Below are 108,140 nucleotides of genomic sequence, written 5' to 3' on the forward strand. Positions count from 1 at the left end.
GGTCTCGCTGCTCATCGGCCTGATGTCGCTGTTCCTCGCCCCCCGCCTCATCGCCAAGGTCGGCCCCCGGCCCGTGCTGCTCGTGGCCCTCGCCCTGATCTCCGGCGGCCTCGCCCTGCTCGGCCAGATCTCCGCGGACGGCGCCTACCTCACCGACGTGTTCCCCGCGACCGTGCCGCTCGGCATCGGTTTCGGCCTGGCGATGCCGTCGCTGGCGGGCCTGGCCATGTCGGGCGCGACCCCGCAGGACTCGGGGCTCGCCTCGGGCATGTTCAACACCATGCAGCAGGTGGGCGCCTCCCTCGGCCTCGCCGTCCTGAGCACGCTGGCCGCGTCGCACACCAGCACCCTGCTGGGTGACGGCACCGGCCGCGCGGACGCCCTGACCGAGGGCTACCGGCTCGCCTTCCGGGTCGGTGCCTGCTTCGTCCTGGGCGCCCTGGTGGTCGCCGCGACGGTGCTGCGCAACCCGCCCCGTCCCGCGGCGGCCCCGGCTCCCCGCCCCGCGGCCGCCCAGCCGGCACAGACGGACACCGCCTCGGCGTGACGCACTGCCGGGCTGGAGGGCCGGCTGACCCCTCGTCACAGCCCCGGCGGTGAGCCCGGGACGCCGGGCACCGGGTACGGCGCCGGTTCCGTCACCCAGCCCGCCGCCAGCACCAGGCGGGACTCGCGGTGGACGGCGAGGAAGGCGAAGGGGCGGTCGAAGGTGACCCGGACGGCCGTCGTCTCGTACGGGTACTGCGGGACCGCGCCGGCCGGCACCGGCATGACCGCCGTCACCGCCGCCGCCCGGAAGCCGAGCGCGCCGAACTGGGCCACGGCCGACTGGCGGGCCTCCCCGACGGCCAGCGGGTAGGGGCTCACCCCAGGGAAGTGGCCGGTCTGGGTGTCCGCCGCCGTCGTGAGGCCGAAGAGGGCCGCCGTCGCGAGCAGGTCGTGGTCGGCCCGCACCTCGTACGCCACCGTCGTCACGTCCAGCGTCCTCGGCTCGGGCGCGGTGGCCGGCTGCTGCTCCACGTGCAGTCCGGGGCCCACGTGCCCGTGCGGCAGCGCGCCGCCACCGGTCAGCGGCAGGCCGCGCTCCACCACCCCCACGCCGGCCGTCAGCACCTGACCGGGCGTCATGCGCTCCTCGCCGAGCACCAAGTGGACGTCGACGCCGTTGTCCCCGGGCACCGTCAGCGCGGTGACGAAGCCGTCCGGGGTGCCCGTCACCCCCACCCGGTCCGGCCGCACGCTGCGCCGGTGCAGTCCGCGCAGGGTGCGGCCCTGCCAGGGGCCGGCGGCGGGCCGCAGCGGGCGTTCGGTGAAGGGCTGCCGCCAGTCCGTGCGCAGCGCGAGGGCGGTGGCCAGCACCATCCGCGCGTCCCGGGTCAGCGTCACCGGCATGCGCTCCACCAGTCCGCCGGTCCGCTGCGCCGCCCAGGCGTCCAGCCGCTCCTGCGCGGTGACGAGGTCGTCCCCGAAGACGCCGTGGGTGCCGGCGGGCAGCCCGGCCCGCCACTCGTCCCGCAGGGCCAGCCCGTGGTACGTCCACAGGCCGAGCGCCGCGTCCAGGCCGGGCACCGACGCCAGCCCCGCCAGCAACTCCCGTGCGGCAACGGCCGCTTGTTCGGCCGGCACGCCGAGGGCACCGGCCAGTTCCGCGCGCGCGGGCCCGGCCGCGCCGTCGGCCAGGAACGCCAGCAGGGGCCACACGCCCGGCGCCGAGAACACGGTGCCCTCACCCAGGACCTGCGCCCATCGCGCGGTGAGTCCGTTCACCGCGCGGACGGCCGTATCGCCCACCCGGCCGTCCGGCCCGGTCTCCACCCGCATTCCGCCCCCGTTCATGTGCCGCTCACGATGCGGCCGGTCGTACCTCGGTCGGCTCGACGGTACCGGTCCGTACCCCCGCCGCCCGGCCCCCGCCGGTCACTGAGCCCAACGGCCGGGCGGCCCCGCGGAGTTCCCGGACCCGGGCCGCGAGGTGTGAGCGCCCCTATAAGGGGGAGAAAGCGCCTGGGTAAAGCCCTCCCCGGCCCTTTGTCATCACATCGAGTGATTCTCTGGCCTTTGCTTGCACGGCACAACCCACGGTTGCCAGGCTGTTGCTGTCTGTACAACCTGATGGGAGCGGCCAGTGACTTTCGGTGAGCAGCCGGCGTACCTGCGAGTCGCGGGTGATCTCCGCAAGAAGATCGTCGACGGTTCACTGCCGCCCCACACCCGCCTGCCCTCCCAGGCCCGTATCCGCGAGGAGTACGGCGTCTCGGACACGGTCGCCCTGGAGGCCCGCAAGGTCCTGATGGCCGAGGGGCTGGTCGAGGGCCGTTCCGGCTCGGGGACGTACGTGCGTGAGCGGCCCGTGCCCCGCCGGGTGGCCCGCTCCGGTTACCGGCCGGCGTCGGGCGCCACCCCCTTCCGGCAGGAGCAGTCCGACGCCTCGGTGCGCGGGACCTGGGAGTCCAGCAGCGAGCAGGCCGAGGCCGGCGCGGCCATCGCCGAGCGGCTCGCGATCCGGGCCGGCGACCGGGTCATGCGCACCAAGTACCTCTTCCGGGAGGCCGGCGAGCCGATGATGCTCTCCACCTCCTGGGAGCCGCTCGCCGTCACCGGCCGCACCCCCGTGATGCTGCCCGAGGAGGGGCCGCTCGGCGGGATGGGTGTGGTCGAGCGCATGCGGGCCATCGACGTCATCGTGGACAACGTCACCGAGGAGGTCGGCGCCCGCCCCGGCCTCGCCGAGGAACTGCACCTGCTCGGCGGCGTCCCCGGGCATGTGGTCCTGGTCGTCCAGCGCACGTACTTCGCCTCCGGCCGCCCGGTGGAGACCGCCGACGTCGTCATCCCGGCCGACCGCTACCGGGTCGCCTACCACCTGCCCGTGAAGTAACCGCCCCCGCCCGGACGGCGGGTGCCTCGCGCGCCCCCGGCGTGAGGTAGCGCACACCCTGACGCACCACCCGCCGCCCCTCCGGCCCTGTCCGCTTCCTCCCCAGCCGCTGCAATCCGGCCGTTTTCCCAGGTGGTCCCGGGTGCCCCCGGTATGCCCCCGACCCCAGGCAACGGAGTTCCCCACGGCGCATTCGACCCCGTGCGCCCCCGGCGTTCTGGCTGGTTGCGTACCTCTTTGTGAAAAGGCGTATTCGCAGCGTGAAGGTTGGGCGTACGCTCGGGCATATGCGGATTGCGGTTTCCTTAGGCGGGGCGCGGCGGGGGCCCCGGAGTGGGGGAGGGCGGGGCGGTGCGAGAAGGAACGCGGGCGGTGGGGGCCATGAGTGAGGGCACGGTCTCCCTCCCCTGGATCGTGATACGGCAGGACGACAACGGCAATCGCTACCGGGTCGGCCGCTATGCGACCCGCGCGGAGGCGCAGAAGATCGCCGACAGCCTCGACGACCGGGGGCACAAGCAGCTCTACTGGGTCGAGCGCATCGGCCAGAACGGGGACGCCACCCAGAACTGAGCGCGCCCCAGCTCCCGTAGGCTCCGCTCCATGACGCGCACGACCCCCGAAGCGGAACCGGTCCTGGTGGTGGGAGCCGCCCTGCTCGACGGCGGCCGGCTGCTCGCCGCGCGCCGCAGCGCCCCCGCCGGCCTGGCCGGGCGCTGGGAGCTGCCCGGCGGCAAGGTCGAGGCGGGGGAGCGGCCCGAGGACGCCCTCGTGCGCGAACTGCGCGAGGAGCTGGGTGTCGACGCCGAGCCGGTCGGACGGGTGCCGGGGCAGTGGCCGTTGCGGACGCCGTACGTCCTCCAGGTGTGGACCGCCCGTCTGCGCCCCGGCTCGCCCGCGCCGAGCCCCCTCCAGGACCATGACGAGCTGCGCTGGCTGACCCCGGACCGGCTCTGGGAGGTCGACTGGCTCGACCAGGACGTCCCGGCCGTCCGCGAGGTGTCCGCCCGATGGGGTACGGGGCGCAACCCGGCGCGCCCTTAGGGTCTGTCGTCCGGATCGGGCCGGGCTGCCCCGAGTGGAGCGCGCCCGTTCGTGCCACAGTGCGCCCTCTCGTGCGGTACTGCCGCCCGGATATCGGGTATGTGCCCATTAACCCCATGAAACCGGACGTGGGCGGGCTCGCTGGCCTGGGAAGTGATCGGAGTGATCGACACCGATGGCGACTGCGCCGAGTGGTCCTTCCCCGCGGAACCGGGCGCCGTACGCAGCGCCCGCGCGGCCGTCCGGGGCCAGTTGCACGGCTGGGGCCTGGACTGCCTCGCCGATCTCGCCGCCCTGCTGGTGAGCGAGCTGGTCACCAACTCGCTGCGGCACGCCACCGGCCCCATCGGGGTACGGCTGGTCCGCCCCGCGGAGCCCGCCGACGGCCTGCGTGTGGAGGTTTCCGACCCGCTCCCCGAGCTGCCGCGGGAGCGCGTCGCGCGCCCCGACGACGAGGGCGGACGCGGTCTCCGGCTGGTCGCGGACTCCTCGCGGCGCTGGGGCACCCGGCCCGGCACGGGCGGAAAGACCGTCTGGTTCGAACTGGGGCTGCCCGGGTGACACCGCGGCAGCCGCGGGGGCACGGGGGTGTACGGCGGTCGGCGTGCCGTCCCCGTGCGCGCCGGGGGCGCACGCGGTCCGGCGATGGGGGGTTCGGCGGTGTGTTCCCTGGTTAGAAGAGTGGAAGTGTTGTCACGGACCGGTCCGAAAAACACCTGGACCGAGCTGTGATCGTGAACACCGTGTCGTGCGGCGCCGTAGTGCTGGATACTGCGGGCAGCCGCCCCTGGTGACCGGTGCCGGGCGCGGTGAGCTGGAGGGGACGGTTCGCGTGAGCGAGATACCAGCGAAGGCCACGGAGTCCGAGGACCCGTCGGACGGCGCGAGGAGCCAGGCCGCGGAGGCTTCCGCGGCGCCCGGTGACGCCATGTGGCAGAGCAGTCCGCCCGGTTCGATCTACGACTACATCAAGGTCGCGTCCTTCTCCATCGGTCCCGGCGGGCTGGTCGAGCAGTGGAGCCTGCGCGCCGAGCAACTCTTCGGCATCCCCGCCCGACGCGCCGTCGGCATGGACCCGATAGAGGCTTTCATCGACCCCGACCTGCGCGCGCGCGGCCAGCGGAAGATGGCCGAAATCCTCGACGGGCGCGAGTGGACCGGAGTAGTGCCCTTCCGGATGCCGGACGGCCCGGACGGCAGCCGCGGCGAGGAGGGCCTGGCCGAGGTGTACGTCATGCCGACGCGCAGCGCCGAGGGTGAGAAGGCCGCCGTCTGCATCGTCGTGGACGTCCGCACGCTGCGCAGCATCGAGACCGACCTCGCCGCTTCGCAGGCGATTTTCGGACAATCCCCTTTCGGGTTCCTGCTGATCGACGTCGACCTGCGGGTCCGCCGGGCGAACATGCGGTTCGCCTCTATCTTCGGCGGAACCCCGGACGACCACCGGGGCAAGGAAGTTCACGACTACCTGCCGCGCGGCGAGGCCGAGCGGGTCTCGGCCACGCTGCGGCGGGTGCTGGAGTCCGGCGAGTCCATCACCGACATGCACGTCACCGGCTTCGTCCCGGGCTCCGAGGAGCGCCGGCACTGGTCCGTCAACCTCTACCGCGTGCACAGCGGCAGCGGCCGGCCCATCGGCATCGCCTGGCTCGGCACCGACATCACCGCCCGCCGGGCCGCCGCCCGCGAGGCCGCCGCCGCCCGGCGCAACCTCGCGCTGCTCAACGAGGCCGGCGCCCGCATAGGCAACTCCCTGGACCTGGAGACCACGGCCCGCGAACTGCTCGACGTGGTCGTCCCCGGCTTCTGCGACCTGGCCACCGTCGACCTCTACCAGGGCCTGCTGGCTGGCGACGAGGCCCCGCCCGGACTCGCCGACGGCAGCGCCGAACTGCGCCGCGTCGCCTACGCCAGCGCCGTCTCCGGCGCGCCGTTCAGCAGCCCAGGCAAGCCCGTCGAGGTCGGCGCGGTCCACCACTTCCCGTTCAACTCGCCCTGCGCGGACGCGCTGCGCACAGCCCGGCCGCAGCACGTGCCCGCCGAGGAGGGCGGGCTCGTGCAGTCCACGCTGGCCGTGCCGATGGTCGCCCACGACACGGTGGTGGGACTCGCGCAGTTCGCCCGCACGAAGGGGAGCGAGCCCTTCGGCGAACGCGACCGGGACCTCGCGGTCGAACTGGCCGCGCGGGCCGCCGTCTGCATCGACAACGCGCGCCTGTACCGCCGGGAACACGAACGCGCGTTGATACTGCAACGGTCCCTGCTGCCGCCCGGCGACCCCGAGGCCTCCGGCCTGGACATCGCCTGCCGCTACCTGCCGGGCAACGCGGCCACGGAGGTGGGCGGCGACTGGTTCGACGTCATCGAACTTCCCGGCCACCGTACGGCCCTGGTCGTCGGGGACGTCATGGGCCGGGGCCTGCGGGCGGCGGTCGCGATGGGCGAACTGCGCACCGCCGTACGCACACTGGCCCTGCTGGACCTGGAACCGGCGGAGGTCCTCTCGGCGCTGGACGAGATCGCGCGCGGCCTCGGCACGCCCGGCGGGGTCCAGCAGGCCACCCGTACGGCCCGCCAGCCCCGGGACGCCGACCTCTCCGAGGTGTACCTGGCGACGTGCGTGTACGCCGTGTACGACTCCGTCACCCGGCGCTGTACGTTCGCCAACGCCGGCCATCTGCCCCCGGTCCTGGTGGAACCCGGCGAGGCGGCGCTGATGCTCGACGTGCCGCCCGGCATGCCGCTCGGCGTGGGGGGCGAGCCGTTCGAGGAGGTGGAGGTCGAACTCCCCGAGGGCGCGCTGCTCGCGCTCTACACGGACGGCCTGGTCGAGTCCCGCGACCACCCGCTGGACGAGGGCCTGCAAGCCTTCGTGGGCGCGCTCACCGACCCCAGCCGGCCCCTGGAGGACGTCTGCGACCACGTCCTCAACACCCTGGACACCCACCACGGTGAGGACGACATCGCCCTGCTCATGGCCCGGGTGCAGGGGCTGCCCGCCGAGTCCGTCGGAGACTGGACGCTGCCGCGCGAGCCGCGCAGTGTCGGGCGGGCCCGCGAGTACGCCCGCGGGCAGCTGCTCTCCTGGGATCTGGAGCCCCTGGTCGACACCACGGAGCTGCTGGTCAGCGAGCTGGTGACGAACGCGCTGCGCTACGGCGAGGGGGACATCCGGCTCCGGCTGCTGCTGGACCGCACCCTGGTCTGCGAGGTCTGGGACGCCGGCCTCGTCCAGCCCCGGCGCCGGCGGGCCCGGGACACCGACGAGGGCGGCCGGGGCCTGCAACTGGTCGGCCTCCTCAGCGCGGCCTGGGGCTCCCGGCGCACCCCCCGGGGCAAGACGGTGTGGTTCGAACTGCCCCTGCCGGGCGGCGACGGCACCCTCACCGACCCGGCGGAAGCCCTGCTGAGCCTGTTCTGACCCGCCTGCCCGATCGCGCCGCAGAACCTAGTCCTGGTGGCGGGAGCGGGTCCGGGGACCGCCGTAGGCCGCCGGAGGGCCGGCGTCCGGGGTCTCGGCGAGGAGGACGCCGCCGAGGACGGCCCCGGCCAGGCCCGCCGTGGCCGCCTCCGTGCCGAGGCGCGGGGTGCCGTACGCCCGTACGTCCCGCTCGGCCAGCCCCCGTGCCTCCCCGGCCACCGCATCGGCCCGGGCGGTGTTCCCCGCGGCCAGCTCCCGTACCGCCTCCGCCAGCCGGGCCCGGGCCTCGGCGCCCACCGCCCCCCGGTGCACCGCGACGAACTCCTCCGCCCCGGCCACGGAAGCCCGCGCCACGAGCAGCGCGGCGGTGTCCAGCACCCCCGAGCGCGCCCCGCCCGGCCGCTCGACGGCCCGGGTGATCCGGCGCAGCGCGTCCAGCGGATCGTACGGCCCGCCCGTCAGCTCCTCCCGGACCGCCGCCAGTACCAGGTCGGCGTGCGCCGGCCGCGCCTGCGGCCCGGCCGTGGCGGGCCGTCCCGTCCCGCGCCGGGCCGCCGCCAGCTCCGCCTCCGCGCCGGTCAGCGCCGCCGGCACCAGCGCGGCCGCCTCCCGCAGCCGCGCCGCGAGCCGCTCCACCCCGTCCACCAGCACCCCCGCCTGCACCACCGCGCCCTCGCCGGCGCGCAGGTGCCGGACCGCCCGCTGCCGGTCGCCCGTGTCGGCGGCCTGGCGGGCCTCGTTGAGCCGCGCCGTGGCGAACAGCAGCCGGTCCTTCGCCTGTTCGACGTACCCGGCGACGGGCCCGCCGGCCGGGGGCGCGTACCGCTCCCGGAGCGCCGCCAGCGTCTCCTGCGCGGTCACCGCCCGCGCCGCCAGCTCCCGGAACCGCTCCTCGGCCGCCACGAGCGCCGCCCCCACCCCCCGGTCGCCGCCCTCCTCCGCCTCGTCCAGCCCGCGCAACCGGTCCAGCGCAGCCGCCTCCGCGTCCAGCCGGCGCCCGGCCTCCGCACAGCGGCCGATCACCCCGACCAGCGCCTGGCGCCGGGCGCCCGCCTCCTGCGGTACGCCCTCCTCGTACCGCCGCCAGATCGCGAACGCCGCCGACAGCTCGGTCTCCGCGGCGCGCAGCGCCTGGGTGAACGGCTCGGTCTGCTTCTCGCCGAACAGCTCCGCCACGAGAGTCAGTTCCTCCCTGCTGGCCCGTACGCAGTCGTCGGCCAGCCGCAGTGCCGCCCGCGCCTGACGCTCGGAGTCGGCCGGGGTCGGCACGGGCGGCTGCGCCGAGACGGTGCCCGGAGTCGTCCGGGTCCGGGCCCGGCGGGTGCGCCGCAGGTAGCCGTACCCGGCCAGCGCCACGGCCGTCACCCCGGCGACGAGCGGCAGCACCAGGTCGGCGGCCGACGTCCCGTCCTGCTGCGGGGCGGCCGCGCCCGGCACCGCACCGGCCGAGGCCACGGGAACCGGATCATGGAGCTCTGCCGTCATCACCGGCAACACCAGCCATCCGGCTCCCGCCAGGGCACCCAGCACGGCATGCGTCACCCGCACCCGTATGTGCGCGGTGGCACGCCGGGGCCGGCCCCGGATCAGGGAGGACGTCACATTTCGGAGCGTATGGGCAGGTAGGCGGCTCCGCGAGCGGGACGGGGACGGGTGGGGGACCAGACGGACAGGGGGGCGGGATGGACGAGAACGCGACGGACGGGCAGCCGGCTGACGACAGGCCGGCGGGCGGGGTGACAGCCGCGCAGCCCGAGCCCCCTTCCTCAGAGCCCCCTTCCTCCGGGCCCCCTTCCCCCCGGCCCCGCACCCGCAGGCGCCGCATCCTGCGTGTCGCCGCGCTGCTCCTCGCCCTCCTGCTGGTCCCGCTCCTCACCGCCGAGACGGCGCTCCGGCTGAACTACACCGGCGACCCGGCACCCGGTACCAGGACCCGGCACCAGGACGCCCTCTGGCTGGGGCACGCCTGGGTGGACGGACGGAAGGGCGACCGGGACGTCGAGGCCCTCGCCGACCGGCTGCGCGGTACCGGCATCCGTGATCTGTACGTCCACTCCGGCCCCCTGGAACACGACGGCACCCTGCCCGCGTCGGCGTACCCGAAGGCCCGCCGGCTGACGGCGGCCGTCCACCGGGAGCTGCCCGGCGTCCGCGTCCAGGCCTGGCTCGGCGACAGGCTGGCCGGCGAGGGCCCCGACGGCCTGCGCCTCGACCGCAAGGCCACCCGCTCGGCGGTCCTCGCCTCCACCCGCGCCGTCCTCGCCGCCGGCTTCCAGGGCGTCCACTTCGACCTCGAACCGCTGCACTCCGGCGACCGCGACTACCTGGACCTCCTCGACGACCTGCGCGCGCTCACCCACGCCCGGGGCGCCGTCCTCTCCGTCGCCGCCCACCAGATCGACCCGCTGCCCGCGTTCCACTCCTTCTGGGGTGCGACCACCGGCCACCCCAAGTGGTGGTCGCAGGCGTACTTCGGGCAGGTGGCCCGCCGCGTGGACCAGATCGCCGTCATGTCGTACGACACCATGCAGCCGCTGCAGAGCCTGTACGGCGGCTATGTGGCGCAGCAGACCAGCCTCGCCCTGGAGGTCACCCCGGACGGCACCGGCCTCCTGATGGGCCTGCCCTTCTACCACGAGAACCGGTTCGGGCACCGGGCCCGTGCCGAGACCGTCCCCGCGGCCGTACGGGGCGTGCGGCTGGGCCTGTCCCGCACGGACGCGGACCGGCGCGCCTTCGGCGTCGCCCTCTACGTGGACTTCGCGGCCACCGAGGCGGACTGGCGGGCGTACCGGGAGGGCTGGGCGGCTACGCCCCCGACCGCCTCCTGATCTTCGAGCCCAGCCACACCAGCGGGTCGTACTTGCGGTCGGCCGCCCGTTCCTTCAGCGGGATCAGGGCGTTGTCGGTGATCCTGATGCCCTCGGGGCAGACCTCCGTGCAGCACTTGGTGATGTTGCAGTAGCCCAGGCCGTGGTCGTCCTGGGCGGTGCGCCCGCGGTCCAGGCCGGTGTCGGCCGCCGCGTCCAGCGGGTGCATGTCGAGTTCGGCGATCCGCATCAGGTACCGCGGCCCGGCGAACGCCTGCTTGTTCTCCTCGTGGTCGCGCACCACGTGGCAGGTGTTCTGGCACAGGTAGCACTCGATGCACTTGCGGAACTCCTGCGGACGGTCCACGTCCTCCTGGTACATGCGGTACTCGCCGGGGCCCAGACCGGCGGGCGGCACGAACGCCGGGACCTCGCGTGCCTTCTCGTAGTTGAAGCCGACGTCCGTCACCAGGTCCCGGATCACCGGGAAGGCGCGCAGCGGGGTGATCGTGATCGTCTCCGCCCGGTCGAAGACCGACATGCGGGTCATGCACAGCAGCCGCGGGCGGCCGTTGATCTCCGCCGAGCACGAACCGCACTTGCCCGCCTTGCAGTTCCAGCGCACGGCCAGGTCGGGCGCCTGGGTGGCCTGGAGGCGGTGGACGATGTCCAGGACCACCTCGCCGTCGTTCACCTCGACCGTGAAGTCCCGCAGGCCGCCGCCCTGTCCGTCGCCCCGCCACACCTGGAAGCGGGCTTCGTAGCTGCTCACTCGTACAGCTCCTCTTCGGCGAAGTACTTGACCAGCTCCTCCTTCTCGAAGAGGGCGAGCAGGTCCGGGCGGACGGGGGCGGTGGTCTCGCGGGCGAGGCGGATCTGGCCCCGGGCGGGGTCGGTCGCGGCGAGGCCGCCGGAGGGGTCGGCGAGGGTGCACAGCAGGTTCACGTTGCGCCAGGCCCGGTCCATCGCCGGATGGTCCTCGCGGGTGTGCCCGCCGCGCGACTCGGTGCGCTCCAGGGCGGACCGGGCCACGCACTCGCTGACCAGCAGCATGTTCCTGAGGTCGAGGGCGAGGTGCCAGCCGGGGTTGAACTGGCGGTGGCCCTCGACACCGGCCCGCCGGGCCCGGGTCCGCAGCTCGGCCAGCCGGTGCAGGGCCTGCTCCATCTCGCCCTCGCGGCGGATGATGCCGACCAGGTCGTTCATGGCCTGCTGGAGTTCCTGGTGCAGGGTGTACGGGTTCTCCGGCGGGCCCGCCGCCCCGTCGCCCTCCGCCTCCGCGGAGAAGGGCCGCAGGGCCTCCGCCGCTGCCGTGTCGACCTGGGTCTCGTCCACCGGCGGACGCCGGCCCGCCAGGCCCTGCGCGTACTCGGCCGCGTGCCAGCCGGCGCGGCGGCCGAAGACCAGCAGGTCGGACAGGGAGTTGCCGCCGAGCCGGTTGGAGCCGTGCATGCCGCCGGCCACCTCACCGGCCGCGTACAGCCCCGGCACCCCGCGGGCCGCCGCCGTGTCGGAGTCGACCGCGATGCCGCCCATGACGTAGTGGCAGGTCGGCCCGACCTCCATCGCCTCGGCCGTGATGTCGACGTCCGCCAGCTCCTTGAACTGGTGGTACATCGACGGCAGCCGGCGCCGGATCACCTCGGCGGGCATCCGGGTCGACACGTCCAGGAAGACGCCGCCGTGCGGCGAGCCCCGGCCCGCCTTGACCTCGGCGTTGATCGCGCGGGCCACCTCGTCGCGGGGGAGCAGTTCGGGCGGGCGCCGGTTGTGGTCCGGGTCCTCGTACCACCGGTCGGCCTCCTCCTCCGACTCGGCGTACTTCTCCTTGAAGACGTCCGGGACGTAGTCGAACATGAACCGCTTGCCCTCGGAGTTGCGCAGCACCCCGCCGTCCCCGCGCACCGACTCGGTGACGAGGATGCCCTTGACCGACGGCGGCCAGACCATGCCGGTCGGGTGGAACTGCACGAACTCCATGTTCAGCAGCGGCGCGCCGGCCAGCAGCGCCAGCGCGTGGCCGTCGCCGGTGTACTCCCACGAGTTCGACGTGACCTTGAAGGACTTGCCGATCCCGCCGGTGGCGACCACGACCGCGGGGGCCTCCAGGACGAAGAAGCGCCCGCTCTCCCGCTCGTAGGCGAACACGCCCGAGACGCGGTCGCCGTCCTTGAGGATCCTGGTGACCGTGCACTCCTGGAAGACCTTCAGCCGGGACTCGTAGTCCCCGGTCTCCTTGAAGTCCTCCTGCTGGAGCGCGACGGTCTTCTGCTGGAGCGTGCGGATCAGCTCCAGACCGGTGCGGTCGCCCACATGGGCCAGCCGCGGGTACTCGTGGCCGCCGAAGTTGCGCTGCGAGATCCGGCCGTCCTTCGTCCGGTCGAACAGCGCGCCCCAGGTCTCCAGCTCCCACACTCGCTCGGGGGCCTCCTGGGCGTGCAGCTCGGCCATCCGCCACTGGTTGAGGAACTTGCCGCCGCGCAGGGTGTCGCGGAAGTGCACCTGCCAGTTGTCGTGCTCGTTGGCGTTGGCCATCGCGGCCGCGATGCCGCCCTCGGCCATCACGGTATGTGCCTTGCCGAACAGCGACTTGCAGATCACCGCCGTACGGGCGCCCCGCTCGCGCGCCTCGATCGCGGCCCGCAGCCCGGCGCCGCCGGCACCGACCACGACGACGTCCCACTCCTGCCGGTCCACCACGGACATCAGAAGGCCTCACTCATCAGAAGAACCTCGGATCGTCGAAGACCCCGGACGCGACGAGGTAGACGTAGAAGTCGGCGAGCGCCACGCTCAGCAGCGACGCCCACGCCAGCTGCATGTGGCGGGCGTTGAGCCGGCCCACGAACTGCCACGCCCGGTAGCGCAGCGGGTGCTTCGAGAAGTGCTTGAGCTTGCCGCCGACGATGTGCCGGCAGGAGTGGCAGGAGAGGGTGTACGCCCAGATCAGCGCGATGTTGGCCAGGAAGACCAGGGTGCCCAGGCCCATGTGGCCCCAGCGGTAGTGCGTGTCCCGGAAGGCCAGCACGGTGTCGTACGTCAGCACGCCGGCCACCAGCAGGGCGGCGTAGAAGAAGTACCGGTGGACGTTCTGCAGGATCAGCGGGAAACGGGTCTCGCCGCTGTACGTGCGGTGCGGCTCGGCCACCGCGCAGGCGGGCGGTGAGGCCCAGAAGGCGCGGTAGTACGCCTTGCGGTAGTAGTAGCAGGTCAGCCGGAAGCCGAGCGGGAAGATCAGGATGATGACGGCGGGGGAGATGCCCCACCAGGCCCCGAAGAGGTCGGCGTTCGGCCCGGCGCGCATGGTCCGGCAGTTCTCCGCCAGGCACGGCGAGTAGAACGGCGAGACGTACGGCGCCGCGTAGTAGTGGGCATTGGCGAACGCCCGCCAGGTGGAGTAGACGACGAACGCGAACAGACCGGCCGCGGTGACGGCGGGCGCCAGCCACCAGCGGTCGGTCCGCAGGTGCGGTGCGGCGATCGCGGCGCGCGTACGGGTGTGCACGCCGCCGCGGTTCTGTCGGGGTTCCGTACCAGTGGCCAAGTCAGGACTCCGGTCGGTAGGGGGAGTGACGGGTCAGGGGGCGCGGCGGTCGCGGGCGCCCAGTCCCTCGTCGTCCGAGTCCGTCCACAGGCTGATGTCGTAGGGCGCGTCGGAGATGGTGACGAGGTCGGGCCGGTGCGACGCGATCGGGGCGGCGGCTGCCTCCCGCAGCAGTGCCAGGCTCTCGCGCAGGTGTTCGGCGTCCAGCCGCACCCGGCGTATCTCCAGGCCCGAGCTGCCGAGCTGGTGTTCCAGGCGGCCCAGCGACCGGTGGAGGTCGTCGAGGCAGCGCTGTACGGCGTTGATGTCGTCGTGCACGGACATGACTTGCCCTCGCTTCCGCGGGTCCGGCGGGTCATGGGCGGCAACGTGCATGCGCCTTGGAGTGTTGCGCCTCGCGCCTGCCGGTGTGAAGGGATGTGCAGCGATTGGCCGGGGCGTACGGGTGCATCGCCCGGTGTGTTGCGCCGCACGGGTGGGCTTACCGGCCGTCGTCGCCGTGTCGCCCGCTGTTGCCGGATCCTTTCCTCTTCAGTGGCCGCATAGATCTGATCAGCTCCATATACCGCCGAACGTGATCAGCTCCATATACCGACAAATGCGAGCATAAGGCCCGTGGCTTCCCGGAGGTAGCAGAGATGTCCTACGACGGTGTTGGGCAGCGCCCCGAAGGCGCGCGAGGCCGGCGGCACGTGCAGCGCACCCTCGCCCTCCTGAGCGCCGGCGCGCTGGCCGTCCCGCTGCTCGCCGGCTGCGCCGACGAGGAGGTGACCAGCAGCCCGCTCGCCCCGCAGGACATCGCCCCGGTCGCCCGGGACCTGGTCGCCGACGGCGGCACCGTGAAGTGGGCCGTGGACGCCGTACCGGAGACCCTGAACACCTTCCAGGCCGACGCCGACGCCGGCACCGCCCGGATCGCCCAGGCCGTGCTGCCGTCCATGTTCCGGCTGGACGCGGCCGGCCGGCCGGTGCCCGACGCGGCCTACCTGGAGTCGGCCGAGGTCATCGAGACCGAACCGCGCCAGGTGGTGCTGTACAAGCTGAACCAGCAGGCCGTCTGGAGCGACGGCCGGGAGATCGGCGCCGCCGACTTCGTCGCCCAGTGGCGCGCCCTGTCCGGCAGGAACAGCGCCTACTGGACGGCCCGCAACGCCGGCTACGACCGGATCGCCAAGATCGAGCGCGGCGCCAACGACCTCCAGGTCCGCGTCACCTTCTCCCGCCCCTACGCCGACTGGCGGTCCCTGTTCTCCCCGCTGTACCCGAAGGACGTCATGGGCACCCCGGACGCCTTCAACGACGGCGCCCGCCGCAAGCTGAAGGTCACCGCCGGGCCCTTCAAGGTCGAGAAGGTCGACACCGCCACGAAGGACGTCGTCCTCACCCGCAACCCGCGCTGGTGGGGCAAGCCCGCCAAGCTGAACGAGATCGTGCTGCACGCCGTGTCCCGCGACAAGCGGGCCGCCGCGCTCGCCGACGGCAGCGCGGACCTCGCCGACATCGACTCCGCCGACGCGCAGCGGATCGGCCTGGCGAACCGGACGAAGGGCACCGGGACCCCGCTCCAGGGCGCCGGGGGCAAGACGTCCGTGAAGAAGCTGCGCGACTGGGCGCTCGCCCACGGCTTCGACTCCGACCAGGTGCACGCCGGCAAGAAGAAGCTCCGCAAGGCCATCACCCGCTACCTGGAGCAGCAGCAGGCGCTGCGGGACGTCGAGGTCCGCAAGTCCCTGGAGCCCGCCTACACCCAGCTCGCCCTCAACGGCGCCGCCGGCCCGCTCGCCGACGAACGGGTCCGCCGGGCCGTCGCCCGCGCGCTGGACCGGGTGGAGCTGGCCCGGCTGGTGCTCACCCCGCTGGGGCTGCCCGCCGTCCCGGTCGGCAGCCACCTCGCCCTGTCCGGGCAGGCCGCCTACGCCGACGGCAGCGGCGCGCTCGGCGGCCAGGACGCCAAGGAGGCGCAGGCGCTGCTCGCCGACGCCGGCTGGGTGCGCGGCGGCCCGCTCAAGGAGCAGAAGAAGGCCGAGAAGGCGGCCGGCCCCGAGCACGGCGGCGGGCACGACGGCGAGGACGTCTCGGACGGCGGCAAGGACGGCGAGTACATCGTCGGGGAGGACGACGACAAGGGCCACGGCGACGACCAGGGCCACGGCGACGGGGCGGGCGGCGGCCAGGACGGCACGGACGGCAAGGGCAGGCGGCACGAGCCGGCCGGCGACCAGCGCGAGCACGGCGACCAGCACCTCGCGCAGGAGGGCAAGCACGGCGGCGCGCCCGGCGCGTACGCCCCGAAGGGCACGGCCGCCCCGGCCGCCGCGCCGGCCGGACCGCTCGCCAAGGACGGCAAGCCGCTCGCGCTGCGCTTCGTCCTGCCCTCCGGGCCCGGCTCGGAGACCCTGAACTCGGTCGCCGAGCGGATCTCGGCGATGCTGGAGCAGGTCGGGATGCGGACCACGATCACCAAGGTCTCGGACGAGAGCTACTTCAAGGACCACATCGCCGCCGGCGACTACGACCTCGCCCTGTACTCCTGGCCGTCCTCGGCCTTCCCGGCGACCGACGCCCGGCCGGTCTACGCCAAGCCGGTCCCGGCGGCGGACGGCTCGGTGAACTTCGAACAGAACTACACCCGGGTCGGCACCGACCAGGTCGACCAGCTCTTCGACCAGGCCGCGACCACGCTGGACGAGGACGAGGCCCGGGACCTGATCCGGAAGGCGGATTCCCGGATCTGGGCGGCGGCGGGCTCCATCCCGCTGTACCAGCGGCCCCAGCTGGTGGGAGTGCGGAAGAACCTGGTCAACGCGGGTGCGTTCGGGTTCCAGACACCGGTCTACGAGGACATGGGGTTCCTGAAGAAGGGGGCGAAGGTCCCGGCCGCTCCGCACAAGGGCTAGCGGCCCGGCGAGCCCCGGCTGAAAAGGCCACGTACGATGGGGTGAGGCCGTGGCGTGTCCAGCCCGGCAGGGCCCGCGCGACACGGACGTACGCGCAGGGCGATCCTCACACTTCCGGGAGTACGGCAGCTTATGGCCACGCGCCACGACATCCGAAACGTCGCCATCGTCGCTCACGTCGACCATGGCAAGACCACCATCGTCGACGGCATGCTCAAGCAGGCCGGCGCGTTCGCCGCCCACCAGCTCGACTCGGTCGACGACCGCATGATGGACTCGAACGACCTGGAGCGTGAGAAGGGCATCACGATCCTCGCCAAGAACACGGCGGTGAAGTACCACCCCAAGGACGGTGGGGACCCGATCACCATCAACATCATCGACACCCCCGGCCACGCCGACTTCGGCGGCGAGGTCGAGCGCGGTCTGTCGATGGTGGACGGTGTCGTGCTGCTGGTGGACGCCTCCGAGGGCCCCCTGCCGCAGACCCGCTTCGTGCTGCGCAAGGCGCTCCAGGCCCGGCTGCCCGTCATCCTGTGCATCAACAAGACGGACCGTCCCGACGCCCGTATCGACGAGGTCGTCAACGAGACCTACGACCTCTTCCTCGACCTGGACGCGGACGAGGAGCAGATCGAGTTCCCGATCGTCTACGCCTGCGGCCGTGACGGCATCGCCTCGCTGACCAAGCCGGACAACGGCACGGTCCCGGCCGACAGCGACAGCCTGGAGCCGTTCTTCTCCACGATCCTGGAGCACATCCCGGCCCCGACCTACGACGCGGACGCGCCGCTCCAGGCCCACGTCACCAACCTGGACGCCGACAACTTCCTCGGCCGTATCGCGCTGCTCCGCGTCGAGCAGGGCGAGCTGCGCAAGGGCCAGACGGTGGCCTGGATCAAGCGCGACGGCTCCGTCAGCAACGTCCGCATCTCCGAGCTGATGATGACCGAGGCACTGACCCGCAAGCCGGCCGAGAAGGCGGGCCCGGGTGACATCTGCGCGGTCGCCGGTATCCCGGACATCATGATCGGCGAGACCCTGGCCGACACCGAGAACCCGGTCCCGCTGCCCCTGATCACGGTCGACGAGCCGGCGATCTCCATGACCATCGGCACGAACACCTCGCCGCTGGTCGGCCGGGGCGGCACCGGCAAGGGCGCGGACGCGAAGGCGGCCGTGAAGGACCGCAAGGTCACCGCCCGCCAGGTCAAGGACCGCCTGGACCGCGAGCTGATCGGCAACGTCTCCCTCCGGGTGCTGGACACCGAGCGTCCGGACGCCTGGGAGGTGCAGGGCCGCGGTGAGCTGGCCCTCGCCATCCTGGTCGAGCAGATGCGCCGCGAGGGCTACGAGCTGACCGTCGGCAAGCCGCAGGTCGTCACCAAGGAGATCGACGGCAAGGTCCACGAGCCGGTCGAGCGCATGACGATCGACGTGCCCGAGGAGCACATGGGCGCCGTCACGCAGCTCATGGGCGTCCGCAAGGGCCGCATGGACAACATGTCGAACCACGGCTCCGGCTGGGTGCGCATGGAGTTCGTGGTGCCCTCGCGCGGTCTCATCGGCTTCCGTACCGAGTTCCTGACCCAGACCCGGGGCACGGGCATCGGCCACTCCATCCACGAGGGCTTCGAGCCCTGGTTCGGCAACCTGACGACCCGGAACAACGGCTCCCTCGTCGCCGACCGCTCCGGCGCCGTCACCGCGTTCGCGATGACGAACCTCCAGGAGCGCGGCGTGCTCTTCGTGGAGCCGGGCACCGAGGTGTACGAGGGCATGATCGTCGGCGAGAACTCCCGCTCCGACGACATGGACGTCAACATCACCAAGGAGAAGAAGCTCACGAACATGCGGTCGTCGTCGGCCGACTCGTTCGAGGCGATCGTGCCGCCGCGCAAGCTGTCGCTGGAGCAGTCGCTGGAGTTCTGCCGCGACGACGAGTGCGTCGAGGTGACCCCGGAGGCCGTTCGCATCCGCAAGGTCGTGCTCGACCAGCGTGAGCGGGCCCGCTCCGCGAGCCGCGCCAAGCACGGCTGATCTCCCGGCACTTGAGCCCGGGTGTCCCCATGGTGGGGACACCCGGGCTTTTTGCAACCCGTTTTCGGGGGCGCCATGTCCGACATGCGGAGATCGCTGCCCGATAGCCAGGTAACAAGTCCGTTTCGCGCCTTCTTCTGACGAACAGTTTGTCCAGATTTTGGAAGGTGTACGGGTGAGCTGTGACTGAATTGAGATCTACGGGCAGTGGTCGGTAGTCGACCCATGGCAGATAGTTAGCCGCGTAGCGCTCGGGTCAATGGGTCTCGCGCTGTGGGGACAGCGCCGACTCACGAGCACCAGGGGGTGTCTGACCCTCCGTCAGGGGTGTCGGAGGGTGGACGGAAACCCCCCTCTCATTGGTGAACACGTGGAGTCATGAGGAGGGAACCCCAGTAACTACGCGCGTCCGACTGCGGTCACGCGCGTCCTCGGAGTACGCGGGCACCTCTCACACTCATACCTGTGAAACGGACGAACCGTGACAAGTCCTATCGACATGGAGGGCGGCGGGGCTTCGGTCGTCGTCGACGGCGCACCAGGGCCCGAGACGAAGACCGAAACCGTCACGCTCACGGGCCGGTCCCCCGGCCAGCTGATGTGGCTGCGCTTCAAACGCGACCGCACGGGCGTCATCTGCGCCGTGGTGGTGATCGGCTACTTCCTCGTCGCTCTGCTCGCGCCGCTGCTCGCGAAGCTGCCGGGTACCGACCCGTACACCCTGTACGGCCAGGATCCCACCTATGCCGACAAGCCCGTCCTCGACGAATTCGGGCTTCCCCTCGGCTACTTGGGAGGCGTCTCGGGCGACCACTGGTTCGGCGTCGAGCCGCAGTACGGCCGCGACCTCTACGCCATGCTGCTCTACGGCATGCGGACCTCGCTGTACATGGCGCTCGGCATCACCGTCCTCATCATGGTCACCGGTGTGGTGATCGGCCTGATCGGCGGCTACTTCGGCGGTCGTACGGACTACTGGATCGGCCGGGGCACGGACTTCTTCCTCTCCTTCCCGCAACAGCTGTTCTTCATCGCCTTCATGCCCGTCGTGACGTCGTTCTTCGTGGATCCCCGCGAGGAGACGCCGACCTACTTCCGCGCCCTGGCCATGCTCATCGTGCTGTGGCTGCTGGGCTGGATGGGTATGGCCCGGCTGGTGCGTTCGACCGTACTGCCCCTGCGCGAACGGGAGTTCGTCGAGGCGGCCAAGGTCTCGGGCGCCTCCCCGTGGCGGATCGTGCGCAAGGAGATCCTGCCCAACGTCGTCACCCCGATCCTGGTGCAGTTCACGTACCAGCTGCCCAGCACCATCCTCAGCATCGCCTTCCTGTCCTTCGCGGGCGTCGGGTTCGTCGAGCCGACGCCCGACTGGGGACGCCTCTTCGCCGCCGGGGCCCGGTACGCCGAGCAGGACCCGGCGTTCATGTTCTTCCCCGGGGTGGCACTGGTGATCTTCGTCCTGTGCTTCAACCTCCTCGGAGACTCCGTACGGGACGCGTTCGACCCCAAGTCCGGGCGGTAGCACGTCCGTTGGGTGGGGGGTGACTGCCGCCCCCGCCGGCCCGCGCGGCCGGCGCCCGGCAGATCTCACGGATAACAACCGACAGGTAGGTGGATTCGCCACATGATGTCTCATCGCGCCCGCGGAGCGCGTGCCGTCGTGATCGCCCTTACGGCCGGCTCCCTTGCTCTCACGGCCTGTTCCAAGAACGAGGGCGGCAAGTCCGGCAAGGACTCCAAGAAGGACCAGAAGGAGGCTGCGGTCCAGTCGAAGGCGGTCACCTATGCCGATGCCGCGGGATCGACCGGCCCCGCCAAGGACGTGCCCGGCGCCAAACCCGGCGGCACGATCACGGTGTACCAGGAGGCGGGCCTGTCCCACCTGGACCCCGGCCAGATCTACGTCTCCGACGCCGGCCAGGTCGCCAACCTGCTCTTCCGCCGCCTGACCCAGTTCCAGGAGGACGACAAGGGCGACGTGTCCGTCGCCGGTGACCTCGCCACCGACTCCGGCAAGTCCACCGACGGCGGCAAGACCTGGACGTTCACGCTGAAGGACGGGATCAAGGACGAGAACGGCAACCCCATCACCTCGTCCGACGTCCGGCACAGCATCGAGCGCACCTACGCCAAGTTCATCTTCGACGGCCCGACCTACCTCCAGACCTGGCTGAGCGGCGCCGACTACCGCAAGGCCCTGCCCGGCGGCGGCTTCGACGGCAAGCACCTGCCGGCCTCGGTGCTGGACACCCCGGACGACAAGACGGTGGTCTTCCACTTCGACCAGCCGCGCCCGGACCTGCCGCAGACCCTCGCCATGGCCGGCTACGCCGTCGTCCCGGCGAAGGGCGACACCAAGGAGCGGTACGAGAAGAAGCCGGTCGCCACCGGCCCGTACAAGATCGCCGAGAACAAGGCCGGCAAGATCCTGAAGCTGGTGAAGAACACCGACTGGGACCCGAAGACCGACTCCGTGCGCCACCAGTACGCCGACGGCTTCACCATCCAGTTCGGCGTCACCGAGTCCACCCAGACCAAGCGCCTGATCGCCGACGAGGGCGACAACAAGAACGCCATCCAGCTCACCAACGGCGTCGAGGCCACCCAGATCCAGGACGTCATCAACAACCCCGACGCCAGCAAGCGCACGGTCAAGGGCTACCAGCCCTACGTCATGTGCCTGACCTTCAACCTCGACCGGGTCAAGGACAAGAAGGTCCGCCAGGCCGTCACCTACGCGGTCAACTCCAAGTCCCTCATCGCCGGCGAGGGCGGTGCCTATGGCGGTGACGTCGCCCCGAACTACTTCGCGCCGACGCTCCCCGGCTACGAGGCGGGCTACGACCCCTACGGCCGGCTGAAGACACCGCAGGGCAACATCGCCAAGGCCAAGGAGATCCTCGGCGGCGTCCCGGCCGGCGAGAAGAAGCTCGTCTTCGCCTACCCCAACAGCGAGGCCGGCCAGAAGCGCAAGGTCGCCATCGAGGACGCGCTGACCAAGGTCGGCTTCGACGTCGTCGCCAAGGAGGTCGACTCGGCGAGCTACTACGAGCAGATCGGCAAGCTGAAGAACCCGTACGACATCTACATCACCGGCTGGGGCCAGGACTGGCCGTCCCCGGGCACGGTCGTCACCCCGATCTACGACGGCTCGCAGGTCGCCGACGGCTCCTCGAACTACTCGCACGTCAAGGACCCCAAGGTCGACGCCCTCATCAAGAAGGCGCTGACCCAGGAGCCGGCCGAGGCCGCCAAGACGTGGAAGGAAGCCCAGCACTACCTGCTGGAGAACGTGATCCCGGCGGCTCCGCTGTGGTACACGAAGCAGTTCCAGATCTCCGGCTCCAACGTGGGCGGTGCCCGCTACGGCTCGGTGTCCAGCCTCATCGACATCAACAGGCTGTTCCTGAAGTCGTCGTGATCCGCGGCTGACGACGGGGGTGCGCTCACAGCGGGCGCGCCCCCGCTCCGAGCGCACCCACCCACCGTCTGTCGCAGAGAGCAGCCAGCCCGCCATGCTTCAGTTCATCATCCGGCGCACGGTCGGCGCCTTCGTCACGCTCTTCCTCATCGGGGCGGCGACCTTCTTCCTCTTCGTGGCCGCACCCTCCGACTACGCCTCCCTGGCCTGCGGCAAGGACTGTTCGCCCCAGCGGCTGGCGGACATCCGGGAGGCCCTCGGGCTCGACCTGCCCCTCGCCCAGCAGTTCTGGGACTTCATGACCGGCATCGTGACGGGCCGTGACTTCCCGACCGGGCACTGCTCGGCCCCCTGCCTGGGCGTGTCGTTCTACTCGGGGGACATGGTCTGGAGCACCATCATGGACCGGTTCCCGCTGACCCTCACCCTGACCGCCGGCGGTGCGGTCGTCTTCCTCCTCGTCGGCGTCGGCGCCGGCATGATCGCCGCGTACCGGCGCGGCACGATGGTCGACAAGGTCGCCACCGGCGCCTCCATGGTGCTCAGTTCCTTCCAGATCTACTTCCTCGGCCCGATCGTGCTGACCATCCTCGTCTACAGCACCGGCTGGATGGAGGACCCGAAGTACGTGCCCCTCACCCAGGACCCGGTCGGCTGGTTCGTCGGGATGTCGATCCCGGTGTGCGTGATGGCCACGATCTTCACCGCGCAGTACACCCGTATGGCGCGCTCGTCGATGATCGAGCAGCTCGCCGAGGACCATGTGCGCACCGCCCGGGCCAAGGGCATGTCACGCAAGTACGTCTTCCTGCGCTACGCCTGGCGTGGCTCGCTGATCCCGATCGTCACCGTGCTCGGCATCGACGTCAGCTCCATGCTGGGCGGTGCCGTCGTCACCGAACTGACCTTCTCCCTCCAGGGGATCGGCCGGCTCGCCGTGGACGGCGCGGTCAACAAGGACCTGCCGCTGACGATGGGGGTCATGCTGTTCGGCGCCTTCTTCATCCTCGTCATCAACATCCTGACCGACATCACCTACGCGTGGATCGACCCCCGCATCCGGCTCTCCTAGGAAGAACCAGCCATCGTGACCACAGTGACCAAGGCCGAGGGCGCACCGGCCCCGACCGGGCCGGACGGATTCCTCTCGGTGCGCGATCTCCAGGTGACGTTCTCCACCGAGGACGGTCCGGTCAAGGCCGTCGACGGCCTGTCCTTCGACCTGCACCGCGGGAAGACCCTCGGCATCGTGGGCGAGTCGGGCTCGGGCAAGTCGGTCACCAACCTGACGATCCTCGGGCTGCACGACCCGCTGTTCACGACGATCGACGGGGAGATCGTTTTCGACGGCAAGGAACTCATCACCGCCACCGAGAAGGAGATGGAGAAGCTCCGCGGCAACAGGGTGGCGATGATCTTCCAGGACCCGCTCACCGCGCTGTCGCCCTTCTACACGATCGGCCGGCAGATCGCCGAGCCGTACATGAAGCACTCCGGCGCCTCGAAGAAGGCCGCCTGGGAACGGGCCGTGGAGATGCTCGCCAAGGTCGGCATCCCCAATCCCAAGGAGCGCGCCCGGGACTACCCGCACCAGTTCTCCGGCGGTATGCGCCAGCGCGCGATGATCGCCATGGCGCTGGTCTGCGACCCGGACCTGCTGATCGCCGACGAACCGACCACGGCCCTGGACGTGACCGTGCAGGCCCAGATCCTGGACCTGCTCAAGGACCTCCAGCGGGAGTTCGGCACGGCGATCGTCTTCATCACCCACGACCTCGGGGTCATCGCCGACGTGGCCGACGACATCATGGTGATGTACGCGGGCCGGGCGGTGGAACGCGGCACGGTCGACGAGGTCCTGCGCTCCCCGCGGCACCCGTACACCTGGGGCCTGCTGAACTCCATGCCCCGGCTGGACTCCGACCTCGGCACCCCGCTCTCGCCCATCCCCGGCACCCCGCCGAGTCTGCTCACCCCGCCGTCCGGCTGCCGTTTCCATCCCCGGTGCACCTTCCGGGACCGGGTCGGCGGCAACCGCTGCACCACCGAGCGGCCCCTGCTGGCACCGGACCGCTCCTCGGCGTGCCATCTGAGCGCGGAGCAGAAGCGAACCATCTTCGTCGAAGAGATCAGGCCCCGACTGGGCCAGGAGGACCCGTCATGAAAGAGGACCTCGTCCTCCCCGCCACCCGGGAGGCCGGTGCCGACGCGGCGGCCGAGCCGCTGCTCACGGTCTCGGGGCTGGTCAAGCACTTCCCGGTCAAGGGCGGCTTCCCGATCCGCCGGACGGTCGGGCAGGTCCAGGCCGTCGACGGCCTCGACCTGACCGTGCACGCGGGGGAGAGCTTCGGCCTGGTCGGCGAGTCGGGCTGCGGCAAGTCGACCACGGGCCGGCTGATCACCCGCCTGATGGAACCGACCAGCGGCACGGTCACCTACCGCGGACAGGACATCAGCCACGCCACCCGCAGGCAGCTCGCGCCGATCCGCTCCGAGATCCAGATGATCTTCCAGGATCCGTACTCGTCGCTGAACCCGCGGCAGACGGTCGGCAAGATCATCTCCGGTCCCATGGAGATCAACGGCATCAACCCGCCCGGCGGCCGGGAGAAGCGGGTCCGTGAACTCCTGGAGACCGTCGGTCTCAACCCGGAGCACTACAACCGCTTCCCGCACGAGTTCTCCGGCGGCCAGCGCCAGCGCATCGGTGTGGCCCGCGCCCTCGCGCTGGAGCCGAAGCTGATCGTCGCCGACGAGCCGGTCTCCGCCCTGGACGTCTCCATCCAGGCCCAGGTCGTCAACCTGCTCCAGCAGGTGCAGAAGGACCTCGGCATCGCGTTCGTGTTCATCGCCCACGACCTGGCGATCGTGCGGCACTTCTCCCAGCGTGTCGCCGTCATGTACCTCGGAAAGATCATCGAGGTGGGCGACCGCGACTCCATCTACACCCGCCCGCGCCACCCCTACACCCACGCCCTGCTGTCCGCCGTCCCCGAGGTGACCCTGACGGCAGGGGAGGCGACCGCGCGCGAGCGTATCCGGCTCGCCGGCGACGTGCCGTCCCCTATCTCCCCGCCGTCCGGCTGCCGCTTCCGCACCCGCTGCTGGAAGGCACAGGACAAGTGCGCGGCCGAGGAACCCCCGCTGCTGATGATCTCCGGCAACCACGAGGGCCACCTGACGGCCTGCCACTTCCCGGAGGAGCCGACCACCGCCCGCGAGGAGGACATCGTCCTGGACCCGGCGCTGACGGCGCTGGAGGAGGACCGGGACTAGGACAGCGGCCCGGCCGGCCGTTCCGCCAGGCCCCCGCCCGCTAGGCCCGGCCGGTCACCGTGATGATCTCCGGGGAGCCGGGGGTCAGCGGCGACCGGTCCCAGTCGCCGTACTGTGCGACGACGCTCAGGCCCGCCTCCGTGAGGAAGGCCCGGAGGCGGTCCGGGTCGAGGAAGCGCAGGACGCCGGGGACGACCCGGGGGGCGGGCCAGCGGGGGGCGGTGTAGGTCTCGGTGAACCGCACCCGGCCGCGGTCCGGGGCGACGGTCCCGACCTCGTGCCACACCTTCACCGGGGCGCCGTCGGCGTCGGTGACCTCGTACACCCGCTCCGGGGTCCAGCGCTCCCAGGGGCGGACGCCCGGATTGCGGGTCTCGAAGACGAAGCGTCCACCGTCCGCCAGGGCCGAGCGGGCGGCGCGCAGGCAGACCCGGATCTCCTCGTCCGTCACCAGTTCCTGGAAGGCGTGCCCGGTCATGACGACCAGGTCGAACTCCGGCCGCCAGCACCGCACCCGCACGTCGCCGAGCACCCACTCGACGTCCGGCCGGGCCCGCCGCGCCTGGACCAGCATGGCGGCGGCCGGATCGAGTCCCGTCAGCCGCCCCCCGTGCCCCTCGGCCCGGGCCCGCCGCAGCAGCTGCCCGGTGCCGCACCCGATGTCCAGCACGGACCCGGCCTGCCGCAGCAGTCCGAGGTAGAAGTCGTCACCCGGTCCCCAGGGGTTGAGGCTGTCGTACAGCGCGGCCAGCGAGAGATCGGCATAGACGTGATCCACCACCGCGGCAGTCTGACACAGGATGCTGAACGGTGTGTCAGGAACCGGGCAGTTCTTGAACTCCCCCGAACGGCACGGGCGTTGAGCGATCCGGAATTCCGGCCCGGAACCGCGAAGAGGGCCCGTGCCTGGGGAGGCGCGGGCCCTCGTCCCCTGGACCGGACGTTCATGGGCTCGGGTCAATGGGCCGGTGAAAGTCCGCTCCGCAAGGGGGCGGCTGACGGAAAGGGGTGTGTCAGGCCGCCGCCTCGGGGTCCTTGGAGAGGCGCGGGGCGGGCACGGTGTCGGCCGTCTCCGGGTAGTGGCACGCCGTCAGGTGGCCGGGCTCGTCGCCCGTCACCTGGACCAGCGGCGGGGCCTCCGTCGCGCACTTCTCGGTCGCCTTCCAGCACCGGGTGCGGAAGCGGCAGCCGGACGGCGGGTTGATCGGCGACGGCACATCGCCGGTCAGGCGGATGCGCTCACGCGGCTCCTCGTCCACCGTGGCCTCGGGCACGGCGGACAGCAGGGCCCGCGTGTACGGGTGCCGGGGGTTGTTGTACAGGTCGTCGCGGTCGGCGATCTCGACGATCTTGCCCAGGTACATGACCGCGACGCGCTGGGAGAAGTGCCGCACGATCGCCAGGTCGTGGGCGATGAACACGAACGCGATGCCGAGGTCCTTCTGGACCTGCTGGAGCAGGTTGACCACCTGCGCCTGGATGGAGACGTCCAGGGCGGAGACCGGCTCGTCGGCGACGATCAGCTTCGGCTCCAGCGCGAGGGCGCGGGCCACGCCGATGCGCTGGCGCTGGCCGCCGGAGAACTCGTGCGGGAAGCGGTTGTAGTGCTCCGGGTTGAGACCGACGATCTCCAGCAGCTCGCGCACGCGCTTCTCGTGGCCGCCGGGCGGGTTGATGCCGTTGATCTCCATGGGACCGGAGATGATCTTGCCGACCGTCTGCCGCGGGTTCAGCGAGGCGTACGGGTCCTGGAAGATCATCTGGATCTCGGAGCGGATCGGCGCCAGCTGCCTGCGGCCGGCATGCGTGATGTCCTGCCCGCGGTAGGTGATCGTGCCGCTGGTCGGCTCCATCAGGCGGGTGATCAGCCGGCCCGTGGTCGACTTGCCACAGCCCGACTCGCCGACCAGGCCCAGGCTCTCGCCCTCGGCCACCTGGAAGTCCAGGCCGTCGACGGCCTGCACGGCGCCGACCGTCCGCTTGATGGGGAAGCCGCCCTTGATCGGGAAGTGCTTGGTGAGCCCGGAGACGTCCAGGAGGGGGGTGGTGCTGCTCATGGTGGTGAAGTCCCGTCTGAAATCCGTCAGTGGGTGCGGGCGGCGGCGTAGTCGGTGAACAACTCGCGCTTCTGCTCCGGCGTCAGGTGGCAGGCCGCACCCCGCCCGTCCACGACGTCCAGCGCGGGCCGCTCGCTGGAGCACCGCCCGCCGGCCACCTTGTCGGCGAACGCGCAGCGGGGGTGGAAGCGGCAGCCGGACGGCGGGTTGAGCAGGGAGGGCGGCGAGCCGGGAATCGGCGACAGGGGGACGTCGACCGGCCCGTCCAGCGCCGGCATCGAACCGAGCAGCCCCAGCGTGTACGGGTGCTTCGGGTCCCGCAGCACTTCCTTCTTCGTCCCGCGCTCCACGCACCGGCCGCCGTACATCACCAGCACGTCGTCCGCGATGTCGGCGATGACACCGAGGTCGTGCGTGATGAAGATGATGGCGGTGCCGAACTCCTGCTGGAGGTCCTTGAGCAGGTCCATGATCTGCGCCTGGACCGTCACGTCGAGGGCCGTGGTCGGCTCGTCGGCGATGAGCAGCTCGGGGTCGCAGACCAGCGCCATGGCGATCATCGCGCGCTGGCGCATACCGCCGGAGAACTGGTGCGGGTAGTCGTCCACCCGGGCGTCCGGCTGCGGGATGCCGACCCGGCGCAGCATCTCGATCGCGCGGACCCGGGCCTCGCGCTTGGTGCTGCCGGTGTGCTTCCGGTACGTCTCGGCGATCTGCGCGCCGATGGTGTGGTACGGCGACAGCGAGGCCAGCGCGTCCTGGAAGATCATCGACATCTTGTTGCCGCGGAGCCGTTCCAGCTCCTTCTCGGAGGCGGTGATCAGCTCCTTGTCGTCGAGCAGGATCTCGCCGTCGAGGGCGGTGTTGCGCGGGTCGTGCAGGCCCATGATCGCCATGTTGGTGACGGACTTGCCGGAGCCGGACTCGCCGACGATACCGAGGGTCTTGCCCTTCTCCAGGTCGAAGGAGAGCCCGTCGACGGCCTTGACGATGCCGTCCTCGGTGGAGAAGTGCACCTTGAGGTCGCGGACGGAGAGGAAGGGGGTGCTCATGGGTCTCTCCTTAAGCGAGGCGCACGCGCGGGTCGATCAGGGCGTAGACGGCGTCCACGATGATGTTGAAGACGACGATCGCGGCGGCGGCGACCAGGACGACGCCGAGCAGCATCGGCAGGTCGTTGGTACCGACCGCCTTCACCGAGAGCATGCCGAGGCCCTGGAGGCTGAAGGTCGACTCCGTGATGATCGCGCCGCCGAGCAGCACACCGAGGTCGAGGCCGAAGATGGTGATGATCGGGCCCATGGCGCCGCGCCAGGCGAAGCGGAAGAACACCGTGCGGCGCGACAGGCCCTTGGCGCGGGCGGTGCGGACGTAGTCCTGCGTGAGCGACTCGACCATCTGCGAGCGCGTCATACGCGTGTAGTTCGCGGTGAAGATCAGCGACAGCACCAGCCACGGCACCAGCAGGCCCGAGAACCACTTGCCCGGGTTGTCCGTGAAGGGCGTGTAGCTGGCCCGGTCCAGCAGGTGCAGCTGGTCGACCAGCAGGTAGGTGGCGAAGACACCGACGACGTAGATCTGCATCGAGGACGCGACCAGCGAGGCGGAGCTGGCGATCTTGTCCAGCGCCTTGCCCTGCTTGACGGCGGCCAGCATGCCGGTGCCGACGCCGAAGATCAGGAAGACGACGGCGCTGCCGATGGACAGGGAGACCGTGGTGGGGAAGCGGTCCAGGATGGTGTCCAGCACCGGCTCGCGGCTCTGGAACGAGTAGCCCAGGCAGGGCGCGTCACAGTGCCCGAACGAACTGTAGTCCCGCCCCACGAACAGGCCCTTGAGCCATTCCCAGTACTGCACGGGGAGCGGGTCGGCGATCCCCAGGTTCTTCTTCACCAGGGCCAGCGTCTCTGGGGTGCAGACCTTGCCGCACGCGATGCGGGCGGGGTCGCGCGGAGCGGCGTAGAACAGGACGAACACCAGGGCACTGATGATCAGCAGGATCACCGCGGCGCCGAGGATCCGGCGGACGAGGAAGCGGAACATGGCAGTTGGGATTTCCTGACGGATGCCGTAGGGGGGTGAGACGGCGGGGCGGCACCTGGGCCGCCCCACCTAGGGGGCCGTACGTCAGGCCTTGACGAAGGTCTTGTACAGCAGGGTCGCCGAGAAGTTCGGGTCGAACTGGGCGCCGCCGACCTTGTTGCCGTAGACGTAGAAGCGGCGGGTGAACGACTCGGGGATGAGCGGAGCGACCTCCTCCATGATCCGCTTGTCCAGCGCCATCCAGGCCTTGCCGGCCTCCTCCTGGTCGGGCATGACCGCGTTCTTCTTGATGCCCTCGTTGATCCAGTCGACGTTCGTCTGCGACACGTTGTTCTTGCCGTTACCGATGGCCTCGCCGTCGTACAGCGGCTGGAGCATCGTGTAGGCGGTCGGCCAGTCCGGGGACCAACCGCCCCACATCACGTCGTAGCTGTTGTCGACCTGCTGGATCTGGTCGTAGTACGACGTGGAGTCGATCGGCTTGATGACCGGGGTGAAGCCGGCCGCCTTCAGGGCGTTCTCGATGACGACCTTGGTCTTGTTGTAGGTCGGGTCGTTCGGGAAGGCGTAAACGATCTTCTGACCCTCCTTGCCGGCCTCCTTCAGCAGCTTCTTCGCGGCCTCCGGGTCGCCCTGCGGCTTCTTCAGCTTGTTGTACACATCGGTCTTCTGGTAGCCGATGATGTCGGGGCTGATGGTCGAGGTCGCGAACTCACCGGCGGACGGGCCGCCGTAGATCTGCCGGATCTGCTGCAGCGGCCACGCGTGGATCAGGGCCTGGCGGACCTTGAGGTCCGTCACGCGCTTGGTGTTGATCCAGTAGAAGTAGGTGCCGGTGATCAGGCCGTTGAAGGTGCGCTTCTTCAGGTCCGGGTCGGTGAGGACCTTCTGGATGCGCTCGGCGGGCACGCCCTTGTAGATCGAGACACCGTACGCGTCGTCGCCCTGGGAGGCGATAAGGCGGTCAGTCGAGTCCAGTATCTCGACGCCGAAGGTGAACTCGAAGCCGTCCGGGTAGGCGTTGCGGATCGAGTCGGTCTTCGGGTCCCAGTTCTTGTTGCGGATCAGCACCATCGACTTGTCGGTGGTGTGAGCCTTGATCTTGTACGGGCCGCAGGCGACCGGCTTCTTGTCGTACTTCTCCTTGGTGTCCAGCTTCACCGGCACCGCGGCGTAGGAGTGCATGGCCAGGGTGAAGTTGAAGTCCGGCTTCGACTCGGCCAGCTTGAAGGTGATCGTCCGCTTCGCCTTGTCCGTGACGATCGAGTCGAGGTGCTTGCCCTTGTACGGGCCCTCGTACCCGTCACGCCACTTGCCGCCCTTGCCGGTCAGCGCACGCTGCGCGTAGTCGGCGCCCTCGGTGACGAACGGCGCCCAGGCGCGCTCGAAGCCGTGGCGGACGTCCTCGACGGTCAGCTCGCTGCCGTCCTCCCACTTCAGACCCTCCTTCAGCGTGAAGGTCCAGGTCTTGTTGTCGTCGGAGGCCTTGCCGGTGTCGGTGGCCAGGTCGCCGACCAGCTTCTGCTTGCCGGAGGCGTCGATCTTGTAGCCGGTCAGGCAGCGGTGCAGCAGCAGCGCGACGGTGGAGTTGTACGCGTAGTAGATGCGCTGCGGGTCCAGGTGCGAGAAGTCGTCCGGGGCCAGGCCGCGGATCGTGCCGCCCGTCTTCGCGCCGGGGATCTCCGGGGCCGGGCCGGTGGAGTCGGCCGCGGTGCCGACGGTGACCTTGGCACCGGTGTACTCCGTGGCGCCGGCACTCGGGGTGCCGCCGCTGCCGCCCGCGTCACCGCTGCTGCACGCGGACAGCACGGTCGAGCCCGCGGCCGCGACTGAGGTGGCGATCAGGAAGTTTCTGCGGGAAAAGGACATGGCTGGCCTGTTCTGGTGGAGGAACGAAGTGGTGCTGGACCCCGGCCGGGCCCCGTCGCCGTGGCCGGGGATGACGCGTCAGCGCTTGGTCTTGGGGTCCAGGGCGTCGCGGACCGAGTCGCCGAGGAGGTTGAAGGCGACCACGAAGATCACCATGGTCAGGCCCGGGAAGAGCATGAAGGTGATGTCGTCCTGGTACACCTTGGCGCCGTTCTGGATCATCACGCCCCAGTCGGGGGTGGGGTCCGTGAGGCCGACGCCGAGGAAGGCGAGGCCCGCTTCCGCCGTGACGTACGTGGGCAGCAGGAGCGTGGACTGGATCAGGATCGGCGTCCAGAGGTTGGGCAGCAGTTCCTTGAAGATGATGCGGGCCGGGGAGGCGCCGGTGACCTTGGCCGCCTCGACGAACTCCCGCTCGCGCAGGGCGAGGACCTCGCCGCGCAGCAGTCGGGCGATGGAGGCCCAGCCGAAGGCCGTCATCACGAGGATGAGGCTGGTGACGGTCAGCCAGACCGGGGTGTTCTCCTCCGGCGAGACGAAGATCGCCATGACCACGGGCCAGAAGGCGATGAAGAACAGGGTCTGCGGGAACGCCAGCAGGATGTCGATCACGCGGCCGACGAGGTAGTCGGTCTTGCCGCCCAGGTAGCCGGCGGTGATGCCGATGACGACGCCGAGCAGGGTCGTCAGCAGGGCTGCGGCGGTCGCGATCAGCAGCGAGTTGCGGATGCCGTAGAGCAGGAACGTGAAGACGTCGCGCCCGAGCTGCGGCTCGATGCCGAACCAGAAGTCGGAGCTGATGCCGCCGTTGGGCTTGACCGGGTAGTTGAACTCGTTCAGCAGGCCCGGGGTGTTCATGCCGTAGGTGGTGTACGGGTCCTTGCCGTACACCTTGGCTATGAGCGGCGCGAGGACGCCGACGACGAAGAAGAAGATCACCACAAGGGCGGATATGACGCCCGTCCGGTCCCGCTTGAAGCGGGTCCAGGCCAGCCGTCCCGGAGAACGGCTTTCGCTGCCCTTGGGGGTGCCGGGCTTCGCCGATACGGGGCTGTCTTCGTCGGTCACCTCAAGTGGGGCGGCCGGGGAAGGGGTTGCGGGGGTCATGATGCTCCGTGCCTTGTGGGTCAAGGCTCCGCAGGGCGCTCCCCTACGGGCTACGCCGGACTTTTTCAACGCAATTCATTCAAGGTCAATAAATTCTCGGCCGCCTTGGTTGCGTCTTTACCTTCTTTGCTCTGTCTTGGTCATTCCGTAGCTACGCGGGTAGCGCGCTGTAATCAATCCGTGCTTCACATCGGACCAACTGGGCAATTCGGGCAAGGAGTTCGATATGCGGACGGTGGTGTGTCGAAATGCGTACAACCCCCCGCCCCAATCCAACGTTTCGGCATCGTTACGCGGAGATCTATTGCGCATGACACCCAAGATCATCAGAGCGGCGGGCGGACGGTGCCTGCATTCGGATGACGTGTCCCTCCATAGGCCGTTCAATCGGGCGGCAAGCGTGCGATAAATGCCTTATGTGATGGTATTGACCGGTATCGGATCGGTGCGTACGGAGGAGGCACGGCATGCGGGGAGTCACGCGCGCCCGAGGGGCCGTGTGCGCGGTGACGGTGGCACTCGCCGCGGCCGGCTGCGGGGGCGGCGGCTCAGGCGGCGGCACCGGCGGCGCGGTGCTCAGCTCCTCCTGGGGCGACCCGCAGAACCCGCTGGAGCCGGCCAACACCAACGAGGTGCAGGGCGGCAAGGTCCTCGACATGATCTTCCGGGGCCTGAAGAAGTACGACCCGAGGACCGGCAGGGCCACCGACATGCTCGCCGAGTCCATCCGCACCACCGACTCGCGGAACTTCACGATCCGGGTGAAGCGCGGCTGGACCTTCTCCGACGGCGAGAAGGTCACCGCCCGTTCCTTCGTCGACGCCTGGAACTACGGGGCGAGCCTGCGGCACAACCAGAAGAACGCCTACTTCTTCGGTTACGTCGACGGCTACGACAAGGTCCACCCCAGCAGCGGCGCCCAGACCGCCGAGACCCTGTCCGGGCTGAAGGTGGTGGACGACCGCACCTTCACCGTCAGGCTGCGCCAGACGTTCTCCGGCTTCCCCGACACCCTCGGCTACGCGGCCTTCGCCCCGCTGCCCCGCGCCTTCTTCACCGACCACGCGGCCTGGCTGAGCAGGCCGGTCGGCAACGGTCCCTACACCGTCGACTCCTATATGAAGGGCTCGCGGATGTCCCTGCGGAAGTGGGACGGCTACCCCGGCCCCGACAAGGCCCGCAACGGCGGCGTGGACCTGATGGTGTACACGGACAACAACACCGCCTACACCGATCTGATGGCCGGCAACCTCGACCTCGTGGACGACGTGCCCGCCGCCCAGCTGAAGAACGTCCGGAGCGACCTGGGCGACCGCTACATCAACACCCCGGCCGGCATCATCCAGACCCTCGCCTTCCCCTACTACGACAAGGCCTGGAACAAGCCGGGCGCGGAGAAGGTCCGCACCGGCCTGTCCATGGCGATCAACCGGAAGCAGATCACCGAGACGATCTTCGACAGGACCCGCACCCCCGCGACCGACTGGACCTCGCCCGTCCTCGGCGTGGACGGCGGCTACAAGGCCGGCCTGTGCGGCAGGGCCTGCGACTACGACCCGGCCGGGGCGAAGAAGCTGATCGAGGAGGGCGGCGGGATCCCCGGCGGCCAGGTCCGGATCACCTACAACGCGGACACGGGCTCGCACAAGGAGTGGGTGGACGCCGTGTGCAACTCCATCAACAACGCCCTCGGCGACGGCAGGGCCTGCGTCGGCAACCCCGTCGGCACCTTCGCGGACTTCCGCAACCGGATCGGCCGGCACAAGATGCCCGGGCCCTTCCGGGCCGGCTGGCAGATGGACTACCCGCTCATCCAGAACTTCCTGCAGCCGCTCTACTACACCGACGCCTCCTCCAACGACGGCAAGTGGTCGAACCGGCAATTCGACCGGCTCGTGGACCGGGCCAACGCCGAGACCGACCGGGCCGGGGCCGTCCGGCTGTTCCAGCGGGCGGAGGAGGCCGTCCGGGACCACATGGCCGCCATCCCGCTGTGGTACCAGAACGGCAGCGCCGGCTACTCCGACCGGCTGTCCGACGTGGCGCTCAACCCCTTCAGCGTCCCGGTCTACAACGAGATCAAGGTCGGCTGAGCCGCCATGGGACGCTACGTCGTCCGGCGACTGCTGCAGATGGTCCCGGTGTTCGTCGGGTCCACCCTGCTGATCTTCCTCATGGTGAACGTGATGGGCGACCCGGTCGCGGGCCTGTGCGGCGAGCGGCAGTGCGACCCGGCGACCGCCGCCCAGCTCAGGCGGGAGTTCGGCCTCGACAAGCCGCTCTGGCAGCAGTACGCCACCTACATGGGGAACGTCTTCACCGGCGACTTCGGTACGGCGTTCAACGGCCAGCGGGTCACCGAGCTGATGGCCACGGCGTTCCCCGTCACCGTCCGGCTCACGGTCGTGGCCGTCCTGTTCGAGGTCGTCGTCGGCGTCACGCTCGGCGTGCTGACCGGCCTCAAGCGCGGGCGGCCCGTCGACACCACCGTGCTGCTGCTGACCCTGGTGGTGATCTCCGTGCCCACCTTCGTCACCGGACTGCTGCTCCAGCTGCTGTTCGGGGTGGAATGGGGCTGGGTCAGACCGTCCGTCCCCCCGGACGCCACGTTCGGCGAACTGATCGTGCCGGGTCTGGTCCTCGCCTCCGTCTCCCTCGCCTACGTCACCCGGCTCACCCGCACCTCCCTCGCCGAGAACCGGCGGTCCGACTACGTCCGCACGGCCGTCGCCAAGGGCCTGCCCCGGCACCGGGTCATCACCCGGCACCTGCTGCGCAACTCGCTCATCCCGGTGGTCACCTTCATCGGGACCGACATCGGCGCGCTGATGGGAGGGGCGATCGTCACGGAGCGGATCTTCAACATCCACGGCGTCGGCTACCAGCTCTACCAGGGCATCCTGCGCCAGAACACGCAGACCGTCGTCGGCTTCGTGACCGTCCTCGTCCTGGTCTTCCTGGTGGCCAACCTCCTCGTCGACCTCCTGTACGCCGTACTCGACCCGAGGATCCGCTATGCCTGAACAGCCGTACGAGCCCGAGCGCGCGATCGCCGGCACCGGCATGGGCGGCGCGATGGACCTCGGCGCGAGCGAGGCGGCCACGCTGGAGGCGGCGCCGCGGGGAGCGGGCGGCACGGGGCCGGTGGGCAGGCCGCGCTCGCTGTGGTCCGACGCCCGGCGCGACCTGGTCCGCAACCCGGTCTTCCTGCTCTCCGCGCTGGTCATCCTGTTCCTGATCGTCATCTCCGTATGGCCCTCGGCGATCGCCTCCGGCAGCCCCCTGACGTGCGACCTGGCCAAGGCCCGGGAGGGGGCCCGGCCGGGGCACCCCTTCGGCTACGACGGTCAGGGCTGCGACGTCTACACCCGGACCGTCTACGGCGCCCGGGCGTCCGTCACGGTGGGGGTGCTGGCGACCCTCGGGGTGGCGGTGCTCGGCTCGGTGCTGGGCGGCCTCGCGGGCTACTTCGGCGGGCTGTGGGACTCGGTGCTGTCCCGGATCACGGACATCTTCTTCGCCATCCCGGTCGTCCTCGGCGGTCTCGTCCTCCTCTCCGTGGTGACCTCCAATACGGTCTGGCCGGTCATCGGGTTCATGGTGCTGCTCGGCTGGCCGCAGATCTCCCGGATCGCGCGCGGTTCCGTCATCACCGCCAAGCAGCACGACTACGTCCAGGCCGCCCGCGCCCTCGGCGCCTCCGACAGCCGCATCCTGCTGCGGCACATCACCCCGAACGCCGTGGCGCCGGTGATCGTCGTCGCCACCATCGCGCTCGGCACCTACATCGCCCTGGAGGCGACCCTGTCCTACCTCGGCGTCGGCCTCAAACCGCCCAGCGTCTCCTGGGGCATCGACATCTCCGCCGCCTCCCCGTACATCCGCAACGCCCCCCACGCCCTCCTGTGGCCCTCGGGCGCCCTCGCGGTCACGGTCCTGGCCTTCATCATGCTCGGCGACGCGGTCCGCGACGCCCTCGACCCGAAGCTGAGGTGAGGGCGGCGTGCTGCTGGAAGTGCGGGACCTGTGGGTGGAGTTCCGGACCCGGGACGGGGTGGCGCACGCCGTCAACGGGGTGGATCTCGGGGTGGACGCGGGGGAGACCCTCGCCGTGCTCGGGGAGTCCGGCTCCGGGAAGTCGGTCACCGCGCAGGCGGTCATGGGCATCCTCGACACGCCCCCGGCCCGGATCACCGGCGGCGAGATCCTCTTCGACGGCCGGGACCTGCTGACGCTGAAGGGAGAGGAGCGGCGCAGGATCCGGGGCACCGGGATGGCGATGATCTTCCAGGACGCGCTGTCCGCCCTCAACCCCGTCATGACCGTGGGCGACCAGCTGGGGGAGATGTTCGTCGTCCACCGGGGGACGTCGAGGAAGGACGCGCGGGCCAGGGCCGTCGAACTGATGGAGCGGGTGCGGATCCCGGGCGCCGCCCAGCGGGTGCGGGACTACCCCCACCAGTTCTCCGGCGGGATGCGCCAGCGCATCATGATCGCCATGGCGCTGGCCCTGGAACCGGCACTGATCATCGCCGACGAACCCACCACCGCCCTCGACGTCACGGTCCAGGCCCAGGTGATGGACCTGCTCGCGGAGCTGCGGCGCGAGTACGGCATGGGACTCGTCCTCATCACCCACGACCTCGGCGTGGTCGCGGACGTGGCCGACCGGATCGCCGTGATGTACGCCGGGAGGATCGTCGAGTCCGCGCCCGTCCACGACATCTACAAGGCGCCCGCCCACCCCTACACCCGGGGCCTGCTCGACTCCATCCCGCGCCTGGACCAGAAGGGCCGGCAGCTGTACGCCATCAAGGGGCAGCCGCCGAACCTCGCGCACATCCCGCCGGGCTGCTCCTTCCACCCGCGCTGTCCGATGGCCCGGGACGTGTGCCGCACCGAGGAGCCGCCGCTCCACGCGGTGTCCGACAGCCGGGGCAGCGCCTGCCACTTCTGGAGGGAGTGCCTGGATGGCTGAGCCGATCCTGGAGGTGAGCGGCCTCGTCAAGCACTACCCCCTCACCCGGGGCGTCCTCTTCAAGAAGCAGACCGGCGCGGTGAAGGCGGTCGACGGTGTCGACTTCACCCTCGGCAGGGGCGAGACCCTCGGCATCGTCGGGGAGTCCGGCTGCGGCAAGTCGACGGTCGCGAAGCTGCTGTGCAACCTGGAGCGCCCGACCGCCGGCACCATCAGGTTCAAGGGCGAGGACATCACCCGGCTCTCCGGCAGGGCCCTCAAAGCGGTGCGCCGGAACATCCAGATGGTCTTCCAGGACCCCTACACCTCGCTCAACCCCCGGATGACGGTCGGCGACATCATCGGGGAGCCGTACGAGATCCACCCCGAGGTGGCCCCCAGGGGCGACCGCCGCCGCCGGGTGCGGGAACTGCTGGACGTGGTCGGCCTCGACCCGGAGTACGTCAACCGCTACCCGCACCAGTTCTCCGGCGGCCAGCGCCAGCGCATCGGCATCGCGAGGGGGCTGGCGCTGCGGCCCGAGATCATCGTCGCCGACGAGCCGGTGTCCGCGCTGGACGTCTCGGTCCAGGCCCAGGTGATCAACCTGCTGGACCGGCTCCAGGCGGAGTTCGACCTGTCGTACGTCTTCATCGCGCACGACCTGTCCATCGTCCGGCACATCTCGGACCGGATCGCGGTGATGTACCTGGGCCGGATCGTGGAGACGGGCCGCGACAGCGAGATCTACGACCACCCGACCCACCCCTACACCCAGGCCCTGCTCTCCGCCGTGCCCGTGCCCGACCCCGAGGCCCGCGAGCACCGTGAGCGGATCCTGCTGAGCGGCGACGTGCCCTCGCCGACCGGCATCCCCTCCGGCTGCCGCTTCCGCACCCGCTGCTGGAAGGCGCAGGAGCGCTGCGCCCGGGAGGTCCCGGCGCTCGCCGTCCCGGCCGTCTTCCGTGCCACCGCCGGCCCCGCGGCCCACGCCTCGGCGTGCCACTTCGCGGAGGAGAGGCAGGTCGTACCGCCGTAAGGAACCGCGGTCCGACGGCAACGGGCCGGGATGACATGGCATCCCGGCCCGCTCACGGCACCCGCACGGCCGTACGCTGATCAGTCTTCCGTGTCCGTATATCGGTACCGCTTCCGTGAAGTTGCCTGCGTGTTAACGCAGTTCGTCCCCGGCCGGCCCGGCGAGGGAGCGCCGGAGGAAGTCCAGCTGGAGGAGGAGCAGGTTCTCGGCGACCGCCTCCTGCGGGGTCATGTGGGTCACCCCGGACAGCGGCAGCACCTCGTGCGGGCGGCCGGCGGCCAGCAGGGCGGAGGACAGGCGCAGCGAGTGGGCGACGACCACGTTGTCGTCCGCCAGCCCGTGGATGACCATCATCGGGCGGTGCGGCTCGGCCGGGTCGACCAGGCCGGCGTCGTCGATCACCGAGTTGCGCCGGTAGACCTCCGGCTGCTCGTTCGGGTCGCCGAGGTAGCGCTCCTGGTAGTGGGTGTCGTACAGCCGCAGGTCGGTGACCGGGGCGCCGACCACCGCCGCGTGGAAGACGTCGGGGCGGCGCAGCACCGCCAGCGCCGCCAGGTAGCCGCCGAAGGACCAGCCACGGATCGCCACCCGGTCCAGGTCCAGCGGGTACCGCTCGGCGAGCGCGTGCAGCGCGTCGACCTGGTCCTGGAGCGTGACGGCCGCCACGTCGTCCCGGATGGACTTCTCCCAGGCCGGCGAACGGCCCGGGGTGCCCCGGCCGTCGGCGACGATCACCGCGAAGCCCTGGTCGGCGAACCACTGGGAGGTCAGGTGGGCGTTGTGCGCGGCGGCCACCCGCTGGCCGTGCGGGCCGCCGTAGGGGTCCATGAGGACCGGCAGGGGAGTGTCACCGTGGTAGTCCCGTGGCATAAGCACGGCGCACGGAATTCGGCGTGCGCCCCCCTCCGTGAGGGTCACCCGGGGGGTCAAACCGGGATCTTCTGCGTACGAGCGGACAGTTGCCGTCGCTTTTCCGTCACACAGCACCTGGGCCCGGGTGCCCGGCCGGTCCAGCGCGGCGGACACCAGAACCGTCACGCCCCCGGAGCGGACCGCCGTGTGCACACCGGGCTCCTGCGACACGCGTTCCACACCGAGCTCGTTCACGCGGTACACATGGACTTCGCCAATTTCCGGCGTCCCGGCCTCCGGACCGGAAGAGGCGGAAACCAGTACGTCCTCCGCGCCCACGTCCAGGACCGCCCGGATGTGCAACTGACCGCTGGTCAGCGGGCGTTCGCCGACGGTCAGGACCCGCGCGCCGGCCTCGTCCGCGATCCGGACAAGCTGCCCGGAAGGGCTCCAGCAGGGCACTCCGGCGAAAAGTTCCAGCCAAGTTGGATCTTCGTCGGCGTGCACCATGCGGGTGGCCCCGGAATCCGGGTCCACCGCCAGGAACAGCTGGCTGCGCTGGTCCCGCGCCTGTACCAGCAGCAGCGGCACACCCGCCTCTGACCAGTGCACACGCGCCAGGTACGGATAGCGGGACCGGTCCCATGCGACCTCCGTGCGCTCCCCGCCGAGGCCGATGACGAACAGACGTACGTCCGCGTTCGGGGTGCCCGCCGCGGGGTACCTGACGTTATTTGGCTCACGCTCCGGACGGGCCGGGTCCGCGATCCACCACCGCTGCACCGGCGTGTCGTCCACGCGCGCCACGAGCAGCCGGTCCGACCCCGGCGCCCACCAGAACCCGCGCGAGCGTGCCATCTCCTCGGCCGCGACGAACTCCGCGAGGCCGTAGGAGACGTCCGCCGCCTCCGGCTCGGCCAGCGCCCGGTCGCCGTCCCCCTCGGCACCCACCACCCTGAGCGCGCCTTGGGCCACGTACGCGATGTGCCGTCCGTCGGGGGCCGGGCGGGGGTCGATCACCGGCCCGGGGACCGGCAGTTCGCGTGTCGTCCCGGTCCGCAGCTCCGCCGTGAAAAGCCGCCCTGACAAGGCGAAAGACGCCAACTCCAGGGCAGCGTCGGTGGCGTAGCCGACGATGCCGGCACCGCCCTCGCGGCTGCGCTCGCGGCGCGCCCGCTCCTCGGCGGACAGTTCCTCGGAGGCGCCCTGGAGGAGCGCGCGCGGGTCGGCCGCCGGGCGCTCGGTGCCCTCCGGAAGGTCCAGTACCCACAGGGAGTTGGCCCGGTCCGCGCCGGAGCCGGAACGCAGGAACGCGACACGCGAACCGTCGGGTGCCACGGTGAACGCACGCGGCGCGCCGAGCGTGAACCGCTGGGTCCGGGCGTGCCGACGGGGGAAGGAGTCAGCCTCGGTCGTCATACCCCGACCATATTGGCCATGCGCCCCCTTGTGCGGCTGTGCGCCGACCGATGCGCGAGTACGGATAGTTATGATCACTACCGCAGAGTGGGTATAAACCCCTGGCATCTGCATGGATTTGCTCAACTGATCTAGAACCCGCGTCCCTGGGATCTTTGGAGGTGAGCCGCCGTGGCACTCTCGATTTCGGCGGTGGTGCTGCTGGCGATCATCGTCTTCCTGCTGATCAAGAAGTCAGGGCTGAAGGGCGGCCACGCGGTCGTCTGCATGCTGCTCGGCTTCTACCTCGCCTCCTCGACGGTCGCTCCCACGATCAGCGAGCTGACGACCAACGTCGCCAGCATGATCGGCAGCATCAAGTTCTGACGGCCGCCGTCCCGGGTGCCGGCGCGGGGACCTCGTAGGGTGGTTGCCATGACGGAACTGCCCACCCGGCGTCTTCTCCTGGTGCACGCGCACCCGGACGACGAGTCGATCAACAACGGCGCGACCATGGCCAGGTACGCGGCCGAGGGTGCCCACGTCACCCTGGTCACCTGCACCCTGGGGGAGCGGGGCGAGGTCATCCCGGCGGAGCTGCGGCATCTGACGGGCCCGGCGCTGGGTGCGCACCGGCGCGGGGAGCTGGCCGCGGCCACGGCCGCGCTCGGGGTCCGGGACGTGCGGCTGCTCGGCGGGGCCGGGCGGTACGGCGACTCCGGGATGATGGGCCTGGCCGAGAACGCCGACCCCGGCTGCTTCTGGCAGGCCGACGTCGACGAGGCGGCCGGCCGGCTCGCCGAGGTGATCCTGGAGGTCCGCCCGCAGGTCCTCGTGACGTACGACGACAACGGCGGCTACGGGCACCCGGACCACATCCAGGCCCACCGCGTCGCCATGCGCGCGGCCGACCTCGCGGCCGAACGCGGCCACCGTATCGCCAAGGTGTACTGGAACCGCGTCCCGCGCTCCGTCGCCGACGCCGCCTTCGCCCGCCTCCAGGACGAACTGTCCGCACTGCCGTTCGACAAGAGCGCCTCCGTGGACGACGTACCCGGCGTGGTGGACGACGCACGGATCACCACCGCGGTCGACGGCACCCCGTACGCAGCCGCCAAGGCCGCCGCGATGCGCGCCCACGCCACCCAGATCGAGGTGGCCGAGGGCTGCTTCGCGCTCTCCAACGCGCTCGCCCAGCCGCTGTTCACCACCGAGTACTACGAGCTGGTGCGCGGCTCCGGACAGCCCGGCGAGACCGACCTGTTCGCCGGCCTCGGCCCCGGGGAGGCGTCATGAGCGCCGGCGGGAACGGCCCCCTGCTGGCCCAGCCGCTGCGCCCGCCCTCCGCCGGCCGGGCCGCCGCCCTCGCCGGCCTGTTCCTGCTTGGCGCGCTCGTGGGCCTCGCCGGTGCCCTGGTGCAGGCCGGCTGGTTCCCCGGCGGGCTGCTGCTCGCCCTCGCCGGCGCCGCCGGGCTCTTCCTCGGCGGCGCGTACGCCACCCGGGGCCGGGGCGGGGCGGTTGCGCCGGCGGCGGGCTGGATCGTCGCCGTCGTCCTGCTCACCACCACACGGCCCGAGGGCGACTTCCTGTTCGGCGCGGGCGGCGGTTCCTACCTCTTCCTGCTCGGCGGCATGGCCCTCGCTGTGATCTGCGCCACCGTCGGCGCCGGGCGGCAACCTCGCGGCGGCGCCGCCCGACTTGGGAAATGACGTACCACTTCGCCGTGCGGCGCGCGTGCGAGTCCGGTGTGGGTTTCCTCGGCGGTCATGGGATAAGCGCCAGAAGTGGCCAGTATGGTGGTGCGCGCCGCCGAGCCGCCCGCAGTGAGGTCGTCACGGGCGGTGGAGCCAACCGGGAGAACCTGCCTTGAGTCGTGAAACTGACACTCCGTCCTCCGGGCCCGACGGGCGCGGCGGAGCCGCATACCCCTCCGGCACGCCGCCGTACGGGACCCCCATGGTTTCCGACGACGCTGCGGGCGCGGGCCGTTCGGGCTCGCGACCGGAGGAGAAGAAGACCGAGACCACGCTGACGACCCGGATCCGGATCAACATCCCCGGCTCCCGGCCCATCCCGCCGGTCGTCATGCGCAAGCCCGTCGGGGACGGCGAGGGCTCCGGGAACGAGGCGCCCGCCGCCGAGCCGCGGCCCGCCGCCGACCGGACGCCCACCGCTTCCGCCCCCGCCGGGGCCCCGGCCGAGCCCGCGGCCCCGGCGGAGGAGAAGACCAGCGACTGGTTCGCGCCCCGCAAGTCCTCGGCCTCCAAGGGCGGTCCGGGCGGCGACGGCACGAACGGCGCCGGGATCCCCGGCGGTTCCGCCGCCCCTGCCGCCTCCACCGGCACGCCCGGCGGCCGTACGGGTGGTCCGGCGGCGTCCGGTGCGGCCGGTACCACCGGCGCACGCCCCGGCAGCGGCCGTCCCGGCGCAGTGGTCGGCTCCATGAGCGTGGGCGGCTCCCGCCCCGGCGGGACCAACGGCAAGGGCCTGCCCGGCGCCACCGGCGGCCCCGTCGCCCCGGGCCACGGCGGCGGCACCGGATCCTTCGACGTCACCGAGGCGCTGAACGCGGGCCCGCTGGGCGCGGGAGCCCGCCCCGGCCCCGGCGAGCCCCGCCGGGACGGCCTGCCGTACTTCGCGGACCAGGCGGACCGCACGGACCGCCCCGGCGACACCGGACCGGACGGCTTCGGTACCGGCCCGGCCGGCGCCGGCGGCCAGGGCTCCGGCGCGACCGCGGCCCACGGGCACGACGGCTACGGCGGTACGGCGGGCGGTGCCCACGGGCACGGCGGCGCCAGCGGCTACAACGGGCCCGGCGGCCAAGGCGGTCCCGGCGGCCCGCAGGGCCCGGCCGGCCCCACCAGCGGCCCGGTCACCGGCGACGGCACCCTCGCCCCGCGGGCCGCGGGCGGCCCCGGCGCGGGGCCGGGTGAGCCCTTCGACGGCCCCTCCGGCGCCGGTTACGGCACCCCGCCCGGCCGCAGCGCGCTCGCCGGCCTCGACGGCTCCGGCGCTCCGGCGGCCCGTCCCGCCGGACCCGGCGGCGGGTTCGGTGACGACACCGCGATCCTCACCCCGCAGAAGCCGGCCCCGGAACCGGGCACGCCCGGCTACCGCTCCCCGGCCGCCGAGAACGTCTCCGGACACACCGTCACCAGCGGCATCCCGGTCGTCCCGAGCGCCGGGAAGGCCCCGTTCGGCACCCACCCCGACGGCCCGGCGGCGCCCGCCGCGCCCAAGCCGCAGCAGCCGGCCGCGCCCAAGGCGGCGGGCAAGCCGAAGAAGAAGGGCCGCAGCAAGCTGATGCTGCTCGCCGTCGGCGTGGTCGTCGTCGCCGGCGGTGCCTACGGCGCCGGCCTGCTGATGAACCACACCGACGTGCCCAAGGGCACCACCGTGCTCGGTGTCGACATCGGCGGCGGCACCCGCGACGACGCCGTCAAGAAGCTGGACGACGCCTTCGGCAGCCGGGTGAACAAGCCGCTGAAGCTGTCCGTGGGCGGCAACACGGTCACCCTGACGCCGGAGAACGCGGGGCTGCAGTTCGACTACCAGGCCACCGTGAGCGATGCCGCGAAGAGCGACTACAACCCGGTGCACGTGGTCGGCTCCCTCTTCGGGCAGAAGCGCGTGGTCCAGCCGGTCATGCCGGTGGACGAGGAGAAGCTGCAGGCCGCGCTCCAGCAGGCCGGCGGCGGCTCGGGATCGGTCACGGACGGCACCATCAAGTTCGAGTCCGGCAAGGCCGTGGCCGTCTACGGCAAGGCGGGCAAGGCCATCGACGCCGGCCGCTCGACCAACGCGGTCGAACAGGCCTACCGCACCCTGGTGGAGCAGGGCGCCGCGCCCGCGGTCGCCGTGCCGACCGCCACCAGGCAGCCGACGGTGTCGAACGCCGAGGTCGACCGGATGATGAAGGACTTCGCGAAGCCCGCGATGTCCGGCCTGGTCCGGGTGCAGACCGACGCGGCGCACAGCATCCCGTTCGGCCCGGTCTCGCTGCCGAAGATCATCAGCTTCAAGGCGGTCGACGGCAAGCTCGTGGACACGTACGACCTCAAGGCGCTCAAGGACGCGTACGGCAGCACCTTCGACGGGGTGCAGGTCCAGACCGCGACCGGGAAGCGGGGTGTGCTGCCGCAGGACGTCGTCGCCGCTCTGCGCAAGGCGCTGCGCGGCAGGACGGCCGCGGAGCGCGTCGGGGTCGTCGACACCAACCCCGGCTAGCCGGTCGTTCCCGAGGGGGCGCCCTTCCCGGAGGGCGCCCCCTCGGGCGCGTGTCACCCGTTCCGCATGACATCTGTCATCCGGCACCCAGGACCGCCGACACTGCCGCGGCCGGTGCCCTTGCGGCCAGCATGGACGCATGACGACGACAGCGGCGCCCGCCACCACCCCGGTGGTCGGGTTCGACCAGGTGACCAAGACGTACGGGAGCGTGCGGGCCGTCGACGGCCTCTCGCTCCGGCTGTACCCGGGCGAGACCGTCGCCCTCCTCGGCCCGAACGGGGCCGGCAAGTCCACCACCCTGGACCTGCTCCTCGGGCTCAAGCACGCCGACAGCGGCACGGTGAGCCTGTTCGGCACCGGCCCGCGCGAGGCGATCGTCGCCGGCCGGGTCGGCGCCATGCTGCAGAGCGGCGGTCTGATGGACGAGGTCACCGTCGCCGAACTGGTGAAACTGGCCTGCTCGCTGCACCCCCGGCCGTACCGCCCGGCCGACGTGATCGCCCGGGCCGGCATCGCGCAGATCGCCGACCGCAAGGTCAACAAGCTCTCCGGTGGCCAGGCCCAGCGGGTCCGGTTCGCCCTGGCCACGGCTGGCGACAGCGACCTGATCATCCTGGACGAGCCGACCACCGGCATGGACGTCTCCGCCCGCCAGGCCTTCTGGGCCACCATGCGGGAACAGGCCGACCAGGGCCGTACGGTCCTGTTCGCCACCCACTACCTGGAAGAGGCCGACGCCATCGCCGACCGGGTGCTGGTGCTGCACCGGGGCCGGCTGCTCGCCGACGGCACCGCGGCCGAGATCAAGGCCAAGGCGGGCGCGCGGCGGATCTCCTTCGACCTGGAGGGCGGGATCGAGGAGGGCCCCCTGCGCGGCCTGCCGTTCCTCACCTCCCTGGACGTGTCCGGCCAGACCGTCCGCATCCAGTCCTCCGACGCCGACGCCACCGTCCACGCCCTGTACGGCCTCGGCGTGTACCCCCGCAACCTGGAAGTCGCCGGCCTCGGCCTGGAGCAGGCCTTCGTCGCCATCACCGAGGCCGAGGAGGCCAAGCAGTCGTGACCGCCCTGATCAAGCTCGAACTCGCCCGCGCCCTGCGGAACAAGAAGTTCCTGTTCTTCTCGGTGCTCTACCCCGCGATCCTCTTCCTGATCTTCTCCAGCAGCTCCGGAGCGGACGAGAGGATCGACGGCACCCGCCTGACCGTCGCCACCTACCTGATGGTCTCGATGGCCTCCTTCGGCGCCCTGACCGCCGTCCTGATGGGCAACAGCGAGCGCATCGCCAAGGAGCGCGAGAGCGGCTGGGTACGGCAGCTGCGGCTGACCACTCTGCCCGGGCGCGGCTACGTCCTCGCCAAGACCGCCAGCGCGGCCGTGGTGAGCCTGCCGTCGATCGTCGTGGTCTTCCTCGCCGCCGCCGCGCTCAAGCACGTCCGCCTGGACGCCTGGCAGTGGCTCGCCCTCACCGGCTCGATCTGGGCCGGCAGCCTCGTCTTCGCCGCGCTCGGCGTGGCCCTCGGGTACCTGGCCTCCGGGGACGCGGTCCGGCCCATCACGATGATCATCTACTTCGGTCTGTCGATCCTCGGCGGCCTGTGGATGCCGTCCACCACCTTCCCGCAGGTCCTCCAGGACATCGCCAAGTGGCTGCCCACGCACGCGTACGCTGCCGTGGGACGGGCGATCGAGCAGAGCCAGGCCCCGAGCGCGACGGACGTCGCCATCCTCGCCGTCTACTTCGTCCTCTTCGCGGGCGGCGCGGCCTGGCTGTACCGGAAGGACACGCTGAAGGCGTGAGCAGCATGACGGAAGACCGGCAGACCGGTGAGGCGCGGCCGGAGCACCAGGTGCGCATCGGCCAGGGGCCCCGCAGCCGGCGCGAGCTTATGGTGAAGGTGCTGTGGATCGGCGTCTGGCTGGTCTTCCTCAGCTCCCCGGTGAAGGACCTGGCCTCCGGCCACCACACCACGGGTGCCACGGCCGGCGGCGCGATCGGCCTCGCCGTCTTCGTCACCGCCTATCTGACGCTGGTCTTCCGGAACATCGGCCGGCCGTTCTCGCCCCGCGTCGTCGTCTCGCTGCTCTCGGCCCTCGCGGTCCTCGCGCCCCTGCTGTCGTACACCCTCGGCGGCGCCTGGCTCGGCCTGTTCGTCTACCTGTCGGTCGGCTGCGGGGCGACCCTGCCGGTCCGGGCCGCGTGCTGGTCGATCCCCGCGGCGACCGTCGTAATGTACCTCGTCGGACTGCGCTGGAACGAGAAGGCGGACGAGACCCTGCTCCTCGTCCCGCTGATCGGCTTCGCGATGGTGGGGGTCGGCCAACTGGTCCGCACCACCATCGAGTTGCGCAAGGCGCGGGCCACCGTCGCCCAGCTCGCCGCCAACGAGGAGCGCCTGCGCCTCGCCCGCGACCTGCACGACCTGCTCGGCCACTCGCTGTCGCTGATCACGCTGAAGAGCGAGCTGGCCGGCCGGATGCTGCCCGGCCAGCCCGACAAGGCGGCCCAGCAGGTCGCCGACATCGAACAGGTCAGCCGGCAGGCCCTGGTCGACGTCCGGGAGGCCGTCACCGGCTACCGGCGGCCCCGGCTCGCCGCCGAACTCGCCGGTGTCCAGGTCGCCCTGACCGCCGCCGGGGTCGCCGCCGAGGTGCCGGCCGAACCCGACCTCGCCGGCGTCCCCGAGGAGGCCGAGTCCGCGCTCGCCTGGGCGCTGCGCGAGGCCGTCACCAACGTGGTCCGGCACAGCGGCGCCGACCGCTGCGCCGTCCGGCTGCTGCGCCGCCAGACCCTGGACGGGCCGGTGCTCGAACTCTGCGTCGAGGACGACGGGTCCGGCGGCTCCGGCGCGGGCCCCGGCAACGGTCTGACCGGGCTGACCGAGCGGCTGGAGAAGGCCGGCGGCACCCTGGAGGCGGGCCGGGTCAGGCACGGGTTCCGGCTGGTCGCCCGCGTCCCCACGGCCCCCGCGGCCGACGTAGGATCCGGGGCATGACGAGCACGATCAAGGTACTCCTCGCCGAGGACCAGTCGATGGTCCGCGAGGCGCTGGCCGCGCTGCTCGGCCTGGAGGACGACATCGAGGTCGTCGCCCAGGTCGCGCGCGGCGACGAGGTGCTCGCGGCCGTCGGCGTGCACGGCGTGGACGTCGCGCTGCTCGACATCGAGATGCCGGGCTGCACCGGCATCGAGGCCGCGGCCCGGGTGCACCGGGAGTTCCCGCGGGTCAAGCTGGTCGTCCTCACCACCTTCGGCCGGCCCGGCTACCTGCGCAGCGCCATGGAGGCGGGCGCCGACGCCTTCCTCGTCAAGGACGCCCCGGCCGCCCAGCTCGCCGAGGCGATCCGCAAGGTGCTGGCCGGCGAGCGGGTCATCGACCCCACGCTGGCCGCCGCCGCGCTCGCCGAGGGCGCCAACCCGCTCACCGAGCGCGAACGGGAGGTGCTCCGCTCGGCGGCCGACGGCTCCACCAACGCCGAGCTGGCCCGTGCCCTGCACCTCTCCCAGGGCACGGTCCGCAACTACCTCTCCACCGCCATCCAGAAACTGGCGGCGCGCAACCGCGCCGAGGCGGTACGCATCGCCCGCGACAAGGGATGGCTCTGACGGGGACGGCTCCGGCCCCCGGGCTCAGTTGAGCTTGGCCCGCGCCGTACCCGCCTCCTGGCGCACCTTGCGCGCGGCCGCCTCGTCCACCACCTCGATCAGGTCGGCGTAGTACTCCATCTCCTCCGCGCCGGCGGTGAACTGACCGCGCTGCACCAGCAGTTGCCCCCGCTCGTAGCGCAGCCGCGCCGGATGGGAGGGGATGAGCAGCGCCAAGTCCACGGCCCGCAGCGCCACATCGGACCGCTCCGGCCGTGCCGCCGCCCACGCCCGGATGTTGTTCAGGATGCGCTGGACGACGTCCAGCGGCGGCGCCGGCTCCAGCATCGAGGGGTGCAGCGGCGCCCCCGTCGCGCCCGCCACCAGCAACTCGGCGTCCGTCCCGGTCAGCACCCGGCCCCCGTCGAACGGGTCGGCCAGCACCTGCTCGGCCGTCGTGCCGAACCCGACCACGAAGTGCCCCGGCAGCGCGACCCCGTACACCGGGGCGCCCGCCCGGCGCGCGACCTCCAGCCACACCACCGACAGCAGGATCGGCAGCCCGCGCCGCCGCCGCAGCACCTCGTGCAGCAGCGAGGACTCCAGCCGCTGGTAGTCACCCGGCGTCCCGTGGAACCCGTAGCGGGCGCCGAGCAGCCGGCGTACGGCCTCCGCCCACGCACGCGGCCCGTCCGGCCGGTACGGCAGCTCGCCCGCCAGCCGGTCCAGCTCCACCTGCGCGGCGTCGATGCCGGTCTCGTCCAGCGAGCCGTCCGTCTCCGCGCCGATCAGCAGGCACAGCGCCGACACGTCCGGCCGCTCGGCCCGGGCCTCCTCGGCGAACCGCCGCCGCAGCTCGGCGGAGCGCTCCGGCGGGGGCGGGTACGGGGGCGGCAGATACGGATGACTCATGCCAAGCTCCTGCCCTTCCACGGCGCGTTCTACGGACGCCCGGAGCGGGCGGATGCCTCCGGCCCCCCGGGCGAGGATGCTTCCGGCCCCCCGGGCGAGCCGGTGCCGGTCCCTGCGTCCGCCTCCCGGCCGGGCTCCGCGGGAGCCCGGTAGTGGTGGTAGGCGTGGTGCGGCAGGAAGCCGAGGGCCCGGTACAGCGCCCGGCCGCCCTCGTTGTCCGACTCCACCTGGAGCCAGGCCGCCGAGGCGCCCTCGTCCAGCGCGCGCCGGGCCAGCGCGGCCATCACCTCGGTGGCCAGCCCCTGGCGCCCCCGCCCGGGGTCCACCTCGACCGCGGCGAACCCGGCCCACCGCCCGTCCACGACACACCGGCCGATCGCCGCGGGCGGTTCGCCCTCCCCGGCACCGGGCACCGAGGCGAACCACACCGAGGGCCCGCCGGACAGCACCCGCAGGGCCACCTCGCCCAGCCCCTTGCGCCGGTACCGCGCGAGCCACGCCTCGTCCGCCGTCCGGGACAGCGCCACTCCCGCGCCCGGGGCCCGGTCCGCGACCGGCGCCAGCGCCCCGGTCCACACCTCGGCGGTCACCTCGCGCACCCAGCCGCGCCGTTCCAGCTCCGCGCACAGCAGCTCCTGCGTGCCCTCGGCGCCGGTCGCGGTCTGCACGTAGGCGGGCAGGCCGCGCTCGCCGTACCAGCGGCGCACGGCCGTCAGGGCCGCGTCGAGCGGCAGGCCGGGGTCACCGAGCGGCAGCACGCTGTTGGCCCGGCGCGTGAACCCGCCCGCCGCCCGCAGCTCCCACTCGCCCAGCCGCTCGCTCTCCACCGGCCGCCACGCGCGAGCGGCGATGTGCGCGAGTTCCGGGTACGTGGCGGCGGGCCCCCTGCGCCGCGCCGGGGCCGCGGGCACCACTTTGCCCGCGACCAGCGTGTTCTCGGGAATCCGTACCGTTTCCCCGTCCCGTCGTGTGATCATGAGCACGCCGCCGTCCCATGATGTGAGAACACCCACCGTGTCAGTGAACTTCTCCGGTCCGGTACCGGGTTCGCCCAAGCGCCGTACGGAGACCCGTTTGCCCACGTCAGCCGGGGTGATCCGGACCTCCAGGCGTCCTTTCGCCGAGATTTCCACCGGTCAGTTCACCCCTCCTGTTCGGAACATGCTCCGAAACGGAGATACTAGGGGCGGGCATCGACGACGCCGCGCTCCCGCGCGCCAGGCGGCGGGCCTGAGGAGGCTCGCCAGCGCCCTATCGAGGAGGAACGACAGCGTGACCTACGTCATCGCGCAGCCTTGTGTCGACGTGAAGGACAAGGCGTGCATCGAGGAGTGCCCGGTCGACTGCATCTACGAGGGCCAGCGGTCCTTGTACATCCACCCGGACGAATGCGTCGACTGTGGTGCCTGTGAGCCGGTCTGCCCGGTCGAGGCGATCTTCTACGAGGACGACGTCCCGGAGGAGTGGAAGGACTACTACAAGGCGAACGTCGAGTTCTTCGACGAGCTGGGCTCGCCCGGCGGTGCCAGCAAGCTGGGGCTGATCGAGCGCGACCACCCCTTCGTCGCCGCGCTGCCGCCGCAGGGCGAGTGACCGTCTGAGCGCCAAGCGGCCGCCATAGCGCGCCGCCTCGGTCCCGTACGGCCCGATCGTCCCGATCGCGGCCGTACGGGACCGAGGCGTTTGCCGCACCGTACGAAAGTGAGCCTGATTCCCGTGTCCGCAGTCTCCGACCGCCTGCCCGCCTTCCCGTGGGACAAGCTGGCCCCGTACAAGAAGACGGCCGAGGCCCACCCGGACGGCATCGTCGACCTCTCCGTCGGCACCCCGGTCGACCCGGTCCCCGAGCTGGTCCAGAAGGCCCTGATCGACGCGGCCGACTCCCCGGGCTACCCGACCGTCTGGGGCACCCCCGCCCTGCGCGACGCGATCACCGGCTGGCTGGAGCGCCGCCTGGGCGCCCGCGGGGTCACCCACCGCCACGTGCTGCCGGTCGTCGGCTCCAAGGAACTGGTGGCCTGGCTGCCGACCCAGCTCGGCCTCGGCCCCGGCGACAAGGTCGCCTACCCGCGCCTGGCCTACCCCACCTACGAGGTCGGCGCCCGCCTCGCCCGCGCGGCCCACGAGGTCTACGACGACCCGCGCGACCTGGACCCCGCCGGTCTGAAGCTGCTGTGGCTGAACACCCCGTCCAACCCGACGGGCAAGGTCATCGGCAAGCAGGAGCTGACGGACATCGTCGCCTGGGCCCGCGCGCACGACGTCCTCGTCTTCTCCGACGAGTGCTACCTGGAGCTGGGCTGGGAGACCGACCCGGTCTCGGTCCTGCACCCGGACGTCAACGGCGGCTCCTACGACGGCATCGTCGCCGTCCACTCCCTGTCCAAGCGGTCCAACCTGGCGGGCTACCGCGCGGCCTTCGTCGCCGGCGACCCGGCCGTCCTGGGCCCGCTGCTGGAGATCCGCAAGCACGGCGGCATGATGACCTCCGCGCCGACCCAGGCCGCGGTCGTGGCGGCGCTCGGCGACGACGCCCACGTGCACGAGCAGCGCGGACGCTACGCGGCCCGCCGCGAGGCCCTGCGCGCGGCCCTGCTCGCCGCCGGCTTCCGCATCGAGCACAGCGAGGCCAGCCTCTACCTCTGGGCCACCCGGGACGAGTCCTGCTGGACCACGGTCGCCGACCTCGCCGCCCGCGGCATCCTGGTGGCCCCGGGCGACTTCTACGGCGAGGCGGGCGGGAACCACGTCCGCGTGGCCTTCACGGCGACGGACGAACGGGTGCGGGCAGCGGTCTCCCGCCTGTGACCGCGGGGTGGGCCGTACCACCCGTACGAAGGCCGACGGGGCCCGGGAGGAGATCCCGGGCCCCGTCGGTGTCACAGCCGGGCTCAGCCGCCCAGCGGCAGGCCCTTGGCCGGCAGGGACGACGTCGGCAGGCCGCCCTTGGTGAGCGAGTCCGTCGGCAGGCCGCCCTTCGTCGCACCGGAGGCGGCGTCCCCGAGGACACCCCCCGCGGCCCCGGCCGCGGCCCCCGCGGCCTTCTGCGCCGCCTTCGTCACGGCACCGCCGCCGGTCTTGCCCGCGGCCGGCACCGCCTGCTTGACCGCCGCGCCGCCCGTGTCACCCGCGACCGAGGTGACGCTGCTCGTGGCGCCGTCGACGGTGTTGCCGACGTGCGCCCCGTCCAGCGCGGTCAGACCGCCCAGGTTCGGGGTCGCCGCCGGCAGGTTCGTGGCCGCTCCGGCGGAGCCGGCCGCACCGACCCCGGCAGCCGCTCCCGCTGCGACGAGCAGCGCGGCACGGGCGATCCGGCGGGTCAGAGGGAGGGTCATGATGCTCCATTCGACGGGAGAAAAACGGTGTGGGCCCGAGTCCGTGTCCGGCTCGGACGCCGTGACTACCGCTCGAAACCCGCGAAGGTTGCGGACGCCCCGGGTAAAGAATGGATAACGCATCGCATTATCAGGTGTGGATAAAAACGGGCAAACGACGTCCGCGTAACTCCGCGCAGAATCCTTCCACCCCTTGTTTTCCAAGGGAACGCGCACCCGGCCCGCCATCCGTCCCCACCGCCGGCCGGTCCCGCCCCGCACAACCCGCCGGAGTGATCGCCCGTACTACTGTCCGGCCACGATGCGCACCGCGCCCACCGACTGCTCCGCCCCGCCGTTCCCCTGCGAACCGGGCGTCCGCCACGCGTCGCTGTCGCTCCCCGCGGTCCACACCCGCCCCGCGTACGACACCCGCTCGATGTGCAGCGCCGAGGAGTTGGCGACCGCCCACTGCGCGAGCTGCCAGCCCCGCTCCCGCTCGCCGCGCCCGGTCGCGTCCCGCCGCGTGCCCTCCGGCACCGGAACCGTCACCGTCCGCCCGCGCGCGGTCGCGGTCACGCTCGGCGACGGGGACGGCGACGGCACCGGCGTCCCGCCCACCACCGCACCGGTCTCCTGGAGCGCGTCCCGCCCGAAGTCCCGTACCAGCGCCTGCCGCACCGCGTCCGGACCCGTCGCCGACGCCGTGCGCCGCGGGCGCCCGTCGCAGGTCAGGGTGGCCGCCGCCCGCCCGGTCAGGGCCGCCGCGAGCAGCGCGGCGTCCGGCTCGTGCTTGGCGTACGCCTCCGGGTAGCCGCTGCGCTGCACCCGCTGCGCGGCCACCGTCAGCGGCAGGTCCGGGTAGTCCGGCACCTTCGCCAGGTGCGCGTAGAAGATGCCCGCCGCGTACGCCGGGTCCATGATCTGCCGCTCGGTGCCCCAGCCCTGCGAGGGCCGCTGCTGGAACAGGCCCAGCGAGTCCCGGTCGCCGTGCCCGATGTTCCGCAGCCCCGACTCCTGCAGCGCGGTCGCCAGCGCGATCGTCACGGCCCGCTCCGGCATCCCGCGCCCGGTGCCGACGGCCGCGATGGTCGCCGCGTTCACCGCCTGCTCGGGCGTGAACTCGTACGACGCCCCGTCGCCGGAGGCCGAGACCACCGTGCAGCCGCGCGCCCCGCCGCCTCCGGTGACGTACTGCACCACGAGGTACGCGACGACGCCGCACAGGACCAACAGGGCCGCGCAGACACGCAGAAGGCGACCGCGGCGCTTGGGACGGGTGGGGGACGGCTCTGACACGCGTACAAGGTACTGGAGCCCCGCCGGCCCCTCGCCGGGGGTCCGCACAGGCCGGCCGCCGCGACTGAGCCGGTCCGCCCGGGGCGGCGCGCTAGGGTCGTGACCATGGCCGACACCTCGCTTGATCTCACGCTGGACGCCGCCGCGCTCACCGCGCAGCTCGTGGACTTCCCGTCCGAGAGCGGCACCGAGAAGCCTCTCGCGGACGCCGTCGAGACCGCCCTGCGGGCCCTGCCGCACCTGACGGTCGACCGCCACGGCAACAACGTGATCGCCCGTACGAACCTGGGCCGCGCCGAGCGGGTGATCCTGGCCGGTCACATCGACACCGTGCCGATCGCGGACAACGTGCCCTCGCGGCTCGACGCGGACGGCGTGCTGTGGGGCTGCGGCACCTGCGACATGAAGTCGGGCGTGGCGGTGCAGCTGCGCATCGCGGCCACGGTCCCCGCCCCCAACCGCGACCTGACCTTCGTCTTCTACGACAATGAGGAGGTCGCCGCGCATCTCAACGGCCTCCGGCACGTCGCCGAGGCCCACCCGGACTGGCTGGCCGGTGACTTCGCGGTCCTGCTGGAGCCCTCCGACGGCGAGGTGGAGGGCGGCTGCCAGGGCACGCTGCGGGTGCTGCTGCGGACCAAGGGCGAGCGGGCCCACTCGGCGCGTGGCTGGATGGGCTCCAACGCCATCCACGCGGCGGCCCCGATCCTGGCCCGCCTGGCCTCCTACGAGGCCCGCCGGCCGGTCATCGACGGCCTGGAGTACCGCGAGGGCCTGAACGCCGTCGGTATCGGCGGGGGAGTGGCCGGGAACGTCATCCCGGACGAGTGCGTGGTCACGGTCAACTTCCGGTACGCCCCCGACCGCACCGAGGAGGAGGCGATCGCGCACGTCCGCGAGGTGTTCGCGGACTGCGGTGTGGAGGAGTTCACGGTCGACGACCACAGCCCCGGCGCGCTGCCCGGCCTCTCCCACCCGGCCGCCGCGGCCTTCATCGAGGCGGTGGGCGGCACGCCGAAGCCCAAGTACGGCTGGACGGACGTCTCACGCTTCTCCGCGCTGGGCGTCCCCGCCGTCAACTACGGCCCCGGCAACCCGCACCTGGCCCACAAGCGCGACGAGCGGGTGGACACGGCGAAGATCCTCGCGGGCGAGGAGCGGCTGCGGAACTGGCTCACCGCCTAGAGGTCCGGGCCGCTCCGGTGCCCGCCGGACATGCCCAGGTCCCCCCTCCGTAACGCGCGTGGATCTAGTCTGAGATCGAACTGCCGGCAAGCGGAGGGAGTGCCACATGGCTACCGGGAACCCCGAGGGGAAGAAGCAGCCGCCGGACGAGCAGCGGCTCGGACCGGTCCTCCGACGGCGCGGCCAGGTGACCGCCAGCACGACCGACCAGCGGCTGCTGGACGAGCGTGCCCCCACGGACTGGGTGCACACCGACCCCTGGCGGGTCCTGCGCATCCAGTCGGAGTTCATCGAGGGCTTCGGCACCCTCGCCGAACTCCCGCCCGCCATCAGCGTGTTCGGCTCGGCACGGACGCCGGTGGACTCACCGGAGTACGACGCCGGGGTGCGGCTCGGCCGCGGACTGGTGCAGGCCGGCTGGGCGGTCATCACGGGCGGCGGCCCCGGAGCGATGGAGGCGGCCAACAAGGGGGCGAGCGAGGCGGGCGGCACCTCCGTCGGCCTCGGCATCGAGCTGCCCTTCGAGCAGGGGCTGAACCCCTACGTCGACATCGGGCTGAACTTCCGGTACTTCTTCGTCCGCAAGATGATGTTCGTGAAGTACGCGCAGGGTTTCGTGGTCCTGCCCGGCGGCCTCGGCACGCTCGACGAACTCTTCGAGGCCCTCACCCTGGTCCAGACCCAGAAGGTCACCCGCTTCCCGATCGTCCTCTTCGGCAGCGCGTACTGGGGAGGCCTGGTGGAATGGCTGAAGAACACGCTGGTGGCCGAGGGCAAGGCCGCGGAGAAGGACCTCCTGCTCTTCCACGTCACCGACGAGGTGGACGAGGCGGTGGCCCTGGTCTCCAAGGAGGCGGCCCGCTAGGCCCGGCCCGGGACCGGGGGGCCGGGCCCCCCGGTCCCCGGGACCTCCCGCCCTAGGCCAGACCCCGGCGAGCCACGGCGGGGACCCGGTGGCCGGCGATGGACGCGACCATCTCCAGCACCTGCCGGGTCTCGGCCACCTCGTGCACCCGGTACACCTGCGCCCCGAGCCACGCGGAGACCGCGGTCGTCGCCAGCGTGCCGATCAGCCGTTCCTTCACCGGCCGGTCCAGCGCCTCGCCCACGAAGTCCTTGTTCGACAGCGACACCAGCACCGGCCACCCCGTGGCCACCATCTCGTCCAGCCGCCGCGTCGCCTCCAGGCTGTGCCGGGTGTTCTTCCCGAAGTCGTGCCCGGGATCGATCAGCACGGACTCCCGCGGCACCCCGAGCGCCACCGCCCGCTCGGCCAGCCCGACGGTCACCCGGAGGATGTCGGCCACGACGTCGTCGTACGTCACCCGGTGCGGACGCGTCCGCGGCTCCACACCCCCCGCGTGGGTGCACACCAGCCCCGCCCCGTACCGCGCCGCGACCTCCGCGAGCCGCGGGTCGACCCCGCCCCACGCGTCGTTCAGCAGGTCCGCGCCGGCCTCGCACACGGCCTCGCCGACCTCGGCCCGCCAGGTGTCCACGCTGATGACCACGTCCGGGAACCGGCGCCGTACCTCCGCGACGAACCCGACCGTGCGGCGCGCCTCCTCCTCCGCCGTGACCTCTTCGCCGGGCCCCGCCTTCACTCCGCCGATGTCGATGATCGCGGCGCCCTCGGCCACGGCCTGCTCCACGCGCGCGAGGGCCGGCTCGTCGCGGAAGGTGGCTCCCCGGTCGTAGAAGGAATCCGGCGTCCGGTTCACGATCGCCATGATCACCGGCTCGTGCGGCCCGAATTCCCGCCTGCCCAGCCTGAGCATCCGCTGTGACCTCTCCTAGTACGTTCCGCAGTACGGCCGCCTGTGACCCTAACTGTCACACTCACATGGCACGATCGGAGCCTGACAGATTCGGCTCCGGCACAGCGGCCGGCAACGAGCGTGGGGACCCTGAGGCAATGGTGATGTTCTTGTTCCTGGTCGTCGCGCTGGCCGTCGTGGTCGCCGCGGTGACCCTGGCCGTGGTGGGCGGCGGCGAGAGTGCCCCGCTGCCCGAGGTGGCGCCGGAGCGGCTCCAGGACCCGCTGCCCGAGGACCGCCCGGTGAGCGGCGCGGACGTGGAGAGCCTGCGCTTCCCGCTCGCCCCGCGCGGCTACCGCATGGCCGACGTCGACGACGCCCTCGGCCGCCTCGCCGCCGAACTGGCGGAGCGCGACGCCCGCATCGCCGACCTGGAGTCCGCGCTGGCCGGCGCGAGAGCCGCCGCCGCGCACGTCCACCAGGTCCACGACGTCCACCAGGTCCACGACGTCCGTCCCGACCAGGGCGAGGGCGCGGAGGAGCGGCGATGACCACCGGAGCGGCCGTCGCCGGCCCGGACGGCGCCCTGCGCTGCCCCTGGGCGCTGTCCACCGACGACTACGTGGCCTACCACGACGAGGAGTGGGGCCGCCCGGTCCACGGCGACGACGCCCTCTTCGAGCGGCTCAGCCTGGAGGCCTTCCAGTCGGGCCTGTCCTGGATCACGATCCTGCGCCGCCGCCCCGGCTTCCGCGCGGCCTTCGCCGGCTTCCGCATCGAGAAGGTCGCCGCCTTCACCGACACCGACCGCGAGCGCCTGCTGGCCGACCCGGGCATCATCCGCAACCGGGCCAAGATCGACGCGACCCTCGCCAACGCGCGCGTGCTCGCCGACTGGGCCGAGGGCGACCTGGACGAGCTGATCTGGTCCCACGCCCCCGACCCGGCGACCCGGCCGGCCCCGCGGACCCTCGCGGACGTCCCCGCGGTGACCCCGGAGTCGACGGCCCTCTCCAAGGCCCTGAAGCAGCGGGGGCTCAGGTTCGTGGGCCCGACGACCGCGTACGCGCTGATGCAGGCCTGCGGCCTGGTCGACGACCACCTGGCGGCCTGCGTGGCCCGCAGCGCCCCGTAGGGGCCGCGGGGGCCGCGCAGGCCCGGCCCCCGGACTCAGCGGCCCAGGTACTTGGGCTTCTCCTTGTTCACGAACGCCTGCACCGCGATCGCGTGGTCCTCGGACTGCCCCGCCCGCGTCTGCAGCTCGTCCTCCTTCTCCAGCGTCTCCGCCAGCGAGTGCGTCAGCCCGTAGGCCACCGCCTCCTTGATCGCCGCGTACGCCACCGTCGGCCCCTCGGCCAGCGCCCGCGCCACCTTCTCGGCCTCGGCGCGCAGCTCGGCCGCCGGTACGACCCGGTTGGCGATGCCCAGCTCCAGCGCGTCCTGGGCGCTGATGCTGCGCGGGAACAGCAGCAGGTCGGCGGCGCGGCTCGGGCCGATCACCCGGGGCAGCGTCCAGGAGATGCCGGAGTCGGCGGTGAGGGCCACGCCCGCGAACGACGTGTTGAAGGAGGCGGTGTCGGCCACGACGCGGTAGTCCGCGGTGAGCGCGAACCCGAACCCGGCCCCGGCCGCGACGCCGTTCACCGCCGCGACCACCGGCTTCGAGGCCCCGGCGAGTGCCCGCACGATCGGGTTGTAGTGCTCCTTGACCGTGCTCATCGTCTGCCCGGACCCGGTCGCCCGGTCGCCGGCCAGCAGCCCGATGTGCTCTTTGAGGTCCTGGCCCACGCAGAACGCCCGGTCACCGGCCGCCGTCAGCAGGATCGCCCGGACGGCCGTGTCCCCGGCCGCGGATTCCGCCGCCTCCCGGAGCGCGGCCTTGGTGGCGATGTCCAGCGCGTTCATCGCCTCGGGGCGGTTCAGCGTGATCGTCGCGAGTCCGTCGCTCACCTCGTAGAGCACGGTGTCGGCCATGGCGCATCCCCTCCGGTGTTCGCGGCTGGTGACGTACCGCTCGGTACGCCCCTGTCTGAGGACAGCATGGCGGAGATCGCCGCCCGGGAGCCGGACCCGACGTGTGACCTGCGTCAAAGAAAACGGGAGCGGATCCGCTCGGCCGATCTTCGCGCGATGGCGAAGTATCGCAGTCACATCGCCGAATTGAGTGGTTTTGCTCGCGCGCGTTGCCCAAGCGATGCCGACCGATGTTGGTCATCGGGTCCTGCGATGCGGGATAATGGCCGGGAAGCAATGTGTTCGATGCCGGTGTCGCCTGTTCCGTTGCGGATGGCGGTTGCCCTCGCGGGGCCGTCGGCAGACGATGAGCTGGTTTCAGGAAGGGGAACGAGCATGGCGGCCATGAAGCCGCGGACGGGCGATGGCCCGCTCGAGGTGACCAAGGAGGGGCGGGGCATCGTCATGCGCGTTCCGCTCGAAGGCGGCGGTCGACTCGTCGTGGAGCTGACCCCTGACGAGGCCGAGGCGCTCGGCGACGCCCTCAAGAAGGTCGTCGTCTGACGTCCCAGTCATCCTGTCCTACCGGCTGCCCCGGCATCGTACGCGGTGTCGGGGCAGCCGCGTCTTTCCACTCCGGCCGCGCGCTCAGCGCTTGACGGCGCACAGCAGGCCGTCGCCCACCGGCAGCAGCGAGGAGATGAGCTCCTGGCTCTCCCGGACGGTGCGCAGCAGCTCGCGCAGCCGCAGCACCTCGGTCGGCTGCGGACCCGAGTCGACCGTACGGCCGTTGGCGAAGACGCCCTCGAAGACCACCAGGCCGCCGGGCCGGAGCAGGCGCAACGATTCAGCGAGGTAGTCCGGGTACTCCAGCCGGTCGCCGTCGCAGAAGACCAGGTCGTAGCCGGCGTCGGCGAGACGCGGCAGCACGTCCAGCGCGCGGCCGGGGATGAACCGGGCCCGGTTGCTGGCGAAGCCGCAGACGCGGAAGGCCTGCCGGGCGAACTGCTGGTGGTCCGGCTCCGGGTCCACCGTGGTGAGCACCCCGTCCGGCCGCATCCCGTGCAGCAGGTGGATCCCGGAGACCCCGCAGCCCGTGCCGATCTCCGCGACCGCCTTCGCGTCCACGGAGGCGGCGAGCAGTCGCAGCGCGGCGCCCGTGCTGGGCGACACCGAGCGCAGCCCTGCCTCGCGGGCCCGGTCGCGGGCCCAGCGCAGCGCTTCGTCCTCGGCGACGTAGGCGTCGGCGAACGCCCAGCTCGTCTGCCGGTTGCCGGTAATGACCCTCTCCTGTCCCCGTGGTTGCCTGGGCGTGACTGTATCCGTTGGCGTCGGGAACCCGCAGATGGGACCAGGCGTTTAGAGGGATGAGCCGGTGGTCGGGGACGCGACGGGGGGCGAGAGGTGGATCAGGGCGCCGAGCAACTGCTGACGCAGCCGGATGAGCCGTATCAGCGTGTATCAAATTCTCGTAAAACCGCTTATCCGGAGCTAACGGGCGAGGTGGCTATGGTAGGGGCTCCACTGGACACCACCAGAGCCGACAGGGGAGGTGCGGCTGCGCCCGGGGATCGGGGCGGAGTGCTGCGGCGCTTCCTCGGGTCGGCGGGCAGGCCGAAATCCGTGACCGACACCGCTGACAGCCACGCCACCGGTCTCGCCGCAGGCGAGGCCCAGACCGCGACCTTCGCCACCGACGCGGACGGGCAGGCGTGGACTCCGCCCACGTGGGACGAGATCGTCAGCACGCACAGCGGCCGGGTCTACCGTCTCGCGTACCGCCTGACGGGCAACCAGCACGACGCGGAGGACCTCACGCAGGAGGTCTTCGTCCGCGTCTTCCGCTCCCTGTCCACGTACTCGCCGGGCACCTTCGAGGGCTGGCTGCACCGCATCACCACGAACCTCTTCCTGGACATGGTCCGGCGCAAGCAGCGCATCCGCTTCGACGCCCTCGGCGACGACGCGGCCGAGCGTCTGCCCAGCCGCGAGCCCACCCCGCAGCAGCTGTTCAACGACGCCCACTTCGACGCCGACGTCCAGCAGGCCCTCGACACCCTCGCGCCCGAGTTCCGCGCCGCCGTCGTCCTGTGCGACATCGAGGGCCTGTCGTACGAGGAGATCGCCGCGACCCTCGGCGTGAAGCTCGGCACCGTCCGCTCCCGTATCCACCGCGGCCGGTCCCAGCTCCGCAAGGCCCTCGCGCACCGTTCCCCGGAGGCCCGCGCGGCCGAGCGCCGCTCCTTCCTGGCCCGGGTCCCCGCTCTGGGGGGAGGGGGCGCGACCGCGTGAGTGGAACTTGGCCGAAACCTGTCGAGAAGGCACATCTCGCTGAGCAGCACCTGGGAGACCGGCTCTCCGCCCTGGTGGACGGGGAGCTCGGTCATGAGACGCGTGAGCGGGTCCTCGCCCACCTGGCCACCTGCGCCCGGTGCAAGGCGGAGGCGGACGCCCAGCGCGCGCTGAAGAACGTGTTCGCGGAGGCGGCCCCGCCGCCGCCCTCGGCGAGCTTCCTGGCCCGTCTCCAGGGGCTCCCCGGAGGAGGTGACCCGGACGGCGGCGGCACGCCGTCTCCCGGGGGCGGATTCCTCGGCGGAGCCACCGGACCGGCCGGGACCCCCGGGGCCTTCGGCGTGAGGCGCGGCGAGCGCCTCCCGTTCGGGTACGTCCCCGCCGGCGCGCACGGCTACCTCCCGGGCGGCGTCCCCGCCCCCGAGGACCGCGGCTTCCGCATCCACCCCGTCGGCCGCCCGGACGACGGCCGCCCCGCCTGGCGCGGGCTGCGGTTCGCGTTCGCCGCCGCCGGCGCGGTGTCGCTGGCCGCGATCGCCCTCGGCGGTGTGACCACCGCCGTCCCCGGCGATCCGGCCACGGACGCCCGGGCCGGCACCGGCGCCGGCACCAACGTCACCCCGGTCCGCTCGGCGGGCGCCGGCTCGGCGGGCACCGCGGCCACGCCGGACAGCCGGCGCCGCCGGACGGTCGGACCGCTGCTCGCGCAGGGCGTCCCGATGACCGGCCCGGTCCCGGCCGCGCCGACGACCCTGTCCGCGCCGCTGCTGCCCGGGGTGCCGGCCCCCGCCGCCCAGACCCCCGGCGAGGCGGTGCGCGCCCTGACCGCTCCGGTGCTGGCCGGCGCCGCCGCCGTCTCCCCGCTGATACGCCCGCTCGACGACACCATGGCCCTGCCGCTCGCCGACTGGTCCGCCACCGCCGAAGCCACCGGCTCCGGCCTGCTGTCCGCCCCCGTCCCCGACACCGGCTCCGCTTCCGCCACCGACCCCGTCCCCTCCGCCTCGCCGGCCTCTCCGGCCGCGCCCCACCCGTCGCCCTGACCTGCCACTGCGTCACGGCCCGCGAACCTGGTTGAATCCTGTGAGGCCGTGCCCGCGGCGACGACCCGGGAGCGGCAGCCGATGTTCCACGGCCGCGGCAGCGCCCGGTCGTGGCCCAGCCGTGGGGAGAGCATGAACGAGGGGAACCGTGTCCCGCCGGTGGACGGACCGGAGGGAGCGGCGGGGGCGGCACCGGTCGGCCCGGCCGCGGGCACCGGGGGGACCGTACCGGGGGACACCGGGGCCGACGGCGACTTCGAGCTGGCCAAGCCGGTGCCCGTCCCGTCCGCCGGCACCGACGAGCGTGACGCCGTGGCGGCCGACGCGGGCGAGGCCGCAGGGCCCGGGGAGACCGGCTGGGCGGCTCCCGCCGAGCGGCCCAGGCCGCTGCACGACCCCGATCCGTACAGCACCCCGCCGTACGGCGAGCCCGGCCCCTGGGCCCCGGCGCCGCCGGTCCAGCACCCCGCGGCCACCCCGGCCCCCGGAACGGCCGTCCCCGCCCCCGCGGGCTCGCCGGCGCCCCAGCAGGCCTCCACCGGCCCCGTGCAGGCCTCCACCGGCCCCGTGCAGGCCTCCACCGGCCCCGTGCAGGCCTCCACCGGCCCTGTGCAGGCCCCCACCGGCCCCGTGCCGGGCGTACCGGTGCCCGCGCCGGGAACCCCGCCGCCGGCCGGCCCCGCGCCGCACACCGCCGCCGGGCCCTGGGGCCGCTACGACCCCTGGGCGGCCGGTTCCGCCACGGAGCAGGCGCTCGCCCGGGGGCCGTTGCAGCAGACCGGCGCCGGAGTGCTCACCGAGCGGCAGGGCACCCGGCGCGCGAGGCGGTTCCTGTTCGTGTGGACCGTGGTCGTCGCCCTCCTCGCCGCGGGTGTCGGCGGAGCCGTCGGCGCCTACGTCGAGCGGGACGGCCTCGGCGGCGGGGTACGGCTGCCGCAGGCCGGGAGCGTGCCGGCCGGCCGGGCACCGGACAGCGTGGCCGGGATCGCCGCCCGCGCCCTGCCCAGCGTGGTGACGCTGCACGTCAGAGGGGCCGACGAGGCGGGCACCGGCACGGGCTTCGTGCTGGACACCGCCGGCCACATCCTCACCAACAACCACGTGGTCGAGCCCGCCGGGACGGGCGGCGAGATATCCGTGACCTTCGGCAGCGGCGACACCGTCAAGGCCAAGGTCGTCGGCCGGGACAGCGGTTACGACCTCGCCGTCGTACAGGTCCACGGCGTCCGCGGCCTCACCCCGCTGCCCCTCGGGAACTCCGACGACGTCAAGGTCGGCGACCCCGTCGTCGCCATCGGCGCCCCCTTCGACCTCGCCAACACGGTCACCTCCGGCATCATCAGCGCCAAGGAGCGGCCCATCACGGCCGGCGGGGAGAAGAGCGACGGCAGCGACGTGTCGTACGTCGACGCCCTCCAGACCGACGCCCCGATCAACCCGGGCAACTCCGGCGGTCCGCTGCTCGACTCCCGGGCCCAGGTCATCGGCATCAACTCCGCCATCCGCTCCGCCGGCAGCGGCACCGACTCCGACGGCGGCCAGGCCGGCTCCATCGGCCTCGGCTTCGCCATACCCGTCAACCAGGCCAAACGGGTCGCCGAGGAACTGATCAACGACGGCCGGGCCACCCATCCGGTGATCGGCGTCACCCTGGACATGGGCTACACCGGCGACGGCGCCCGGATCGACGACAAGAGCGCCGGTGGCGGCCCCGCCGTCCTCAGGGGCGGCCCCGGCGAGCGGGCGGGCCTGCGGGCGGGAGACGTCATCACCGAGGTCGGCGGGGAGCGCGTGCACACCGGCGAGGAGCTGATCGTCAAGATCCGCGCCCACCGGCCCGGCGACCGGCTGCGGCTCACGGTGGGACACGACGGCATCGAACGGAAGGTGTCACTGGTACTGGGCGCGTCGGAGCAGAACTGACACAAGTCTCACCTTGGGACGGTACCGGTCGGACGGGAACGCCGGGTACCGTTGAGCGACCGAGGACATCGCAAGGAGCGTCAGGTGTTCAATGACATAGGACCACTGGAGCTGGTGACCATCATCGTGCTCGCCGTGCTCGTCTTCGGTCCGGACAAGCTCCCGAAGGTGATCCAGGACGTGATGCGCACGATCCGGAAGATCCGCGAGTTCTCGGAGAGCGCGAAGCAGGACATCCGCAGCGAACTGGGCCCGGAGTTCAAGGACTTCGAGTTCGAGGACCTCAACCCCAAGACGTTCCTCCGCAAGCAGCTGGACAACGAGGACCTGGGGCTGACGGAGATCCGCAACGGATTCGACCTGAAGAAGGAGATGGCCGAGGTCACCGACGCGGTCCACAGCCGCGACGCCGCCGGGTCCGCCCCCTCCTCCTCGTCCTCCTCGGGTGCCTCCGGTGGCCGTGTCGACATGACCAAGAAGCCCGAGGCCCCGGGCGACGACGACCGCCCGCCCTTCGACGCGGACGCCACGTAAGTCCTCTCCGCAGCGCCTTTCGCCGACACGCGCACGCGGGCGTACGCCGTGCACGTGACGCGTCTCATAACGCAGGCCCGGCGCACACGGCCTGAACAGGCCGTTCGTGCGACCCACGCATCAGGCGCCTGCCCTGCCGCTCTCAGCGGTGTGGATATGCTGCCGAGTTGTTGTGCGGACCGGACGCGTACGCCCGAAGGGGGGCGGGCCACCCCGGTCCGACGAGAGCGAGGAGGCGTCCGGGCAGATGGAGACGACGAGTCGGGTGGGCGCGCAGACGCCGGCCGCGGAGGGCGGACAGCAACTCGCCTCCGCCCGGCGTACGGTCGACGGTTACCTGCGGGCGCCCTTCCCGTGGTACGGCCTCGACGAGGCGTTCACGGGGCCGCGCTGGCTGATGCAGGTCGGCACCGCGGCCGACGGCGCCGTCGAACACGGTTCGATCGGGCACGGGGACGAGCCCTCGGTCCGCGGCGAGACCGGCTCGGCCGGTGAACCCCGGGAGAAGTTCGCGGTCGTGGTGACCGTCGCCGCGCAGCCGTCCCGGCGCAGCGCCGACGGCACGGGCCTGCTGGAGGCGACCTCGGTGTCCTCGGCGGCCTGGCTGGCCGGCGTGGGGCTGCTGTCGTTCACCTGGCCCGGCCAGATGGACCACAGCCTGCGCGACGACTGGCTGGACCAGCAGACCGAGACGGCATGGGCACTGGCCGACGACCTGGAGGGGCCGGAGTGGTCCAGGCTGTCCCTCCCGGTGGACGGAGTGGCGGCCTCCTTCCACTACCGTGAATCCGAGTTCGGCTGGGTCCTGGCCGGCACCACGGAGGCGGGCGTCCACCTGGGGGCCTACGGCCGGGGGATGAGCGCGTACGGCCTCGGCTTCGCCGCGGTGAAGGACATCACCGCGTACGCCTAGCGCCGCCGGGTCTGCCGGGCACGGCCGCGGCCCGCCCGGCGGACCCCGCTAGCCGATCAGGTGTTGCCACAGCAGCGTGGCCGCGGCCATCTGGCCGAGGAGCCAGGCGATGTGCCCGGCCGCGCCCTGCAGCCGGTAGATGGACACCACCAGTGCGAAACGACTGCGCGCGTACTGCTGGTCCTCGGCGAACGTCGCCGTGTCCAGGGCGATGCTGGTGGCCGTCAGGATGACGGCCATGAACAGGGAGTAGAGCAGCAGGTACAAGAAGACCCCGCCAGTGAAGGCGTTGAGCAGGACGGCGAGACAGGCGGGCACGGCATAGGCGAGGACCAGGCTCCACGCCCGGACCGGGCTGGGACGGCCGGGGAGCAGGCGCCATAGCGCGCCCAGCACGAATCCGGCAGCGGCCCAGGCCGCCTGATAGGCGATGAACTTCGCGACGACCTCCGGGACGGCGGTGGGCTCGTGGGAGAGCCGCATCCACTCCCACGCCGACCGCAGCTGCAGCAGGAGCAGCCCCACGCTGGCCGGGACGCCGAACCAGAAGGCCACGCGCGCGGCGCGTACCGCGTTGTCCCACCAGTGGCCTTCCGGGCCCCAGGCCAGGGCGATGTCCACGACGTTCACCTGGCCGGGGGGTGGCTTGCGAGTGTCGCACCCGGTCAGCAGCCAGCGCCGCATGTCGCGCTGGCCAGCCTCCACCTGCTCCGACGTCATGCTCGCGTGCGCTCCCTTGTCGAGCACGCGCGCTTCGTGTTCGAGCCAGCGGAACTCATGGGCCCGGTGCATCAGCTCCTGGCGCCACGCCTGGCTCTTCAGCCTGTCCAGGCAGAAGGCCTCGCCCATGCGGTTCAGTACCGACCACCGTCGTCCCGCCCAGAGGACCCCGAACAGTGAGCCGATGTTCAGCAGCAGCCAGACCGGGTACTGAGCGGCGTTCCCGGCGAACGAGGCGCCCAGCAGGCCCGCGGTGAAGGCGAAGACCGCGGCGGTGAGCAGCGCGTCGGGTCCTTCCGGCCCCAGCGCGGACCTCTCGCCCCTCTCGTCGGCCCGCTGCCGCGTCCTGGTGCGGTAGCGCAGGAGGGCCAGCAGCGCGACCCCCGTCAGGACCCAGGTGTACGTGAAGACGAACGTCACGTAGCTGAACGAGAGCTGCGAGAGGTACTTGCTGACGTAGGCGCCGTGCCCCGTACCGGCGTTCCGGCCGACGAGCCAGGAAGACCTCTCCCATTGGTTCCCGTTCGCCCAGCACAGGCAGCCGAGCAGGCCGCCCGCGACCGCTGCGAGCAGGAGGGAGACCAGGGTCACGCAGAGGACCGGAGCCCTGTTCCACCGCCTCGTCCAGGAGGCGGGGGCCATCTGTCCCTCGCGGGCGAAGCGCCACGCCCAGGCGGTCATGGCCGCCAGCCACAGCCACACGGCCGCCAGGCCCATCAGCACGTAGCCGACCTTGGCGGAGACGCTCGGTTCCGCCTTCGTGACCAGGTGCGGCGGGAGGTAGAACAGCTGGGGCGCCACGATCACCAGCAACCCGACCGCCGCCACGGAAACGGCCGCGGCCCGCACGGCGCGGGCCTGGACGGGCGTGCCACCGATCCAGGGACGGGCGACGAGGGTCAGTGCCAGGCCGGCCGAGATGCACAGGAAGGCACTCCACGGCGGACTGACCTGGCGAGAGCTGAGCACGATGAGCATTACGGCGACCGACCCGCTGAGCAGGGCCCACTGCAGGACGGCCTGGACGGCGCTGTCCCTGTGGCCGTCGTGCGCGGATGAAGGGAGCCGCTGCCGCCCGCGGTACGCGGCCAGGGCGATCACGAACGAACCGCACACCCACCAGGCCCCGATGCCGAACTTGCTCCAGATCGATCGGTCATAGGTCAGAACCCACCAGCGCTGCCACGGAAGACCGAAGTCGAAGGTGATCTTTGCGAGCGGGACCTCTTCCCACGTCCACTTACCGTTCTCGGGCGAGGCGGAGTTCTGCGTGTCATCGAATGTCAGGCCTCCCATCACGGCCGCGACGGTCCAGTGGGAATTCTGCAGCGTCGTCGGCTTCAGGGAAGCCGTCCACGTGCTCCTGTTTTTCGATGTGATCACCCAGGGGCCAAGCCTGACTCGGCCGTAATCCGTAATCCGCGCGAAAGAGTCGTACTCCACCCGGACGTCTCCGCCCCGGTCCGTCACCTGCGGGTCTTCGCTCCGCCACTCCGTCGTGCGGAGCGCCTTGTCCTGCCCGCGCAGCAGGCAGCGCATCGCGTGCAGGTATTGCGGGGAGTGCTTGTCGAGAAGCAGTTGTTCCGTCAGTGGCCACTCGGTCCGAGGGATGTCGATCGTCATGTCGGAGTAGATGCTCACGCTACTCTCCACATGCTGGTCGAATCGAATCACGGCGTGCACGTGACTGCTTTCGAGCTGCTTTTCCCAGCATTTGCTGTTATCGTTCTGCCCGGCTTGTGAAGGGGAGCACCCCCACCACATCACGGCCGCGACAATCAAGGGCAGAAGCTGCCACCACCGGATCCCCTTCAACGCCCGCCACCTCCTTCCGGAGGAATTTATCGACGTCGCGCGTGTCATGCTTCCGGACACGCGGAAGGGACTCCGGAAGGCCACCCCATCGGCCCGGCGTCCGTGGAATTGCGGGAAAATAATCGGTGGCTGATAATGGAATCCGATGTACCGTCAACAATCTGACGGAGGGGCCATGACCGACATAAACGTTTCCGCTCCACGCACCCCGCTTCCCCGCTTCGAGGAAGCCGAGGGGCTCGGCCCCGGGGACGCGGAATTCGTCCGGGACGTGGTGGCGGTGCTCGCCAAGCACGGCAACCTGGACCGCTTCGGCCTGTGCCTGCTGCACGACCACTTCCCGCTCGCCGCGGACGAGGTCCTCGTGGAGACGAACGACCCCGCGGCCCGCACGCTCCACGTCCAGGTGGAGAAGGCGGACAGGACCCGGCACACCCGGGCGTCGCAGTGGCGGTTCGTGCCGCACGCGGAGCGTGAGTCCGGCGCCGGATCCGGCGGAGGCGGGTACCAGGAGATCCTGCTGTGCACCAAGCTCGACCTCTGCCCGGGGCACGCGGAGGAGCGCGAGGACGGTTGAGCGCGTGACCGGGTACGGCGAAGGGGCGCCGTCGGGAAGAACGGGCGCCCCTGTGCCGTAGCCGCTCAGACAGGCCGGCTCAGAACTTGTTCTTCGGGGTGATCCCCAGCGACAGGCCCGACAGGCCCCGCTGGCGGCCGCCCAGCTTGCCGGCGATCGAGCGCAGGGCCGAGCCCGCCGGGGAGTCGGGGTCGGTCAGGACCACCGGCTTGCCCTCGTCGCCGCCCTCGCGCAGGCGGACGTCGATCGGGATGTTGCCGAGGACCGGGACGGTCGTACCGGTCGTGCGGGTCAGGCCGTCGGCGACCAGCTGGCCGCCGCCCGTGCCGAAGACGTCGACCATCTCGCCGCAGTGCGGGCAGGGCAGGCCGGACATGTTCTCGACCACGCCGACGATCTTCTGGTGGGTCTGCACGGCGATCGAGCCCGCGCGCTCGGCCACCTCGGCCGCCGCCTGCTGCGGGGTCGTCACGACCAGGATCTCGGCGTTCGGGACCAGCTGGGCCACGGAGATCGCGATGTCGCCGGTGCCGGGCGGCAGGTCCAGCAGCAGGACGTCCAGGTCGCCCCAGTAGACGTCCGCGAGGAACTGCTGGAGGGCGCGGTGCAGCATCGGGCCACGCCAGACGACCGGGGCGTTGCCCGGGGTGAACATGCCGATGGAGATGACCTTCACGCCGTTCGCGGACGGCGGCATGATCATGTTCTCGACCTGGGTGGGCCGGCCGTCGGCGCCCAGCATGCGCGGCACGCTGTGGCCGTAGATGTCGGCGTCCACGACACCGACCTTCAGGCCGTCGGCGGCCATGGCCGCGGCCAGGTTCACCGTCACCGAGGACTTGCCGACGCCGCCCTTGCCGGACGCGACCGCGTAGACCCGGGTGAGGTTGCCGGGCCTGGCGAAGGGGACCTCGCGCTCGGCCTGGCCGCCGCGCAGGGCCGCCGCCAGCTCCTTGCGCTGCTCGTCGCTCATCACGTCCAGGGTGACGTCGACGCGGGTGACGCCCTCGACCCGGGAGACCGCCTCGGTGACGCGCTGCGTGATGGTGTCGCGCATCGGGCAGCCGGACACCGTCAGGTACACGGTGACCGCGACCGCTCCGTCCGCGCCGATCTCCACCGATTTGACCATCCCGAGTTCGGTGATCGGGCGGTTGATCTCGGGGTCGTTCACCGTCGCCAGTGCCTCGCGCACCGCGTCTTCCGTAGCCATAAGGACGATGGTACGGCGCGCCGGGGGGCCTGAGGGATGCCTCTCAGCGGTCGTCTGTGTCACGTCCGGGCGGGCGTTCCGCCCGTTCCGCCGGGAATACGACGTGGCCGGGGTGCCCGTCGTGCCGGCGGCGTTCGTCCAGCTCCTTCATCAGGTCCTGGAGTTCCGAGCGGATCCAGTCCCGGGTGGCGACCTCGCCCAGGCCCGTGCGCAGCGCGGCGATCTCCCGGGTCAGGTACTCCGTGTCGGCGATGGACCGCTCGTTCTGCTTGCGGTCCTGCTCCAGGTTGACCCGGTCGCGGTCGTCCTGCCGGTTCTGCGCGAGCAGGATCAGCGGGGCCGCGTAGGACGCCTGCAGCGACAGCATCAGGGTGAGGAAGATGAACGGGTACTGGTCGAAGCGCAGGTGGTGGGGCGCGGCGACGTTCCACACCACCCACACGATGATGACGACCGTCATCCACACGATGAAGCGTCCGGTCCCCAGGAACCGGGCGATCTTCTCCGACAGCCGGCCGAAGGCCTCCGGGTCCCACTCGGGCAGGATCCGGTGGCGCGGCGGGCGCGGCTGGTCCAGCCGGGCCGCCCGGGGCCGTCCGGCGGCCGTGGCGCCCGCCGGTTGCCGCTCGCGGGTCGCGGTCTCGCGCTCAGGAGCCATGTGCGGGCGCCTCCTCTCCCTCGTCCAGGTGGAACTCGGTCTCCCGCCAGTCGTCGGGCAGCATGTGGTCCAGTACGTCGTCCACGGTCACCGCGCCGAGCAGCGAGCCGGACTCGTCCACGACGGGCGCGGCCACCATGTCGTACGTGGCGAAGAACCCGGCGACGACCGGCAGCGCGGCGTCCGGGTCCAGCGCTTGCAGGTCGTCGTCCACGAGCGAGCTGACCAGGGTGTACGGCGGGTCCCGCAGCAGCCGCTGGAAGTGCACGGTGCCCAGGTACTTGCCGGTCGGGGTCTCGTCGGGCGGCCGGCAGACGTAGACCTGGGCGGCGAGGGCGGGGGACAGGTCCGGGTTGCGGACCCGGGCGAGCGCGTCGGCGACGGTGGCGTCCGGCCGCAGCACGATCGGCTCCGTCGTCATCAGACCGCCGGCCGTGTGCTCCTCGTACGACATCAGGCGGCGCATGTCGGCCGCGTCGGAGGGCTGCATCAGGCTCAGCAGCCGCTCCTTGTCCTCCTCGGGGAGTTCGGAGAGCAGGTCGGCCGCGTCGTCGGGGTCCATCGCCTCCAGCACGTCCGCCGCGCGCTCCTCCTTCAGCTTCCCGAGGATCTCGATCTGGTCGTCCTCCGGCAGCTCCTCCAGGACGTCGGCGAGCCGGTCGTCGTCCAGGGCGGCGGCGACCTCGGCCCGCCGCTTCGGGGACAGGTGGTGCAGCACGTTGGCGAGGTCGGCGGGGCGCAGCTGCTCGAAGGTGGCGAGCAGGCTCTCGGCGCCCTGCCCGTGCTCCTCCAGGGAGAACCCGGTGACGGCCGACCACTCGGCGGTCAGCGTCTCGCCCTTCGCCCGCCGGAAGGCACTGCCCTTGCGGCCCTTGCGCAGGAAGACCCGGTCGACCTCCCAGTCGCGGCGGGCGGGCAGCTGCTGCACGGACACGTCGAGGACGGTGACCTCCTCGCCGGTCTCCACCAGGGTCACCCGCCGGTCCAGCAGCTCGCCGAAGACGAGCCGCTCCGTGGGCCGCTGCTCGAAGCGGCGGACGTTGACCACGCCGGTGGTGATGACCTGGCCGGACTCGATGCCCGTGACCCGGGTCATGGGCAGGAAGATACGGCGCCTGGTGGACAGTTCGACCACCAGCCCGAGGACGCGCGGGGGCCGTCGCCGGACGCGCAGCATGACGACCACGTCGCGTACGCGGCCCACCTGGTCGCCGGTCGGATCGAAGACGGGAACCCCGGCCAGGTGCGAGACGAAGATCCGGGGGGCGCCGGCTGCCATGGCTCTGCTTCCTTTGCCTGGGAGACGCTGGGGACTGCGGTGTGGGATTTGCTCGGAATTGCCCGCTCGGGTGCGCTTCAGGCTAGCCCGTACCGGTCGGATACGCCCTGGTGGGGGGTCCGGACGGACTGGCTCCGCCGGGTGGGCGGAGCACCGGTACGCTGCGGTACGCCGCTCAGGAACCGTCAGAAAGGCGACCCCACCCGTGACTGCGATTCCCCAGGGCCGTACCCGCCGGTCCGTGCTGGTGACCGCGAGCTGCGCACTGGCCGTGACGGGAGCGATGGTGCTGTCGGGGTGCGGCGGTGACGATCCGGACGCGGGGACCAACGGGGTGGGCAAGCTGCCCCCGGCGAAGATCCAGGCGAAGACGCGGGCCGCGGCGGACGCGGCCCCCGCCGTCCGGCTCTCCGGGACCGTGGTCACCAGCGGCCGTACGTACCGCCTGGACATGCAGCTCAAGGCCGACGGCGGCACCGGCTCGGTGACCACGCAGGGGGCCGCCTTCCGGCTGCTGCGGATCGGTCGGGAGCTGTACCTCAAGGCGGACGCGGGCTTCTGGAGCCACGCCGACGGCGGCGACGGCGGCACGGGCAAGCTGGACGGCAAGTACGTGAAGGTCCCGCAGCGCGATCCCGCGTACAAGAAGTTCAGCGGCTTCACGGACAAGGACGTCCTCCTCGACGGTCTGCTGACACTGCACGGCGCGCTGGCGACGGACGGCCACCACGCCGATCAGTCGGGTACCCGCACGATCCGCATCACCGGTGACAACGGCGCCGGCGGCACGCTGGACGTCTCCCTCCAGGGCACGCCCTACCCGCTGCGCCTGGTCCGCGCCGGCGACGCGGGGACGCTCCGCTTCTCCGACTGGGGCAAGAACTTCACCGTCGAGGAACCGGCCAAGTCGGAGACGGTGGACTACGGCAGGCAGCTGCCGACGTCGTAGGACGGCCGCCGGGGCGCCGGCCCGGTGCCGTTCATTTCCTCTTGCGGCGCTTGAGCAGCAGCTTCGGCAGGGCCGCCGGGACCGGTCCGCGGGTGGTGGCCGGGGTCGGTACGGGGCGTTCGGCCAGGTCGCCGGAGGGCAGCGGGGCCACGGAACCCGCCGGCACCAGGCGCAGCACCCGGCACTCGCGGGCCCAGCGGGCCGGCATCTCCTCGCCGTCGGGGGCGTTCAGCCGCTTGCCCTTCAGCTCGGCGACGGCCGTCTCCCACTCCGCGGAGCCGGGCGCCGCCTCGGACACGGTCACCGGGAACGTCACCAGCCGGCCGCCCTTGTCCTTGCTGCGCACGCTCACCTCGGCGGAGCCGCCGTCGGCCAGTCCCTCCAGCGGCTGCTCACCGGGACCGTCGCCGACGACGCACAGCGCGCCCTCGTGCCACACGTGCCACAGCGCACGCGCGGCCGGGGCACCGGCGCCCCTGACCCAGATCAGGCCGGACTTCTTCGAGGCCTCCTCGATGAGGGCCCGGTCGAGCAGCTCGCTAGTCATGCGCCCCAGCCTAACCAGGCCGTACCGGCCCGCTCACAGCCAGCCGTTCCGCTTGAGCGTGCGGTGGATGCCCAGGCACAGGGCGACCGTGACGCCCATGATCACCGGGTAGCCGTACTTCCAGTGCAGCTCGGGCATGTACTGGAAGTTCATCCCGTACACCCCGCACACCATCGTGGGCACGGCGATGATCGCGGCCCAGGCGGTGATCTTGCGCATGTCCTCGTTCTGCGCGACGGACGCCTGCGCGAGGTTGGCCTGGAGGATGGAGTTGAGCAGTTCGTCGAAGCCCAGCACCTGCTCCTGGACCCGGGCGAGGTGGTCGGCGACGTCCCGGAAGTACTTCTGGATGTCGGGGTCGATCAGCCGCATCGGCCGCTCGCTCAGCAGCTGCATGGGCCGCAGCAGCGGCGCCACCGCCCGCTTGAACTCCAGCACCTCGCGCTTGAGTTGGTAGATCCGCGCCGAGTCCACACCGCGCGAGACCCCGCCCTTGCGGCCGGGCGAGAAGACCTCGGTCTCCACCTCGTCGATGTCGTCCTGCACGGCGTCGGCGACCGCGATGTAACCGTCCACGACGTGGTCGGCGATGGCGTGCAGCACGGCCGAGGGGCCCTTGGCGAGCAGCTCCGGGTCGTCCTGGAGGCGGTGGCGCAGGGCGCGCAGCGAGCCCTGGCCGCCGTGCCGGACGGTGATGAAGAAGTCCCGGCCGGTGAAGCACATGACCTCGCCGGTCTCCACGACCTCGCTGTTGGCGGTGAGCCGGTCGTGCTCGACGTAGTGGATGGTCTTGAAGACGGTGAACAGCGAGTCGTCGTACCGCTCCAGCTTGGGCCGCTGGTGGGCCTGCACCGCGTCCTCGACGGCCAGCGGGTGCAGCCCGAACTCGCCCGCGATACCGGCGAATTCGGCCTCGGTGGGCTCGTGCAGCCCGATCCAGACGAAGCCGCCGTCGCGGCGGACCAGCCGCATCGCCTCCTGCGGGGTGAGCGGGCCCGCGCTCTGCACACGGGCGCCGTCGCGGTAGACGGCGCAGTCGACGACGGCCGAGGAGGTGCCGGGGGCGCGCGTGGTGTCGTACGAGGGGCTCGTGTCCTTGCGCAGCGAGACGCGGGAGGACGGGCGGACCACGGCACGCAGGTCGCGGATCATCGACATGGGCAGGCTCCTTCGCAGGCGGGCAGCGAGGGCGCGCGGCAACGGGTGGAACTACCCGGAATGGGGACGTCCTGGCTGTGCATGTTTGGCACGTCCACAAAGCGGGGAGCACCGCACCGTCGCGGTGGCGACTTCGCTGCTGATGCAGAACTGATTCAGATCAGACAGATCAGGCAGAGCGAGACGAAGTGCTCTTCCGAACGACGAAGCGCAAAGGAAGGCGGCGGCCAGCCGGGAACTACATCAGCAGCCGGAAGAGCGAGTGGTACTGCACGGTCGACTTCGATCCATGACAGCCCCACCTCCTCCGGCCGGTCCCTCGTAAGGGAGTCTCGTCGGCGTCGGGACCCGATAGCCACGCTTGGCGTGCTGCCCCGAACCACCGGCTCAGAGTACCAGCCGCCCGTACTGTCAAGGCGCCGCTTTGCCCCCTACTGACGAGTTCTATGCTCGGTGCATGGTTGATGTTCTTCCTCTGGTCGAGGCCCGGTTGACCACCGCGCTGGGCGAACCGGACGCCCGGGCCGCCGTCACCTTCCTCGGTACGGACCGTTTCGAGGTGCTCCGCTTCCAGGAGGGGGACGTCGTCCGGTACGCCACCCTCGGCATGTCCCGGCACCCCATGACGGATCCCTCGGCGATGCTCGCCGATCCGGTCGAGGGCCCGCGCGCCGAACTGGTCCTGTCCGTCCGCGCGGGCCTCGCCGACACCGACAAGGTGCTCCGCCCGCTCGCCGTACTGGCCGCGACCCCGCAGGTGGAGGGCCTGGTGGTGACGCCGGGCGCCTCGCTCGACGTGGGCGATCCGCTGTGGCCCGGGGCCCCCTTCACCTCCGTCCTGGTGGGCGAGCCCGGCGGGCTGGTGGAGGACCTGGAGCTGGACGCCCCGATGGACCCCGTACGGTTCCTGCCGCTGCTGCCGATGACCCCGAACGAGGCCGCCTGGAAGCGGGTGCACGGCGCCCAGGCCCTCCAGGAGCGCTGGCTCGGACACGGGACGGACCTGAGGGATCCCGCCCGCGGATCCGTCCCGCTGGACTGAGCCGCACCGGGACCGGGGTGACCGAACTCACCAACACAAGGCCGGATCCGGTCAGTTGGCGAAGACGTCGGCCCCGTCCTCGGTGGCGTGGGCCGTCTGAAGCTCCTCGGCCGCGCGAAGTAGGGCGCCGCGGCGGCGGCGAACCGGCGGAGGAAGTCGTAGCCCGCGCTCGCCACCGGGCGCGGGGCGTCCGGCACGCCGAGGGCCGGCTCGGTGTACACGGTGTTGTTCACGCCGATGAGGGCGCCGGACAGGATCGTGCAGACGACGGCCGTCGTGTGGTCGCCGTAGCCGAGTGCGAGCACGTCCGCGGCGAGCGGCACACCCCAGGCGAAGAAGACCGCGCCCGAGCGGTACGGCGTCATGTCCAGCACGAACGGGGTGAAGGCCGGCACGGTGAAGAACGTGTAGGTGTAGAAGAAGGCCGAGACCGCCGCCGTGGCGAGGCCGCCGTGGCGGAGTGCCCTGAGGGGGTCGAGGACCGAGGTCTGGCGGGCCGGCCTCGGCTGCTCCTTCAGGAACGACGTGATGCACAGGAAGCCGATCGCCATCAGCGTGGCCGTACCGAAGAAGGGGTGGCGCCGGCTGACGTCGCCGAGGACCGCGCCGAGCGGCGGGCCGCAGGCCATGCCGAGGCCGGGCGCGGACTCGTAGAGCAGGATCGCCGCCGGGCTGCCGCCGGCCGCCGCGCCCACGATGACCGCGAGCGCGGTGGAGACGAAGAGCGCGTTGCCGGGACCCCGGCCGGCCCGGAACCCGACGAGCCGGCCGACGCTGTCCGAGGTGCCGGCGAGGCCCGCGAAGGCGAGGCCGAGGAGCAGGGTCCAGCGTCCGCCGATGCGGCTGGAGACGAAGCCGGTCAGCGGCATGGCGACGGCGGTGATCAGGAAGTACGAGGTGAAGAGCAGGGACACCTGGCTGGCGGTGGCGTCCAGGCCCCGGGCGATCGACGGCAGGACCGGGTCGACGAGGCCGATGCCCATGAAGGCGACGACGGAGGCGCCGGCCGTGGCCCGGAGCGCCTTGGCCGCGTCAGGTTCGTCTGTACTCCGCTCGGAAGTTGGCTCGGCTATTTAGTGCATGGTGCATCGAATTTGCCGGACGGGTGATCGTCCTTGACGTGGGCGGGCCGGGGTAGGAGCGTGGAGCCCTATGAGGGGCGAACCCAGTTGCCCGAGGTGCGGAGGCCGCGTCAGGGCTCCCGGACTCTTCGCCGATGCGTGGCAGTGCGATGCGCACGGTCCGGTGTATCCGCTGCAGCCCGTGATCCCGCCCAGCGTCGAGGCGCTCAACGTCGTGGTGCACCGCACCCAGGTGCCGGTGTGGATGCCGTGGCCGCTGCCGGTCGGCTGGCTGTTCACCGGTGTGGCCTACGCCGGTGACGACCGCAGTGGCGGCCGGGCGACCGCGGTCGCCTGCTCGGGCCCCGGCCCGCTCGGCGGCCCGGGCGAGATGATCCTCATCGCCGAGGAGCTGGGCGTCGGCCTCGGCGCGTACTACGCCGGCATCGACGGCCCCGATCCCGGGTCGTACATGAACGTCGAGAAGCCCCCGCAGGCCAAGGTGCTCGCCGCCGGCCGCCCGACACCCCTCTGGCACGTGTACCGCACCCCCGACGACCGGGCCGTCTTCGCCGGCGAGGCGCTCGGGATGTGGCTGTGGGCGGTGATGTGGCCCGAGCAGTCCGGTCTGCTCATGTACGACGAGCTGGTGCTGACCGATCTGCGGGACGCGGGTGCGGAGATAGACCTGGTGCCCTGCGGAGCGTTGTCGCCGCGCTTGCTCCGGCCGTAGCGCCACCGGGGCGGGGCGTGCCGTTCGGGGGCGGCCGCGGGCCGTCCCAGCCGGCCCGCGCGGTTCCCCGCGCCCTTTCACGGTAGGGGGTGCTCGGCGGGTGCGGGTGTGACAGTCCGGGGTGAAAAGACCGCTATCCTTAGGTGTCCCCTTCTTCCGTCGCCCCGCCTGGAGTTCGCGTGCGTATCGATCTGCACTGTCACTCCACGGCGTCCGACGGTACGGACACCCCTGCCGAACTGGTGCGCAAGGCCGCTGCCGCCGGGCTGGACGTCGTCGCGCTGACCGATCACGACACCACCCGGGGGTACGGCGAGGCGATCGCCGCGCTGCCCGAGGGGCTGACGCTGGTCACCGGGGCCGAGCTGTCCTGCCGGATCGACGGCGTCTCGATGCACCTGCTCGCCTACCTCTTCGATCCCGAGGAGCCGGCCCTGCTCGCCGAGCGCGAGCTGGTGCGCGACGACCGGGTGCCGCGGGCCAAGGGCATGGTCGCCAAGCTGAACGAGCTGGGCGTGCCGGTCACCTGGGAGCAGGTCGAGCGAATCGCCGCCGGCGGCTCGGTGGGGCGCCCGCACGTGGCCTCCGCGCTGGTCGAGCTGGGTGTCGTACCGACGGTGAGCGACGCGTTCACCGAGGAGTGGCTGGCCGACGGCGGGCGGGCCTTCGTGGAGAAGCACGAGACCGACCCCTTCCAGGCGATCCGGCTGGTCAAGGCCGCGGGCGGGGTCTGCGTGTTCGCGCACCCGGCCGCCGCCAAGCGCGGCCGTACCGTGCCGGAGTCCCGGATCGCGGAGCTGGCCGAGGCCGGTCTGGACGGCATCGAGGTCGACCACATGGACCACGACGCCGACGCCCGGGACCGGCTGCGGGGCCTGGCGAAGGAGCTGGGACTGCTGGTGACGGGCTCCTCGGACTACCACGGCAGCCGCAAGGCCGTGGCGCTGGGCGCGTACGCGACCGACCCCGAGGTGTACGGGGAGATCACCCGGCGGGCGACGGGCGCGTTCCCGGTGCCGGGCGCCGGCGGAGCCTGAGGCCCTCAGGGGCCGGCCCGCCGTACCGCCTCACGCCCGTTCTTCCTCTTCCTGCAAGGCCTGTACTTCCCCCATGTTCGACATCGCCGTCTTCGGCTCCCTGTTCCTGACCCTTTTTGTCATCATGGATCCCCCCGGGATCACCCCGATCTTCCTCGCCCTGACCGCCGGCCGGCCGGCCAAGGTGCAGAAGCGGATGGCCTTCCAGGCCGTCTGCGTGGCGGGCGGGGTGATCGCCGTCTTCGGCGTCCTGGGCCACCAGATCCTGAACTACCTGCATGTGTCCGTGCCCGCGCTGATGATCGCGGGCGGGCTGCTGCTCCTGCTGATCGCGCTCGACCTGCTCACCGGCAAGACCGACGAGCCGAAGCAGACGAAGGACGTCAACGTGGCGCTCGTACCGCTGGGCATGCCGCTGCTCGCGGGGCCCGGTGCGATCGTGTCCGTGATCCTGGCCGTGCAGAAGGCCGGCAGTGTGTCCACACAGATCTCGGTGTGGACCGCGATCCTCGCGATCCACGTGGTGCTGTGGCTGGTGATGCGCTACTCGCTGCTGATCATCCGGGTCATCAAGGACGGCGGTGTCGTCCTGGTGACGCGCCTCGCGGGCATGATGCTCTCCGCGATCGCCGTGCAGCAGATCATCAACGGGGTCACTCAGGTGATCCGGGGGAGCTGAGCCGTCGCCGGCCCGGCTCCCCCGGAAAGCTTGAGTGGCCGGGAGGCCGTGTGCCGGTTACGAGGCCGGGGTGTCGGCCGGGCGGATCCACAGGCGCTGCCCGATGGCTGCGGCCTGCTGAACGATCCGGTTGACGGAGGCGGCGTCCACGACGGTACTGTCCACGGTGGTGCCGTCGACCTCGTCGAGTCGCATGATTTCGAAGCGCAAGGGCTTCTCCCTTCGTCTGGTCATCCTCCTGCGGAGAACTACTCGTGACGTCTGGTGTATCCAGCGTCGTACGTAGTCAACGCCATGCTTGTTACAAACATTCCCTACGCTAAAGAAATTTTTCGAACAACTAATTACTGACCGGTAAGCCGCAGCCGAGGAACCCACCGGGACCGGTTGTGTTCGCAGGGTGACCACCGGGACAATGAGGGCGATGAACGACGACCTGGCCGCCCTGGGCGCCCGTATCGAGCGCACGAACGAGCTGCTGGAACGCATGCTCGCCGAGGTGGCGAAGACGCCCTCGACCCACGCGATCTTCGTCGACGCGGGCTACCTGTACGCAGCCGCCGGGCGGCTCGTCGCCGGGACCGAGGACCGCCGCGCCTTCGACATCGACGCCGAGGGCCTGATCGACGCGCTCATCGACAAGGCCCGCCAGCTCTTCGCGGACAGCCGGCTGCTGCGCGTGTACTGGTACGACGGTGCCCGCCGCCGCATCCACACCGCCGAGCAGCAGTCCATCGCCGAACTGCCCGACGTCAAGGTCCGCCTCGGCAACCTCAACGCCAACAACCAGCAGAAGGGCGTCGACTCGCTGATCCGGACCGACCTGGAGTCACTGGCCCGGCACCGCGCGATCAGCGACGCGGCGCTCCTCGGCGGTGACGAGGACCTGGTCTCGGCGGTCGAGGCGGCCCAAGGCTACGGCGCCCGCGTCCACCTCTGGGGCATCGAGGCGCCCGAGGGCCGCAACCAGGCCGAACCGCTGCTCTGGGAGGTCGACAGCCAGCGCACCTTCGACCTGGACTTCTTCAAGCCGTACGTCTCCCGGCGCGCCGCCGCCGCGTACGAGGCCGCCGGCGGCGCCCGCCCCACCCGTGAGGACGTCCGCTTCGTCGGCGCCCAGATCGCGGCCCGGTGGCTCTCCTCCCGGGGCCGCGAGGCGCTGGTCGAGCTGTTCCCCGGCCACCCCTACCTGCCCGGCTCCGTCGACCAGGACCTGCTGGTCGAGGCCGAGGAACTGCTCCAGTACTCCCTGCGCGGCCAGGCCGACCTGCGACGGGCGCTCCGGGACGGCTTCTGGGAGCACCTGCACGCGCAGTACTAGGTTTCGTCCCGCCGGGGCGTGCCCGGGGCGCCGTCCCAGAAGCCGGCGAGCGCGCGGGCCGTCTCCAGGGGGCGGTCGGTGTTCGGGGAGTGCTCGGCGCCCTCGACGACCGTCCGGCGCGCCCCCAGCCGTACCGCCATGGCGTCGAGCAGCGGCAGCGGCCAGGTGTCGTCCCGCGCACCCGACAGCACGTGGAACGGCAGCGGCACGGCCGCCAGTTCGGCGACCCGGTCCGGTTCCGTGCACAACTGGCGCCCGGTCGCGAGCAGTTGGGCGGGCTTGGTGCCCAGCCAGCGGCGCCGCAGGTCGTTGCGGTCGTCCAGCCCGGCGTCGAGCGCGGGCGTGTCCGTCTCCTCCGGCGGCTCCATCGCCTGGATCGCCTCCCACACCTCCGCCATGCTCAGCACCGCGAGCGCGTCCCGGAGCAGCTTCACGCGCTCCTGCTGGGGCGTGGAGATCTGCGCCGGGCCGGAGGCCATCAGGGTGAACGACCGGAACGGCGTGTGGTCCAGCAGGACGGCCGCGCGCGCGATCTGGCCGCCGAGGGAGTGCCCCAGCAGATGCACCGGGGTGCCGATCGCCGCCGCCTGCGCGAGCACGTCCCGCGCCAACTCCTCCTGTGCGTAGGCCGACTCGTCCGTCGCGGGTCCGTCCGACTCGAACTGGCCCCGCCCGTCCACGGCGACGGTCCGGTACCCGCGTTCGGCCAGCGGCACGTGCAGCGGGTTGAAGTCCTCCTTGCTGCCGGTGAATCCCGGCAGCAGCAGGACGACGCCCCTGGGTTCCACCCCGGCGGCCACGGGGGCGTCGACCACGGCGAACTCCCCCCGGGCCGTGCGCAGCGCGTACGCGCGCGCACCGGGAGGCGGGACGAAGGTGGCGGGCCTGCTCATGGGGGAGAGGCTATCGGGCCGGGTTGAGCTGCGCTTTCGAGGGGGCGACGGCGGGGGCGGGGCGGGAGTGGGGTGGAGTGCGGGGTCCGGGGTGCGGGGTGAAACGCCGACGGCCGGGTCCACGTGTGCGGACCCGGCCATCGGACCGGTCGTCGTCACCGCCGTGCGGGCGGCATCACCGCCGTGCGGGCGGAGCCCGTCAGGCCTCGGGGGCCTCGACGGCCGCGGCCGTCTTGCGGGCCCGGCGCGGCTTGGGCGCCACCGCGGCCTCCGTGGTCTCCGGTGCCGTCGCGGCGGTCTTGCGGGTCCGGCGCGGCTTGACCGCCGGTTCCTCGGTGGTCTGCGTCGGAATCTCCGGAGCAGCCGCCTCGGCGACCGCCTTACGGGTCCGCCGCGCCTTCGGAGCGGTGACCGCCTCACCGTCGGCCGCGTCCACGGCTGCGGTCGCCGCCTTGCGGGTCCGGCGCGGCTTGACCTCGGCCTCGGGGGCCTCGGGCGCGGCAGCGGCGGTCTTCCGGGTGCGGCGCGGCTTGGCTTCCGTGCCTTCGGCGGTGTCCACGGCGGTTTCGGAGGCTGCCGCGGTCTTGCGGGTGCGGCGGGGCTTGGCCTCGGCTTCGGCCTCGGTCGCTTCCGGTGCCGGCGTGGCTGCGGTGGTCTTGCGCGTGCGGCGCGGCTTGGTCTCCGTGCCTTCGGCGGTGTCCACGGCGGTTTCGGCGGCTGCCGCGGTCTTGCGGGTGCGGCGGGGCTTGACCTCGGCCTCGGCCTCGGGAACCTCCACGGCCGGCGTGGCCTCGGGGGCCGGTTCGGCGGTCTTGCGGGTGCGGCGGCGCGGCTTGGTCTCCGCGGCTGGCGCGGCCTCCGGCTCCGCCACCGGGCTGTCCGCGATCACGGACTCGGTCACGGACTCGATCACGGCCTCGGCCACCGGGGTCGCCGGCGCGGTCGGCTCGGTCACCTGCTCGGTCGCCGGTGCCTCCGTCGCGGCCGGCTTCCGGGTACGACGGCGGCGCGGCTTCTCCGGCGTCTCCAGGACGGCGGGACCCTCGGCCTCGGCCACCGTCTCGACGGCGGCCTGGCCGGTCACCGCCGGCGCCGCGGCGGCCGTCACCGGCTCCGACGGCGCTCCGCCACGGGTGCGGCGACGGCGGCGCGGGGTACGGGTCGCGGCCGGAGCCGCGTCGTCCGTGCCGGCGGCCTCGGCGACCGGCGCGGCGGGGGAGGCGTCCAGCGGGGTGCCACCGCGGGTGCGGCGGCGCCGGCGCGGCGTATGCTCCGGACGTTCCCGCTCGGCCGGGGCCGACTCGGCACGGCCGCCGCGGCCACCACGGCCCCGCGCGCCCCGCCCGCCGGTCTCGCCCAGGTCCTCCAGCTCCTCCGCCTCCAGCCCGGCACGGGTCCGCTGCGCACGCGGCAGGGTGCCCTTGATGCCCTGGGGGATGCCGAGGTCGGAGAACAGGTGCGGGGAGCTCGAATACGTCTCCACCGGGTCGTTGAAGTCCAGCTCCAGCGCCTTGTTGATCAGCTGCCAGCGCGGGATGTCGTCCCAGTCGACGAACGTGATCGCCGTACCCTTGGCGCCCGCGCGGCCGGTGCGGCCGACCCGGTGCAGGTACGTCTTCTCGTCCTCGGGGGACTGGTAGTTGACGACGTGGGTGACGCCCTCGACGTCGATGCCGCGTGCGGCCACGTCGGTGCAGACGAGTACGTCGACCTTGCCGTTGCGGAAGGCCCGTAGGGCCTGCTCGCGGGCGCCCTGGCCGAGGTCGCCGTGGACCGCGCCGGCGGCGAACCCGCGGCGCTGGAGCTGCTCGGCGATGTCGGCGGCCGTCCGCTTGGTGCGGCAGAAGATCATCGCCAGTCCGCGGCCCTCGGCCTGCAGGATCCGGGCGACCATCTCCGGCTTGTCCATGTTGTGCGCGCGGTAGACGAACTGCTTGATGTTCGCGACCGTCGCGCCCTCGTCGTCCGGCGCGGTGGCACGGATGTGCGTGGGCCGGGACATGTAGCGGCGGGCGAGGCCGATGACCGCGCCCGGCATGGTGGCCGAGAACAGCATGGTCTGGCGCTTGACCGGCAGCATGTCGATGATCTTCTCGACGTCGGGCAGGAAGCCCAGGTCGAGCATCTCGTCGGCCTCGTCGAGGACCAGGCTCTTGACGTGCTTCAGGTCCAGCTTCTTCTGGCCCGCGAGGTCCAGGAGCCGGCCCGGGGTGCCGACGACCACGTCGACGCCCTTCTTCAGGGCTTCCACCTGCGGCTCGTAGGCCCGGCCGCCGTAGATCGCGAGGACGCGCACGTTACGGACCTTGCCGGCCGTCAGCAGGTCGTTGGTGACCTGGGTGCACAGCTCGCGCGTGGGGACGACGACGAGCGCCTGCGGGGCGTCGGTGAGGGCCTCGGGGGTGGCGCGTCCGGCCTCGACGTCGGCGGGGACGGTGACGCGCTCCAGGAGGGGGAGGCCGAAGCCCAGCGTCTTGCCGGTGCCGGTCTTGGCCTGGCCGATGACATCCGCGCCGGAGAGGGCGACGGGGAGTGTCATCTCCTGGATGGGGAAGGGGGTGATGATGCCGACGGCTTCCAGGGCCTCGGCGGTCTCGGGAAGGATTCCGAGTTCTCGAAACGTCGTAGTCAGGGTGCTGCCTCTTCTGTGTGCGCGGTGCGAGGCGAGCGCGGGGGTCATGTCTGACCGTGCCGGGGACGTCGGCCGCCGTACGGACGAACCACTTGGGCAAGCCGTATGACACGGGACCTCTGCCGACGCTCTAGCGCTCGTACCGCTGAGGGGTCCCTCCTGCCGTCGTACGATCACTGCCGTACGGCCTTGGAGGGCTGTCGGGTCGGAGCCGATCGGGCCACCGACCGGGCATCCTCATGCGTGCGGCCTGTCGGGACACGTCGAACATCGTCGACGCAACTCTGGCAGGCGCATTACCACCATACCCCGGATTCGCGCACATGCGATGGCCGAATTGGACACGTAGTCGTGGTCACACTGGCTGACCTGGGCTTGAGCGGGGCGTGGAGCGGACTATTGTGCGCCTCATGACTAGCTCTGACAAGCCTGAGAACGCCTCCGCCGCATCCGCCGCGCCCACCGGTGTCGCCGCCCAGGACTGGGCGCAGGCGTCCGCCGAGCCGCAGTACCGCGCCGCCGTCGTGGACCTGCTCGGCGCGCTCGCGTACGGGGAGCTGGCGGCGTTCGAGCGGCTGGCGGAGGACGCCAAGCTGGCGCCGACCCTCGCGGACAAGGCGGAGCTGGCGAAGATGGCCTCGGCCGAGTTCCACCACTTCGAGCGGCTGCGCAACCGGCTGACCGAGATCGGCGAGGAGCCGACGGCCGCGATGGACCCGTTCGTGGCCGCGCTCGACGGCTTCCACAAGCAGACGGCGCCCTCGGACTGGCTGGAGGGCCTGGTGAAGGCGTACGTAGGCGACTCGATCGCGAGCGACTTCTACCGGGAGGTCGCGGCCCGGCTCGACTCCGACACGCGCGAGCTGGTGCTGGCCGTCCTCGACGACACCGGGCACGCCGGGTTCGCGGTGGAGAAGGTGCGGGCCGCCATCGACGCCGACCCGCGCGTGGGCGGCCGGCTCGCGCTGTGGGCGCGGCGGCTGATGGGGGAGGCGCTGTCGCAGTCCCAGCGGGTGGTCGCCGACCGGGACGCGCTGTCCACGATGCTGGTGGGCGGGGTGGCCGACGGGTTCGACCTCGCGGAGGTCGGGCGGATGTTCTCGCGGATCACGGAGGCGCACACCAAGCGGATGGCTGCGCTGGGCCTCGCGGCCTGAGCAGTGGTGCGCTCGGCGGGAACGGGAGCCCGTCGTCCCGCGGCGGCGGACGCGTAAGGGCTTGTCCGCAAGGTTCCCCGCGCCCCTTCGGGGGCGCGGCCCTTACGCCGTCGCCGAGCGGCGGCGCAGGCGGCCCGTGGGGCGCAGGAGCAGGGACAGCGACGCCACCGAGATGACCACGGCGCCCAGCAGGCTGAGCAGGGCGGTGCCGGGGCCCAGGGCGGTACGGGTGACGAAGTCGCCGAAGAGGGCTCCGGCGACGCCCGTGCAGAACACCAGCGGGCGGGCCGGGAGCCGGTGGGCGAGCCGGTGCGCCGCCGTCCACGCCAGGATCAGACCGAGCACGGCGGAGCCGAATACTTCGAGGATCATGTCGGGGTCCCTCCCACGGCCGGTCCGGCTCGACGGTCGTAGCCCGTCATACCCGTGACCTGCGGATTGCAATCCTGCGCTGTGCAGGACCTGTGCTCCGTCCGTGGGCACCCGGCATGCGCAAGGGCCCGGCGGCACACGGCCGCCGGGCCCTTCGCACACGTGTCGCCTACAGGGCGCCGAACCCGACCTTGCGCACGGTCGGCTCGCCGATCTCCACGTACGCCAGACGGTCCGTCGGCACGAGGACCTTGCGGCCCTTCTCGTCCTGGAGGCTGAGCAGCCCGGTCTTCCCGGCCAGCGCCTCGGCCACGATGCTCTCGACCTCCTCCACGCTCTGACCGCTCTCCAGAACGATCTCGCGGGGCGCGTGCTGCACGCCGATCTTGACCTCCACGGCTATGTCCCTCCGACGGTCAGTGATGTGCGCGATCAACCGCGCCGTACCCAGCACACATTAGCCCGGTGAGGGGACGTACACGGCCTGGGCGGGAACGCCAGGAGCGAACAGCGCGCGGGAACAAACGGCCGCGTCAGTGGTGCTCGGTGCCGTGCAGCGGGAATCCGGCGATACCGCGCCAGGCCAGCGAGGTCAGCAGCTGCACCGCCTGGTCGCGCGGGACGCTGCGGTCGCTGTGCAGCCACGAGCGGGCGACCACCTGGGCGAGCCCGCCCAGACCGGAGGCCAGCAGCATCGACTCCGCGCGCGAGAGGCCCGTGTCCTCGGCGATGACATCGCAGATCGCCTCGGCGCACTCGTTGGTGACCTTGTCGACGCGTTCGCGCACGGCGGGCTCGTTCGTCAGGTCCGACTCGAAGACCAGCCGGAAGGCCCCGCCGTCGTCCTCCACGTACGCGAAGTAGGCATCCATGGTCGCCCGGACGCGCTGCTTGTTGTCGGTCGTCGAGGCCAGCGCGCTGCGCACCGCCTGGATGAGCGACTCGCAGTGCTGGTCCAGCAGGGCGAGGTAGAGGTCGAGCTTGCCGGGGAAGTGCTGGTAGAGCACCGGCTTGCTCACGCCGGCCCGCTCGGCGATGTCGTCCATCGCCGCCGCGTGGTAGCCCTGCGCGACGAACACCTCCTGGGCGGCGCCCAGCAACTGGTTCCGCCGGGCCCGGCGCGGCAGACGGGTGCCTCGTGGGCGTGCTGCCTCAGTCTGCTCGATGGCTGTCACGCCGCCTCCCAAAGTCGTCCACATGCGGTGTCGGCCGCGCGGCCATCGTACTTTTCGGTAACCGTGGTGTGCGCGGTGCGAGCGCAGAATTTCACGTACCGGACGACGGCGAAAGCGGTGCGGCCCCTCCGGTCCGGCCGGTGGGCCCCGCGCGGACCTGCGAGGTCAGCGGTAGTCGTCCTCGTCGAGCGAGACCACGCGTGCCTGTTCGACCAGATCGGCCACGTTCCCGCGGGCCGGGTCCATTCCGGTCAGCGGGTCGTCGCGGTCGGGCGCGATGTCCGTGTGCTGCTCGGCCGCGTCGACCTCCGGCGCCTCGACGTCGCGTTCCTGCACCGCCTCCGCGTCGATGCCGTCGATGTCGTCGATGTCCTCGATCGCGTCGGGGTCGGTGGGGTCATAGGCCATGGTGGGCTCCCTTCCTACGAACGACGTCCCTGGGTGGAGCAGGGGCCACACGCGGGTGCCCTCTGTACGAGCCTAGGAGACAGCCGATCCGGACGCCATGCCGTCGGGCCCGTTCGCCGCACCGGATCTCCGGCTCCGCGGGGGTTCACGCTGTGACGGCGAACACAGGCGAACATATGAGCCAGTGCGTGATCACCTCGTAACATTGCCGCATGTCTTCGACCGAGTCGCCGTCCGTGCCGGCCGCCAGTGTGCTTCCCAGGGTGGCGCCCGTCCGGGTCGGCGAGGGCGAGCGGCTGCGGTCCGTCGGCCTGCCCGGAGTCACCCTGTCGGTGCGCTCCCGTCCTCCCGTGCGCGAGGGCCTGCCGCCCGCGCTGTACGTCCACGGGCTGGGCGGCTCCTCGCAGAACTGGTCGCTCCTCATGGCCGAGCTGGACGGGGTCGTCGACAGCGAGGCGGTCGACCTGCCGGGCTTCGGCGACTCCCCGCCACCGGACGACGGCGACTACTCCGTCACCGGGCACGCGCGCGCGGTGATCCGCTGTCTCGACGAGGCCGGCCGCGGCCCGGTGCACCTCTTCGGCAACTCGCTCGGCGGCGCGGTCGCCACGCGCGTGGCCGCCGTACGGCCCGACCTGGTGCGTACGCTCACCCTCGTCTCGCCCGCCCTGCCCGAGCTGCGGGTGCAGCGCACCGCGGTGCCGACGGGGCTGCTCGGCGTGCCCGGCATCGCCGCCCTCTTCACCCGGCTCACCCGGGAGTGGACGGCCGAGCAGCGGGTGCGCGGGGTCATGGCGCTCTGCTACGGCGACCCCGGGCGGGTCTCGCCGGAGGCGTTCCGGCTGGCCGTGGAGGAGCTGGAGCGGCGGCAGCGACTGCCCTACTTCTGGGACGCGATGGCCCGCTCCGCGCGCGGGATCGTCAACGCCTACACGCTGGGCGGACAGCACGGGCTGTGGCGCCAGGCCGAGCGGGTGCTGGCCCCCACGCTGCTGGTCTACGGCGGCCGGGACCAGCTCGTCGGCTTCCGCATGGCCCACCGGGCCGCCCGCGCCTTCCGCGACTCCCGCATGCTGTCCCTGCCGGACGCCGGGCACGTCGCGATGATGGAGTACCCGGAGCTGGTGGCCGGCGCGTTCCGGGAGCTGCTGGCACACGCGAACGGCTCCGGCGAGGCCGCCGGCGCCGCGGGCGCGAGGGGCTGAGGGCCGGGGTGGGACGCCACAGCCGACGCGGACCGGCCCTGAAGGGCGACGCCGCGGACATAGCCGCCGGGCGGGGGGACGGCCGGGGCGCACGCTCCGGCGACGAGGGTGCCGGGGGTGTGCCGGGATCTCCCGGCGGCGCTCCGGCGCGGGACGCCGACGGCACCCCCGCGCGGGGTGTGCCGCGGCTTGCGGACGCCACCCCGGCACGCGGTGTGCCGAAGTCCGGCGGCGGTGCGCCGGCCCCGGAGGCGCGTGGCGGGCACCCCGAGCAGCGGGAAGCCGGGGGCGGCTGGGGCGAGTTCGGTGCCCGGGCGGCCGGTGGCGCCGGGTCCGGTGCCGTGCTGCCGCGGCAGCGGCAGGCGGAGCCGGGGGCCCCGCGTCCGGGCGGGTCGCGGCGCCGTCCCGGCCCGCGGCAGGAGTACCTCGAAGCCTTCGAGGGTGCCGGCGAGCGCGGCCGGTCCCGTGCGGAGAACGGGACCAGCGAGGAGCCCGCGGCCGGTGCCGGCGTGCCCGCGCAGCGCGGCGGGGCCAGGGGGCGGGCCTTCACCGGCATCGCGGCGGCCGCCGTCACCACCGTGCTCGCGGTGGTCGTCGCCGGACAGGTGACCAAGGCGCAGGACGACGACGGCGTGCGCGCGCGGTCCGTCACCGGCCCGGCCTCCGGCACGGGCGCCCCCGGTGACACCTCCGGCGTGCCGGCCGCCACCGCACCGGGCGCGGCCGCGCTGACGTACGACCAGAAGATGGCCGAGAAGTACCCCCTGAGCGCCGAGCTGGCCGGGCCGGGGAAGTTCGACGCGGTGCCCGGTTTCGACAAGGCGCCCGGTACCGGGCAGAAGTACCGTTACCGCGTCGATGTCGAGCAGGGTCTGGGGCTGGACGGCGCGCTGTTCGCCGAGGCCGTGCAGCAGACCCTGAACGACAAGCGCAGCTGGGCGCACGGAGGTGCCCTCGCCTTCGAGCGGATCTCCTCCGGCAAGCCCGACTTCGTGATCACGCTGGCCAGTCCCGGCACCACCGCCAAGTGGTGCGCCAAGTCCGGTCTGGACACCACGGAGGACAACGTCTCCTGCGACTCGGCCGCGACCGAACGCGTGATGATCAATGCGTACCGGTGGGCTCAGGGAAGCAGGACATACGGTGACCGGATCCATGCGTACCGGCAGATGCTGATCAACCACGAGGTCGGCCACCGGCTCGGCCACGGCCACGTCAGCTGCCGCAAGGACGGCGAGCTCGCGCCGGTCATGCAGCAGCAGACCAAGTTCCTGGACCACGATGGCATCCACTGCCGGGCCAACCCGTGGCCGTTCCCCAGGAGTTGACAGGCGCCACTTATGTCACATTGACATCCCGGCGTATGTTCGTTCATATTTCTGCTCATGTGGTCTAGTCATGCCGTCTGCAGCAGCGCCGCCATCGAGCTGGCGCTCATCGGCGTGACCGCGCTCTGCGTGGCCGACATCCACTGTCGCTGACGCCGCCCTCCAGGCGTTCGCGTCGCGACCCTTCTTCTCCCTTCCGTCCGTGACCGGTGTCACGGACTTTTCGACGACCCGGCGCCGGGGCCGACGTCTGCCCGCAGTCGTCTCACTCCTCGTCCACATGTCTCACCCATCGAGAAATCCTCGATCAACACCGCCACGTCACCCCGAGAGGTCGTCATTCCGATGCGTCATCCGTCCGTCATAGCGCGCCGCGTGGCAGCGGCATCCGTCAGCCTGGTCGTGGCAGCGGGCGCCGCCGCCTGCGGCCCGGAGGACAGCGATGCCAAGGGCTCCGGTGGCGACTCCACGCCCCACAAGGGCGGCACGCTCACGGTCCTGAACTCCGAGCCGCAGACCGACTTCGACCCCGCGCGCCTGTACACCTCCGGCGGCGGAAACGTCCCCTCGCTGGTCTTCCGCACCCTCACCACGCGCAACCGGGAGAACGGCGCGGCCGGCGCCAAGGTCGTCCCGGATCTCGCCACCGACACCGGACGCCCCAACAAGGACGCGACCGTGTGGACGTACACCCTGAAGAAGGGCCTGAAGTACGAGGACGGCACGCCGATCACCTCGGCCGACGTCAAGTACGGCGTCGAGCGCTCCTTCGCCCCCGAACTCTCCGGCGGAGCTCCCTACTTGCGGGACTGGCTGGTCGGCGCCGCCGACTACCAGGGGCCGTACAAGGACAAGAAGGGCCTGTCCGCGATCGAGACGCCGGACGCCCGGACCATCGTCTTCCACCTGAACAAGCCCGAGGGCGAGTTCCCTTACCTCGCCACGCAGACGCAGTTCACCCCGGTGCCCAAGAGCAAGGACACGGGCACCAAGTACGAGTCGCACCCCGTCTCGTCCGGCCCGTACAAGGTCGTCAAGAACGAGAACGACGGCGAGCACGTCCTCCTGGAGCGCAACACGCACTGGTCGGCGGCGACCGACGCGGAGCGCAAGGCGTACCCCGACACCATCGACGTCCGCTCCGGCCTCGACTCCTCGGTGATCAACCAGCGGCTGTCCGCGTCCCAGGGCGCGGACGCCGCCGCCGTCACCACCGACACCAACCTCGGCCCGGCCGAACTCGCCAAGGTGACCGGCGACAAGGAGCTGGCCGCGCGCGTGGGCACCGGCCACTTCGGCTACACGAACTACCTCGCCTTCAACCCGCGGGTGAAGCCGTTCGACAAGCCCGAGGTGCGCCAGGCGATCGCGTACGCCATCGACCGGTCCTCCGTGGTCAACGCGGCCGGCGGCAGCGCCCTCGCCGAGCCCGCCACCACCTTCCTGCCGAACCAGAAGTCCTTCGGCTACACGCCGTACGACCCGTTCCCGGCGGGCTCGTCCGGCGACCCGGCGAAGGCCAGGGAGCTGCTGAAGCGGGCCGGTCACGGCAACGGTCTCACCATCACGCTGACCCACTCCAACAACAAGGACTTCGAGACCAGCCCGGAGATCGCCACCGCCGTCCAGGACGCGCTCAAGAAGGCCGGCATCACGGTCAAGCTGCAGGGCCTGGAGGACAACGACTACCGGGACAAGATCCACAGCGTGAAGACCGAGCCCGGTCTCTTCCTCGCCCACTGGGGTGCCGACTGGCCCTCCGGCGGCCCCTTCCTCGCCCCCATCTTCGACGGCCGGCAGATCGTCAAGGACGGAGCGAACTTCAACACGGGCCAGCTCGATGACAAGTCGGTCAATGACGAGATTGACGCGATCAACAAGTTGACCGACCTCGACGCCGCCGCCCAGCGGTGGGGCGCACTGGACAAGAAGATCGGCGACAAGGCCCTCGTCGTGCCGCTGTTCCACCCGGTCTACAAGCGCCTGTACGGCAAGGACGTCAAGAACATCGTCATCAGCGACTGGACCGGCGTGCTGGACATCTCCCAGGTCGCGGTGAAGTAGCACCGTGAGCGAGGCACTTGCCGTCGTCGAGACCGCCGGGACGGACACCTCCGTCCCGGCGGCCTCGGGGGCACGTCAGTTCTGGCGGCGGCTGCGGGCGCAGCGCGCCGCCCTGGTCGCCGCGGCCGTCGTCGCGCTGCTCGTCCTGATCGCGCTCGCCGCGCCGCTGCTCACCGCCCTGGAGGGCCAGGACCCCACCACCTACCACCCCACCCTGATCGACTCCGCGCGCGGCGGCGTGCCCATCGGCTCCCTCGGCGGCGTGAGCGCCGACCACTGGCTGGGCGTCGAACCGCAGACCGGACGCGACATGTTCGCCCGGCTGGTCTACGGCGCGCGGGTCTCGCTGGGCGTGTCGCTGGGCGCAACCGTCGTCCAGATCCTGATCGGCCTCGCCATGGGCGTGGCCGCGGGCCTGGGCAACCGCTGGGTCGACCTCGTCCTCAGCCGCGTCACCGACATCTTCATCGCCATGCCCCTGATGGTCATGGCGCTCGCGCTGCTGGCCATCGTGCCGGCCGGCTTCCCGCGGCCCGTCCTCGTCGCGCTGATCATCTCCCTCGTCGCCGGCTGGTCCACGATGGCGAAGATGGTGCGCGCGCAGACCCTCGCCCTGAAGAACCTCGACTACGTCTCCGCGTCCCGGCTGAGCGGCTGGAGCACCTGGCGGACCGCCGTGCGCGAGCTGCTCCCGGGCCTGGCCGCGCCGGTCATCACGTACGCCGCGCTGCTGATCCCGTCGAACATCAGCGCCGAGGCGGCCCTGTCCTTCCTCGGCGTCGGCGTGCAGCCGCCCACCCCGTCGTGGGGCCAGATGCTCACCTCCGCCGACGTCTGGTACCAGGCGGCCCCGCAGTACCTGCTGCTGCCCGCGCTCGCCCTGTTCGTCACCGTGTGCGCGATGACCGTCCTCGGCGACGGCGTCCGCGTCGCCCTCGACCCGCGCGCCGCCTCCCGCCTGCGCGTCGGCACCGGCCGCAAGCGGGAGGCCCGTGCCGGGGCCGCCGTACCCGCCGGCGAACCGAGGAAGGAGGAGCGGCCGTGAACGGCTTCACCGGCTTCGTCCTGCGCCGGATCACCGGCGCCGTGATCACCCTGTTCGTCCTCTCGGTGATCATCTACGTCGTCTTCTACGTCACCCCCGGCGACGTCGCCCAGATCACCTGCGGCCCGCGCTGCTCCCCGGCCCAGGTCCACCAGGTGGCCCAGCAACTCCACCTCGACGACCCGCTGTACGTGCGCTACTGGCACTTCCTGCAGGGCATCTTCGTGGGCCAGGACTTCTCCACGGGCACCTCCGTCGAGCACTGCGCGGCGCCCTGCCTCGGCCAGTCGTACCAGACCGGCCAGCAGGTCACCGACATCCTCCTGGCCAAGCTGCCGGTCAGCTTCTCGCTGGTGCTCGGCGCGATGGTGATCTGGCTCGTGCTCGGCATCGGCACCGGCGTGCTGTCCGCCTGGCGGCGCGGCCGGCTCTCCGAACGCCTCCTGACCGCGATCACCCTCGCAGGCGTCGCCACGCCCGTCTTCGTCATCGGCCTGGTGCTGATGATCGTCGTCTGCGGCGAACTCCAGCTGCTCCCCTTCCCGCAGTACGTGAACCTCACCGACGACCCCGAGCAGTGGGCCTGGAACCTGCTGCTGCCCTGGCTCTCCCTCGCCCTCATCGAGGCGGCCAACTTCGCCCGGCTGACCCGGGCGTCCATGCTGGAGACGCTGGCCGAGGACCACATCCGCACCTTCCGGGCCTACGGCGTCAGCGAGCGCGCGGTCATCGCCCGGCACGCGCTGCGCGGCGCGACGGCCTCCGTCATCGCCCTGAACGCGGTCACCTTCGGCTCGGCCGTCGGCGGCGCCGTCCTCACCGAGACCCTGTTCGGCCTGCCCGGCATCGGCCAGGAGCTGGTGCACGCGGTGAAGGTCGTCGACCTTCCGGTGGTCGTCGGCCTGGTCCTGGTGACCGGCTTCTTCGTGGTCCTCGCCAACGCCGTCGCGGACGTCCTGTACGCGGTGGCCGACCGACGGGTGGTGCTCGCATGAGCCTGGTGGAAACGGCGGACACGAACCTGGTCGACGTGACCGGTCTGACCGTCGAGTTCGGCGCCCTGCGCGCCGTCGACAGCCTCTCCTTCAGCCTGGCGAAGGGCGCCGCCCTGGCCCTGGTCGGCGAGTCCGGCTCCGGCAAGTCCACGGTCGCGGGCGCCCTGCTGGGCCTGCACCGGGGCACCGGGGCCCGGGTCGGCGGCTCGGTGCGGGTGGCCGGCACCGACGTACAGGCGGCCTCCGACGAGGAACTGCGCCGGCTGCGCGGGGCCAGGGCCGCCATGGTCTTCCAGGACCCGCTGTCCTCCCTCGACCCGTACTACGCGATCGGCGACCAGATCGCCGAGGTCCACCGCGTCCACGCGCGCGTGCCGCGGCGCGCCGCACGCGCGCGTGCCGTGGAGGTGCTGGAGCGGGTCGGGATCCCGGACGCGGCGCGGCGGGCCCGGTCCCGCCCGCACGAGTTCAGCGGCGGCATGCGCCAGCGCGCCCTGATCGCCATGGCCCTCGCCTGCGAACCCGACCTGCTGATCGCCGACGAGCCGACCACCGCGCTCGACGTCACCGTCCAGGCGCAGATCCTCGACCTGCTGCACGGGCTGCGCGAGGAGACCGGCATGGGGCTGCTCCTCGTCACCCACGACGTCGGCGTGGCCGCCGAGAGCGTGGACGACATCCTCGTCATGCGGCACGGCAGGGCCGTCGAACGCGGCCCGGTCGGCACGGTCCTCGCCGCGCCCGCCGAGGCGTACACCCGTGAACTGCTCGACGCCGTCCCGCGCGTGGACGCCCGCCGGACTGGCTCCCCGGCCACCGGCGAGGTGGTCCTGGAGGCCGCCGGCGTACGGCGCGAGTTCGGGCGCGGCAAGCGGGCCTTCGCCGCCGTGGACGACGTCTCGGTGACCGTCCGGCGCGGGGAGACCCTCGGCGTGGTCGGCGAGAGCGGCAGCGGCAAGACCACGCTCGGCCGCATGCTCGTCGGGCTGCTGGAACCCACCGCCGGCGAGATCCGCTACCAGGGAAGCCCGCACACCGGGGTGAACCCGGCCGTGCAGATGGTCTTCCAGGACCCCGTCTCCTCCCTCAACCCGCGCCGCAGCGTCGGCGAGTCCGTCGCCGACCCGCTCCGCGCGCGCGGGGAGTCCGACGAGCAGCGCATCCGGGGGCGGGTGAGGGAACTGCTGGAGCGCGTGGGCCTGGACGGGGCGCACTACGACCGCTACCCGCACGAGTTCAGCGGCGGGCAGCGCCAGCGCATCGGCATCGCGCGGGCGCTCGCCGCCGAGCCGCGCGCCATCGTCTGCGACGAGCCCGTCTCCGCCCTCGACGTCACCACCCAGGCCCAGGTGGTCGCCCTGCTCGGCGAACTCCAGCGGGAACTCGGCCTGGCGCTGGTCTTCATCGCGCACGACCTCGCCGTCGTCCGCCAGGTCAGCGACCGGGTGGCGGTGATGCGGGGCGGCCGGCTCGTCGAGTACGGGCCCGCCGACGAGGTGTACGACAGCCCGCGGGAGGCGTACACCCGGCAGCTCCTGGCCGCCGTACCCGCGCTGGACCCGGAGCTGGCGGCCCGGCGCCGCGCGGCCCGGCGCACACCGGCGGCGGCATAGCGCCCGCGCTCGGGGGCCACGCCCGCGCGTGGCGTGACGGTTCACGCTCGGACGATCACGGTGTGATGCCTTAGCGCGGCAGAACGCGACCCGCACGCGAAAGTTACGACCGTTCACCCCTTTTGGTGGTGCGACGGACAACCGTCCGTCGCACCACCGCCTTGTGCCTCTACGTTCGTCCCGCTGCGAGCCACCGAGTCACCGGCGGCTCCCCAGACGGGAGATCGGGGGTGCACACGTGCGCGTAGGACTGCTCACCGAGGGTGGCTATCCGTATGTGGACGGTGACGCCGTGCTCTGGTGCGACCGGCTTGTGCGCGGGCTTGAGCAGCACGAGTTCGACGTCTACGCGCTCAGCCGCGGCCGGAGCCGGCACGGCGAGGACTTCGTGCCGCTCCCGCCCCAGGTCAGGCGCGTGCGCACGGCGCCGCTGCGGACGGCCGAGGACGACGGGGTCGCCTACGGACGGCGTGCGCGCCGGCGCTTCGCCGAGTGCTACGGGGAACTGGCCGCGGCGGTCTGCGCCGGGGGCGCCGCGGGCACGGGGAGGGCCGAGGATGCGGGGAGCACCGCGGCCGAGGGCGCCTCGGGCGCGGTGTTCCGGGACGCGGCCACTGATCAGGCGGACCGTTTCGGCAGCGCGCTGTACGCACTCGCCGAACTCGCCCGCACGACCGGCGGACTCGCCGGCGCCCTGCGCTCCGAGACCGCCGTACGCACCCTGGAACGCGCCTGCCGCGCCCCGCACGCGCTGCGCACGGCGCGCGAGGCGCGCGTACCCGATCTGCTCACCGTCGCCGCACACCTCGCCCGCGCCCTGCGCCCCCTGTCCCTCGACTGGTACGGCGACGACGGCCTCGGCGCGGCCGATCTCTGCCACGCCACCACCGGCGGCCCCGCCGCCCTCGCCGGCCTGCTCGCCCGGCACTTCGACGACGTCCCGCTGCTCGTCACCGAGTACGGCGTGCACCTGCGCTCGCACTACCTGACCCTCGGCCCCGGCACCGCCGCCCCCGCCGTACGCGCCCTGCTCGGCGCCTTCCAGAGCCTGCTCGCCGCCGAGGTCTACCGCGGAGCCGCGATCCTCACCCCGGGCAACGCGCACGCCCGCCGCTGGCAGGAACGGTGCGGCGCCGACCGCGACCGGATCCGCACCGTGTACCCCGGCATGGCGGCCGGCCGCTTCACCGAGGTCGGCGAGGCCCCGGACCGGGCCGAACCAGACACCCTGGTCTGGGTCGGCCGCGTGGAACCCGCCAAGGACCTCGTCTGCCTGCTGCACGCCTTCGCCGAGGTCCGCAAGGAGCGGCCCGGAGCCCGCCTGCGCATCGTCGGCGCGCCCGCGGGCGCCGAGGGCGCGGCCTACCTCGGCCACTGCCGGGCGCTCGCCGCGCACCTCTTCCCGGACGAGGCGGAGGGCGCGCACGCGGTCGGCGACAACCCCGTCTCCTTCGACGAGATCGGCGCTCCGGGCGCCCCGACGCTGCCCGACGCGTACGCCGCCGGCGCGGTCGTCGTGCTCTCCAGCGTCGTGGAGGGCTTCCCGGTCGGCCTCGTCGAGGCCATGTTCTGCGGCCGGGCCACCGTCTCCACGGACGTGGGCGCGGTCGTCGAGGTCATCGGCGGCACGGGACTGGTCGTGCCCCCGCGCAACCCCAGGGCGCTCGCCGAGGCGTGCGTGGCGCTGCTGCGCGACTCCAGGCGCCGTGAGCGCCTCGGCGCGGCCGCGCGCGCCCGGGCGCTCGAACTGTTCACCGTCGAGCAGAACATCGCCGCGTTTCACGGCATCTACCTGGACATCGTCTCGCACAGCCCGGTCCGCCGGGTCGTCCTGGACGAGTCCGGCGCACCCCTGCCGTTCGCCACCCCGGCCGAGTCCCACGTCCCCGGCCGCTGGACCGGCCCCACGCCCCGCGCACTGCCCCGCGGCATCCCCGCCTGGGCCACCGACGCCCCCGTCCGCGCGACCCCACTGGCCGCGGAGGGGGCCCGATGAGCGGCCTGGACAGCCGGAACGCCGACACCGGAGCCGGTCGGGGCCTCGCCGGGGCCCCGGAGGAGCCGGCCGGGTTCGGGGCCGCTGCGGAAGACCTCCTGAGCTCGCGGGAGGCGGCCGGAGCCGACCGGCCCGCGCTGAGCCTGCGGAAGCCGGCCGTAGCCGACCGGCCCGGGCTGAGCCCGGCGGAGGCGGCCGAAGCCGACCGGCCGGTGATGCCGGGCGGCGCCGATCCGTGGGACACACGGTCGGGGGAGTGGCTGCCGGGCGGCCCCGCCGGGCAGGGTCCCGGGCACGCCCCCGGGCCGTCGGCCGCTCTCCACGACGCCGGGCCGCGGGCCGCCTCCCCCGACTCCAGACCGCCGACCGCTCCCCACGACGCCGGATCATCGGCCGCTCCCCACGCCCCCGGGCCGTCGGCCGCTTCCTACGCCCCCGGGCCGTCGGCCGCTCCCGCTCCGCCCGGCTCCCACGCCGTAGCGGACGCGTGGCCCGGCCCGAGGCGTGCCGCCGGCCCGCGCCGAGGGGCCGGCGACCCGGTGAAAGCCCTGCTGCACCGCCACCATGAGCTGTGCGCGCGGGCCGTGGACCCGCTGGAGGTCGCGGCGGGGCTGGAGACGCACGGCGTCACCGACCGCACCGCCGCCCGCTTCCGCCACCGCGACGTGTTCTCGCTCGCCGAGGAGCTGTACGCGCGCGTGCCGTGCGACGCCGAGCCGCGCCCGGAGCCCGCACCCCTGCCGGTGCCCCGGGTCCGCGTCGGCTGGGTGCTGCTCACCCTGCTGCCCGGAGCGCTCGGCGCGGCCACGGTGACCGGCCTGCGGCTCACCCACGGGCAGCCCCGCGCGCTGCTCGCACTCGGCGGCCTCCTCGCCGCGGCCCTCGCCATGCGCGCGGCACTGCGCCACGGCCCGCTCTCCGGTCCGCCCCGCCGGCACGCGTGGCGCACCGCCGCCGCCCCCTGTTACTGGACGCTCTGGCTGCTCGGATACGCCCTCGCCGGCGACGGCCTCCTTCACGCCCTCCTCACGGGCGGCCCGGACGCCCTGCCCACGGGGACCCCGGACGGCCCCTGGCCCACGGCCACCGCGCCCGCCCTGGCCCTCCTGCCGGCCTGCGCCCCGGCGGCCTGGTCCGCCCACCTGCTGGCCGCCGGCGCCCGCCGCAGGCTGTCCCGCAGCCGCGGCCTGGCGGACTTCACGGCCGCCGCGAAACCCCTGCTGGCCGGAGTCCTCACCCTGTTCCTCGGCGCCTTCGGCGCACTGCTCGCCCTGTGCGGCACCGCCCTGCACGAGCCCCCGGCTTTCGCGCAGTCCCTCCCCCTGGGCGCCCTGCTCCTGCTCGCCCGCCTGCTCACCGTGCACCGCCACCGGCACGCCCCCGTCCTCGCACTGGGCGCCGCCGCGGCCATGGAAGCGGCGGCCCTCGCGCTGCCGACGGCCGCCCGGCTGCCCGGCTGCGCCTTCCTGGCGGCTCCCGTCGAGACCCTGGTCGGCGCCTGGGGCGTGGCCGCCGTACCGGCCCTCGCCTGCGGCACCGCGGCCCTCGCCCTGCTGTGGCACGCCGGCCGCACCCTCACCCGCGCCTCGGTCCACGCGCCCACGGGAGCACCCGAGTGAACCTTCCGCCCCCGGCCCGGCCCACCGCCGGCGGCACCCGCACCACCCGTTTTGAAGGAGAACACCAGATGACCACGTCCCGAGCCGGAGCGTCCGGAGCCTCGGCGACCGCCGGAGACCCCGGAGCAGCCGCAGGAGCCGTCGAGACGGCCGGTACCACCGGCGCGCACACCCCGGGAGCCGCCCGATGAGGGTCCTGCTGATCGGAGCCAACGGATTCATCGGCCGCTACGTCGCCGACCGCCTGCTCGCCGACCCGGCCGTCCAGCTCACCGCGCTCGGCCGCGGCGACGACGCCGACGTCCGCTTCGACCTCGCCACCGGCAGCCCGGGCGCGCTCACCCGCTTCCTCGACGCGGTCCACCCCGGGGTCGTGGTCAACTGCGCGGGCGCCACCCGCGGCGGCGCCCGCGAACTGACCCGGCACAACACCGTCGCCGTGGCCACCGTCTGCGAGGCCCTGCGCCGCAGCGGGTGCGGCGCCCGCCTGGTGCAGATCGGGTGCGGCTCCGAGTACGGTCCCAGCCAGCCCGGGTCCTCCACCGCCGAGGACGCCGTGCCGCGCCCCGGCGGCCCGTACGGCGTCAGCAAGCTCGCCGCGACCGAACTGGTCCTCGGCTCCGGCCTCGACGCCGTCGTGCTGCGCGTCTTCTCGCCGGCCGGCCCCGGCACCCCGGCCGGCTCCCCGCTGGGCCGCCTCGCGGAGGCCATGCGGCGCGCGATGCAGTCCGGCGACGGCGAACTCAAACTCGGCGGCCTCGGCGTCCAGCGCGACTTCGTGGACGTACGCGACGTCGCCCGGGCCGTGCACGCCGCTTCGCTCTCCGCCGCGCAGGGCGTGATCAACATCGGCTCCGGCCGTGCCGTACGGCTCAGGGAGGCCGCCGCCGTCCTCGCGCGCGTGGCCGGGTACGGCGGTGCCCTCCACGAACTCGACGCCCCGCCCGGACCGCTGCGCAACGCCATCGGCCATCCCCGCGCCGACCTGGAGCACCCGGCACCGGTGGCGTACCCGTACCCGGACGGCTGCGGCAGCTGGCAGCAGGCCGACGTGCGCACCGCGCGCGACCGGCTGGGCTGGCGGCCCCGCATCAACCTCGAAGAATCCCTGGCCGACATCTGGATGGAGGCGGCATGCCGCATCTGACCAGCACCACCGCGGACGCCACCGGCACCGGCATCCGCACCGCCCTCGGCATCCCCGGTTACGCCCATCCGCTCGTCGCCCCGGCCCAGTGGGCGGAACTCGCCCGCCCCGGCCTCCCGGTGGACTGGGTGGTCCTCGACGTCGCCGGCGGCCCCGGCAGCCGCCCCGACCCGCACTGCCTGGAGGCCGTTGCCCGGCTGCGGGCCGCCGGTGTCCGCGTCCTCGGCCACCTCGACCTCACCTACGGCACCCGGGCCTTCGGCGACCTGCTCTCCGACGCCCACCGCCATCTCGACTGGTACCGGGTCGACGGCTTCCTGCTGGACCGCTGTCCCGTCGAGCGCGCCGAGCTGCCCGGGGTCCGCCGCGCGGTCACCACGCTCCGGGCGCTCGGTGACACCGCCCACATCGTCCTGGGCCACGGCCGCCATCCGCACCCCGGGTACGCCGAGGACGCCGACCAGCTGGTGACCTTCTCCGGCTCGTGGTCCGACTACCGCTGGTCGCAGGTGGCCGAGTGGACCGCCGACTACCCGTCCGACCGCTTCTGCCACTTCGTGCACAGCGTGCCCCACGGCCACCTGCACGAGGCGCTGCGGATCGCCCGCTGGCAGGGCGCGGCGACGGTCTACCTCACGGACCGCACGGACCGGGGCGGCCACGTCGACCCCTGGGAGACCATGCCCGGCTACTGGGACGACATCGTCTCGCTGGTCGGGACAGGTGTCTCGGAATGAAGGAGGCCGTGGCAGTGTTACGAGGAGAACAACTGTAGTGATTGACCGACCAACGGAGTCCCCGTGTCGCTGCCACCCCTGGTCGAGCCGGCTTCCGAGCTCACCGTAGACGAGGTCCGCAGGTACTCCCGCCACCTGATCATCCCCGATGTGGGGATGGACGGGCAGAAGCGGCTGAAGAACGCCAAGGTGCTCTGTGTCGGCGCCGGCGGCCTGGGCTCGCCGGCGCTGATGTACCTGGCCGCCGCGGGCGTGGGCACCCTCGGCATCGTGGAGTTCGACGAGGTCGACGAGTCGAACCTGCAGCGCCAGATCATCCACAGCCAGTCCGACATCGGCCGCTCCAAGGCCGAGTCCGCTCGCGACAGCGTCAAGGGCATCAACCCGTACGTGAACGTGATCCTTCACGAGGAGCGGCTGGAAGCCGACAACGTGATGGAGATCTTCAGCCAGTACGACCTGATCGTCGACGGCACCGACAACTTCGCGACCCGCTACCTGGTCAACGACGCCTGCGTACTGCTGAACAAGCCGTACGTGTGGGGCTCCATCTACCGCTTCGACGGCCAGGCCTCGGTCTTCTGGTCCGAGCACGGCCCCTGCTACCGCTGCCTCTACCCGGAGCCCCCGCCCCCCGGCATGGTCCCCTCCTGCGCCGAGGGCGGCGTCCTGGGCGTGCTGTGCGCGTCCATCGGCTCCATCCAGGTCAACGAGGCCATCAAGCTCCTCGCCGGCATCGGCGAGCCGCTGGTCGGCCGTCTGATGATCTACGACGCCCTGGAGATGCAGTACCGCCAGGTCAAGGTCCGCAAGGACCCGGACTGCGCGGTCTGCGGTGAGAACCCGACCGTCACCGAGCTCATCGACTACGAGGCCTTCTGCGGCGTCGTCTCCGAGGAAGCCCAGGCGGCGGCCATGGACTCCACGATCACTCCCAAGCAGCTCAAGGAGTGGATCGACGACGGCGAGAACATCGAGATCATCGACGTCCGCGAGCCGAACGAGTACGAGATCGTCTCCATCCCGGGCGCCAGGCTGATCCCGAAGAACGAGTTCCTCCTGGGCACCGCCCTGGAGGGCCTCCCGCAGGACAAGAAGATCGTCCTGCATTGCAAGACGGGTGTCCGCAGTGCGGAAGTCCTCGCGGTCCTGAAGTCCGCGGGCTTCTCCGACGCGGTCCACGTCGGCGGCGGCGTCATCGGCTGGGTCAACCAGATCGAACCGGACAAGCCGGTCTACTGATCAACGGTCTCGCCGACCAGCGAGACTGACGAAGCCCACGGCTCTGAGCTGCTCAGACGCCGTGGGCTTCTGTCGTTGTTGGTCGGTGTCGGGCGTCCTCGCACGGCCCAGAGACGGCCCGGCCCGCAGCATGCAGAGCGCTGGCCCAGGTGAGTGCCGCTTTACAAGTTCGTTCTCGCCCCGGTCCGGCGGGGGCCCGTTTCCTGCACTGCTACCGCGCACGGCCGCTGGTTGCCGCCGCCGTCTGCTGTCGTTGATGTCACCCGCGGATGTCAGAGGCACAGCTTGGGGAAGGGACACATCTCCAGCGGCTCATTCGGCCAGTCGGCCCAGCCCACTGGCACACCGCCATAGCGGTCGACAAGTCCGCCGGCCATCATCCTTCCGCTTGGAGAGCACGAAGCCGCGCAACCGCATGGGCTGGCCTGGGACAGGCAGGGCTTCGTCGGTCACGTGGGGCCGCCTGCGTGACGGGCCACTTACCTGTCGTGCCCGGCCGCGCCTGGCTTCTCCTGCGGGCGCCTCGACCCTTGATTTAGGCGAGCCGGGACAGAGTGGTAGCTGGCTAGTAGTTGGGAGGCGGCATTGGGTCGATGCTGCCTTCACAGCAATGCCAGCCAGCGACCCAGCAGCACCCATGCCGCACTGCCAGCCAGCTCTACCCTGCAGCACCACCACAGCCCTGACCTGCATAGACGCCCGCTCGATCTACTAGTCTGGGACGAAGTAGTAGCTGGTTAGTAGTTGGGGGGCGGCATTGGGTCGATGCCGCCTTCACGGCAATGCCAGCCCTACCGGCAGCATCACCAAAGCGCCGATCTGCATAGACGCCCGCTCGATCTACTAGTCTGGGGCGAAGTAGTAGCTTGCTAGTAGTTGGAGAGACGCTGCGTTGATGCTGCTGCAGATCCCTGCAGCAATGCCTGCCGGCAGTTGGTCTTGGTCCCACAGGGACCAGCGACCAGGCCTGCAGCTAGGAGGAGCGAAGGTCATGACGCAACTGCGTACCAATGAAGCCATGCGTGACGTTGGCGGCTGGCATGAGCAGCAGGAGGCGTTCGCATGAGAAGACCAATGCCGCCTCCCCCTCCGGAGGAGACCATGCAGCTCATCGTGAAGTCTGAAGGCGGAAAGCTGGCGCGGATCCTCACTGCTCCCGGTGCTGGCCCAACCGACCCATATCTCCCGTGGGATCGCCTTCGACATAAGAATCCGCCTAACGATCTAACGCACGAGGAGTGGTGGGCGGGCATCAAGCTTGCGCGACGCAGAGTGCAGCGCATCCTGCCGCTGGTAGACGTGAACGGCCAGCCCTTCGTTTTCTGCCTCCCGGACGTCGTACTTAAGTCCTTGGAGGAAGTAAGCCGGGACGCTAGCGGCAAGATCACCATCAGCGAGCAGGTTACCAACCCTGCCACCCGCGACCGCTACCTGATCAATTCTTTGATCGAAGAAGCAATTAACTCCAGCCAGCTGGAAGGCGCCTCCACGAGCCGCAAGGTCGCTAAGGAGATGATCCGCACACAACGTCAGCCGCGAGATCGCGATGAGCGGATGATCTACAACAACTATCAGGCGATGCGCATGATTGGCGACTTGCGCAACGAGCGGCTGACCCCGGAAATGATTTGCGAGATCCATCGAGTAGTCACGGACGGGACCCTCGATAATTCCCATGCTTCTGGCCGCTTCCAGCTACCGGACGAGGACCGTGTAGGTGTTTGGAACGGCAACGAACTACTGCATACTCCGCCACCTGCTGCAGCGCTCCCAGAACGTGTACAGAGGCTGTGCGATTTTGCAAACGGTGAGCTAGATGAGGTCTACATACCCCCTGTCCTGCGTGCAATCACCGTCCACTTCATGATCGGCTACGATCACCCCTTCGAGGATGGAAATGGGCGAACCGCCCGGGCCTTGTTCTATTGGTCCATGTTGAATCAGGACTACTGGCTCACCGAATACGTGGCCATCTCGCCCATTCTCAAGAATGCGCCTTCAAAGTACGCCTACAGTTATTTGTACTCCGAGGACGATGAGAACGACCTGACATACTTCCATCTGTATCAACTGGGAGTGCTGCAGAGGTCAATTTCACAGCTGCATGAGTACCTGTTCAGGAAGGCGGAAGAGGTACGGGAGCTACAGCAGAGCATCTCTGGGGCCCAGAAACTGTTCAATCACCGACAGATCGCCTTGCTGAACCATGCGCTGAAGAATCCGGGTGCATCCGTAACTGCGCAGTCGCATATGGCAAGCCATAATGTTGTCTATGAGACGGCCAGACAGGATCTTATCGCCCTGGAAGATCACGGACTCCTGCAGAAGAGTAGGGCTGGTCGTTCGTTCATCTGGACGCCGGTGGAAGACCTGGGGCGGCGTTTGCGAGGAATGAGTGACGCGGGCAGCAATGCCTCCAAGGCGGATTAACGCTTGGTGGGGTAGCTTGCGGTTGGCGCGGCGATGAATCGCTAGGTCGGCGGAGCGGCTTTGGGCTGGAGCTGCTTTGGGGCGAGTGATCATGGCCCCGTAAGCTTCCGGCGCGTCGGGCAGTCTGTGGACCTGCCCGGTAAAGCACGACGTTGGGGCCATGATCTTCGAGGCTCGCCCCAAAGTGGCTGCCTAAAGCCGTGGAGCCGACCGCCCCAGCCACAGAGGGTTTCCCTTCCGACCTCAGCCCGCATGCACGCAGCGCGCCGCCGGGCGCGGCCAGCCGGGGCGAAGACAGGAGGCAGGCCGCGCCGCAGAGGCGGCGCGCGCCCGCGCCGTGCGCGGGCCTTGATGATGTAGAGAAAGTCTTACCGCGCTAGTGACCTGGCATCGAGAAATCGATCATGCAGCTCGGCTCTTCGGCTCCTCGCCGTGCTCCAGATACACCGGAGCAGAGCTGGCCCTGGCCTCGACAGCCGCCCTGATACGTCGGGCCAGTCGCGGGATCGTACGCTCGGTGATCTGTGCCTGGGAGACAAACGCGAAGCTCTTCAGCTCCTCTGGCTGCAAGGTGATCGCTCCCAGATCGTCCTGAGTGAGCTGGCCGCCGTCGAACAGGTACAGCACCTTGTCGCCCTCGGCCTCGTTCGGGGCCCAGTCGACCGCGAGCAGACGTCCGATGGGCGGCGTGATCCCCAGCTCCTCTTGGACCTCGCGGATGGCGGCGTGCAGCGGGGACTCGCCGGCCTCGACGTACCCGCCGGGGATCTCCCAGTAGTCCTTGTAGGAGGGTTCCACCATGAGGACCCGCCCGGCGGCATCAAAGAAGAGCGCACCCGCCGCCATACGCGGATGCGCCATCTTCGCTTCGTGTGCATTCGGCGCCATGCAGCCGAGGGTACCCAGCTCAGACCACGCGCAGCCTGTCGGCCAGGTCCGCCAGGTTCCGGCTCGGCCGGCCGCGCTGCCCTCGAACCCAGGTGAGCACCAGCTCCCGCGCCAGGTAGTGGCTCCGCACCTGCTCCGGTGCCCAGCTCTCTGCTTCCAGGACTTTGGCGAGCGCGTCGTCCATCCGGTTGTGGGCGCTGAGAGCCCGGGCTACTTCGAGGTTGTGCCGTGTACGGCGCTCCGTCGGCAGTCCAGTCGTGTCGATCTGCGGGCCCAGCTCGACCGCAACCTGCATGTCACCCAGCTCGGCCGCCGTGGCCACCCGATGAATGGCGACGTTCGTCGGCCCGAAGGCGGTCCAGACGTGGTTGGCGTCGGTGCCGAGTCGGTCGGCTGTCCGTTTCGCCTCGTCCAGGAAGGTCCGCGTCGTGGCCCGGTCGTCCGCACGGGCTGAGGCCATGGACCCGGCCAGGAACAGGGTCCCGTAGATGGAGAGGAACTCGGGCGTCGCCTCCTGGAGACCCGGCCGAAGGTATTCGCCCGCGTCCCCGACCAGCTGCACGGCTGCGTCGAACCGGCCGTTGGACAGCAGGCAGTGCGCAACGGACCGGAAGAGAGAACCGGTCACGACCGCATTGCCGGACTGCTGTGCTGCTGCCAATCCGCGGTCGGCTGCGATCCATGCCAGGTCGGTCTCACCGAGCTTGGTGAGCACCATGGCCGCGCCCTGGTACGTCATGGCCGTCAGCTCGTGCGCCCGCTCTCGCTCCCGGCCCTGGTACGACTGGGCGGCGATGAGTGCGTCTGCCAGGAGCAAGGGCAGCCGCCGGGTCGCGAAGCCATAGCGTGATTCCTGGTAGGCGTCCCAAACCTCTGCGACGTTGCGGCTCAGCTCGGCGAGCGACGTCGGCTCGCCTTCGGTGGCGACGCCTAGCAGCGGTGTCAGCTGGCGGTAGTTCATGAGGGCTGAGCGGAGTGCCGGCACCGTGCGGGTGCCGCTGTCTGGCGTCCACTCCAGGAGAGTGGGTTCGGCCAGCAGGTCGCCGAGCGTCACGTCCAGGGCGTCGGCGAGCGACTTGATGACCGAGAGCCGGTCCAGCTCGATCCGGTTGTTCTCCGCCTTGCTCAGCCAGTCCACCGTACGGCCCACCAGTCCGGCCAGAACCTCTTGAGAGATGCCCCGCCTTCGGCGGTACCAAGCGACTCGTTCACCGATCGTCAGGTTCGTCGTCATTCCTCGCATGGCTAGAGCGTCTTCCCATCTCCCTATGGGACCCCGGAGGAATTTTCCGGGGTAGTGCGCCGCCTCGCCCCTAGCGTCGTAGCTACCCCAAGAGGTCGCCAGGCCGAACACGCGACGAAGGAGCCACGATGCCGCTGACGCCGGCCGAAGTGGTGGAGTTGACTCGAGAGGTGAAGGAGTTGGCCGATGAGGTGAACGTCATCGCGCACCGTGCTGACGAGCTGGTCAGCCGTCTTGCGGCTGCCCTCGCACCAGTTGCTCAAGCTGATCCATCCGCTCCGCGAGCCGACGCACCTCGCGCCGTACGTCGGACAGATAACCGGCGATCTCCTCGAACTCCGGGCTGCGCTTCGTCTGACGGGGCTCCTCGGGAAGGGTGACGAAGCTCCCCTTGCCCTGGTGGGAGATCGCGTAGCCGTCTTCACGGAGCCGGGAGATCGCCTGGCGGGCCACGGTCCGCGAGACGTCGTGGTCGTTCATCAGCTCGGTTTCGGACGGCAGTTTGGTGCCGGGTTCCAGCTCTCCCTGCCGGATGCGCCTCTTGAAGTCGTCGGCGATCTCCAGGTACTTCGCCCGCCCGGTGAACTCGGCCATAGCCCCTCTCAGTGCTTGTCGCACTAAGTGCAGCACATCCAACCGACACCCGTCGAGAAGCACTTGACGTACTAAGTGTGTCAGGTGCACTCTCGTGACAGGTCGACGTACTAAGTACGTCAAGTCTCGATCCCTAGGAGCGCACTCATGCGTCAGATCCCCGTCGACACCTCCGCCGCGACCGTGATGGTCGCCAAGACCCCGCAGCCCAAGGTCAAGGACCGCCGTACCGGCGAGATCGCCACCGACGTCGAGACCGGCGCGAAGCTGATGACCGTCGACGTGATGTTCGCGGCCAACGACGAGGTTGAGATCCTGTCCATCACCGTCCCCGAGCCGGGCATCTCCGGTGAGCTGACCATGGGCACGCCGGTCGCGCTCACTGGACTGATCGCCCGGCCGTGGGAGAACGACTTCAACGGCCAGAAGCGGCACGGGATCGCCTTCCGTGCCGTCGCGGTCACGTCCCTCGTCGCCGCTGCCGCGAACTCCAAGGCGGCCTGATCATGACCGCGTTAACGGTCGCTGTGGTGCTGGTCGTCGCCGCTGCGGGTCTCCTGCGGTGGCGGCGCGGGTGCAGATGCCCGCCAAGGTCGACACCCGGCCTATGCGAGTTCCGGTCGCCCTGCGCGAGGACGGCTCGGTGCACTACCGCGACTACCGCGCCGTCCCACACGCCCTCACCCTCGGCGCCACCGAGTCGGGCAAGTCCGTTTACCAGCGCAACCTGGTCGCCGGACTCGCTCCGATGGACGTCGCCCTGGTAGGCATCGACTGCAAGCAGGGGGTTGAGCTGTTCCCGCTGGCCCACCGGTTCTCCGCCCTCGCCGACAACCCCGCGGCCGCCGCCGAGCTGCTGGACGCGCTCGTGTCCCGCATGGAAGGGATCTACCAGCTCATCCGTGCCGAACAGCGCATCACCGCCGCGGTGCCGGACGCGGAGATAGCCGCCGACATCTGGGACCTGCCCG

Annotated in this window: 97 protein-coding genes and 2 pseudogenes (1 of these 99 only partly in view); 62 read left to right on the top strand and 37 right to left on the bottom strand. The window is 71.7% G+C overall.

Annotation, left to right across the window (positions count from 1 at the left end; all coding sequences use genetic code 11):
• Window positions 1-547 carry the 3' end of an MFS transporter gene (locus tag IG05_RS0125450; protein ID WP_199808380.1) on the top strand. 947 nt of this gene lie to the left of the window's left edge, so 547 of the gene's 1,494 nt are visible here — the last part of the coding sequence; its start codon lies beyond the left edge, outside the window; it ends in the stop codon at window positions 545-547.
• 35 nt (window positions 548-582) lie between these two features.
• Here IG05_RS0125450 and IG05_RS0125455 read toward each other — a convergent pair whose 3' ends face one another.
• On the bottom strand, window positions 583-1,836 hold the full coding sequence (locus tag IG05_RS0125455; RefSeq protein ID WP_234336027.1) for a serpin family protein: 1,254 nt from the start codon (window positions 1,834-1,836) through the stop codon (window positions 583-585).
• A 289-nt stretch (window positions 1,837-2,125) separates the two neighbouring features.
• Between IG05_RS0125455 and IG05_RS0125460 the strand changes: the two genes are divergently transcribed.
• From IG05_RS0125460 to IG05_RS0125480, 5 genes are all read left to right on the top strand, one after another.
• On the top strand, window positions 2,126-2,878 hold the full coding sequence (locus IG05_RS0125460; RefSeq protein ID WP_030346108.1) for a GntR family transcriptional regulator: 753 nt from the start codon (window positions 2,126-2,128) through the stop codon (window positions 2,876-2,878).
• A 381-nt stretch (window positions 2,879-3,259) separates the two neighbouring features.
• Window positions 3,260-3,451 (top strand): SPOR domain-containing protein, encoded by a 192-nt coding sequence (locus IG05_RS0125465; protein ID WP_030346109.1) that lies wholly within the window; start codon window positions 3,260-3,262, stop codon window positions 3,449-3,451.
• A 30-nt stretch (window positions 3,452-3,481) separates the two neighbouring features.
• Window positions 3,482-3,922, top strand: a complete 441-nt coding sequence (locus IG05_RS0125470) for a (deoxy)nucleoside triphosphate pyrophosphohydrolase (RefSeq protein ID WP_030346111.1) — start codon at window positions 3,482-3,484, stop codon at window positions 3,920-3,922.
• A gap of 153 nt (window positions 3,923-4,075) precedes the next feature.
• Complete coding sequence (locus IG05_RS0125475) at window positions 4,076-4,483, top strand: ATP-binding protein (protein WP_030346113.1); 408 nt, start codon at window positions 4,076-4,078, stop codon at window positions 4,481-4,483.
• A gap of 271 nt (window positions 4,484-4,754) precedes the next feature.
• Complete coding sequence (locus IG05_RS0125480; protein WP_030346115.1) at window positions 4,755-7,343, top strand: SpoIIE family protein phosphatase; 2,589 nt, start codon at window positions 4,755-4,757, stop codon at window positions 7,341-7,343.
• 27 nt (window positions 7,344-7,370) lie between these two features.
• On the opposite strand, the gene IG05_RS0125485 is transcribed toward IG05_RS0125480, so the two are convergent.
• A complete protein-coding gene (locus IG05_RS0125485) occupies window positions 7,371-8,945 on the bottom strand; it encodes a hypothetical protein (protein WP_030346117.1) in 1,575 nt (524 codons plus the stop codon).
• Window positions 8,946-9,025: 80 nt separating this feature from the next.
• Here IG05_RS0125485 and IG05_RS0125490 point away from each other — a divergent pair, with 80 nt between their 5' ends.
• The gene (locus tag IG05_RS0125490) at window positions 9,026-10,174 is read left to right on the top strand and encodes a hypothetical protein (protein ID WP_234336029.1); all 1,149 of its coding nucleotides are present in this window, start codon (window positions 9,026-9,028) and stop codon (window positions 10,172-10,174) included.
• Here the strand turns inward: IG05_RS0125490 and IG05_RS0125495 are convergent.
• Genes IG05_RS0125495 through IG05_RS0125510 form a run of 4 tightly spaced genes read right to left on the bottom strand, consistent with a single transcriptional unit; the run spans window position 10,152 to window position 14,021 of the window.
• Window positions 10,152-10,925 (bottom strand): succinate dehydrogenase/fumarate reductase iron-sulfur subunit, encoded by a 774-nt coding sequence (locus tag IG05_RS0125495; RefSeq protein WP_030346118.1) that lies wholly within the window; start codon window positions 10,923-10,925, stop codon window positions 10,152-10,154. The two genes, IG05_RS0125490 and IG05_RS0125495, sit on opposite strands and share 23 nt — an antisense overlap.
• The gene (locus IG05_RS0125500) at window positions 10,922-12,859 is read right to left on the bottom strand and encodes a fumarate reductase/succinate dehydrogenase flavoprotein subunit (protein ID WP_030346120.1); all 1,938 of its coding nucleotides are present in this window, start codon (window positions 12,857-12,859) and stop codon (window positions 10,922-10,924) included. Before IG05_RS0125500 ends, IG05_RS0125495 begins: the two co-directional genes overlap by 4 nt.
• Window positions 12,860-12,875: 16 nt before the next feature.
• A complete protein-coding gene (locus IG05_RS0125505) occupies window positions 12,876-13,697 on the bottom strand; it encodes a hypothetical protein (RefSeq protein WP_030346122.1) in 822 nt (273 codons plus the stop codon).
• Between the two features lie 33 nt (window positions 13,698-13,730).
• Entirely contained in the window at window positions 13,731-14,021 is a 291-nt protein-coding gene (locus IG05_RS0125510; protein WP_030346124.1) for a hypothetical protein, read from the bottom strand.
• Between the two features lie 314 nt (window positions 14,022-14,335).
• On the opposite strand from IG05_RS0125510, the gene IG05_RS0125515 reads away from it, so the two are divergent.
• The 7 genes from IG05_RS0125515 (at window position 14,336) to IG05_RS0125545 (ending at window position 25,331) form a co-directional block, all read left to right on the top strand.
• Window positions 14,336-16,594 (top strand): ABC transporter family substrate-binding protein, encoded by a 2,259-nt coding sequence (locus tag IG05_RS0125515; RefSeq protein ID WP_030346125.1) that lies wholly within the window; start codon window positions 14,336-14,338, stop codon window positions 16,592-16,594.
• A 132-nt stretch (window positions 16,595-16,726) separates the two neighbouring features.
• The gene (typA, locus tag IG05_RS0125520) at window positions 16,727-18,634 is read left to right on the top strand and encodes a translational GTPase TypA (RefSeq protein WP_030346127.1); all 1,908 of its coding nucleotides are present in this window, start codon (window positions 16,727-16,729) and stop codon (window positions 18,632-18,634) included.
• A 481-nt stretch (window positions 18,635-19,115) separates the two neighbouring features.
• Complete coding sequence (locus IG05_RS0125525; protein ID WP_030346129.1) at window positions 19,116-20,156, top strand: ABC transporter permease; 1,041 nt, start codon at window positions 19,116-19,118, stop codon at window positions 20,154-20,156.
• Window positions 20,157-20,258: 102 nt separating this feature from the next.
• Window positions 20,259-22,055, top strand: coding sequence for an ABC transporter substrate-binding protein (locus tag IG05_RS0125530; RefSeq protein ID WP_030346131.1), 1,797 nt, complete (start codon window positions 20,259-20,261; stop codon window positions 22,053-22,055).
• Window positions 22,056-22,149: 94 nt separating this feature from the next.
• Window positions 22,150-23,127 (top strand): ABC transporter permease, encoded by a 978-nt coding sequence (locus IG05_RS0125535; protein WP_030346133.1) that lies wholly within the window; start codon window positions 22,150-22,152, stop codon window positions 23,125-23,127.
• Window positions 23,128-23,142: 15 nt separating this feature from the next.
• Window positions 23,143-24,219, top strand: coding sequence for an ABC transporter ATP-binding protein (locus IG05_RS0125540; RefSeq protein WP_030346135.1), 1,077 nt, complete (start codon window positions 23,143-23,145; stop codon window positions 24,217-24,219).
• Complete coding sequence (locus IG05_RS0125545; RefSeq protein ID WP_030346136.1) at window positions 24,216-25,331, top strand: ABC transporter ATP-binding protein; 1,116 nt, start codon at window positions 24,216-24,218, stop codon at window positions 25,329-25,331. The genes IG05_RS0125540 and IG05_RS0125545 overlap by 4 nt, the downstream gene beginning before the upstream one ends.
• A 40-nt stretch (window positions 25,332-25,371) precedes the next feature.
• Here IG05_RS0125545 and IG05_RS0125550 read toward each other — a convergent pair whose 3' ends face one another.
• From IG05_RS0125550 to IG05_RS0125575, 6 genes are all read right to left on the bottom strand, one after another.
• Window positions 25,372-26,112, bottom strand: a complete 741-nt coding sequence (locus IG05_RS0125550; RefSeq protein WP_030346137.1) for a class I SAM-dependent methyltransferase — start codon at window positions 26,110-26,112, stop codon at window positions 25,372-25,374.
• A gap of 232 nt (window positions 26,113-26,344) precedes the next feature.
• Window positions 26,345-27,388, bottom strand: a complete 1,044-nt coding sequence (locus tag IG05_RS0125555) for an ABC transporter ATP-binding protein (protein WP_030346139.1) — start codon at window positions 27,386-27,388, stop codon at window positions 26,345-26,347.
• A gap of 26 nt (window positions 27,389-27,414) precedes the next feature.
• Complete coding sequence (locus IG05_RS0125560) at window positions 27,415-28,440, bottom strand: ABC transporter ATP-binding protein (protein ID WP_030346141.1); 1,026 nt, start codon at window positions 28,438-28,440, stop codon at window positions 27,415-27,417.
• 10 nt (window positions 28,441-28,450) lie between these two features.
• Complete coding sequence (locus IG05_RS0125565; protein WP_030346142.1) at window positions 28,451-29,431, bottom strand: ABC transporter permease; 981 nt, start codon at window positions 29,429-29,431, stop codon at window positions 28,451-28,453.
• A gap of 84 nt (window positions 29,432-29,515) precedes the next feature.
• Window positions 29,516-31,300: an ABC transporter substrate-binding protein gene (locus tag IG05_RS0125570; RefSeq protein ID WP_030346144.1), complete on the bottom strand. Its 1,785-nt coding sequence runs from the start codon at window positions 31,298-31,300 to the stop codon at window positions 29,516-29,518.
• 78 nt (window positions 31,301-31,378) lie between these two features.
• Window positions 31,379-32,407 carry an ABC transporter permease gene (locus IG05_RS0125575; RefSeq protein WP_030346146.1) on the bottom strand — a complete coding sequence of 343 codons (1,029 nt, stop codon included), beginning with the start codon at window positions 32,405-32,407 and terminating at the stop codon, window positions 31,379-31,381.
• Window positions 32,408-32,874: 467 nt separating this feature from the next.
• Between IG05_RS0125575 and IG05_RS0125580 the strand changes: the two genes are divergently transcribed.
• From IG05_RS0125580 to IG05_RS0125600, 5 genes are read left to right on the top strand one after another with little or no spacing between them, the layout of a single operon-like run.
• The gene (locus tag IG05_RS0125580) at window positions 32,875-34,500 is read left to right on the top strand and encodes a peptide ABC transporter substrate-binding protein (protein ID WP_030346151.1); all 1,626 of its coding nucleotides are present in this window, start codon (window positions 32,875-32,877) and stop codon (window positions 34,498-34,500) included.
• Window positions 34,501-34,506: 6 nt separating this feature from the next.
• Window positions 34,507-35,430, top strand: coding sequence for an ABC transporter permease (locus IG05_RS0125585; protein ID WP_030346153.1), 924 nt, complete (start codon window positions 34,507-34,509; stop codon window positions 35,428-35,430).
• Window positions 35,423-36,403 (top strand): ABC transporter permease, encoded by a 981-nt coding sequence (locus tag IG05_RS0125590; protein ID WP_030346155.1) that lies wholly within the window; start codon window positions 35,423-35,425, stop codon window positions 36,401-36,403. The genes IG05_RS0125585 and IG05_RS0125590 overlap by 8 nt, the downstream gene beginning before the upstream one ends.
• Window positions 36,404-36,410: 7 nt before the next feature.
• On the top strand, window positions 36,411-37,385 hold the full coding sequence (locus IG05_RS0125595; RefSeq protein ID WP_030346156.1) for an ABC transporter ATP-binding protein: 975 nt from the start codon (window positions 36,411-36,413) through the stop codon (window positions 37,383-37,385).
• Entirely contained in the window at window positions 37,378-38,403 is a 1,026-nt protein-coding gene (locus IG05_RS0125600) for an ABC transporter ATP-binding protein (protein ID WP_030346158.1), read from the top strand. Before IG05_RS0125595 ends, IG05_RS0125600 begins: the two co-directional genes overlap by 8 nt.
• Window positions 38,404-38,535: 132 nt before the next feature.
• On the opposite strand, the gene IG05_RS0125605 is transcribed toward IG05_RS0125600, so the two are convergent.
• Window positions 38,536-40,674, bottom strand: coding sequence for a S9 family peptidase (locus tag IG05_RS0125605; protein ID WP_030346160.1), 2,139 nt, complete (start codon window positions 40,672-40,674; stop codon window positions 38,536-38,538).
• Window positions 40,675-40,845: 171 nt separating this feature from the next.
• Between IG05_RS0125605 and IG05_RS0125610 the strand changes: the two genes are divergently transcribed.
• From IG05_RS0125610 to IG05_RS0125645, 8 genes are all read left to right on the top strand, one after another.
• The gene (locus tag IG05_RS0125610; RefSeq protein WP_030346161.1) at window positions 40,846-41,040 is read left to right on the top strand and encodes a hypothetical protein; all 195 of its coding nucleotides are present in this window, start codon (window positions 40,846-40,848) and stop codon (window positions 41,038-41,040) included.
• A gap of 48 nt (window positions 41,041-41,088) precedes the next feature.
• On the top strand, window positions 41,089-41,949 hold the full coding sequence (gene mshB, locus IG05_RS0125615) for an N-acetyl-1-D-myo-inositol-2-amino-2-deoxy-alpha-D-glucopyranoside deacetylase (protein WP_030346164.1): 861 nt from the start codon (window positions 41,089-41,091) through the stop codon (window positions 41,947-41,949).
• Complete coding sequence (locus IG05_RS0125620; protein ID WP_030346166.1) at window positions 41,946-42,362, top strand: DUF6113 family protein; 417 nt, start codon at window positions 41,946-41,948, stop codon at window positions 42,360-42,362. The genes mshB and IG05_RS0125620 overlap by 4 nt, the downstream gene beginning before the upstream one ends.
• A 157-nt stretch (window positions 42,363-42,519) precedes the next feature.
• Entirely contained in the window at window positions 42,520-44,883 is a 2,364-nt protein-coding gene (locus IG05_RS0125625; RefSeq protein WP_030346168.1) for a membrane protein, read from the top strand.
• A 139-nt stretch (window positions 44,884-45,022) separates the two neighbouring features.
• Window positions 45,023-45,949: an ABC transporter ATP-binding protein gene (locus tag IG05_RS0125630; RefSeq protein ID WP_030346169.1), complete on the top strand. Its 927-nt coding sequence runs from the start codon at window positions 45,023-45,025 to the stop codon at window positions 45,947-45,949.
• On the top strand, window positions 45,946-46,686 hold the full coding sequence (locus IG05_RS0125635) for an ABC transporter permease (RefSeq protein WP_030346171.1): 741 nt from the start codon (window positions 45,946-45,948) through the stop codon (window positions 46,684-46,686). The genes IG05_RS0125630 and IG05_RS0125635 overlap by 4 nt, the downstream gene beginning before the upstream one ends.
• A gap of 5 nt (window positions 46,687-46,691) precedes the next feature.
• The gene (locus tag IG05_RS0125640) at window positions 46,692-47,882 is read left to right on the top strand and encodes a sensor histidine kinase (protein ID WP_037814739.1); all 1,191 of its coding nucleotides are present in this window, start codon (window positions 46,692-46,694) and stop codon (window positions 47,880-47,882) included.
• Window positions 47,879-48,493 carry a response regulator transcription factor gene (locus IG05_RS0125645; RefSeq protein WP_030346175.1) on the top strand — a complete coding sequence of 205 codons (615 nt, stop codon included), beginning with the start codon at window positions 47,879-47,881 and terminating at the stop codon, window positions 48,491-48,493. Before IG05_RS0125640 ends, IG05_RS0125645 begins: the two co-directional genes overlap by 4 nt.
• 24 nt (window positions 48,494-48,517) lie before the next feature.
• Here IG05_RS0125645 and IG05_RS0125650 read toward each other — a convergent pair whose 3' ends face one another.
• A complete protein-coding gene (locus tag IG05_RS0125650; RefSeq protein ID WP_030346176.1) occupies window positions 48,518-49,384 on the bottom strand; it encodes a transglutaminase-like domain-containing protein in 867 nt (288 codons plus the stop codon).
• Between the two features lie 29 nt (window positions 49,385-49,413).
• Window positions 49,414-50,517, bottom strand: a complete 1,104-nt coding sequence (locus IG05_RS42550; protein ID WP_051790262.1) for a GNAT family N-acetyltransferase — start codon at window positions 50,515-50,517, stop codon at window positions 49,414-49,416.
• 139 nt (window positions 50,518-50,656) lie between these two features.
• Here IG05_RS42550 and fdxA point away from each other — a divergent pair, with 139 nt between their 5' ends.
• Window positions 50,657-50,977 (top strand): ferredoxin, encoded by a 321-nt coding sequence (fdxA, locus tag IG05_RS0125660; protein ID WP_014674796.1) that lies wholly within the window; start codon window positions 50,657-50,659, stop codon window positions 50,975-50,977.
• Window positions 50,978-51,100: 123 nt separating this feature from the next.
• The gene (locus tag IG05_RS0125665; RefSeq protein ID WP_030346178.1) at window positions 51,101-52,192 is read left to right on the top strand and encodes a bifunctional succinyldiaminopimelate transaminase/glutamate-prephenate aminotransferase; all 1,092 of its coding nucleotides are present in this window, start codon (window positions 51,101-51,103) and stop codon (window positions 52,190-52,192) included.
• Window positions 52,193-52,275: 83 nt separating this feature from the next.
• On the opposite strand, the gene IG05_RS0125670 is transcribed toward IG05_RS0125665, so the two are convergent.
• Together IG05_RS0125670 and IG05_RS0125675 are read right to left on the bottom strand one after the other, a co-directional pair.
• A complete protein-coding gene (locus tag IG05_RS0125670; RefSeq protein ID WP_030346179.1) occupies window positions 52,276-52,719 on the bottom strand; it encodes a hypothetical protein in 444 nt (147 codons plus the stop codon).
• Between the two features lie 285 nt (window positions 52,720-53,004).
• Window positions 53,005-53,997 carry a heavy metal transporter gene (locus IG05_RS0125675; protein WP_199808381.1) on the bottom strand — a complete coding sequence of 331 codons (993 nt, stop codon included), beginning with the start codon at window positions 53,995-53,997 and terminating at the stop codon, window positions 53,005-53,007.
• 105 nt (window positions 53,998-54,102) lie between these two features.
• On the opposite strand from IG05_RS0125675, the gene dapE reads away from it, so the two are divergent.
• Together dapE and IG05_RS0125685 are read left to right on the top strand one after the other, a co-directional pair.
• Entirely contained in the window at window positions 54,103-55,182 is a 1,080-nt protein-coding gene (gene dapE, locus IG05_RS0125680; RefSeq protein ID WP_030346181.1) for a succinyl-diaminopimelate desuccinylase, read from the top strand.
• A 106-nt stretch (window positions 55,183-55,288) separates the two neighbouring features.
• Window positions 55,289-56,047 carry a TIGR00730 family Rossman fold protein gene (locus IG05_RS0125685; protein WP_030346182.1) on the top strand — a complete coding sequence of 253 codons (759 nt, stop codon included), beginning with the start codon at window positions 55,289-55,291 and terminating at the stop codon, window positions 56,045-56,047.
• Between the two features lie 52 nt (window positions 56,048-56,099).
• Here IG05_RS0125685 and folP read toward each other — a convergent pair whose 3' ends face one another.
• The gene (gene folP / locus IG05_RS0125690; protein WP_030346184.1) at window positions 56,100-56,960 is read right to left on the bottom strand and encodes a dihydropteroate synthase; all 861 of its coding nucleotides are present in this window, start codon (window positions 56,958-56,960) and stop codon (window positions 56,100-56,102) included.
• A 137-nt stretch (window positions 56,961-57,097) separates the two neighbouring features.
• On the opposite strand from folP, the gene IG05_RS0125695 reads away from it, so the two are divergent.
• The gene (locus IG05_RS0125695; RefSeq protein WP_051790263.1) at window positions 57,098-57,490 is read left to right on the top strand and encodes a DivIVA domain-containing protein; all 393 of its coding nucleotides are present in this window, start codon (window positions 57,098-57,100) and stop codon (window positions 57,488-57,490) included.
• Window positions 57,487-58,074, top strand: a complete 588-nt coding sequence (locus tag IG05_RS0125700; RefSeq protein ID WP_030346187.1) for a DNA-3-methyladenine glycosylase I — start codon at window positions 57,487-57,489, stop codon at window positions 58,072-58,074. Before IG05_RS0125695 ends, IG05_RS0125700 begins: the two co-directional genes overlap by 4 nt.
• Before the next feature lie 35 nt (window positions 58,075-58,109).
• Here IG05_RS0125700 and IG05_RS0125705 read toward each other — a convergent pair whose 3' ends face one another.
• Window positions 58,110-58,913: an enoyl-CoA hydratase/isomerase family protein gene (locus tag IG05_RS0125705; RefSeq protein WP_030346188.1), complete on the bottom strand. Its 804-nt coding sequence runs from the start codon at window positions 58,911-58,913 to the stop codon at window positions 58,110-58,112.
• A 375-nt stretch (window positions 58,914-59,288) separates the two neighbouring features.
• Between IG05_RS0125705 and IG05_RS45685 the strand changes: the two genes are divergently transcribed.
• On the top strand, window positions 59,289-59,456 hold the full coding sequence (locus IG05_RS45685; protein ID WP_018544333.1) for a DUF3117 domain-containing protein: 168 nt from the start codon (window positions 59,289-59,291) through the stop codon (window positions 59,454-59,456).
• A gap of 84 nt (window positions 59,457-59,540) precedes the next feature.
• On the opposite strand, the gene IG05_RS0125715 is transcribed toward IG05_RS45685, so the two are convergent.
• Window positions 59,541-60,239, bottom strand: coding sequence for an O-methyltransferase (locus IG05_RS0125715; RefSeq protein WP_078894470.1), 699 nt, complete (start codon window positions 60,237-60,239; stop codon window positions 59,541-59,543).
• A gap of 234 nt (window positions 60,240-60,473) precedes the next feature.
• Between IG05_RS0125715 and sigE the strand changes: the two genes are divergently transcribed.
• The 5 genes from sigE to IG05_RS0125740 all read left to right on the top strand — a co-directional run bounded on the left by sigE (window position 60,474) and on the right by IG05_RS0125740 (window position 65,597).
• On the top strand, window positions 60,474-61,184 hold the full coding sequence (gene sigE, locus IG05_RS0125720) for an RNA polymerase sigma factor SigE (RefSeq protein ID WP_037814708.1): 711 nt from the start codon (window positions 60,474-60,476) through the stop codon (window positions 61,182-61,184).
• Window positions 61,181-62,227 (top strand): zf-HC2 domain-containing protein, encoded by a 1,047-nt coding sequence (locus tag IG05_RS0125725; RefSeq protein ID WP_030346193.1) that lies wholly within the window; start codon window positions 61,181-61,183, stop codon window positions 62,225-62,227. The genes sigE and IG05_RS0125725 overlap by 4 nt, the downstream gene beginning before the upstream one ends.
• A gap of 132 nt (window positions 62,228-62,359) precedes the next feature.
• Window positions 62,360-64,150, top strand: a complete 1,791-nt coding sequence (locus IG05_RS0125730; protein ID WP_199808382.1) for a trypsin-like peptidase domain-containing protein — start codon at window positions 62,360-62,362, stop codon at window positions 64,148-64,150.
• A gap of 84 nt (window positions 64,151-64,234) precedes the next feature.
• Window positions 64,235-64,684 (top strand): sec-independent translocase, encoded by a 450-nt coding sequence (locus IG05_RS0125735; RefSeq protein WP_030346195.1) that lies wholly within the window; start codon window positions 64,235-64,237, stop codon window positions 64,682-64,684.
• A 247-nt stretch (window positions 64,685-64,931) separates the two neighbouring features.
• Window positions 64,932-65,597, top strand: coding sequence for a hypothetical protein (locus tag IG05_RS0125740; RefSeq protein WP_030346196.1), 666 nt, complete (start codon window positions 64,932-64,934; stop codon window positions 65,595-65,597).
• Between the two features lie 48 nt (window positions 65,598-65,645).
• Here IG05_RS0125740 and IG05_RS0125745 read toward each other — a convergent pair whose 3' ends face one another.
• Window positions 65,646-68,132: a DUF6185 family protein gene (locus tag IG05_RS0125745; RefSeq protein ID WP_030346197.1), complete on the bottom strand. Its 2,487-nt coding sequence runs from the start codon at window positions 68,130-68,132 to the stop codon at window positions 65,646-65,648.
• 175 nt (window positions 68,133-68,307) lie between these two features.
• On the opposite strand from IG05_RS0125745, the gene IG05_RS0125750 reads away from it, so the two are divergent.
• On the top strand, window positions 68,308-68,709 hold the full coding sequence (locus tag IG05_RS0125750; RefSeq protein ID WP_030346198.1) for a hypothetical protein: 402 nt from the start codon (window positions 68,308-68,310) through the stop codon (window positions 68,707-68,709).
• 79 nt (window positions 68,710-68,788) lie between these two features.
• On the opposite strand, the gene IG05_RS0125755 is transcribed toward IG05_RS0125750, so the two are convergent.
• The 3 genes from IG05_RS0125755 to IG05_RS0125765 are packed head-to-tail and all read right to left on the bottom strand — an operon-like array spanning window position 68,789 to window position 71,859.
• Window positions 68,789-69,922, bottom strand: coding sequence for an Mrp/NBP35 family ATP-binding protein (locus IG05_RS0125755; RefSeq protein WP_030346199.1), 1,134 nt, complete (start codon window positions 69,920-69,922; stop codon window positions 68,789-68,791).
• Window positions 69,923-69,965: 43 nt separating this feature from the next.
• On the bottom strand, window positions 69,966-70,580 hold the full coding sequence (locus IG05_RS0125760; protein WP_030346201.1) for a DUF1003 domain-containing protein: 615 nt from the start codon (window positions 70,578-70,580) through the stop codon (window positions 69,966-69,968).
• Entirely contained in the window at window positions 70,570-71,859 is a 1,290-nt protein-coding gene (locus IG05_RS0125765; RefSeq protein WP_030346203.1) for a magnesium transporter MgtE N-terminal domain-containing protein, read from the bottom strand. Before IG05_RS0125765 ends, IG05_RS0125760 begins: the two co-directional genes overlap by 11 nt.
• A gap of 205 nt (window positions 71,860-72,064) precedes the next feature.
• Here IG05_RS0125765 and IG05_RS0125770 point away from each other — a divergent pair, with 205 nt between their 5' ends.
• Entirely contained in the window at window positions 72,065-72,808 is a 744-nt protein-coding gene (locus tag IG05_RS0125770) for a hypothetical protein (protein ID WP_030346205.1), read from the top strand.
• Window positions 72,809-72,839: 31 nt separating this feature from the next.
• On the opposite strand, the gene IG05_RS0125775 is transcribed toward IG05_RS0125770, so the two are convergent.
• Complete coding sequence (locus tag IG05_RS0125775; protein WP_030346206.1) at window positions 72,840-73,355, bottom strand: hypothetical protein; 516 nt, start codon at window positions 73,353-73,355, stop codon at window positions 72,840-72,842.
• Between the two features lie 33 nt (window positions 73,356-73,388).
• Window positions 73,389-74,513: a magnesium and cobalt transport protein CorA gene (locus IG05_RS0125780; protein WP_030346208.1), complete on the bottom strand. Its 1,125-nt coding sequence runs from the start codon at window positions 74,511-74,513 to the stop codon at window positions 73,389-73,391.
• 457 nt (window positions 74,514-74,970) lie between these two features.
• Here IG05_RS0125780 and IG05_RS0125785 point away from each other — a divergent pair, with 457 nt between their 5' ends.
• Window positions 74,971-75,555, top strand: a complete 585-nt coding sequence (locus IG05_RS0125785) for a suppressor of fused domain protein (protein ID WP_030346210.1) — start codon at window positions 74,971-74,973, stop codon at window positions 75,553-75,555.
• Window positions 75,556-75,606: 51 nt separating this feature from the next.
• Here IG05_RS0125785 and IG05_RS45690 read toward each other — a convergent pair.
• Window positions 75,607-76,628: pseudogene (locus tag IG05_RS45690) on the bottom strand (MFS transporter).
• Window positions 76,629-76,707: 79 nt separating this feature from the next.
• Between IG05_RS45690 and IG05_RS0125800 the strand changes: the two are divergent.
• From IG05_RS0125800 to IG05_RS0125810, 3 genes are all read left to right on the top strand, one after another.
• Window positions 76,708-77,349, top strand: coding sequence for a DUF6758 family protein (locus IG05_RS0125800; protein ID WP_037814714.1), 642 nt, complete (start codon window positions 76,708-76,710; stop codon window positions 77,347-77,349).
• Between the two features lie 179 nt (window positions 77,350-77,528).
• Window positions 77,529-78,386, top strand: a complete 858-nt coding sequence (locus IG05_RS0125805) for a PHP domain-containing protein (RefSeq protein WP_030346217.1) — start codon at window positions 77,529-77,531, stop codon at window positions 78,384-78,386.
• Window positions 78,387-78,459: 73 nt separating this feature from the next.
• Window positions 78,460-79,065 (top strand): MarC family protein, encoded by a 606-nt coding sequence (locus IG05_RS0125810; protein ID WP_030346219.1) that lies wholly within the window; start codon window positions 78,460-78,462, stop codon window positions 79,063-79,065.
• 57 nt (window positions 79,066-79,122) lie between these two features.
• On the opposite strand, the gene IG05_RS48475 is transcribed toward IG05_RS0125810, so the two are convergent.
• Complete coding sequence (locus tag IG05_RS48475) at window positions 79,123-79,275, bottom strand: hypothetical protein (protein ID WP_018571269.1); 153 nt, start codon at window positions 79,273-79,275, stop codon at window positions 79,123-79,125.
• A 205-nt stretch (window positions 79,276-79,480) separates the two neighbouring features.
• On the opposite strand from IG05_RS48475, the gene IG05_RS0125820 reads away from it, so the two are divergent.
• On the top strand, window positions 79,481-80,386 hold the full coding sequence (locus IG05_RS0125820; RefSeq protein ID WP_030346221.1) for an NYN domain-containing protein: 906 nt from the start codon (window positions 79,481-79,483) through the stop codon (window positions 80,384-80,386).
• Here the strand turns inward: IG05_RS0125820 and IG05_RS0125825 are convergent.
• Together IG05_RS0125825 and IG05_RS0125830 are read right to left on the bottom strand one after the other, a co-directional pair.
• The gene (locus IG05_RS0125825) at window positions 80,383-81,279 is read right to left on the bottom strand and encodes an alpha/beta fold hydrolase (protein WP_030346222.1); all 897 of its coding nucleotides are present in this window, start codon (window positions 81,277-81,279) and stop codon (window positions 80,383-80,385) included. The two genes, IG05_RS0125820 and IG05_RS0125825, sit on opposite strands and share 4 nt — an antisense overlap.
• 199 nt (window positions 81,280-81,478) lie before the next feature.
• On the bottom strand, window positions 81,479-83,959 hold the full coding sequence (locus IG05_RS0125830; RefSeq protein ID WP_107051416.1) for a DEAD/DEAH box helicase: 2,481 nt from the start codon (window positions 83,957-83,959) through the stop codon (window positions 81,479-81,481).
• Between the two features lie 362 nt (window positions 83,960-84,321).
• Between IG05_RS0125830 and IG05_RS0125835 the strand changes: the two genes are divergently transcribed.
• A complete protein-coding gene (locus tag IG05_RS0125835) occupies window positions 84,322-85,068 on the top strand; it encodes a ferritin-like fold-containing protein (RefSeq protein ID WP_030346226.1) in 747 nt (248 codons plus the stop codon).
• A gap of 102 nt (window positions 85,069-85,170) precedes the next feature.
• Here IG05_RS0125835 and IG05_RS0125840 read toward each other — a convergent pair whose 3' ends face one another.
• The 4 genes from IG05_RS0125840 to IG05_RS0125855 all read right to left on the bottom strand — a co-directional run bounded on the left by IG05_RS0125840 (window position 85,171) and on the right by IG05_RS0125855 (window position 87,023).
• On the bottom strand, window positions 85,171-85,440 hold the full coding sequence (locus tag IG05_RS0125840; protein ID WP_030346227.1) for a hypothetical protein: 270 nt from the start codon (window positions 85,438-85,440) through the stop codon (window positions 85,171-85,173).
• Window positions 85,441-85,609: 169 nt separating this feature from the next.
• Window positions 85,610-85,837, bottom strand: coding sequence for a DUF3107 domain-containing protein (locus tag IG05_RS0125845; protein ID WP_030346231.1), 228 nt, complete (start codon window positions 85,835-85,837; stop codon window positions 85,610-85,612).
• Between the two features lie 136 nt (window positions 85,838-85,973).
• Window positions 85,974-86,615, bottom strand: a complete 642-nt coding sequence (locus IG05_RS0125850) for a TetR/AcrR family transcriptional regulator (protein WP_030346233.1) — start codon at window positions 86,613-86,615, stop codon at window positions 85,974-85,976.
• Between the two features lie 165 nt (window positions 86,616-86,780).
• Entirely contained in the window at window positions 86,781-87,023 is a 243-nt protein-coding gene (locus tag IG05_RS0125855) for a hypothetical protein (RefSeq protein ID WP_030346235.1), read from the bottom strand.
• 212 nt (window positions 87,024-87,235) lie between these two features.
• Here IG05_RS0125855 and IG05_RS0125860 point away from each other — a divergent pair, with 212 nt between their 5' ends.
• The 13 genes from IG05_RS0125860 (at window position 87,236) to IG05_RS0125915 (ending at window position 104,444) form a co-directional block, all read left to right on the top strand.
• Complete coding sequence (locus IG05_RS0125860; RefSeq protein ID WP_030346236.1) at window positions 87,236-88,228, top strand: alpha/beta fold hydrolase; 993 nt, start codon at window positions 87,236-87,238, stop codon at window positions 88,226-88,228.
• A gap of 8 nt (window positions 88,229-88,236) precedes the next feature.
• On the top strand, window positions 88,237-89,556 hold the full coding sequence (locus IG05_RS0125865; protein ID WP_199808383.1) for a DUF3152 domain-containing protein: 1,320 nt from the start codon (window positions 88,237-88,239) through the stop codon (window positions 89,554-89,556).
• A gap of 57 nt (window positions 89,557-89,613) precedes the next feature.
• On the top strand, window positions 89,614-89,709 hold the full coding sequence (locus IG05_RS50310; RefSeq protein ID WP_309550493.1) for an Ms4533A family Cys-rich leader peptide: 96 nt from the start codon (window positions 89,614-89,616) through the stop codon (window positions 89,707-89,709).
• Window positions 89,710-89,901: 192 nt separating this feature from the next.
• Window positions 89,902-91,620: an ABC transporter substrate-binding protein gene (locus tag IG05_RS0125870; protein ID WP_030346240.1), complete on the top strand. Its 1,719-nt coding sequence runs from the start codon at window positions 89,902-89,904 to the stop codon at window positions 91,618-91,620.
• 4 nt (window positions 91,621-91,624) lie between these two features.
• Window positions 91,625-92,665, top strand: a complete 1,041-nt coding sequence (locus tag IG05_RS0125875; RefSeq protein WP_051790268.1) for an ABC transporter permease — start codon at window positions 91,625-91,627, stop codon at window positions 92,663-92,665.
• Window positions 92,662-93,660 (top strand): ABC transporter permease, encoded by a 999-nt coding sequence (locus IG05_RS0125880; RefSeq protein ID WP_030346243.1) that lies wholly within the window; start codon window positions 92,662-92,664, stop codon window positions 93,658-93,660. Before IG05_RS0125875 ends, IG05_RS0125880 begins: the two co-directional genes overlap by 4 nt.
• Window positions 93,657-95,273: a dipeptide ABC transporter ATP-binding protein gene (locus tag IG05_RS0125885; protein WP_030346244.1), complete on the top strand. Its 1,617-nt coding sequence runs from the start codon at window positions 93,657-93,659 to the stop codon at window positions 95,271-95,273. Before IG05_RS0125880 ends, IG05_RS0125885 begins: the two co-directional genes overlap by 4 nt.
• Before the next feature lie 238 nt (window positions 95,274-95,511).
• On the top strand, window positions 95,512-97,269 hold the full coding sequence (locus IG05_RS0125890) for a DUF3492 domain-containing protein (RefSeq protein ID WP_078894474.1): 1,758 nt from the start codon (window positions 95,512-95,514) through the stop codon (window positions 97,267-97,269).
• A complete protein-coding gene (locus IG05_RS0125895) occupies window positions 97,266-98,888 on the top strand; it encodes a hypothetical protein (RefSeq protein ID WP_324605025.1) in 1,623 nt (540 codons plus the stop codon). Before IG05_RS0125890 ends, IG05_RS0125895 begins: the two co-directional genes overlap by 4 nt.
• A 187-nt stretch (window positions 98,889-99,075) precedes the next feature.
• Entirely contained in the window at window positions 99,076-100,035 is a 960-nt protein-coding gene (locus tag IG05_RS0125900) for an NAD-dependent epimerase/dehydratase family protein (protein WP_030346247.1), read from the top strand.
• On the top strand, window positions 100,023-100,772 hold the full coding sequence (locus IG05_RS0125905; RefSeq protein ID WP_030346249.1) for a spherulation-specific family 4 protein: 750 nt from the start codon (window positions 100,023-100,025) through the stop codon (window positions 100,770-100,772). Before IG05_RS0125900 ends, IG05_RS0125905 begins: the two co-directional genes overlap by 13 nt.
• A 63-nt stretch (window positions 100,773-100,835) precedes the next feature.
• On the top strand, window positions 100,836-102,014 hold the full coding sequence (gene moeZ / locus IG05_RS0125910; RefSeq protein ID WP_030346251.1) for an adenylyltransferase/sulfurtransferase MoeZ: 1,179 nt from the start codon (window positions 100,836-100,838) through the stop codon (window positions 102,012-102,014).
• 1,101 nt (window positions 102,015-103,115) lie between these two features.
• On the top strand, window positions 103,116-104,444 hold the full coding sequence (locus tag IG05_RS0125915; protein WP_158839023.1) for a Fic family protein: 1,329 nt from the start codon (window positions 103,116-103,118) through the stop codon (window positions 104,442-104,444).
• A gap of 402 nt (window positions 104,445-104,846) precedes the next feature.
• On the opposite strand, the gene IG05_RS0125920 is transcribed toward IG05_RS0125915, so the two are convergent.
• From IG05_RS0125920 to IG05_RS0125930, 3 genes are all read right to left on the bottom strand, one after another.
• Window positions 104,847-105,332 carry an NUDIX domain-containing protein gene (locus tag IG05_RS0125920; RefSeq protein ID WP_030346254.1) on the bottom strand — a complete coding sequence of 162 codons (486 nt, stop codon included), beginning with the start codon at window positions 105,330-105,332 and terminating at the stop codon, window positions 104,847-104,849.
• A gap of 19 nt (window positions 105,333-105,351) precedes the next feature.
• Window positions 105,352-106,575: a helix-turn-helix domain-containing protein gene (locus IG05_RS0125925; protein WP_234336031.1), complete on the bottom strand. Its 1,224-nt coding sequence runs from the start codon at window positions 106,573-106,575 to the stop codon at window positions 105,352-105,354.
• 225 nt (window positions 106,576-106,800) lie between these two features.
• Window positions 106,801-107,169 (bottom strand): GntR family transcriptional regulator, encoded by a 369-nt coding sequence (locus IG05_RS0125930; protein ID WP_030346256.1) that lies wholly within the window; start codon window positions 107,167-107,169, stop codon window positions 106,801-106,803.
• Window positions 107,170-107,316: 147 nt separating this feature from the next.
• Here IG05_RS0125930 and IG05_RS0125935 point away from each other — a divergent pair, with 147 nt between their 5' ends.
• Together IG05_RS0125935 and IG05_RS0125940 are read left to right on the top strand one after the other, a co-directional pair.
• On the top strand, window positions 107,317-107,673 hold the full coding sequence (locus IG05_RS0125935) for a hypothetical protein (RefSeq protein ID WP_030346257.1): 357 nt from the start codon (window positions 107,317-107,319) through the stop codon (window positions 107,671-107,673).
• Window positions 107,674-107,731: 58 nt separating this feature from the next.
• Window positions 107,732-108,140: pseudogene (locus tag IG05_RS0125940) on the top strand (FtsK/SpoIIIE domain-containing protein); the annotation flags it as partial.

The organism is Streptomyces sp. NRRL S-1022 (genome assembly GCF_000720135.1).
Taxonomy (GTDB): domain Bacteria; phylum Actinomycetota; class Actinomycetes; order Streptomycetales; family Streptomycetaceae; genus Streptomyces.

What these genes read in the sequence shown, in the direction of transcription:
- IG05_RS0125915 (WP_158839023.1), top strand. Translation starts at nt 103,116, where the DNA reads ATGCAGCTCATCGTGAAGTCTGAAGGCGGAAAGCTGGCGCGGATCCTC.
- IG05_RS0125695 (WP_051790263.1), top strand. Translation starts at nt 57,098, where the DNA reads ATGGTGATGTTCTTGTTCCTGGTCGTCGCGCTGGCCGTCGTGGTCGCC.
- IG05_RS0125565 (WP_030346142.1), bottom strand. Translation starts at nt 29,431, where the DNA reads ATGTTCCGCTTCCTCGTCCGCCGGATCCTCGGCGCCGCGGTGATCCTG.
- IG05_RS0125650 (WP_030346176.1), bottom strand. Translation starts at nt 49,384, where the DNA reads ATGAGTCATCCGTATCTGCCGCCCCCGTACCCGCCCCCGCCGGAGCGC.
- IG05_RS0125825 (WP_030346222.1), bottom strand. Translation starts at nt 81,279, where the DNA reads ATGAGCAGGCCCGCCACCTTCGTCCCGCCTCCCGGTGCGCGCGCGTAC.
- IG05_RS0125600 (WP_030346158.1), top strand. Translation starts at nt 37,378, where the DNA reads ATGGCTGAGCCGATCCTGGAGGTGAGCGGCCTCGTCAAGCACTACCCC.
- mshB (WP_030346164.1), top strand. Translation starts at nt 41,089, where the DNA reads ATGACGGAACTGCCCACCCGGCGTCTTCTCCTGGTGCACGCGCACCCG.
- IG05_RS0125585 (WP_030346153.1), top strand. Translation starts at nt 34,507, where the DNA reads ATGGGACGCTACGTCGTCCGGCGACTGCTGCAGATGGTCCCGGTGTTC.
- IG05_RS0125630 (WP_030346169.1), top strand. Translation starts at nt 45,023, where the DNA reads ATGACGACGACAGCGGCGCCCGCCACCACCCCGGTGGTCGGGTTCGAC.
- IG05_RS0125555 (WP_030346139.1), bottom strand. Translation starts at nt 27,388, where the DNA reads ATGAGCAGCACCACCCCCCTCCTGGACGTCTCCGGGCTCACCAAGCAC.
- IG05_RS0125895 (WP_324605025.1), top strand. Translation starts at nt 97,266, where the DNA reads ATGAGCGGCCTGGACAGCCGGAACGCCGACACCGGAGCCGGTCGGGGC.
- IG05_RS0125775 (WP_030346206.1), bottom strand. Translation starts at nt 73,355, where the DNA reads ATGACTAGCGAGCTGCTCGACCGGGCCCTCATCGAGGAGGCCTCGAAG.
- IG05_RS0125860 (WP_030346236.1), top strand. Translation starts at nt 87,236, where the DNA reads ATGTCTTCGACCGAGTCGCCGTCCGTGCCGGCCGCCAGTGTGCTTCCC.
- IG05_RS0125905 (WP_030346249.1), top strand. Translation starts at nt 100,023, where the DNA reads ATGCCGCATCTGACCAGCACCACCGCGGACGCCACCGGCACCGGCATC.
- IG05_RS0125575 (WP_030346146.1), bottom strand. Translation starts at nt 32,407, where the DNA reads ATGACCCCCGCAACCCCTTCCCCGGCCGCCCCACTTGAGGTGACCGAC.
- IG05_RS0125455 (WP_234336027.1), bottom strand. Translation starts at nt 1,836, where the DNA reads ATGAACGGGGGCGGAATGCGGGTGGAGACCGGGCCGGACGGCCGGGTG.
- IG05_RS0125640 (WP_037814739.1), top strand. Translation starts at nt 46,692, where the DNA reads ATGACGGAAGACCGGCAGACCGGTGAGGCGCGGCCGGAGCACCAGGTG.
- IG05_RS0125755 (WP_030346199.1), bottom strand. Translation starts at nt 69,922, where the DNA reads ATGGCTACGGAAGACGCGGTGCGCGAGGCACTGGCGACGGTGAACGAC.
- IG05_RS0125750 (WP_030346198.1), top strand. Translation starts at nt 68,308, where the DNA reads ATGACCGACATAAACGTTTCCGCTCCACGCACCCCGCTTCCCCGCTTC.
- IG05_RS0125620 (WP_030346166.1), top strand. Translation starts at nt 41,946, where the DNA reads ATGAGCGCCGGCGGGAACGGCCCCCTGCTGGCCCAGCCGCTGCGCCCG.
- IG05_RS0125465 (WP_030346109.1), top strand. Translation starts at nt 3,260, where the DNA reads ATGAGTGAGGGCACGGTCTCCCTCCCCTGGATCGTGATACGGCAGGAC.
- typA (WP_030346127.1), top strand. Translation starts at nt 16,727, where the DNA reads ATGGCCACGCGCCACGACATCCGAAACGTCGCCATCGTCGCTCACGTC.
- IG05_RS0125545 (WP_030346136.1), top strand. Translation starts at nt 24,216, where the DNA reads ATGAAAGAGGACCTCGTCCTCCCCGCCACCCGGGAGGCCGGTGCCGAC.
- IG05_RS0125705 (WP_030346188.1), bottom strand. Translation starts at nt 58,913, where the DNA reads ATGGCCGACACCGTGCTCTACGAGGTGAGCGACGGACTCGCGACGATC.
- IG05_RS0125530 (WP_030346131.1), top strand. Translation starts at nt 20,259, where the DNA reads ATGATGTCTCATCGCGCCCGCGGAGCGCGTGCCGTCGTGATCGCCCTT.
- IG05_RS0125935 (WP_030346257.1), top strand. Translation starts at nt 107,317, where the DNA reads ATGCGTCAGATCCCCGTCGACACCTCCGCCGCGACCGTGATGGTCGCC.
- IG05_RS0125765 (WP_030346203.1), bottom strand. Translation starts at nt 71,859, where the DNA reads ATGGCAGCCGGCGCCCCCCGGATCTTCGTCTCGCACCTGGCCGGGGTT.
- IG05_RS0125500 (WP_030346120.1), bottom strand. Translation starts at nt 12,859, where the DNA reads ATGTCCGTGGTGGACCGGCAGGAGTGGGACGTCGTCGTGGTCGGTGCC.
- IG05_RS0125580 (WP_030346151.1), top strand. Translation starts at nt 32,875, where the DNA reads ATGCGGGGAGTCACGCGCGCCCGAGGGGCCGTGTGCGCGGTGACGGTG.
- IG05_RS0125490 (WP_234336029.1), top strand. Translation starts at nt 9,026, where the DNA reads ATGGACGAGAACGCGACGGACGGGCAGCCGGCTGACGACAGGCCGGCG.
- IG05_RS0125835 (WP_030346226.1), top strand. Translation starts at nt 84,322, where the DNA reads ATGACTAGCTCTGACAAGCCTGAGAACGCCTCCGCCGCATCCGCCGCG.
- IG05_RS0125870 (WP_030346240.1), top strand. Translation starts at nt 89,902, where the DNA reads ATGCGTCATCCGTCCGTCATAGCGCGCCGCGTGGCAGCGGCATCCGTC.
- IG05_RS0125780 (WP_030346208.1), bottom strand. Translation starts at nt 74,513, where the DNA reads ATGTCGATGATCCGCGACCTGCGTGCCGTGGTCCGCCCGTCCTCCCGC.
- IG05_RS0125840 (WP_030346227.1), bottom strand. Translation starts at nt 85,440, where the DNA reads ATGATCCTCGAAGTATTCGGCTCCGCCGTGCTCGGTCTGATCCTGGCG.
- IG05_RS0125855 (WP_030346235.1), bottom strand. Translation starts at nt 87,023, where the DNA reads ATGGCCTATGACCCCACCGACCCCGACGCGATCGAGGACATCGACGAC.
- IG05_RS0125700 (WP_030346187.1), top strand. Translation starts at nt 57,487, where the DNA reads ATGACCACCGGAGCGGCCGTCGCCGGCCCGGACGGCGCCCTGCGCTGC.
- IG05_RS0125760 (WP_030346201.1), bottom strand. Translation starts at nt 70,580, where the DNA reads ATGGCTCCTGAGCGCGAGACCGCGACCCGCGAGCGGCAACCGGCGGGC.
- IG05_RS50310 (WP_309550493.1), top strand. Translation starts at nt 89,614, where the DNA reads ATGTGGTCTAGTCATGCCGTCTGCAGCAGCGCCGCCATCGAGCTGGCG.
- IG05_RS0125920 (WP_030346254.1), bottom strand. Translation starts at nt 105,332, where the DNA reads ATGGCGCCGAATGCACACGAAGCGAAGATGGCGCATCCGCGTATGGCG.
- IG05_RS0125830 (WP_107051416.1), bottom strand. Translation starts at nt 83,959, where the DNA reads ATGACCCCCGCGCTCGCCTCGCACCGCGCACACAGAAGAGGCAGCACC.
- IG05_RS45685 (WP_018544333.1), top strand. Translation starts at nt 59,289, where the DNA reads ATGGCGGCCATGAAGCCGCGGACGGGCGATGGCCCGCTCGAGGTGACC.
- IG05_RS0125590 (WP_030346155.1), top strand. Translation starts at nt 35,423, where the DNA reads ATGCCTGAACAGCCGTACGAGCCCGAGCGCGCGATCGCCGGCACCGGC.
- IG05_RS0125810 (WP_030346219.1), top strand. Translation starts at nt 78,460, where the DNA reads ATGTTCGACATCGCCGTCTTCGGCTCCCTGTTCCTGACCCTTTTTGTC.
- IG05_RS0125515 (WP_030346125.1), top strand. Translation starts at nt 14,336, where the DNA reads ATGTCCTACGACGGTGTTGGGCAGCGCCCCGAAGGCGCGCGAGGCCGG.
- IG05_RS0125900 (WP_030346247.1), top strand. Translation starts at nt 99,076, where the DNA reads ATGAGGGTCCTGCTGATCGGAGCCAACGGATTCATCGGCCGCTACGTC.
- IG05_RS0125560 (WP_030346141.1), bottom strand. Translation starts at nt 28,440, where the DNA reads ATGAGCACCCCCTTCCTCTCCGTCCGCGACCTCAAGGTGCACTTCTCC.
- IG05_RS0125730 (WP_199808382.1), top strand. Translation starts at nt 62,360, where the DNA reads ATGAACGAGGGGAACCGTGTCCCGCCGGTGGACGGACCGGAGGGAGCG.
- IG05_RS0125470 (WP_030346111.1), top strand. Translation starts at nt 3,482, where the DNA reads ATGACGCGCACGACCCCCGAAGCGGAACCGGTCCTGGTGGTGGGAGCC.
- IG05_RS0125645 (WP_030346175.1), top strand. Translation starts at nt 47,879, where the DNA reads ATGACGAGCACGATCAAGGTACTCCTCGCCGAGGACCAGTCGATGGTC.
- IG05_RS0125740 (WP_030346196.1), top strand. Translation starts at nt 64,932, where the DNA reads ATGGAGACGACGAGTCGGGTGGGCGCGCAGACGCCGGCCGCGGAGGGC.
- dapE (WP_030346181.1), top strand. Translation starts at nt 54,103, where the DNA reads ATGGCCGACACCTCGCTTGATCTCACGCTGGACGCCGCCGCGCTCACC.
- folP (WP_030346184.1), bottom strand. Translation starts at nt 56,960, where the DNA reads ATGCTCAGGCTGGGCAGGCGGGAATTCGGGCCGCACGAGCCGGTGATC.
- IG05_RS0125800 (WP_037814714.1), top strand. Translation starts at nt 76,708, where the DNA reads ATGAGGGGCGAACCCAGTTGCCCGAGGTGCGGAGGCCGCGTCAGGGCT.
- IG05_RS0125670 (WP_030346179.1), bottom strand. Translation starts at nt 52,719, where the DNA reads ATGACCCTCCCTCTGACCCGCCGGATCGCCCGTGCCGCGCTGCTCGTC.
- IG05_RS0125685 (WP_030346182.1), top strand. Translation starts at nt 55,289, where the DNA reads ATGGCTACCGGGAACCCCGAGGGGAAGAAGCAGCCGCCGGACGAGCAG.
- IG05_RS0125570 (WP_030346144.1), bottom strand. Translation starts at nt 31,300, where the DNA reads ATGTCCTTTTCCCGCAGAAACTTCCTGATCGCCACCTCAGTCGCGGCC.
- IG05_RS0125510 (WP_030346124.1), bottom strand. Translation starts at nt 14,021, where the DNA reads ATGTCCGTGCACGACGACATCAACGCCGTACAGCGCTGCCTCGACGAC.
- IG05_RS0125885 (WP_030346244.1), top strand. Translation starts at nt 93,657, where the DNA reads ATGAGCCTGGTGGAAACGGCGGACACGAACCTGGTCGACGTGACCGGT.
- IG05_RS0125605 (WP_030346160.1), bottom strand. Translation starts at nt 40,674, where the DNA reads ATGACGACCGAGGCTGACTCCTTCCCCCGTCGGCACGCCCGGACCCAG.
- IG05_RS0125930 (WP_030346256.1), bottom strand. Translation starts at nt 107,169, where the DNA reads ATGGCCGAGTTCACCGGGCGGGCGAAGTACCTGGAGATCGCCGACGAC.
- IG05_RS0125535 (WP_030346133.1), top strand. Translation starts at nt 22,150, where the DNA reads ATGCTTCAGTTCATCATCCGGCGCACGGTCGGCGCCTTCGTCACGCTC.
- IG05_RS0125785 (WP_030346210.1), top strand. Translation starts at nt 74,971, where the DNA reads ATGGTTGATGTTCTTCCTCTGGTCGAGGCCCGGTTGACCACCGCGCTG.
- IG05_RS0125820 (WP_030346221.1), top strand. Translation starts at nt 79,481, where the DNA reads ATGAGGGCGATGAACGACGACCTGGCCGCCCTGGGCGCCCGTATCGAG.
- IG05_RS0125925 (WP_234336031.1), bottom strand. Translation starts at nt 106,575, where the DNA reads ATGCGAGGAATGACGACGAACCTGACGATCGGTGAACGAGTCGCTTGG.